The sequence below is a fragment of the Serratia sp. PGPR-27 genome (assembly GCF_022678525.1).
In the GTDB taxonomy this organism is placed as follows: Bacteria; Pseudomonadota; Gammaproteobacteria; order Enterobacterales; family Enterobacteriaceae; genus Serratia; species Serratia nematodiphila.
In genome coordinates this window covers 1-86,118 of record NZ_JALBYS010000022.1, presented here as the reverse complement: position 1 = coordinate 86,118, position 86,118 = coordinate 1, and the positions used below count along the sequence as shown (strand labels likewise).

Below are 86,118 nucleotides of genomic sequence, written 5' to 3'. Positions count from 1 at the left end.
ATGGTGGTGGGGGAAGGATTCGAACCTTCGAAGTCAGTGACGGCAGATTTACAGTCTGCTCCCTTTGGCCGCTCGGGAACCCCACCATATACATGGCTATTTAACTGGCCTTGCTTGCGAGAGCGCTGTCTCGGTAAGCGGGGCGCATCATATCAAATGAAGCGGATGTGTAAAGCATTGAAATGCAGAAAATGAATCGTTTGCCGTTTTTTTATTCTTGGCGGTGCATCCCTGAACGAAATGCACCGATTTATTGAACGATTACAGAATAACGGTGCGATTGCCGTAGACGAAGACGCGCTGCGCCAACACCTGATACAGGGCTCGGCTGAGCACGTTTTTCTCCACGTCGCGGCCGGCGCGCATCATATCCTCGGCGGAATAGGTGTGATCGACGTGGATCACGTCCTGCATGATGATCGGGCCTTCGTCGAGATTGTCGTTAACGTAATGGGCAGTGGCGCCGATGATTTTTACCCCGCGCTCGTAGGCCTGGTGATAAGGTCGTGCGCCGATAAACGCCGGCAGGAACGAATGGTGAATGTTGATTACCTGATTCGGATAATGTTGCACGAAGGCCGGGGTCAGCACGCGCATATATTTGGCCAGCACCACGTAATCCGGCTGATATTGATCGATCTTGGCCGTCATTTCGCGGTCGTGCTGTTCGCGCGTCAAGCCTTCGTGGCTCACCAGATGGAAAGGAATATCGAAACGCTCCACCAGCGTTTGCAGCGTGTCGTGGTTGCCGATTACGGCGGCGATCTCAACATCGAGGCCGCCATAGGCGCTTTTCATCAACAGATCGCCCAGGCAGTGCGCCTCTTTGGTGACCAGCACCACGATGCGCCGGCGCCCGGTGCTGTGCAGTTCACGCAGTGAACCTTCCGGCAGAGCGCTGTCCAGATCGGCCAGCAGCGTGTTGTCGTTGAAAATGCCTTCCAGTTCGGTGCGCATGAAGAAACGCCCGGTGCGGTGATCGACGAACTCATTGTTCTGGACGATATTGAGTTCGTGCTTGTAACAGATGTTGGTGATCTTGGCGATCAGCCCTTTGGCGTCCGGGCAGATGGTGCGTAACACTTTCCGTTGTACATTTTGGTGTGGCATGGGTTTGAGGATCCTGTCTGATACTGAACGGCCTGTCTGCGCAGGCGTAAACGTGAAGCGCCGGCCGATTAGCGCCCGCAGCACTTCTTGTATTTTTTCCCTGAGCCACAGGGACACATCGCATTTCGGCCGGGCTGGGGTTTGGTGCCGTCGATATAATACCAACGTTGATCGCGACGAAGGAAGCGCGAGCGCTCATGCATCGCCTGCGGCTCGCCGCTTTCGCCATCGGTGAAACGGGCGATGAATTCGACGAAGCCTTCATCCGGCTCATGACCGGCTTTCTCTTCCACGATCGTCAGGCCCAGCCACTCGGTATTCTTAAAACTGTCGACGATGGCATTGCGCCACGCTTCGGCGCCGCAGTCGGGGTGCCAGGTGGCGATCAGATAGTCGACGTTATGATTCACGTAGGCGGTGAAGCGTGAACGCATCAGTTGGCCGGGCGTCGGCGCCGGTTGACTGCCGCTGATAAAAGGGGCGCAGCACGCGTTATACGCCAGTCCGCTGCCGCATGGGCATGATTCGGGCAAAATGACTCCTGAGAAAACGAGGCTGAAAATGAATTTAGCGCATATGTTACCTAACAATATTCGTCAGTGACAATCTACCCTGAAAGCAGAGAACACCGTTTACCGAGAGGATGACGCGATGCGGCAAATCAAGATCGGACTGGCGCTGGGAGCGGGCTCGGCTAAAGGCTGGGCGCACATCGGCGTGATCAATGCGTTAAAGAAGCTGGGGATTGAGGTCGATATCGTTGCCGGCTGCTCTGTCGGCGCGTTGGTGGGCGCCGCGTTCGCCAGCCATCGCCTGCCGGCGATGGAGCAGTGGGTGCGATCGTTCAGCTATTGGGACGTGATTCGCCTGATGGATTTTTCCTGGCAGCGCGGCGGCCTGTTGCGCGGCGAGCGGGTGTTTAACGCCGTTGGACAGCTGCTGAAGATCAATGATATCGCCGATTGTGCGTTGAAGTTCGGTGCCGTGACGACCAATCTCAGTACCGGCCGTGAGCTGTGGCTGACCGAAGGCGATATTCATCAGGCGATACGCGCCTCCTGCAGCATGCCCGGCCTGTTGGCGCCGGTATGGGCCGACGGCTATTGGCTGGTGGATGGCGCGGTGGTCAATCCGGTGCCGGTGTCGCTTTGCCGCGCCATGGGCGCCGATATCGTCATTGCGGTCGATCTGCAGCATGACGCGCACCTGATGCAGCAGGATCTGTTCTCGATACGTATCGAGGAAGAAAGCCCGGACGATGCGCCTGCGGCTACCTGGCGCGGGCGTCTTCGGGAACGCGTCGGCAGAATGCGCAAGCGCAAACCGGCTACGGCGCCGACGGCGATGGAGATTATGAGCACATCGATTCAAATGCTGGAGAATCGCCTGAAGCGCAACCGGATGGCGAGCGATCCGCCGGATGTCTTGATCCAGCCTTTTTGCCCGCAAATCTCAACGCTGGATTTCCACCGCGCCGATGAAGCGATCGAGGCGGGGTTGCTGGCGGTTGAAAAACAACTGGATCGGTTGTTGCCGTTGATAAAAAATAGATAATTCTCGGTTCTTGGTTGGCAATGCGCAGTTGGTCTGTTTCAGACGAGCATAAGTGACCTTTTTGAGCCACTATTACACTATGGAAAGGGACGAGGCTCGGCTGATGGCATTACCACTCACTCACAAGCGCATCTTGATCGTTGAGGACGAACAGGTTTTTCGTTCCGTGCTGGTCGGTTATCTGACCTCGCTGGGCGCTGAAACCGGCGAGGCGACCAACGGTTTACAGGCGCTGAGTGCCGTCGATGACTTCAAGCCGGATCTGATTCTGTGCGATCTCGCGATGCCGGAAATGGGCGGTATCGAATTCGTTGAACACCTGCGTTTGCAGGGGCTGCAGATCCCGGTGCTGGTGATCTCGGCCACCGACAAGATGGCGGACATCGCCAAGGTGCTGCGGTTGGGCGTGCAGGATGTGCTGCTCAAGCCGCTGACCGATCTCAATCGCCTGCGTGAAGCGGTGCTGGCGTGCTTATACCCCAATATGTTCACCTCCCAGGCGATTGAAGAGGTTGAACTGTTTCAGGATTGGGATGCGTTGAGCAAAAATCCTTCCGAAGCCGTCAAACTGCTTAAGCAACTGCAGCCGCCGGTACAGCAGACCATTGCGCATTGCCGGATCAACTATCGGCAGTTAACCACCGGCGAAAATCCCGGCCTGGTGCTGGATATCGCCGCCTTGTCAGAAAAGGATCTGGCATTCTATTGTCTGGACGTCACGCGCGCCGGCGATAATGGCGTATTGGCGGCGCTGCTGTTGCGCGCATTATTTAATGGGCTGCTGCAGGACCATCTGGCTAATCAACAGCATCGTTTGCCGCAAATGTCGGCATTGTTAAAGCAGGTTAATCAATTATTGCGGCAGGGGAAATTGGACGGTCAATTCCCTCTGTTGTTGGGATATTATCACGCCGAAAATAAAAACCTGATTCTGGTTTCCGCCGGGCTGCATGCCAACGTCAATACCGGTGACAATCAAATCCAGCTGAGCAACGGCGTGCCACTGGGGACGCTGGGGGCTACCTACATGAATCAGATCAGCCAGCGTTGTACCGCCTGGCAATGTCAGGTATGGGGCAGCGGTGGCCGATTGCGACTGATGCTCAGCGCTGAATAGCAGGCAGCGATCGGCGCGATCTTAAGCTATTTACTTATCTGTAATTAAACCGTTTATTTATTCTCCGGATTATCCGAACGGGTAATAGTCCTAAATGTTTTCTATTTGTGTTCTGGTTAATGCTCGGCGCGCATAAGCTGGTATACTCCGAAGGTTTTTTTATATCGAGCCCACGCTCATAAAATGAGCGCTTTAGCTTTAAGAGAGGAAATAATGCCTGCTGTAAATCGCAAAGTCAGAAAAGCCGTGATCCCGGTTGCAGGCTTGGGTACGCGGATGTTGCCGGCCACCAAAGCCATTCCGAAAGAAATGCTGCCGCTGGTTGATAAACCTCTGATCCAATACGTCGTCAATGAGTGCATTGCGGCGGGGATTAACGAGATTGTGCTGGTCACCCACTCCTCCAAGAACTCGATCGAAAACCATTTTGATACCAGTTTCGAACTCGAAGCGATGCTGGAAAAACGCGTCAAGCGCCAATTGCTGGACGAAGTGCAGTCGATCTGCCCGAAAGGCGTTACCGTGATGCAGGTTCGTCAGGGTAATGCCAAAGGCCTGGGGCACGCGATTATGTGTGCCTACCCGATGGTGGGCGATGAACCGGTCGCGGTGGTGCTTCCGGACGTGATCCTCGACGAATACAGCGCCGATCCGAAAAAAGACAACCTGCACGAAATGCTGCAGCGCTTCGAAGCCACCGGCGTCAGCCAGATCATGGTTGAACCCGTGCCGCATAAGGATGTCGGAAACTACGGCGTAGCCGACTGTAAGGGCGTTGATTTGCAACCGGGCGAAAGCGCGCCGATGGTCAGCGTGGTTGAGAAACCGTCGCCGGATAAAGCCCCTTCCAACCTGGCGATTGTCGGTCGTTATGTGTTGTCCGCCGATATTTGGCCGCTGTTGGCGAAAACGCCTCCAGGCGCCGGCGATGAAATTCAGCTGACTGACAGCATCGAAATGCTGATGCAGCAGGAAACGGTGGAAGCGTATCACCTGAAAGGCGTGAGCCATGACTGCGGTAACAAACTGGGTTACATGCAGGCCTTCGTGGAGTACGGCATGCGTCATGCCAGCCTGGGCAAAGAGTTTTCTCAGTGGCTGCAACAGGTTGTTGCCGCTGACAAGAAGTAATTTGATCTTTCGTCTTAATTTGAAAAACTAGGATTTTCACATGAAAGTAACAGTTTTTGGTATTGGTTATGTGGGGCTGGTACAGGCCGCCGTGCTGGCTGAAGTTGGCCATGATGTTATGTGCATCGATGTTGACGAACGAAAAGTCGAGAACCTGAAAAAAGGGAATATCCCGATTTTTGAACCGGGCCTGACGCCGCTGGTACAGCAAAACTATGAGGCTGGGCGCCTGCATTTCACCACCGATGCCAAAGCGGGCGTGGCGCACGGGAATATCCAGTTTATCGCCGTCGGTACGCCGCCGGATGAGGACGGTTCCGCCGATCTGAAATATGTCACCGCGGTGGCGCGCACCATCGCCGAGCACATGACCGATCGCAAAGTGGTGATCGACAAATCTACCGTGCCGGTCGGTACGGCGGACAAAGTGCGTCAGGTGATGGCGGAAACGCTGGCAAAACGCGGCAGCAACGTGCCGTTCGACGTGGTGTCCAACCCTGAATTCCTGAAGGAAGGCGCTGCAGTGGCTGACTGCATGCGCCCTGAGCGCATCGTGATCGGCACCGATAATAAAGAGGTGATCGAGCCTATTCGCGAGCTGTACGAGCCGTTTAACCGCAATCACGATCGTATGATCATGATGGATATCCGCAGCGCGGAGCTGACCAAATATGCCGCCAACTGCATGCTGGCGACCAAAATCAGCTTTATGAATGAAATGTCCAACCTGGCGGAAATGTTGGGCGCGGACATTGAGAAAGTGCGTCAGGGCATCGGTTCCGATTCACGCATCGGTTATCACTTCATCTATCCTGGCTGTGGCTACGGTGGTTCTTGCTTCCCGAAAGATGTTCAGGCGCTGATCCGCACGGCGGAGCAGATCGGTTACCAACCGAAGCTGTTGCAGGCGGTAGAGCAGGTCAACTACCAACAAAAAGACAAGCTGAACAGCTTTATCAAAGACTATTTCGGCAGCGATTTGAAGGGCAAAACCTTCGCACTGTGGGGTCTGGCGTTCAAGCCGAATACCGATGACATGCGTGAAGCGTCCAGCCGTGTGCTGATGGAGCAGCTGTGGGCTGCCGGCGCCACCGTTCAGGCCTACGATCCAGAAGCGATGAACGAAGTTCAGCGCATCTATGGCCAGCGCGACGACTTGAAGCTGATGGGTACCAAAGAGGCTGCGTTGCACGGCGCCGATGCTCTGGTGATCTGCACCGAATGGCAGAATTTCCGCGCACCGGACTTTGATGTGATCAAGGGCGCGTTGAAGCAGCCGGTGATCTTCGATGGACGTAACCTGTACGATCCTGAGCGTTTGGCGAATCGCGGCTTTACCTACTATGCGATTGGCCGCGGTGCCTCGATTAAACCGGTTATTTAAGGAGTGGGCATGAAATTCCTGGTTACAGGCGCCGCAGGGTTTATTGGTTATCACGTTGCAGAGCGTTTGTTGACCGCCGGGCATCAGGTTGTCGGCATCGATAACCTGAATGACTATTATGACGTGGGCCTGAAAATGGCCCGTCTGGACAGACTGGCGGATAAGCCGGGATTCCGCTTCATCAAGTTGGATTTGGCCGATCGTGAAGGCATGGCGACATTGTTCGCCGAGCATCAGTTCCAACGAGTCATTCATTTGGGTGCCCAAGCCGGCGTGCGTTATTCGCTGGTCAACCCGTTGGCTTATGCGGACGCTAACCTGATCGGTCATTTGAACGTTCTGGAAGGCTGCCGTCATAATAAGGTCGAGCATTTACTTTACGCTTCCTCCAGCTCTGTTTATGGCCTCAATCGCAAGTTGCCGTTTGCTACCGAAGATTCTGTCGACCACCCTGTGTCACTGTATGCGGCAACCAAAAAAGCCAATGAGCTGATGTCACACAGTTACGCTCATTTATACGGTCTCCCGACGACGGGGCTACGCTTCTTTACCGTATATGGTCCCTGGGGGCGTCCGGATATGGCGCTGTTCAAGTTTACCAAGGCCATATTGGCGGGGGAGAGCATCGATGTATATAACCACGGTGAAATGCACCGTGACTTTACTTACATTGATGATATCACCGAGGCGATTGTGCGGCTGCAGGCGGTTATTCCGCAGGCAGATCCGTCATGGACCGTTGAACAGGGATCGCCGGCGACCAGTTCCGCGCCGTATCATGTTTATAATATCGGCAATAACACCCCCGTTAAACTGATGGAATATATCACGGCGTTGGAGCAGGCTTTGGGGCTAACTGCCCGCAAGAATATGCTGCCAATGCAACCTGGCGATGTGATGGATACCAGCGCGGATACCGCGGAGCTTTATCGTGACATTGGTTTTAAGCCGGAAACCAGCGTTGAAGAGGGTGTGAAGCGCTTTGTTGATTGGTATAAGGCATTCTACCAGGTTCAATAATTGAACGAGGGTATATGCGACAAAGGGGCCTTAGGGCCCTTTTTTATCGCGTGAACCTCATGCAAGGAACAAAATGCGAATTAGGATATTTACTAAAAGGAAAGGGGTGAGGCAGGATCGCGGCGATAAGCTTTAAAATGAAAAGGCCCCCCGCAGGGAGCCTTTCAGATACGGGCTGAATCGCTATTACAGCAGGAAATCGTCCAGAGATTTACCTTGCTCTTCGATAGCTTTCTTAATCACCGCTGGAGTACGGCCTTGGCCGGTCCAGGTTTTCAATTCGCCGTTTTCGTCTTTATATTGGTATTTAGCAGGACGTGCTGCGCGTTTTGCTTTACCGGCAGCCTTGTTGGCAGCCATGGTTTGCAGCAGTTCATTCGGATCGATACCGTCAGCAATCAGCATTTCGCGGTATTGCTGCAGTTTACGGGTGCGTTCTTCGATTTCTGCTTGAGCCTGGCTGTCTTCTTCGCGACGTTCGTTCACAACAACTTCCAGTTTCTCGAGCATTTCTTCCAGCGTTTCCAGTGTGCATTCTCTTGCCTGGGCGCGCAGAGTGCGGATGTTGTTCAAAATCTTTAATGCTTCGCTCATTGTCCTAGTCTCAAATTATATTGGTGGGGGGCGTCTCGATAATAATAGAGCGCTATTTTCTTTTCTGCAATAGCCAAATTGACTTGAATACTCAAATTTACCTTTTAAAAAACCGTTAATCGGATCTGTCCGACTAATATAGGAAGGGCTGTTAACTATTACCCTTGTCGCACTTAAGTCAAAATTTCAGCAGGCATGCTTTAAAAGGCGCGTGTCGCAAGGCTTTCATCGATAAGTTATCGCCGTAATTTATATCAATATTACAATGGGTTCTGTGGGCTTAATCACGTCATGGCAAGGCAGACATTGTAAACAATAGGGGTATATAGGTAAAGATTGCGTCAGGAAACGTCGGGGACAGCGGAGGTGATTAAATGCCCTGTATTGGCCCCGTGTATAATAGACTGGCGCGCCGTTGCGGTTGCGGCACCCGCCGCGGCGAAAGGGTGATTATGCATTAATGGGCAAATGATCGCGGTTAACCATTAGCAAGAATTAATAGTGATGACAGGCATACATTATCCTGTAAATAGCTGTAAAAAGAACGGGCCGACAGAACGATATGTTTCGCTTGAAAGCGCATTATTACGGCGAACGCAATATTCGTTCGCTTTGGGCTGAGCCTGGGGGGCGGCTTATGGTACACTTACCGTCCTAATCGACATTTGAATATTTCTTATACCATCGGAGTTGCGGGGCCATGGCTCAACTTTATTTTTATTACTCTGCGATGAATGCCGGCAAGTCCACCGCGCTGCTACAGTCTTCATATAACTATCAAGAACGTGGTATGCGCACGCTGGTGTTCACTGCGGAGATCGATCACCGCTTTGGCGTAGGTAAGGTCAGCTCGCGCATCGGTTTATCCTCGCAGGCCCAGCTCTATAACAACGACTCGATGCTGTACGCCATGATTCAGCAAGAGCATCAACAGCAGCCGGTGCATTGTGTACTGCTGGATGAAAGCCAGTTCCTGACCAAGGCGCAGGTTGAGCAATTGTGCGATGTGGTGGACCAACTGGACATTCCCGTATTGTGCTACGGCCTGCGTACCGATTTTCTCGGTGAGCTGTTTACCGGCAGCCAATATTTGCTGGCCTGGGCCGATAAGCTGGTGGAATTGAAAACCATCTGTCACTGCGGGCGCAAAGCCAATATGGTGTTGCGGTTGGATGAAAACGGCCAGGCGATGCACGCCGGTGAGCAGGTGGTGATTGGCGGTAACGAGAGCTATGTCTCCGTCTGCCGCAAGCATTATAAAGAGGCGATTCACTCCCTGGAGTAGGGGAGAAAACGCCGCCAAAGCCCGCTGAGGCGTTTTGGCGGCGTGAGTCGAAATGCAGCGCCTCCGGCGCAATAAAAAACCCGCCGTTTGGCGGGTTTTTTTATCGGTTCACGAAACCGTTATTTCTTGGGCTTCTTTACCGCGGCTTTGGCTGCAGCCGGAGCTGCCGCTTCCTCTTCGACTGCTTCGCTGAATTCGCGGCCGTAGAAGGTATCCAGCATGATTTGCTTCAGTTCGGCAATCAGCGGATAGCGTGGGTTGGCGCCGGTGCATTGGTCGTCGAACGCGTCTTCCGACAGCTTGTCGACTTTCGCCAGGAAGTCCGCCTCTTGCACACCCGCCTCACGGATGGAGGTTGGGATGCCCAACTCGGTTTTCAGCTCGTCCAGCCAGGCCAGCAGTTTCTCAATCTTCTGCGCGGTGCGGTCGCCCGGTGCGCTCAGGCCGAGGTGGTCGGCGATTTCAGCGTAGCGGCGGCGCGCCTGAGGGCGGTCGTACTGGCTGAAGGCCGTCTGCTTGGTCGGGTTGTCGTTCGCGTTGTAGCGAATGACGTTGGAAATCAGCATCGCGTTGGCCAGGCCGTGCGGAATGTGGAACTCCGAACCCAGTTTGTGCGCCATGGAGTGACAAACCCCGAGGAAGGCGTTGGCGAAAGCGATACCGGCGATGGTGGCGGCGTTGTGCACGCGTTCACGGGCAACCGGGTTTTTCGCGCCTTCTTTGTAGCTGGCCGGCAGATACTCTTTCAACAGTTTCAGCGCCTGCAGCGCCTGGCCGTCGGAGTATTCGTTCGCCAGCACCGAGACGTAGGCTTCCAGCGCGTGGGTCACCGCATCCAGGCCACCGAAGGCGCACAGGGATTTCGGCATGTTCATCACCAGGTTGGCGTCGACAATCGCCATGTCCGGGGTCAGCGCATAGTCGGCCAGCGGGTATTTCTGCCCGGTGGCGTCGTCGGTCACGACCGCGAACGGCGTGACTTCCGAACCGGTGCCTGAGGTTGTGGTGATGGCGATCATTTTCGCTTTCACGCCCATTTTCGGGAATTTGTAGATACGCTTGCGGATGTCCATGAAGCGCAGCGCCAGATCCTCGAAGTGGGTTTCAGGATGTTCGTACAGCACCCACATGATTTTCGCGGCGTCCATCGGCGAACCGCCGCCCAGCGCGATGATGACGTCCGGTTTGAAGGAGTTCATCTGCTCGGCGCCTTTACGCACGATGCTCAGCGTCGGATCGGCTTCCACTTCGAAGAACACTTCGGTTTCGATGCCGTGAGACTTCAGAACCTTGGTGATCTGGTCAGCATAGCCGTTGTTGAACAGGAAACGGTCGGTCACGATGAAGGCGCGTTTCGCCCCGTCGGTCGCCACTTCTTCCAGCGCGATAGGCAGCGAGCCACGGCGGAAGTAGATCGATTTCGGAAGTTTGTGCCACAACATGTTTTCTGCTCGCTTCGCTACAGTTTTCTTGTTGATCAGGTGTTTAGGTCCGACGTTTTCAGAGATGGAGTTGCCACCCCAGGAACCGCAACCCAGCGTCAGCGAAGGCGCGAGTTTGAAGTTGTACAGGTCGCCGATACCGCCCTGAGAAGCCGGGGTGTTGATCAGGATGCGAGCCGTTTTCATTTTATCGCCGAAGTAGGCGATGCGAGCCGTTTGGTTATCCTGGTCGGTATACAGGCAGGAGGTGTGGCCGATACCGCCCATGGCGACCAGTTTTTCGGCTTTGGCGACCGCGTCTTCGAAGTCTTTGGCACGGTACATCGCCAGGGTAGGCGACAGTTTTTCATGTGCGAAAGGTTCGGACTCGTCGACCAGCTTCACTTCACCGATCAGCACTTTGGTGTTGGCCGGCACTTTGATGCCTGCCATTTCGGCGATTTTCGGTGCGGATTGCCCGACGATGGCCGCATTCAGACCGCCGTTTTTCAGGATGATGTCCTGCACCGCTTTCAGTTCTTTACCCTGCAGCAGATAGCCGCCGTGGGAAGCGAAGCGTTCGCGTACCGCATCATAGATAGCGTCAACGACGATGACCGACTGTTCGGAAGCGCAGATAACGCCGCTGTCGAAGGTTTTGGACATCAGGATAGAGGCGACCACGCGCTTGATGTCTGCGGTTTCGTCTACCACGACCGGCGTATTACCGGCGCCGACGCCGATGGCCGGTTTGCCGGAGCTGTAGGCGGCTTTCACCATGCCCGGGCCACCGGTGGCCAGGATCAGGTTGATGTCAGGGTGGTGCATCAGCTGGTTGGACAGTTCGACGGTAGGTTGGTCGATCCAACCGATGATGTCTTTTGGCGCGCCGGCGGCGATAGCGGCTTGCAGCACGATATCGGCGGCTTTATTGGTGGCATTCTTCGCACGCGGGTGCGGCGAGAAGATGATGCCGTTACGGGTTTTCAGGCTGATCAGCGCTTTGAAGATCGCGGTAGAAGTTGGGTTGGTGGTAGGGACGATACCGCAAATCAGGCCGATAGGTTCGGCGATGGTGATGGTACCGAAAGTGTCATCTTCAGACAGGATGCCACAGGTTTTTTCATCTTTATAGGCGTTGTAGATGTACTCGGAAGCGAAGTGGTTTTTGATCACTTTGTCTTCGACGATACCCATTCCGGATTCTTCCACGGCCATTTTGGCCAACGGGATACGGGCATCAGCAGCGGCGAGGGCGGCAGCGCGGAAGATTTTATCCACTTGCTCTTGAGTGAAGTTGGCATATTCGCGCTGGGCTTTTTTGACACGTGCGACAAGCTCGTTCAGTTCAGCGACATTCGTTACAGCCATAATGCTCTCCTGATAATGTTAAACTCTTTCAGTAAATAAGCCGTGCGAGCCACTAGTATAGTCATAACGGGAATAAACGGTGATTCGAATACCGGGGGTTTCCCGCGTTATTTCTTCGCATGCTGCTGATTTGCTTAAAGAGCTTTACCCTGCGCCAACCGGAGGGGCAGGCAGTGAAGAGAACGGAACCGGCTGGATTGCCACCGACTTTGTTCTACTCCCTGACTACGACTAAGAGCTTACCCACTGTTGGGTAGTTGATTTGTGATCTAAATCATGAAAAGTGCAAGCTGACACCTTTCAGCTTGACGGTGTTGAGAGTGGTTATCAATAACTGTGATCGATGACTCTTTTTTCAACATAAAAAATCAAAAGGCCATACATCACTTTAACAAAGGGCATTTGTTTTGTTGCCTAACTTGCTGGCAGTCAAAAATGCTGCTCTGGCCGGATGGATTACCCGCGGCAATTCCATTACATTAGCGCGCATAGGCAGCACACCTTTTTATAGCACTTAACGCGGAGCCATCTGTGGGCCAATCTCTGTTGGATCTTTCCGGCTTTATCAAGTTCTTTGTCGGTCTGTTTGCGCTGGTCAACCCGGTGGGCATCTTGCCGGTGTTTATCAGCATGACCAGCTACCAGGCGGAAGCAGGGCGCAATAAAACCAACCTGACCGCCAACCTGTCGGTCGCCATTATTCTGTGGACATCGCTGTTCCTGGGCGAAGGGATCTTGCGGATGTTCGGCATCTCCATCGATTCGTTCCGCATCGCCGGCGGTATTCTGGTGGTGACCATCGCCATGTCGATGATCAGCGGCAAGCTGGGAGAAGACAAACAGAACAAACAGGAAAAATCGGAGAGCGCGATCCGCGAGAGCATCGGCGTGGTGCCGTTAGCGCTGCCGCTGATGGCGGGGCCGGGGGCGATCAGTTCCACCATCGTGTGGAGTTCCCGTTATCACAACTGGCAAAGCCTGCTCGGCTTTACGGTCGCGATCGCCTTGTTCGCCTTTTGCTGTTGGTTGTTGTTCCGCGCCGCGCCGCTGTTGGTGCGTTTGCTTGGGCAGACCGGCATCAACGTGATCACCCGTATCATGGGTCTGTTGCTGATGGCGCTCGGGATCGAGTTTATCGTTACCGGCATTAAGGCGATATTCCCCGGCCTGTTGTAATACCCTTTGTTTAGCCGCGCACCTTTCGCCTTGGCGCGGCTAAAATTAATTTTAAAGTTTAAATTATTTATTGGTTCGCATTATTATAGTGCACAGGATGAATAAAATTTATGCGGTTGCACTCTTATGTTGCATAAATCTCATGTTGCTGTGCAAAAAAAACGCTAAGCGTTATTTCAGACACTTTTCTTCCCCCATTTCCACGCGTTTTGCCCCCGTTCAACGGTAAAGCTGTTGTTAAATTAATCACATCATTCTGTGGGGCTTGTCTCACTTTCATCCAGGTGTTATTAGTGATTAACCGACCATAGGCAGGTGTTTGTTCTTTGAATGTCCGGATTGTTAACTGAATGTTTCTTTGTGCGGTAATGAGATTGCGTTGATGGTTTCAAATGAAATGATTTCGTCTTTTTTTTCTTTAAAATCATAGCGATGATTTTGTTTCTCTGCGCCATCGATCTTGGGGGCCGGATCGGGCTTCGTGCGATAAAAGAGAATTGCTTAACATTTTCGTAAAATTTATTGGCTATGGAATTTGGCTTCTGCTAATTTCCGAGCAACTTTCCCGTGGTCAATTAACTGAAATGCGCCATAAAAACGGGAATGATTTTTGCTGGTATCCGTTTATTTAGAATTCTTATAAACACTTCACAAACTTCGATAAGCGATGCTTGTCGGTGAAAAGGAGCCTCGATTATGCAGCAAACCCTGAAGCGCACTTCTTTGACCTTGTTGATTAGCGGCGTGCTGAGCGTCGGCGCCATAAATAGCAGTTTGGCGGCGGAAGTGCCGGCCGGCGTTCAGTTGGCGCAGCAGCAGAATATTGTGATCAACAACGGCAGCGAAGTGGCTTCATTGGATCCGCATAAGGTCGAGGGCGTACCGGAAAGCAATATCATTCTTAACCTGCTGGAAGGGCTGGTGAGCACCGACGCCAACGGGCATGTGGTGCCGGCGGCGGCGGCGAGCTGGGAAAACCAGAATTATCAGCAATGGACCTTCCACCTGCGCCCCGGCGCGGTGTGGAGCGACGGCAGCCCGGTGACCGCACAAGACTTCGTCTACAGCTGGCAGCGCCTGGCCGATCCGAAAATCGCCTCGCCCTATGCCAGCTACCTGCAATACACCAAAGTCGACAATATCGACGATATCCTGACCGGTAAGAAGCCTCCACAGGCCCTCGGCGTCAAGGCGCTGGACGACCAGACGCTGCAGGTGACGCTGAGCGAACCGGTGCCGTATTTCATCAGCATGCTGAGCCACACGTCGCTCAAACCGGTGAAGCGCGCGGTAGTGGAGAAATTCGGCGACAAATGGACGCTGCCCGCCAACTATGTCGGCAACGGCGCTTACCGTCTGAAAGAGTGGGTGGTGAACGAGCGCATTGTGCTGGAGCGCAGCCCGAGCTACTGGAACAACAAGCAGACGGTGATCAATCAGGCGACCTTCCTGCCGATCGCTTCCGAAGTCAGCGACGTCAACCGCTTCCGCAGCGGCGAGATCGACATCACCAACAGCGCCATTCCGCCGTACCTGTACGTCAAAATGAAGCGCGAAGTGCCCGAGCAACTGCACGTTAACCCTTATCTGTGCACTTTCTATTACGAACTCAATAACCAGCGGGCGCCCTTCACCGATCCGCGGGTGCGTGCGGCGGTGAAGATGACGCTGGATCGCGACATCATCGCCAACAAGATCATGGGCCAGGGGCAGATCCCGGCCTACAGTTTCACGCCAACCTTCACCGAAGGCGCCAACTTCACGCAGCCCGCCTGGGCCGGCTGGAGCCAGGAACAGCGCAACGCCGAAGCCAAGAAACTGCTGGCGGAAGCGGGTTACAGCGACGCCAAGCCGCTGAAATTCTCGCTGCTGTACAACACCTCCGATCAAAACAAACAGCAGGCGATCGCCGCCGCGTCGATGTGGAAAAAGAATCTCGGCGCCGACGTCACGCTGCGCAATCAGGAGTGGAAGACCTCGCTGGAAAGCCGCCATCAGGGGCAATACGACGTGGCGCGCGCCACCTGGTGCGGGGATTACAACGAACCGAGCGCGTTCCTGAACCTGGTGCTGTCCAACAGCAGCATCAATACCGTGTTTTATAAGAGCCCGGCGTTCGACGCCATCATGGCCGCCACCCTGAAGGCGCCGGATGAGGCCGCGCGCGCCGCGCTCTATCAGCAGGCAGAAGCGCAGCTGGACAAAGACTCCGCGTTGATCCCGGTGTATTACCGCGTCAGCGCGCGGTTGATTAAGCCGACGGTAGGCGGGTTCACCGGCAAAGATCCGCTGGACTATACCGACGTTAAGAATCTGTACATTATCAAGCAGTAAAAGGGGTATTCCTCACGCCGAGGCGCTGGGGAATATAGGGAAGGCCGGCCGCCGCATTCGTTCCGCGGCGGCGGGAAAACAGAGTCCGCTTACGGGCAACGCAGGTTCCACGAAGAGCCTGTGATAATAAAAACTGGAGTCGATAAGTATGACCAACATCACGAAGAAAACCCTCATTGCCGCCGGCGTCATCGCTGCGCTCGGCATCACAGCAACCACCGGCGCTTTCGCCGCCGACGTTCCTGCGGGGGTGCAGCTGGCGGATAAGCAAGAAATCGTCAAAAACAACGGTTCCGAAGTGCAGTCGCTGGATCCGCATAAAATCGAGGGCGTGCCGGAAAACAACGTGACCCGCGATCTGATGGAAGGCCTGGCGAACAACAGCCCGGACGGTTCCATCGTGCCGGGCGTCGCGGAAAGCTGGGATAACAAGGATTTCAAAGTCTGGACCTTCCACCTGCGCAAAGACGCCAAATGGTCCAACGGCAAGCCGGTGACGGCGCAAGATTTCGTCTACAGCTGGCAGCGCGTAGTGGATCCGAAAACCGCGTCGCCTTACGCCAGCTACCTGCAGTACGCCCATGTGGAAAACGTCGATGACATCATCGCCGGTAAAAAAGACAAGTCGACGCTGGGCGTGAAGGCCATCGACGACCACACTTTCCAGGTGACCCTGAGCGAGCCGGTGCCTTATCTGGTTGAAATGACCCCGCACTACGCCATGAAGCCGGTTTATAAAGAGGCGGTGGAGAAATTCGGCGAGAAGTGGACGCTGCCGGCCAACTACGTCAGCAACGGCGCCTACAAACTGAAAGACTGGATTGTCAACGAACGCATCGTACTGGAACGCAACCCGGAATATTGGGATAACGCCAAAACCATCATCAATAAAGTGACGTTCCTGCCTATTTCGTCGGAAGTGACCGACGTTAACCGCTACCGCACCGGCGAAATCGACATGACTTATAACAACATGCCGATCGAACTGTTCCAGAAGCTGAAGAAAGAGATCCCGAAAGAGGTGCACGTCGATCCTTATCTGTGCACCTATTACTACGAAATCAACAACCAGAAGGCGCCGTTCACCGATGCGCGCGTGCGTGAAGCGCTGAAGCTGGGTATGGATCGCGACATCATCGTCAACAAGGTGAAAAACCAGGGCGATCTGCCGGCCTACAGCTTTACGCCGCCATACACCGACGGCGCCAAGCTGACCGCGCCGGAGTGGTTCGGCTGGACGCAGGAAAAACGCAACGAAGTGGCGAAGAAACTGCTGGCGGAAGCCGGCTACGGCCCGGGTAAACCGCTGACCTTCTCCCTGTTGTACAACACATCAGACCTGCACAAGAAGCTGGCGATCGCCGCCGCCTCCATCTGGAAGAAAAATCTGGGCGTGGACGTGAAGCTGGTGAACCAGGAGTGGAAAACCTTCCTGGATACCCGTCATCAGGGCACCTATGACGTGGCGCGCGCCGGCTGGTGCGCCGACTACAACGAACCGAGTTCGTTCCTGAACATGATGCTGTCCGACAGCAGCAGTAACACCCCGCACTACAAAAGCGCCGAGTTCGATAAGCTGATGGCCAACGTGTTGACCGAGAAGAGCAAAGACGAGCGCGCCGATCTGTATCAGAAAGCGGAAGTTCAGCTGGATAAAGATTCCGCCATTGTTCCGCTGTATTACTACGTGAACGCCCGTCTGGTGAAACCTTACGTCGGTGGCTACACCGGCAAAGACCCGCTTGATAACGTGTACGACAAAAACCTGTACATCATCAAGCATTGATACGGTAAGCGCCGGCGGCCTGGCCGCCGGCCCATGTTGAGAATAATAAGCCGTCATCAGGCTGTCGCACAGGGTTAGGGCAATGCTTAAATTTATACTTCGTCGCTTGTTGGAAGCGATCCCGACACTATTTATCCTTATCACCATCTCATTCTTCATGATGCGCCTGGCGCCCGGCAGTCCATTTACCGGGGAACGCGCATTGCCGCCGGAAGTCATGGCGAATATCGAAGCCAAATATCATTTGAACGACCCGATCTGGAAACAGTACGGTCATTATCTGGCGCAGCTTGCGCAGGGAGACTTCGGCCCGTCCTTTAAATACAAGGATTATTCGGTCAACGATTTGGTGGCCAGTTCTTTCCCGGTCTCCGCCAAGCTCGGCCTGGCCGCGTTTCTGCTGGCGGTGGTGCTGGGCGTGAGCGCCGGTGTGATCGCCGCGCTGAACCAGAACACCAAATGGGACTATACGGTGATGGGGTTCGCCATGACCGGGGTGGTGATACCCAGTTTCGTGGTGGCGCCGCTGTTGGTGCTGATCTTCGCCATCACGTTGAAATGGCTGCCGGGCGGCGGCTGGAACGGCGGTGCGCCTAAGTTCATCATCTTGCCGATGGTGGCGTTGTCGCTGGCCTATATCGCCAGCATCGCCCGTATCACGCGCGGCTCGATGATTGAAGTGCTGCACTCCAACTTCATCCGCACCGCGCGCGCCAAAGGCTTGCCGATGCGTCGCATCATTTTCCGCCACGCGCTGAAGCCGGCGCTGTTGCCGGTGCTATCCTACATGGGCCCGGCGTTCGTCGGGATCATCACCGGTTCAATGGTGATCGAAACCATCTATGGTCTGCCGGGGATCGGCCAGCTGTTCGTTAACGGCGCGCTGAACCGCGACTACTCCCTGGTGTTGAGCCTGACCATTCTGGTGGGCGCTCTGACCATTCTGTTCAACGCGATCGTCGATGTGCTGTATGCGGTCATCGATCCGAAAATCCGTTATTAATCTGGAGCACGCGAATGATGTTGACTAAAAAGAACAGCGAAGCTCTGGAACACTTCAGCGAGAAGCTGGAAGTGGAAGGGCGCAGCCTGTGGCAAGACGCGCGTCGGCGTTTTATGCACAACCGCGCGGCGGTCAGCAGCCTGTTCATACTGGCGCTGATCACTCTGTTTGTGGTGCTGGCGCCTATGCTGTCGCAATTCGCCTACGACGATACCGATTGGGCGATGATGTCAGCCGCACCCAGCGTTGAATCGGGGCACTATTTCGGCACCGACTCCTCCGGGCGCGATCTGCTGGTGCGCGTGGCGATCGGCGGGCGCATCTCGCTGATGGTCGGCGTGGCGGCGGCGCTGGTGGCGGTGATCGTCGGCACCCTGTACGGCGCGATGTCCGGCTATCTGGGCGGCAAGATCGACTCGGTGATGATGCGCCTGCTGGAGATCCTCAACTCCTTCCCGTTCATGTTCTTCGTGATCCTGCTGGTGACCTTCTTCGGCCAGAATATCCTGCTGATCTTCGTGGCGATCGGCATGGTATCGTGGTTGGACATGGCGCGTATCGTGCGCGGCCAAACCCTCGGTCTGAAGCGCAAGGAGTTCATCGAAGCGGCGCTGGTGTGCGGCGTTTCCACGCGCAACATCGTGCTGCGGCATATCGTGCCTAACGTGCTCGGCGTGGTGGTGGTGTATGCCTCGTTGCTGGTGCCGAGCATGATCCTGTTCGAATCCTTCCTCAGCTTCCTGGGGCTGGGTACGCAGGAGCCGCTGAGCAGCTGGGGCGCATTGCTCAGCGACGGCGCCAACTCAATGGAAGTTTCACCGTGGTTGCTGCTGTTCCCGGCGGGTTTCCTGGTTGTCACTCTGTTCTGTTTCAACTTCATCGGCGATGGCCTGCGTGACGCCCTCGACCCGAAAGATCGTTAAGGAGTGCCACCATGAGCACCATTGAACATCCTGAGATGCAAACCGCCGTCGGCGTTAAAGCGTCGCCGCTGCTGGACGTGAAAGACCTGCGCGTCACGTTTTCCACCCCGGACGGCGACGTGACGGCGGTGAACGATCTGAACTTCGATCTGCGCGCCGGTGAAACGCTGGGCATCGTCGGCGAATCCGGCTCCGGTAAATCGCAGACCGCGTTCGCCCTGATGGGGTTGCTGGCCAGCAATGGCCGCATCGGCGGCTCGGCCAAATTCAACGGCCGCGAAATCCTCAACCTGCCGGAAAACCAGCTCAACAAGCTGCGGGCCGAAGAGATCTCGATGATCTTCCAGGACCCGATGACCTCGCTCAACCCGTATATGCGCGTTGGCGAACAGCTGATGGAAGTGCTGATGCTGCATAAGAAAATGAGCAAAAGCGAAGCCTTTGAAGAGTCGGTACGCATGCTCGACGCGGTGAAAATGCCGGAAGCGCGCAAGCGCATGCGCATGTATCCGCATGAGTTTTCCGGCGGCATGCGCCAGCGCGTGATGATCGCCATGGCGCTGCTGTGCCGGCCGAAGCTGCTGATCGCCGACGAGCCGACTACCGCGCTGGACGTGACCGTTCAGGCGCAGATCATGACGCTGCTCAACGAGCTCAAGCGCGAGTTCAACACCGCCATCATCATGATCACCCACGATCTGGGCGTGGTGGCCGGCATCTGCAACAAGGTGCTGGTGATGTACGCCGGCCGTACCATGGAATACGGCAGCGCGCGCGAGGTGTTCTACCAGCCGAGCCACCCGTACTCCATCGGGTTGTTGAACGCGGTGCCGCGCCTCGACGCCGAAGGCGAAGCGTTGCTGACCATTCCCGGCAACCCGCCGAACCTGCTGCGGCTGCCGAAAGGTTGCCCGTTCCAGCCGCGCTGCCCGTACGCCATGGAACAGTGCGCGAGCGCTCCGCCATTGGAGCAATTTGGGGAAGGGCGCCTGCGCGCCTGCTTTAAACCGGTGGAGGCGTTGGTATGACAGCGGTAACCGACAAGAAAGTGCTGCTCGAAGTGGCCGATCTGAAAGTGCACTTCGACATTCATGACGACAAGCAGTGGTTCTGGCAGCCGCCGAAAACCCTGAAGGCGGTCGATGGCGTTACGCTGCGGCTGTTCGAGGGGGAAACCCTGGGCGTGGTCGGCGAATCCGGCTGCGGCAAATCCACCTTCGCGCGCGCCATCATCGGCCTGGTGAAGGCCACCAGCGGGCGCGTCGCCTGGCTGGGTAAAGATCTGCTGGGCATGAACGACGCCGACTGGCGCAAAACCCGCAGCGATATCCAGATGATCTTCCAGGATCCGCTGGCTTCGCTCAACCCGCGCATGACCATCGGCGAAATCATCGCCGAGCCGCTGCGCACATACTACCCGAAAATGCCGCGTCAGGAAGTGAAGGACAAGGTCAAGGCGATGATGCTGAAGGTCGGCCTGCTGCCTAACCTGATCAACCGTTATCCGCACGAGTTCTCCGGCGGCCAATGCCAGCGCATCGGCATCGCGCGCGCGCTGATCCTCGAACCGAAGCTGGTGATCTGCGACGAGCCGGTTTCCGCGTTGGACGTGTCGATTCAGGCGCAGGTGGTAAACCTGTTGCAGCAGCTGCAGCGCGAAATGGGGCTGTCATTGATCTTTATCGCCCACGATTTGGCGGTGGTGAAGCACATTTCCGATCGCGTGCTGGTGATGTACCTGGGTCATGCGGTGGAGCTGGGCACCTATGACGAGGTGTACCACAATCCGCAGCACCCTTACACCAAGGCGCTGATGTCGGCGGTGCCTATTCCGGATCCGGACAAGGAGAAGGAAAAGCAGATCCAGCTGTTGGAAGGGGAGCTGCCTTCGCCGATCAACCCGCCGTCCGGCTGCGTGTTCCGCACCCGCTGTCCGATAGCCGGGCCGGAGTGCGCCAAGACGCGTCCGCTGCTGGAGGGCAGTTTCCGTCATGCGGTTTCATGCCTGAAGGTCGATCCGCTGTAATGCGCCGCTAGCCGGCAACAAAAAGCCCCGCTGACTCAGCGGGGCTTTTTTTATCCGAAATATGAGCGGCGAATCACTCTTTCCACAGAATGTGGCACAGCTTGTGGTCTTTCTCGCGGCAGATCAGCACGCGGGCGAACACGTCGTTGATCGGCTCGCCGTCGCTGTCCGCCAGACCGATCACCACTTCGGCGAAGAAGTCCGGATTCAGGTCGTAATCCACGTGCTCGCTCCAGTCTTCGGAGGGGTCGTACAGTTCTGCGCCGCCGCGCTCTTCAAACTGCAGATTGAACAGCAGAATATCCGCCGGATCCAGATTGTCGCCGGCCAATTCGAGGAAGATGTCGTAGGCCTGTTCCAGCGTTTCGTCTTCGGTAAGGCGGTTATTCAAATCCATAAAAAAATCCTGATAACAAATGATTTGGCGTTATTAAAGCACGCTCGCCGCGGCTTTTACAGCAGCGGGCTGAAAAAGTAGAACAGGCGCTCGACCAGCCGATGCCAGAACGGCCGCTTCAACCACTCTTTGGCGTTCAGCAGCTTGGAGCGGGCGATGTAATCTTCCTGCACGCAGGCCAGATCGCTGCCGAAGCCGTCGTCATCGATCACCAGGGTGATCTCGAAGTTGAGCCACAGGCTGCGCATATCCAGATTGACGGTGCCGACCAGGCTGAGCTGGCCGTCGACCAGCACGCTCTTGGTGTGCAGCAGGCCGCCTTCGAACTGATAGATTTTCACGCCGGCTTCCAGCAGCTCGGAGAAGAACGCCCGGCTGGCCCAGCGCACCATCATCGAATCGTTGTCGCGCGGCACGATGATGCTGACCTCAACGCCGCGCAGAGCGGCGGTGCAGATGGCGTGCAGCAGATCGTCGCTCGGCACGAAGTACGGCGTGGTCATGATCAGCTGCTCGCGCGCGGAATAGACCGCGGTCAGCAGCGCCTGGTGGATCATCTCCTCGGGGAAGCCGGGGCCGGAGGCGATCACCTGAATGGTGTGGCCGCTTTCCTGCTCGAACGGCATGATGTTGACGTCCGGCGGCGGCGGCAGAATGCGCTTGCCGGTTTCAATCTCCCAGTCGCAGGCATAGACGATGCCCATCGTAGTGGCCACCGGGCCTTCCATGCGCGCCATCAGATCGATCCATTGGCCGACGCCCGCATCCTGCTTGAAATAGCGCGGATCGACCATGTTCATGCTGCCGGTATAGGCGATGTAGTTGTCGATCAGCACCACCTTGCGGTGCTGGCGCAGATCCATGCGGCGCAGGAATACGCGCAGCAGGTTGACCTTCAGCGCTTCGACCACTTCGATGCCTGCGTTGCGCATCATCGCCGGGTAGGGGCTGCGGAAAAATGGCAGGCTGCCGGCGGAGTCCAGCATCAGGCGGCAGTGTACGCCGCGCCGCGCGGCGGCCATCAGCGATTCGGCCACTTGATCGACCAGGCCGCCGGGCTGCCAGATATAGAACACCATTTCGATGTTGTGGCGCGCCAGCTCGATGTCGCGGATCAGCGCTTTCAACGTGTCGTCGGTAGTGGTGAGCAGTTGCAGCTGGTTGCCCTTGACGCCGTCGATGCCCTGGCGGCGGTTGCACAGCTGGAACAGCGGTTCGGCGACTTCACTGTATTCGGTGGCGAAGATGCGGCGGCTCTCTTTCAATTCCTTCAGCCAGCGCGCGGTCGACGGCCACATGGCCTTGGCGCGCTCGGCACGGCGCTTGCCCAGATGCAGTTCGCCGAACGATAAATAGGCGACGATGCCGAACAGCGGCAGAATATAGATAACCAGCAGCCAGGCCATGGCAGAGGGAACCGCACGGCGTTTCATCAAAATGCGCATCGTCACGCCGGCGATCAGCAGCCAGTAGCCGAACACCATGAGCCAACTGATTACGGTATAAAATGTTGTCATAAAGGCGAAAAATCCCGTTCGCAAACCACCAATGATGAGTGTACGCACAGATCGGGCAAGGCGAAACCTTTTATCGGCGCTTATGTTACATAAATATGATGAAGTTAAGGCACTTGCCGAAATTGAAAGGGCGGCTTTTGCCCGCGTGGCGTCCGCTGTGCCGCCGATAACGGCGGCTTGGATCGCGGGCGGAAAGGGCTATAATGCCCGCGGTTGGCATTAGACGAACGAGTGACGGAATTATGAGACGCAGTAGAAATGAAGTGGGCCGCTGGCGCATGTTGCGGCAGAGCCAACGTCGGCGGCATCGCTGGTTGGAACGCCAGTCGTGCAGCAATCGCCATATTATCCGGGTGCGGCGCCGCCTGGACGATCAGCATCGGCGCGCGCTGCTGTTTGCGGTATCCTGCGAGTGGTAAAACGAAAACAGTCCCTTAAGGGACTGTTTTGTTATGGCGTCTGAGTTATTTGCCCAAATAGGCGTTGAGCATCCAGACCTGTTTTTCCTGCTCTTTGATGTAATCGCTCATCAACGACGCGGTGCCTTCGTCGCCGGCGTCTGCCGCCACCGTCAGCAGCTCACGCTGCTGTTGCAGCAAGATTGAATACCCTTCCAACAGGCCGCGCAGCGTGCCCTTATCATCGGTCACGTTGGTGTGTTCCTTGATGTCGGCGGTTTTCAGATAATCACTGAAAGCGTGACGCGGCTGCGAGCCCAACGTCAGAATACGTTCCGCCAGCTCATCTACCTTGGTCAGCAGATCGTTATATGTCTCTTCGAATTTCGCGTGCAGTTCAAAGAACTGCGGGCCGGTAATGTTCCAATGATAGCCGCGCACGTTCATATACAGCACCTGATAATTCGCCAACAGCGCATTGAGCGCTTCGGCGAGTTTTGCCGATTGTTTACTGTCAAGGCCGATATGGGTTTTCGCTGCTTTCTTTGCCGTTGCCATAATAATCTTCTCCTGATTATTTGTTCCGATAGTAGACAGAATCAATTTCCATAGCTGTTACAGTAACCGGATTTATCGCAGGGTTAAATACGATAACAGGCATTATTGCCATCGCTCAAACCGATGACGATAAATCCGTCGAGCAAATTGCCGAATCAGTTTACGCAGGTTCCGCAGGCGAAAAAAGCCGCTTTTCTCGGTTACTTGCGCAGCGCCAGTTTTACCACACCTGCGCCCAGCGCCATTAACAGCGCGGCGGCGATCAGTACCGAAATAAAGGCGCGATCAAAGGCCAGACGCGCCAGCTGCGTCAACTGCTGCGCGCGATCGGCCGCCATTCCGGCCGCCAGGCGCAACGCTTCGTCGATGCTGTCGTAGGCTAAATCGCTGACCGGCAGCTCCGCCGGCAGCGCCAGAGTGTGGCTGTAAACCGCCGTCATCAGCCCGCCGAGCAATGTCACGCCCAGCACGCCGCCCAGCTCGTAGGAGACGTCTTCGATGGACGCCGCCATGCCGGATTTCTCCTCCGGTGCGTTCAGCATGATGGCGGTGGAAGCGGCGGTGATCACGCCGCCGAGGCCAAAGCCCACCAACGCCAGGCTCACCAGCTGCGGCGCTATGCCGCTCTGAGACAGCAGGGCGAGGGCGGCAATGCCGAAGGTGGTCAGGGCGAAACCGCCGAGGATGATGCTGCGTTCGCCGTAGCGCGGCAACAGTAAACCGGCCATCGGCCCCGCCAGCGCCGAGGCCAGCGGGATCGGCAAGATGAACAGCGCCGCCTGCAGCGGACTGAGGCCGAGCACCAGTTGCAAGCGTTGGCTGAGCACCAGCTCGACGCCGATCAGCGCCACCATCGACAGCAATGCCACGCCGATGCCGCCGGCGAACAGCCGGTTGCGGAACAGAGAGAAATCGATCATCGGGTGGGCGCTGCGTTGCTGACGACGCACGAACAGCACCAGGAACAACACGCCGATCGCAGCCGCCGCGAGCAAGGCGCTGACGTCAGGCGCCGGCTTGCTCAATTCTTTCAGCGCATAGATAGCGCCGACCAGGCCTATCATGATCTGTATCGAGCCGACGATGTCGGCGGGGCGCGGGTTATCGCCGCCGCAGCGCGGGATCAGTTTCCATGCCAACGGCCAGACCAGCAACACCACCGGCACATTGATCAGGAACACCGAGCCCCACCAGAAATACTCCAACAGCAGGCCGCCGACCACCGGGCCGATGGCCGCGCCGCCGGAGGCTACCGACGCCCAGATGCCGATCGCCAGCGCGCGTTCGCGTTCGTCGGTAAAGACGTGGCGTACGATGGACAGCGTGGCGGGCATCATCATTGCCGCGCCAACGGCGAGGAATACCCGCGCGGCGATCAGCCACTCGGCGGTAGGCGAGAAAGCGGCGCACAGCGACGCGACGGCGAACACCGGCAGCCCGGCGAGAAACAGCCGTTTATGGCCGATGCGATCGCTCAGCATGCCGGCGCCAGGCAACAGACCGGCCACCACCAACGGGTAGGCGTTGACGATCCAGAGTTTTTGCGAGGCGCTGGCGTCCAGCGCCTGGGTTAAACGCGGCAGAGCGGTATATAACACCGTCATATCGATGACGATCAGGAACAGGGCGCTGGCGACCATCGTCAGGATCAACCAGCGGTTCTTGGCGTACATAAGTCATAATCCAGTTAAAGTGGGCGGCGCGAAGGCGCCGCCATTCGGGTAACCCTCCGGCGATGCCGGGTGATATACTGGTGATAATATATATCCATACGTTCGTATTGAAAAGAAGGGTTTCTTAATGGGACGTCAACGCAGCATCGATCGCGACAAGGTTTTGGACACCGCCGAAGAGATCGTCGCCACTCAGGGGGCCGCCGGTTTGACCATCGACGCCGTCGCCAAAGCGATGGGGATCTCCAAGGGCGGGGTGCAGTACTGTTTCGGCAGCAAAGACGCCCTGATTGACGCCATGTTCGATCGCTGGGGCAGTGCCTACGAGACGCTGTTCGCCGCTATCGCCGGTGACGATCCTTCACCGCAGACCGGCGTGCGGGCGCATATGCTGGCGACGCAAAGCTCGGATCAGACCGCCAGCGCCAAGGCCGCCGGGCTGATGGCGACGCTGATTCAAACGCCGGAGCATCTGGCGAGCACGCGCGAATGGTATCGCAGCCGCATCGCCGGTTTGGATTTGACGACGGAAGAAGGCAAGCGCGCGCGCCTGGCGTTTCTCGCCACGGAAGGCGCCTTTATGCTGCGTTACTTTGGTTTGATGGATATCGATCAGGCGGAATGGGAAGCGATGTTCACCGATATGCAGGCGTTGATTTTAACTGGGGGTGCCTATCGCACTGATAGCTAGTAAAGCCCGCAGTGAAAGGCGTATGTTTATCGCACAAGATATTCCCTCGAAGAACTTTTTAGCCAGCCACTCCGTGCTGGCTTTTTTTTGTTTGCAGGCAAGCGCCCCAGCGGGGCCCCCTGAAGGCAGGGGGCGGGGGAAATTATTTACGAGCGTCCAACAGCGACTGGGCGTTCTCTGCGGTAACGACGGTCCACGGAATGTAGTAATGCTTTTGCGTGCCGCCCTCCCATTTCAGATCCTTGGCGTATTGCTTCCAGATCTCCGACTGCGGTTGATAGCTTTCCCCTTTCACGGCGCGCAGCGCGACGTCGATGGAGCCCTGCATCTGGCCTTTGGCATCTTGCAGAATAGAGACCATTTCACCGGCCTGCACCGCATGAATCGCGTCGGAAACGCCGTCAACGCCGGCAATCGCGAAGTCCTTCACATTCAGGCCGGCGCCTTTGATCGCTTCGATAGCGCCCAGCGCCATCTCGTCGTTTTGGCCGATCACGCCGTTGATTTTGCCCCGGTGTTTCTGCAGCCAGTTTTCCATCAGCGGCTGCGCTTCCGCGCGTGACCAGTTGGCCGTTTTACGTTCAAGTACCGTGACCTGGCCGGCGCCGCACTCGGCAATCGCTTTATCATTGCCCTTGCCGCGCTGGATCTCGCCGCTGCCGCCTTTCGGGCCTTCGATAATCACCACGTTCACCTTTCGGTTCTTGCAGTCGAGTTTGTCCAGGACGGCTTTGGCTTCCAGGTATCCCCCCAACTCGTCATTAGACACTACTTCAGACGTCATCGCGTCCGTGTTCAGGCGCGCGTTGGTGACCACCACCGGAATTTTGGCTTCGTTGGCATTAGTGACGATATCGATATTGGCCTCAAAATCCATCGGGTTGACGATAATGGCATCGGCGCGCGTCTGGATAGCGGTGGCGGCCTGATCGTTTTGCACCGAGGCATCATAACGCCCATCGTAGAAGGTCAGCACGGCTTCGCCGCTTTTCACCGCCGGGTGCTCCTTGCCGAACCTTTCCATCAATTGCACGAACTCGGCTTTGTTGCCGTACATCAATACCGCGATTTTTACCGGGGCGGCCTGAGCTGCCGACAGGCTACCGAGCATCATGGCAGAGGCAAACAACGCTATCTTGGTCTTATTCATGGTTTTCTCCTGGTAGAGTTGGGTCTGATGTTATTAATCGCGCTGTTGCTTACGCGATGGGTCGAGCAAGACGGCAAGAACGATCAATGCGCCTTTGATAATTTGTTGGTAATACGATTGCACGCCGAGCAGATCGAGGCCGTTATTCATCACCCCGATAATCAGCACGCCGAAGAAGGTGCCGACCAGCGTACCGACGCCGCCGGCCATGCTGGTGCCACCGATCACCACCGCTGCGATGGCGTCCAGCTCATACCCTGCGCCGGCGTTGGTCTGCGCCGAACCGGTGCGTGCGGTGAGGATCAGGCCGGCGATGCCGGCCAGCGCGCCGCACAGCGTATACACCAGTATTTTGATGCGCGTGACGTTAATCCCCGAGGTGCGCGCGCTTTTCGGGTTGCCGCCGACGGCGTAGATGTAGCGCCCGAAGAGGGTTTTATTCAGCACCAGCCAGGCGAGGGCGAACAGCACGATGAAGATGATGACCGGCACCGGAACGCCGCCGACATAACCATTGCCCAACCAGCGGAAATCGCTGTTCAATTGCGAAACCGGATTGCCGTTGGTGGTCAACATGGTTAAACCGCGCGCCGCAGAGAGCATGCCCATGGTGACGATAAAGGGTTGCAGCCGGTAGCGAGCCAACACGGTGCCGTTCACCAGGCCGCAGACGATCCCGATGCCCAGCGCCACGATCAGCGGCACCATGACGGCGGTCGCGGTGTCGCCGATAGCCAATCCGCTGTTGTTGGTGGCGAAGCGGGCGGCGACGATCCCGCTTAGCGCCAGCACCGAGCCCACGGAGAGATCGACGCCGGCCGTAATGATGACGAAGGTCATGCCGATCGCCAGAATGCCGTTGATCGAGACCTGGCGCAGGACGATCAGGGTGTTTTCATTGCTGAGAAAATAATTGCTGCTCCAGGCCCCCTGGGCGACCTGATATTCGCCAATCAGCGCCACGATCAGGCACAGCGCGAAGAAGGCGATGATAATGCCGTATTTGTGCATACGGCGCTTATTGCGGGTGAAAAATGAAATTCCTGGTGATAAGGAGTGGGCGCTGCTCATTTTTTTTCTCTCTCTGTTAAACCGCAAGTTTCATCAGTGCTGCCTGGGTCGCATCGGCTGCCGAAAGCTCACCGGCCAACTGCCCGTCACGAAACACCAATATGCGATCGCTCATGCCGATAATTTCCGAAAGCTCGGAGGAAACCATGATGATCCCCTTGTTTTGCAAGGCGAACTCCGACATAAATCGATAGATCTCTTTCTTGGCGCCGACGTCGATGCCGCGCGTCGGCTCGTCGAGCAACAACACCTCCGGATCCAGCAGCGCCCAGCGGCCCAGCACCACTTTTTGCTGGTTGCCGCCGCTCAGGTTGCCCACGGGCTGTTCGCCATCGTGGGTTTTAACGTTGAAGCGCTGGATCATGTCGCGGGTTCGCGCCTGCTCCCGTTTCTCGCTGACGAACCCCATTCGGCTGATGCCGGCAAAAGAGGCGATATTGATGTTTTCACTGACGGAACGGCACAGCACCAGGCCGGTTTCCTTGCGATCTTCCGTCACGTAGGCAATGCCGCTGTCGATGGCCTCTCGCGGGGAATGGCGGTTCAGCGTCTTGTCGCCCAAACGGATCGTGCCGCTGTCGGCATGCTGAATGCCGAAGATAAGATCGAGAAATTCGCTGCGGCCCGATCCCACCAGCCCGTAGATGCCCAGGATTTCACCGTGCTTAAGCTGCAGGCTGATATCCTTTATCTTGCTGCGCCAACACAGGCCGTTGACCTCCAGCAAGACCTCCTCGCCGGGCTGATTGAATTTGGCGAACTCGCTGTCGTACTCGCCGCCGATAATGTGTTCGATCAACTGCTCACGGGTAATGTCGGCGATATAGCCTTCATGGATATAGGCGCCGTCGCGGAAAATGGTGTAGCTGTCCGCAATTTGAAATATCTCTGACAAACGGTGAGAGACGTAAATAATGCCTTTACCTTTCGCCGCCAATTGCTGAAGCGTCTGAAAGATTTTTTGCGCATCCTCCTCGCCAATCGCCGAGGTGGGTTCATCCATGATGATGATGTCGGCATTGGCATGCGACAGCGCTTTGGCGATCTCGACCAGCTGCTGCTCGGCGACGCTCAGGTTGCGCATTTTCTCTCGGGCGTCGATCTTGAAATCGAGTTCCTTGAGCAGGCTGGTGGTGCGTTGATTGAGCGTGGCGAAATCGACGAACCCCAGGCGTCTCGGCTCACGGCCCAGCCAAATGTTTTCGGCCACCGTCAGATCCGGGATCGCGCTCAGTTCCTGCTGCACGATGGCGATGCCGGCGTTGAGGGCTTCCCGGGGATGATGAAATTCACAGCGTTGGCCATTGATAAAAATGTCGCCGCCATCGGGTTGAATAAAGCCCATCAGAATGCTGAGAAAGGTGGATTTACCCGCGCCGTTGCCGCCGCACAGGGCATGGATGGAACCACGCCGCAGGCAAAACTCCGCATTCTTGAGCGCCACGACCGGGCCAAAGGCTTTTCTGACGCCGCTGACCTCCAGCAGGTAGGCGGGCGCTTGCGTATGGGGATCTCGCGTCACAGTTGCACCTCCGGGTAGGTCTGCTGCAAGCGTTGCAGGTACCGTTGATAAAGCGTCTCGTATTGCGCCCGTCTGCCGGCATGTGGCCGTGCGCGTGTGGCCTCATCCAGCGCAACGAAACGTTGGCACAGTTCGGACAGCAACGCGCCGGCATTCCGCAGCGGATCGTCGGCCAACGTCGTCGCCCACATCGCCTGAATGGCGCCGCCCAGCGCAGCGGTCTCTTTGGCTTTCAGACAGACCACCGGGCACCCCATCACGTCCGCGACGATTTGTCGCCAGGCGGCGCTGCGAGCGCCGCCGCCGGTGAGGCGGATCTCGCGCGCTTCAATGCCCTGACGGCGAAACAGCTCGATGCCATAGCGCAGGCCATAGGTAGCGCTTTCGACCACCGCCAGGCAGAGATTGGCGCGGGTAAAATTGTCGCTATCGAGGTTATGCAGACTGGCGCGCGCGTGAGGCAACGGCGGAACACGCTCGCCATTGAAGAACGGCAGCATCTCGACACCGCCTGCGCCGGGTGAGGCCTGCGCCAATAAACCGTTAAAGCCGGCAAGGTCTTCGTCCAGCAGCGTTTGTACCGCGGTGGTGGCCGAGGTGACATTCATGGTGCAAATCAATGGCAGCCACCCGTTGGTGCTGGAGCAGAAGCCGGCAATCATGTCTGATTCCGCCGCGACGGGGGCGGCAGACCAGGCGAATAGCGTGCCGGAGGTGCCCAGGCTCAGGGTGAGGGTGCCGGCCTCGATGTTGCCGGAACCGATGGCCGCCATCATGTTGTCGCCGCCGCCGGTCGATACCCGCACCGTTGGGCTGAGGCCGAGTTTTTCCGCCGCGGCGGGGCGCACCGTGCCGATGCAGCACTCCGCATTTTTGAGCGGCGGCAGGGCTTGCCACAGACGGCCGCTGTCGTCGATGAGATCGACGGCGGCTTTGCTCCAGCTACGGGTGCGCACATCGAACAACCCGGTGCCGGAAGCGTCGCCATATTCCGCTACGCGCTCTCCGGTCAGCCAGAAGTTCAAATAATCATGAGGCAACAATACGGTGTGCAGTTTTGCCCACAACGCCGGATGGTGTGTCTTGAACCAAAGGATTTTTGACGCGGTATAACCGGTGGCGATCCGCAGGCCGAGTGTTTCCAGCGAGCCGTTGGCACCGCCGAGCTGCTGCAGGAGCCGTTCGTTTTCCTCTGCGGTTTCGGTATCGCACCACAGCTTGACGCTGTGCAGCACGTTGCCGTCTGCGTCCAGCGGTACAAACCCATGTTGTTGGCCCGAGACCCCCAGAGCATGAATCTCCCGTGCATCAACGCCGGCGTTAGTCACGGCTTGGCGAAAAGCGATGACCAGCGCCTCAATCCACCAGTCGGCCTCCTGTTCGCGCCGGCCATTGGCTTGGCTGATGAGACGGTGAGGGGCGTTGCCCTCACCGAGGATCACGCCCTGTGTGCTGTCGACAATCACGACTTTCGTGCCTTGCGTACCGCAGTCTATGCCAGCATAGAGCGCCATAGGATCACTCCATTTCCAGCATGATTTTGATGTCCGAGGCATGTCCCGCCGCCGCGCGCTCGAAGGCGGCCACGCTGTCGGAGAACTTGTAGGTTTGGCTTATCAACGGCTGGACGCGCAATTTGCCGCTGCTCAACAGCCGCAGCGTGCGCGGGTACATGTTGGCGTAGCGGAAAATGGTCTTGAAGGTGATTTCCTTGGCCTGCGCGGCGACGATATCCATCGGCGCGGCATCGATCGGCATGCCGACCAGCACGGCGGTCGCTCCTGGCGCCGCATGTTCGGCCAGCGTAGCGATGGCCGGTTTTGCGCCGCTGCATTCAAACACGACATCGGCGCCATTGCCGCTGGTGAGCGCGGCCACTTTCCCCGCCAGGTCGCCGGTTTTGATATTGACGGCGTGCAGCCCCTCATAACTGGCCGCAACGGCGAGTTTTTCGTCAAACAGGTCGCAAATAATGACGTCCGAGCAGCCGCCCGCCAGCGCCGCGAGAGCGGTGACTACGCCGATCGGCCCGGCGCCGATCACCAGCGCGATATCGCCGGGTTTGATCCCGGCTTTGGTGGCTGCTTGCATGCCGATGGCTAAGGGTTCCACCATGGCGCCTTCGGCGAAACTGACGTTGTCCGGCAATTTGAACGTGAAGGCGGCGGGGTGGATAACGGTTTCGCGCAGGCAGCCGTGCACCGGCGGCGTCGCCCAGAAGCGCACGGCCGGATCAAGGTTGTAAAGGCCGGCGCGCGTCTGCGCCGAGTTGAGATCCGGAATGCCGGGTTCCATGCAAACGCGATCGCCGATACTGAGGTGAGTGACGTTTTTACCTGTCGCGAGCACCACGCCAGAAGCTTCATGGCCGAGCACCATCGGGGCGTTAACCACGAACGGGCCAATGCGGCCATGTTGGTAATAGTGCACATCACTGCCGCAGATGCCCACGGAATGAATTTTTATCTGCACATCATCGGGCCCCAGCGTTTCGGCGAGCTGGACGTCCTCGATAGCGATTTCCCCCGCCTTGGCCAACACTAATGCTTTCATATTGCCTCCTGGTGAATCATTTTTATGGTAACGATATCATTTCAATGCGGCGATAGTGGGCTAAAGCGGGTGGTTAAACTGTGATCGATGTTGGAATTACTCGATGGGAGTTAATTTTGCTGGTGGGTTGTTATTCAATATGGGGATGAAGATCACAAAATCGGCGATGTAATGACGGTTTTAATATCAGCATTCTGATATCGATACCGTCACTTTGCAGGGGAAATGATGAACAAACAACAACGTGCCATAGCCGTTACGCTGGAATATTTGCGCGAGGCGGACATCGTTCTGACCGAAGGAGAGCAGCAACGTATTGAAATTGCGACATTTGGCTTGGCCGACTATCCTGTCTCAGGGCTGCAGCTGCTGACCTATGTCAACTCACCTCGGTATTGTGCGAAAGAGTTGGTGCTGTTTCCTGAGCAGACTTGCCCAGAGCATTTGCATCCTCCTTTTGCCGGCACGCCCGGCAAGCAAGAGACGTTTCGCTGCCGTTGGGGCGAGGTGTTTCTGTTTGTCGACGATGAAAACCTGATGCTTAATGACGCCGGCGGTGAACCGGTATGCCGGGTGCCGGAAGGCGCGGAGCAGTGGTATACCTGCAATCGCTATATCCTCTTGCGGCCTGGCGAACAATACACCATCGCGCCCAATACCCGGCACTGGTTTCAGGCTGGAAAGCGGGGGGCGGTGGTGTCCGAGTTCTCTTCCGAGAGCCGTGACGAGCTGGATATCTTTACCGATCCCCGGATTAACCGGCTGGCAGGCGTAAACCATTAGCGCCACGATGAAAGTTCTGTCATGATGTTGTTAATGGTACAAAATGATAACTTTAAGCTAAGGAGCTGCATTTGGCGGTGGGGCGAGGACGGAAAGCGACGCTGGCTAGCGTGGCCGCACAGGCAAACGTCAGTAAAATCACCGCGTCGCGGGCATTTTCACAGCCGGACAAGGTTCATCCGGAAACGCTGCGCCGCATTCGGGAGACCGCTGCCGAACTCGGTTATGTGGTCAATGCTGCGGCGCGCAACCTGCGGGCGAAAAGCAGCAGAACCATCGGCATCGTCAACCCTGATATGGCCAACCCGTTCTTTGGCGGCCTGACGCGGTTGATGACGCTTGAAGCGCAAAAAATGGGATATGACACCCTGGTGTTCGATTCCTATGAGTCTCAGGAAAGCGAAGACAGAATCATCGACAAACTGATTGGCTACAACGTCGATGCGATCATTCTCTCGGTCATTTCCAACGATCATCTGTACCAGCCTTCCTATCTAAAGCGGTTGGAAACATTGAATATCCCGGTGGTATTGATCGACCGTGAGCTGGACAATCGCCACTGCAGCGGGGTGTATATCGATAACCTGGACTGCGGTCTTCAGGCGGGGCGCTGGCTTCTGGAACAGAAAGCGCAGCGGGTGGTGGTGGTGTCCGGGCCGGAGAACTCCAACGTTGCACGGGACAGGGTCACAGGGCTGCAGGCGGCGCTGCAAGGGAAAGTGGCGTCGTTTGAAGTGCTGTATGCCGATTTCTTTATGGATGTCGCCTGGCAAGAGACGAGCCGTTGGCTGGCCAATCACCGCGCCCCGGACTTTTTCGTTGGCTGCAATAACCAGATCTCCCTGGGCATTATCAAAGCCTGCATCGAACACCGGCTGCCGTTGATGCAGGAGGTGTCGCTGTTCAGCATCGATGAGGTTTCACATGCCGAGATCTACGGTTTTCATTTCCCGTGCGTGTCACACGACTTGCAAGAGATCGCCTGGCAAGCGTTGAATCTGGCGATCCGTCGTATTGCCGACCCCGAGATCAAGCCGGGCAAGGTGGTGGTGCGGGGAAAACTCGTCGCATAACGGCGCCGCTTTTCGCCTTATCCGTCATTTTTCAGCGCGTTGCGCTGTTTTGGGCTCATCCCGCCCGGCGGGACGGATTAGCAGCCATAAACCGCTTCCTGCCACCGCCGCGCCTAGCAGCATGGGCCAGGAAAGGGGTTCATTGAACATTAACCCTGCCCAGCAGAAGGTGACGAAGGGGCTGAGAAACAGCAGGCTCGTCACGCGCAGCGCAGAAGTGTGCCTTAGACAAAACCAGTACAGACCGTAGCCGGCCAGCGTCGCCAGTAGCGCGGTCCAAAGCACGCCGATCACAAACCCCGTCGTTACCGTTGGCAGCAGCGGGCCTTCCGCGCCGGCCATGGCGGCGAAAGCCAGCGCGGAAACCGCGCTTTGTATCCCCAGCGAGGCTGGCAAACTCATTGCTTGCGTCTGCGGCAGCCGTTCCTGCCACAGCGTTGCCAGCGCCAGCGCCAACATCCCCGCCAGCGGCAACAGGTAACTCCACAATGGGGCGTCTCCCCATGAGATGGCGCTGCCGGTCGCCAGCGTTACCCCGCTAACCCCCAAGGCTAACCCGGACCAAACGCGGCCATCGGGCAAGCGGCGTTGCAACAGCATGCTCAGCAGCGCGGTGCCGAGCGGGAGCAAATCGGCGATGAGCGCGGCCAACCCAGCCGGCACGCCATATTCGATGCCTTTGCTGACGCCGGTCAGGTAACCGGTCATGGCGAGCAACCCAATCCCGGCGTGAACAGCTATCGTCAGCGGAGATGCGCGCCTGATGGCGCGCACACTAAGCGGCAGCAACGCGAACGCGACCACCACGCAGCGCCAGAACGCCACCAGCAACACCGGCGCGTAATCGGCGGCGAAGCGGATGCCGACGAAGCCGGAGCTCCAGGCCACGATCAGCAGGACTTCGGCCGCAGCCAGCCAGAGGGCGGCTTTGCCGCGGTGGGAAGAGGGGCGAAATGGTGGCAGGGACATGATGGTCACCTCCTTTCCGCCCAATGGTAGTGAGTGGCTATAATTTAATAAATCGAATAATTTTCGTTCAGTTGTTTAATGGGGTTAAATCATGCGGCCGACATTGGATATCGATCTCTTGCGCACTTTTCACGCTATTGCGCGTTTGGGGCAATTTCGCGCGGCGGCGGCATTTGTCAATCGCAGCCCCGCCGCCGTGAGCGTGCATATCCGGCGCCTGGAACAGGTGGCGGGCGGCCGCTTGCTGGAGCGTGACAATCAGTCCGTGGCGTTGACGCCGCTGGGCAACAAGCTGCTGGCCTCGACGCTTGGGCTGCTGAGCGCCCATGACGATATTCTGCGGGAACTGCAGGGCGCGCCGCTAAGCGGCCATATCAAATTGGGGTTGCCTGATGAGTACGCTTCCCATGTGATAGGCCATATTTTGCCGCGGTTTGCCGACAGTTTTCCCGCAGTGGAACTGGAGGTCTCTACCGCTGCCAGTCAGGCGCTGGCGGAACAAGTTGGCCGTAATCGGCTGCATCTCGCGCTGGTGGTTCAACCCGCGGGGAAACCGTGCCAGACACCGCTCGCGGTGACTGCGCCGGTGTGGGCCGGAGGCCGTTCGCTGGCGCTGCAGGCTAACCGGCCACTGCCGCTGGCGTTGCATGCCGCCGATTGCCCTTATCGTGAGGCTATGATCGATGCATTGACCAGGGCGGGAAGGCATTGGCGAGTGGTTGTGAGCAGCCCTTCGGCCAGTGTGGTGGCGGCTGCCGTCGAGGCAGGATTGGCCGTCACGCTGCTCGACCGCGCACGGGTTTCGGCGGCGATGCGGATACTCGACGAATTGCCGTCGGTCGCACCACATGAAGTGCAACTGCTCCGTTCTGCCGCGGCCGCCAGCCAACCGGCGGTGGCGGTGCTGGAAAGCGTCATCGGTGAGTATTTACGGTAGGGAACATGAATATCGGCAAGACGAATCGAGCACGAAGGTGGCGGAGAGAGGTGGCTGGCGCCGGGAACGCTGTATCGCGAGGCGTTCCCGGTATTGGGCGGTCTGGATATCAGAACACCTGTTTGAACGGTTTCACCGTCACGTCGGCGTAGACGCCGGCGGCGATATAGGGATCCTGCTGTGCCCAGGCCTGGGCTTCCGCCAGCGAGGCGAATTCGGCGATCACCGTCGAACCGGTAAAGCCGGCGGCGCCGGGATCGTTGCTGTCGATGGCCGGGTTAGGGCCGGCGACCACCAGACGGCCGGCGTCGCGCAGCGCCTGCAGGCGCGCCAGGTGCGCCGGGCGCACCGCCAGACGGTTTTCCAGCGAATTGGGAACGTCTTGCGCGTAGATCAGATAAAGCATGTTTCACCTTTAAAATCATGGCTATAAAACGGTGCTACCAAGGTAGCGCAAAAGGCGCGGCAGGGGAACGGCATAGGGCGAATTTCCCGGCGGATTGGCGCTTATGCCTTGAAGCCGCTACTTTTTATTCGTATAGTGCGGCGCGCTTAAACTGATATGCCATTGAGGTGAGGACATGACGGAACTGGTAAGGGAAAAACTCGATTTGCCGGCGGGCAAAAACAAACTGCTGCTGCATTCGTGCTGCGCGCCCTGTTCCGGCGAGGTGATGGAAGCGATTCAGGCCTCCGGGATCGAGTATGCCATTTTCTTCTATAACCCCAACATTCACCCGCAAAAAGAGTATCTGCTGCGTAAAGAAGAGAACATTCGTTTCGCTGAGCAGCACGGGGTGCCGATTATCGATGCCGATTACGACACCGACAACTGGTTCGCCCGCGCCAAGGGGATGGAGAATGAGCCGGAGCGCGGCATTCGTTGCACCATGTGTTTTGACATGCGTTTCGAGCGCACGGCGCTGTATGCGCATGAGCATGGTTACGACACTATCTCCAGCTCGCTGGGCATCTCGCGCTGGAAGAACATGCAGCAGATCACCGACTGCGGCATCCGCGCGGCGGAAAAGTATCCCGATCTGGTCTACTGGGATTACAACTGGCGCAAGAAGGGCGGTTCGTCGCGCATGATAGAGATCAGCAAGCGCGAACGCTTCTATCAGCAGGAATACTGCGGCTGCGTTTATTCGCTGCGCGACACCAACCTGCACCGTAAGGCGCAAGGGCGGCCGCTGATCAAGCTGGGCGTGCTTTACTATGGCGATGAAGAATAACGCTGACTCACCGAAATTAACCCGCTCCGGCGGGTTTTTTACTTTTTGACGCCTGGCCAAACGTTAATGAAGCGTGTCCCCCCGGCGGTAAAAAAGCAACGGCCAGGTTAATATCCTTATGAGTTTGCTGGTTTTCGCCGCGCATACTGACGATTAAAGCGATAGTTTGCCTTTCGTTATTGAATATGATTGCTATTTGCATTTAAACTTGGCGAACCAGAGGAAACAGAATCATTATGCCGCTAAAAAAGATGTTCCTTAATCGCCGTATATCCGTGCCTTTCGTCTTATCCGTAGGCCTGCACAGCGCCCTGGTGGCGGGATTGCTTTACGCTTCGGTAAAAGAAGTGGTGGAGCTGCCGAAGCCAGAGGACGCGCCGATCAGCGTCATGATGGTCAATACCGCCGCGATGGCCGAACCGCCACCGCCGGCACCGGCCGAACCGGAGCCGCCGCAGGTCGAACCTGAGCCGGAGCCAGAACCGGAACCTATTGTGGAGCCGCCGCCGAAGGCGATTGTGAAGCCGGAGCCGGTCAAGCCGAAACCGAAACCCAAGCCGAAGCCGAAGGTCGAAAAACAGGTGAAACCGGAGCCGAAAAAAGTCGAGCCGCGCGAACCGTCGCCGTTCAACAACGACTCGCCGGCCAAGCCGATCGACAAAGCGCCGGTGAAACAGGCGCCTGCCGCGCCGGTGCAGGGCAACTCGCGCGAGCTCGGCCCAAGGCCGATCAGCCGCGCCAATCCGCTCTATCCGCCGCGGGCCCAGGCTTTACAGATCGAAGGCAGCGTGCGGGTGCAGTTTGATATCGACAGCGACGGGCGCGTCAGCAACGTGCGTATCTTGTCGGCCGAACCGCGCAACATGTTTGAGCGTGAAGTGAAGCAGGCGATGCGCAAATGGCGCTATGAAGCCAAAGAAGCGAAAGATCGCACCGTCACTATCCGCTTCAAGTTGAACGGCACGACCGAATTGAACTGAGTTTGGTCATACCAAAAAGAAAGGGTCGCCTCGGCGACCCTTTTTGCATTTGCAGTGTAGCGTCAGTTTATTCTTCGAAGCCGACGCGGAAATTCATTTTGCCCTCAGGCAGCGCGCGCGAGTTGCCTTCCGCATCGACCGCCACATAGGTGAACACCGCTTCGGTCGCCCGGTAGCGCTGGCCGATCGGGGCGGAAGAGACTTTTTTGACCCACACTTCGATATTGATGGTGATCGAGCTGCGTCCGGTGCGGATGCAGTGCGCATAGCAGCAAACCACGTCGCCTACCGCCACCGGTTTCAGGAAGGTCATGCCGTCTACGCGTACCGTCACTACGCGCCCTTCGGCGATCTCTTTTGCCTGGATGGCGCCGCCGATGTCCATTTGCGACATCAGCCAGCCGCCGAAGATATCACCGTTGGCATTGGTATCGGCCGGCATCGCCAGCGTGCGCAGCACCAGCTCGCCGCTGGGTAAAGGTCGTTGTTGTGTCATAGCAGTCTGCTTTTAAAAGGAGGGAATAACATCATACTGCCCGCGGCAAGCGCCGCAGGCATTAACAATTTTGTAACTATTTTTTCTGTTCTTCCGGCATGTGCCGGTAAATATAGATACCGCTGAGGAGGGTGAAGACCAATGTCAGCACCGTCAGGCCAAAGACTTTGAAATTGACCCAGACGCTTTGCGGCAGCCAGAAGGCGACATAGATATTCGCCAGGCCGCAGGCCAGGAAGAACACCGCCCAGGCCAGGTTGAGGTTGCTCCACACTTTGTCCGGCAGCGTCAGCTCTTTACCCAGCATGCGCTGAACCAGCGGTTTTTTGAGCACCCATTGGCTGATCAGCAGCGCCAGCGCGAACAGCGCGTAAATCACCGTGACCTTCCATTTGATGAACAAATCGTTGTGGAACACCAGCGTCAGGGTGCCGAACACCAGCACCATCAGGAAGGTGATCAGCGTCATCTTCTCGACCTTGCGGTATTTCACCCAGGTGAACACCAGCGCCAGCGCGGTGGCGACAATCAACGCGCCGGAAGCGACGTAAATGTCGTACAGCTTGTAAAAAGCGAAAAAGACAATTAGCGGGAGGAAATCAAGAAACTGCTTCATAAATCAATCCATCATCTGTTCATCGGCCGACTATACCGGATTCGGCGAGCTCTGTGTACCGCCGGGCGTTGCCGATTATCGGCGTTTGGCCGGCGGATTTCTGCCGCGAAAGCAGGAATTTGCATAAACTTACGCAAGAAAGCGCGGGCGCATTGCCAGCGCGGGCCGCAGGCCGCATAGTAAGCGTCATAATAACCAGATAATTTACCGCGGAAAACAGCATGCAGTGGAAACCTCTCCAGGCCCTGACGCCTGGTTTGACGCATTTATTGGGCTATCAACGCAGCTGGCTCAAGCCGGATATTCGCGCCGGTCTTTCCGTCGCCGCCGTGGCCTTGCCGGTGGCTATCGCCTACGCAGAGTTGGCCGGGGTCAGCCCGGTGGTGGGGCTCTATTCCTGCGTCTTGCCGATGGTGGCCTATGCGCTGTTCGGCTCGTCACGCCAGCTGATCGTCGGGCCCGATGCCGCCACCTGTGCGGTGATCGCCGCGGTGGTGACGCCGCTGGCGGCGGGCAATATGGAACGCCATTGGCAATTGACCATTATGATGACCGCCATGATGGGCGGTTGGTGCCTGCTGGCCAGCCGGTTCAAGCTGGGGGCGCTGGCGGATCTGCTGTCGCGGCCGATCCTCAGCGGGCTGCTGAACGGGGTGGCGATCACCATTATCGTCGATCAGATCGGCAAGGTGTTGGGGTTTACGATGCGCCCGGCACAGTTGATCGAGCGCATCTACGCGCTGCCCGGTAACCTGCTGCACAGCGACTGGCTGACGATGGCGGTGTCGTCGCTGACGCTGGTGACGCTGCTTGGATTTAAAAAATGGCGGCCTAATTGGCCGGCGCCGCTGTTCGCTATCGTGCTGGCGGCGTTCGTGACCTGGGCGGGCGGCCTGCAGCAGCATGGCGTGGTGACGGTGGGCGGTTTCAGCGGCGTGCTGCCGATCGTCCAGTGGCCGGACTTCCAGCCCGGTTTGCTGCGCGATATGGTGATCCCGGCGCTTAACCTGGCGGTCGTGAGTTTTGTCAGCATGATGCTCACCGCCCGCAGCTTCGCCGCCAAAAACGGTTATGAGGTGAACGCCGACGCTGAGTTTCGCGCGCTGGGACTGGTGAATATCGTCTCTGCGCTGTCGCAAGGTTTCGCCATCAGCGGCGCAGATTCTCGCACCGCGGTGAATGACGCTAACGGCGGCAAGAGCCAGTTGGTGTCGATCATCGCCGCCGCTGTCATCGCCTTTGTCTTGCTGTTCCTGATGGCGCCGTTGCAGTTTATTCCTGTGGCGGGATTGGGTGTGGTGCTGATGTATGCGGCCTGGTCGCTGCTGGACATCCGCGGCATCTGGATCTTGCGCCGTCGCAACGCGCAGGCGTTCCGCCTGGCGCTGTTTACCTTCCTCAGCGTGCTGTTGGTGGGCGTGATCAGCGGCATCGGGCTGGCGGTGTTGCTGGGGCTGATGCAGTTTCTGCGCACCGTCTTCCGGCCGACGGAACAACTGCTGGGCGTCAATGATGAAGGTATGATCCATTCCATGGGCAATAACAATGGGGTGAAGGCGGTACCTGGCGTCATGATGTATCGCTTCAATTCGCCGCTGACCTATTTCAACGTGGCGTATTTCAAACGCCGTATCCTCAATTTGGTCGACGGCACGCCGTTCCAGCCGCGTTGGGTGGTGGTGGATGCGGTGGCCAGTTTTACCCATGCCGATATCAGCGTGCTGGCGGCTATCGATGAACTGAAACGCGATCTGTTACAGCGTAACGTAAGGCTGGTGCTGGCGGGGCGTCGCACCGAACTGACGCGTTGGTTCCGCATCAACCGCTTAGGACGCGATAAAGAGTTGATTCTGGTGCCGGATCTGTACCTAGCGCTGAAGCTGATTCAGAGTAAGGAGCAGGCGGAAGCCGCCGTGGTGGGGTAAACAAAAAAGGGGCGCGCCGAAGCGTGCCCCTTGGTCTTTGCTTACGCCGGCGTTAGCCGCGCAGCAGCATATACAGCCGGAACAGGTAGATCAGCAGCAGGGCGGAGACCAGGTTGCTCAACGCGGTCAGCACCACGCTGGCGACGTTCGGCGTCAGCACCGACAGATGGCTCACCAGGAACAGCACCAGCAGCTTGGCCGCCAGCCACAGCATCATCGCCGGCACAATCACGCGCGCATTGGCGAAAGCCAATTTGCTGCTCAGCTTGAGCGAAGCGAACACGCCTTTTTTATCGACGGAGGCGATCACCGGCGCCAGCGCGAAGGCGATAGCCATCAGCACGCCCGGCACCACAAACAGCGTCAGGCCGAGCTGGATCAGCAGGGTGCAGATAAACAGCAGCAGCAGCAGGCGCGGCAAGTCGGGCGCCGAGGCGCCGAGCGCGCGCAGGGCGCTGGTGCGTTGCCCTTGCGACACCAGACGGATCAGCGTCAGCATCCCGCCGACCAGCAGCACGTTGCCGACCAGCGCAGAGAAGGTGGCGGCCGCCGACACTTTCAGCAACACCATCTGCTGTTCCGGCGTCATCTGCTGGATCACTTCCTGAATGCCCATGCCGGTAGACGAGGCGAAATCGCTGGTGGTGGCAGCGAGCGTCGCCAACTGTTCGGCATCAGGGCTGAAGGCCTGATTCAGCAGCACGGAGATAAACGCCGTCAACAACGCCAGCATCAGGATGCTGGCCAGTTGGTTGCGTAAAAAGTTAAAACTGTCACGGTACAAAGCGTTGGCCGTGATAGGCATGCAGACTCCTTGGCGTCGGGAAAACAGAGATAAATCAGTGGGTGATTGTACCCTGTTCCACGCCGCTGTGGCACCCCGCGAATTGCACTACGCCTATTTCTTCAACGATCGTCGTCTCAGGCAGCGAAAGCGGCAAGGGCACCGGCAACGGCGGCAGGCCGTAGCGTTCCCGGGCGCGATCGCAGGCTTCGTTGCGCAGGCCGTTTTCACCGGACTGATCGAACTCCCTGCACGGGCTGGGCCGATTAAGGTAGATCGAGCAGGAAACGGCTTTACCTATTTCACCGTCCAGCGCGCTGCAGCGGGGGGACTTGCTGTTGGTCCCCTGCATGCAGCGCAGGAACGGGGTCAAAGGCTCTGTTAAGGAAAGGGGAACGGTGCCGCCGCCGTCTTCGGCTTCGGCCCAATAGAATGACACTCGAAAATAACCGCAGCATGCGCCGCAGCTGACACAGGGATTAAGGATTTCGCTCATCTTGATTGCCCACCGACTCCTCACGGCACCAACCAAAACCAACACGGAAAATGAAATTACCTCAGCCGCATTTTTCTCCGCAACAGAAATTTGAACATGTAGATAATTTGCAACAAAATCGATTTTTTGATGCAGATCAATCCTTGATTTATTAGACGGTTAGGTAACCTTGTTTTTAGTAGGATTTTAAATTTTTACACATAAGATGTGATCTCGATGGGATCACAAATACCCGAAAGTAGGTATATTCCCCCTCGAGCGATTAACCACACAAATGGAATGGATAATGAAAAAGACAACTCTGATGGTATTGGCGACGATGATGGCGCCTATGTTGGCAAGTGCGCATCAGGCCGGTGATTTCCTGTTCCGCGCGGGCACCGCGACGGTGCGTCCAAATGCAGGTTCGGACAACGTGCTGGGGTTGGGTTCGCTGGATGCGAAAAACAACACCCAGCTCGGTCTGACCTTCGGTTACATGGTGACGGACAACATCGGCGTTGAGTTGTTGGCCGCGACGCCATTCCGCCACAAGGTTACGCTGGGCGGCACTGATTTGGCGACCGTTCACCAACTGCCGCCTACGCTGATGGCGCAATACTATTTCGGCGACAAGCAGGATAAGCTGCGTCCTTACCTGGGCGTCGGCGTTAACTACACCACTTTCTTTGACGAGAAGTTCAACGACTACGGCAAAAGCGCCGGGTTGAGCAACCTCGATCTGAAAGATTCCTGGGGCGTGGCGGCGCAGGCCGGCCTGGATTACAACCTGGATGAGCACTGGATGCTGAACATGTCGGTGTGGTGGATGAACATCGAAACCAAAACTCGCTTCAACGATGCGAACGGTGGGCACCACAGCTTCGATACGCGTCTGGATCCGTGGGTGTTCATGTTCGGGGCGGGTTACCGCTTCTGATGAAGGCCACAAACAGGGAGGCGTTGCGCCTCCCTGTGTCGGTATTATTTAAGTTGCATCACGTTTTCAACAGATTTCACGCCGGCAACGCCGCGAGTGACCTGCACCGCACGATTGGCGTCATCGCTGGACGTCACGAAACCGCTCAGCTGAACGCGCCCTTTAAAGGTTTCCACGCTGATCTCACGTGACTTGATGTTTTTATCCGCCAGCAGTGCCGATTTCACTTTGGTGGTGATCACCGTGTCATCGATATAACCGCCCGTTCCCTCAGATTTCGCCGTCGGCGCGCAAGCGCTCACCGCGACCGCCACAACGGCGGCCATGCACAAGGCCGAAAGGGTTTTAAAAAGCTTCATAAATTACTCTCCATGCAATGTTATGGTTGAAACTCGTACGGTTTTTCGCCGCAGCGAGCGCATTCCCCAAATCAAACGAAGAAATGCATAGCGAACAAAGTTCATTGTGAGACAAGACCTGCGTTTGTTCAAATTTTTGCTGTAAATAAATGGAACAAACTTTGAGGGGAAACAAGCTGTTAAAGCGAGCGCCGGCGGGGCGCTCGCTGGAGAGGATCACGCCCGGGTGGCGCGCTTCATATTGCTGACGAAGGCCGCCAGCCTGGTCAGCATCTCCGTCGGGTTGGCATGGTGCTGTTCGATGATTTTGACGATGGCCGAGCCGGAGATCGCGCCGGCGGCCCCGGCCTGCAGCGCGGCCTTCACCTGCTCGGGCTCGGAGATGCCGAAGCCCTGCAGCGGCGGCGCGGCATGATACTCGCGCAGCTTGTTCACCAGGTGATGCAGCGGCAGCTGCGCCCGGCTTTCGGTGCCGGTGACGCCGGCGCGCGACAGCAGGTAGGTATAGCCGCGGCCGTGCGAAGCGATTTCGCGCAGCAGATCGTCATCGGCGTTCGGCGGGCAGATGAAGATGGGTGCGATACCGTGACGAGCGGCGGCGGCGCGGAACGGCGCAGACTCTTCAAACGGCACGTCGGCGACCAGCACCGAATCCACGCCCACTTCGGCGCAGCGTTGGTAAAACCCATCGATGCCTTTATGGAACACCAGATTAGCGTACATCAGCAGGCCGATGGGAATGGTCGGGTGCTTCTGGCGGATGGCCGCCAGCATCTCGAAGCACTGAGTCGGCGTGACGCCGGCGGCGAAAGCGCGCAGCGTCGCGCTCTGGATGGTTGGGCCATCCGCCAGCGGATCGGAGAAGGGGATGCCCAGCTCCAGCGCATCCGCGCCCGCTTCGATCAGGGTGTCGATAATCTGCAGCGACAGCGTCGGATTAGGATCGCCCAGCGTCACGAACGGGACGAAGGCGCCTTCCTTGTTGCTTTCCAGGCGTTTGAACAGTTGCTGATAACGTTCCATCAGATTTCTCCCCGTGCTTTCAAAATGTCGTGAACGGTAAATATGTCTTTGTCGCCGCGGCCGGACAGGTTGACCACCAGGATCTGTTCTTTCTGCGGCGTTTCACGGATCATTTTCAGCGCGTGCGCCAGGGCGTGTGAGGATTCCAGCGCCGGGATGATGCCTTCATGGCGCGACAGCGCCTTGAACGCTTCCAGCGCTTCGTCGTCGGTGATCGACACGTATTCTGCGCGGCCGATACTGTTCAGGAAGGCGTGCTGCGGCCCGACGGACGGGAAGTCCAACCCGGCGGAGATTGAATAGGATTCTTCAATCTGGCCTTCGGCGGTCTGCATCATCGGCGCTTTCATGCCGAAGTAGATGCCGACGTGGCCGTGCTTGAGCGGCGCGCCGTGCTGACCGGTTTCGATGCCCAGACCGGCGGGTTCCACGCCGATCAGACCCACTTCGGCGTCATCGATAAAGTCGGCGAACATGCCGATGGCGTTGGAGCCGCCGCCGACGCAGGCGATGACGGCATCCGGCAGGCGGCCTTCGCGCTCCAGCACCTGCGCTTTGGTTTCTTCGCCGATCATGCGCTGGAATTCACGCACGATGGTGGGGTACGGGTGCGGGCCGGCGGCGGTGCCGAGCATATAGTGGGCGGTTTCATAGCTGCCGGACCAGTCGCGCAGCGCTTCGTTGCAGGCGTCTTTCAGCGTAGCGGAGCCGCTGTGCACCGGGATCACTTCCGCGCCCATCAGCCGCATGCGGAAGACGTTCGGCGACTGGCGCTCAACGTCTTTGGCGCCCATATAGATGCGGCATTTCATGCCGAGCAGCGCGCAGGCCAGCGCCGACGCGACGCCGTGTTGGCCGGCGCCGGTTTCCGCGATGATCTCGGTTTTGCCCATGCGCTTGGCCAGCAAGGCCTGACCCAGCACCTGGTTGGTCTTGTGTGCGCCGCCGTGCAGCAGGTCTTCACGCTTCAGATAAAGCTTGGTGTTGCTGCCGGCAGTGAGGTTTTTGCACAGCGTCAGCGCCGTCGGGCGGCCCGCGTAGTTCTTCAACAGATCGATAAATTCCGCCTGAAACGCCGGATCGCGCTGGGCGCTGACAAAGGCTTCTTCCAGTTGTTTCAGGGCCGGCATCAGAATTTGCGGCACGTATTGGCCACCAAATTCGCCGAAGTAGGGGTTAAGCAGCGTCATGAGAGTTCCCGTTATTATCCGTTATTAATATAGAGCCGTATTCAGTAGGCGCGCAGGGTCTGGAAGACCGAGGCCAGGCGCGCGGGATCTTTGATGCCCGGTTCGCTTTCCACGCCGGAGTTGAAGTCCAGCCCGGCGCAGCCGAGCTTGGCCGCTTCGACGCAGTTGTCGGCGCGCAGGCCGCCCGCCAGCATCACGTTAGTCAGATCTTCGCCTTGCAATACCGACCAGTCGAAGCGTTGGCCGGTGCCGCCGGCGCCGTTGTCGAGCAGGTAGCGATCGACATGCTGCAGATCGCGCGCCGGCACCCGATCTTTCACGCTCAGCGCTTTCCAGATGCGGCAATCGGCCGGCAAATGGGCGCGCAGGGCGCTGATATAGGCCTGGTCCTCCGCGCCGTGCAGTTGCACCGCATGCAGCCCGAGGCGCTCAACGGTCAACGCCACGGTATCGAGCTGGGCGTCGCAGAACACGCCGACATACTTCAGCGGCGCGCCGGAGATCACTTCGCGGGCGCGGGTGATGTCCACATAGCGCGGCGAACGGCCGACGAAGATTAGCCCGCCGTAGATGGCGCCGGCCTGATAGGCGGCGGCGGCGTCCTGCGGACGGGTCAGGCCGCACACTTTGTTGTCGCCGAGGATCACGCGGCGCACGGCGGCGCGCAGATCGGGTTCCGACATCAGCGCGCTGCCGATCAGGAAGCCGTTGGCGTAATGGCTCAGCTCGCGGATCTGCCCATAGTTGTTGATGCCTGACTCGCTGATCACCGTCACGCCATGCGGCACGCGCGGCGCCAGCTGGCGGGTGCGGTTCAGATCGATGCTCAGATCGCGCAGATCGCGGTTGTTGATGCCGACCACGCGCGCTTCCAGCGCGATCGCGCGCTGCAGTTCTTCTTCACTGATCACTTCGGTCAGCACGCCCATATTCAGGCTGTGGGCTACCGCCGCCAGTTGGCGATACTGGTCGTCGGTCAACACCGACAGCATCAGCAGGATGGCATCGGCCTGATAGTAGCGCGCCAGGTAAATCTGATACGGATCGATGATAAAGTCTTTGCACAACACCGGTTGGCTGACGGCTTTACTGACCAGCGGCAGGAAATCGAAGCTGCCCTGGAAGTATTTCTCGTCGGTCAGCACCGAGATCGCCGAGGCGAAATCTTTATACACCGTGGCGATCTCTACCGGATCAAAGTTCTCGCGAATCAGCCCTTTGGAAGGCGAGGCCTTCTTGCATTCGAGAATGAAAGCCGTCCGGGTGCCCTGCAGCGCGTGATAGAAACTGCGTTCACTCGGCACGATGTCGTTCTGAAAGCCGGCCAGGGGCTGTTGCTGTTGTCGCGCCGCGATCCATTGCGCTTTGTCGCGGACAATCTTGTGTAGCACGGTTTCCTGCATCATTTATCCTCTTGCCGCCAGTGCGATGACACGCTCATAGGCCTGCCCGCTGTTGATCATATCCAGTGCCTGCCGCGCATTTTGGCGCAGGTCTTCATGTCCGAATAACTTCAGAAGCAACGCGACGTTGGCCGCGACCGCCGCGGCGTGCGCCGGCTCGCCTTTACCTTGTAACAGCCGCGCCAAAATGTCACGGTTTTCTTCCGGCGTACCACCCAGCAAGGCTTCCAGCGGATAGGTTTCCAATCCGAAGGACTGCGGCGTGAGCTGGTAGCTGCTGATTTCGCCGTTGTTCAATTCCGCCACGTGCGTCGGGGCGTGGATCGCCACCTCGTCCATGCCGCCGCCGTGAACCACCGCCGCACGCTGATAACCCAGCACGCGCAGGGTTTCGGCAATCGGCAGCACCAGTTCCGGGCTGTAAACGCCGATCAGCGCCAGCGGCGGACGCGCCGGGTTGATCAGCGGGCCCAGCACGTTGAACAGCGTGCGGGTTTTCAGCTGCTGGCGCACCGGCATGGCGTGACGAAAACCAGTGTGGTACTGCGGCGCGAACAGGAAGCACACGCCAAGATCGTCCAACGCCTTGCGCGCTTCTTCCGCCGGCAGATCCAGACGGATACCGAACGCCGCCAGCAGATCCGAAGAGCCGGAACGGCTGGAAACGCTGCGGTTGCCGTGTTTGGCGATCTTCGCGCCGCACGCCGCCGCCACGAAGGCGCTGGCGGTGGAAATATTGATGCTGTTGGTGCCGTCGCCGCCGGTGCCGACGATATCGGCGAACAGATAGTCAGGGCGCGGGAACGGCTGAGCGTCGTCCAGCAGCGCTTTGGCGGCGCCGGCTATCTCTTCCGGGCGCTCGCCGCGGACTTTCATGCTGATCAACGCCGCCGCCAGTTGGCTCGGCTCCAGCTCGCCGCGCACGATGGCGCTGAACAGCTGTTGGCTTTCCTGCTGGCTCATCGACTCGGCGCGGTACAGTTTCTCAAGAATAGGTTGCATCGTCGTGTTCCTTATATTACTTCGCCAGCGCCCAGGCCAGGGTCTGCTCAAGCAGGCGCGCGCCGTGGGTGGTCAGAATCGATTCCGGGTGGAACTGGAAGCCGCACACGCGGCGGCGGTCGTCGCGCACTGCCATCACCATTTCGCCGAAACGGGCGTTGACGGTGAGATCGGCCGGGATATTGCTGCCGACCAGCGAGTGGTAGCGCGCCACCGGCAGCGGATTGGCCATGCCGGCGAACATGCCTTCGCCATCGTGAGCGATCGCCGAGGCTTTGCCGTGCAGGATCTCGCCCGCCTGGCCGACCTGGCCGCCATAGGCTTCGACAATCGCCTGGTGGCCGAGACAGATGCCGATGATCGGCAGTTGGCCGCGCAGGCGTTGCAGCAGTTCCGGCATACAGCCCGCTTCGGAAGGGGCGCCAGGGCCGGGCGACAGCATCAGCACCGGCTGTTCCATCTGTTGCAGACGCTCGATGATCACCTCGGCGGCGATCTGATTACGGTAAATCACCACCTGGTGGCCGCTGGCGCGCAGCTGATCGACCAGGTTGTAGGTAAAGGAATCGACGTTGTCGAGCAGCAGGATATCGGCCATCAGAACACCTCCTTGGCATGGTGCGCAGTGGCGATGGCGCGCAGCACGGCACGGGCTTTATTACGGGTTTCGTCGGCTTCCGCCTGCGGGACGGAATCCAGCACCACGCCGGCACCGGCTTGCACGGTGGCGATGCCATCTTCAACGTAGGCGGAGCGAATGACGATGCAGGTATCCAGATCGCCGGTGGCGGTGAAGTAGCCCACTGCGCCGCCGTAGCTGCCGCGGCGCGTGCCTTCGGAGGCGGCGATCAGCTGCATCGCCCGCACTTTCGGCGCGCCGCTGAGGGTGCCCATGTTCATGCAGGCCTGGTAGGCGTGCAGCACGTCGAGATCGGCGCGCAGGGTGCCCACCACGCGGGAAACCAGGTGCATGACGAATGAATAGCGATCCACTTTGGTCAGGTCGGCCACGTAGCGGCTACCGGCCTGGCAGATGCGCGCCAGATCGTTGCGCGCCAGATCGACCAGCATCAGGTGCTCGGCCAGCTCTTTGTGGTCGGTGCGCATTTCCAGCTCGATGCGGCTGTCGAGATCCAAATCCAGCGACCCATCGGCACGGCGGCCGCGCGGGCGGGTGCCGGCGATCGGGTAGATTTCGATTTGGCGATTGCCCGCATCGTATTTCAGCGCGCTCTCCGGCGAAGCGCCGAACAGGGTGAAGTCATCATCCTGCATGAAGAACATGTACGGGCTGGGGTTGTTGTCTTTTAAGGTTTGGTAGGCCGCCAGCGGCGCCGGGCATGGCAGGGAAAAACGGCGCGACGGCACCACCTGGAAAATCTCGCCGTGGCGGATCGCTTCCTGCAGCTCGCTGACTACCGCGCCGTACTCTTCGTCGCTCTGGTTACAGCTCAGCTGCATGTTCTCCAGCTTTTGGTGCGGGATCGGCTGCGGGGGTTGTTGCAACTCGGCCTGCAGCTGTTCCAGACGCTGCTGCAGGCGCTGTGTCTCGCTCGTTTGTTCGCTGAAGACGCTGGCCTGCAGGCGGGCCGAGCCGCGCTGGTGATCCAGCACCAGCAGAGTTTCCGCCAGATAGAAGCAGAAGTCCGGGCAACGCTGATCCTGGCGCAGCGCCGGCAGGTTTTCAAAACCGGCGACCAAATCATAGGCGAACAGGCCGCCCAGCATCACGGCTTCGCGCTCGTCCGCCGGAGAGTCGACCAGCGTCAGCAGCGTGCGCAGCGCGTCGAACACCGACAGTGAACGCAGGCGGGCGTCTTCGTCCTGCACCGCGTCGATCGCCGGGAAGGTCAGTTCGCGGCCGTTAGGGCGTGCCTGATTGCGCACCTCGGGCGGCAGCGCTTCGTCCAGCAGCGGCAGCAGCGCCGCGCCGTTGGCGGTCAGCGCCTGCACGCTGACGGTGTGGCCCAGTGCGGTAATGCGCAGCGCGCTGTCGATGACCAGCAGGCTCTGCAGATTCTGTTTGCTGTTGATTTCCGCCGACTCCAGCAGCAGGGTGGCCGGACGGGCGCCGCACAGCTGGTGGAAAAGGGTGGTGGGATCGCCCCGGTAGCTGGCTTGCGCCTTCAGTAGTGTCAATTGTGGTTTGGTGTTCATCATCGGTGGTTCCAGTGAATTCTGTCCATAAAAAAGCCCGCATCAGGTGCGGGCTCAGGAAATCTGCATTGTCAGATGACAGCTATGCGCGATTACACCGCCCGCAAGAGGGAGGTACGCCACCAACCGTGAAGAGAAATGTATGTGTTCATTTGCAGACTCTCTTTGTTAACTCTCATCCGACACGGCCGTTGCCGTGAACTTGTGTACTAGTTAACTGGTTCGAGAAGGCAAAGTCAACCCTCTTTTTGCACAATGTTTTAGCGATCAGCGTGAATTCTATTCATCGTCTGCCTGGCGCAGAATAGATTTCCGTCCGGCCGCCGATCGCGGGTATGATAGAAAGCCAAGCCATTGCCGGATAGCCGTTTTGACAGACAGTAACCCCCCATCCACCGCTTTTACTCTGTACGATCTCCACAGCCACACGACCGCCTCCGATGGCTACCTGACGCCGACGCAGCTGGTGCTGCGGGCGGTAGAGATGCGCGTGGGTGTGCTGGCGATCACCGATCACGACACCACCGCCGGGCTGGCCGAGGCCGCCGCCGCTATTGCGGAGCAGGCGTTGCCGCTGCGGCTGGTCAACGGGGTGGAAATCTCGACGCTGTGGGAAAACCATGAAATTCATATCGTTGGGTTGGGCATGGACGTCGCGCACCCGGCGCTGGTGGCGCTATTGGCGGAACAAACCGAACGTCGCAACCGGCGGGCGCAGGAGATCGGCGCGCGTCTGGGTAAAGCGCGCATTCCCGACGCCTATGCCGGCGCCCAGCGGTTAGCGGGGGCCGGTGCGGTGACCCGCGGCCATTTCGCCCGTTACCTGGTGGAGATTGGCGTGGCGGACAACATGGCGCAGGTGTTCAAGAAATATCTGGCCAAAGGCAAAACCGGCTACGTGCCGCCGCAGTGGTGTACAATAGAACAAGCCATTGATGCGATTCATCAATCGGGCGGCCAGGCGGTGATAGCGCATCCCGGCCGTTACGATCTGACCGCGAAGTGGTTGAAACGTTTGCTGGCGCATTTCGCCGAACACGGCGGCGACGCCATGGAAGTGGCGCAGTGTCAGCAGGCGCCGCATGAGCGCTCGCAGTTGGCGAAATACGCCCAGGACTACCGCCTGTTGGCCTCGCAAGGATCTGATTTTCATCAGCCTTGTTCGTGGATCGAACTGGGCCGCAAACTGTGGCTGCCGGGCGGGGTCGAGCCGGTGTGGCGCGATTGGCCGCAGCCTGGCGAGGCGGTCTGATTTTTCGCGCGTGGCAACGCGCGCGGGCATCATTTTTAGGAGCAAGTCATGAGTCAGCTTTTTTATATTCACCCGGACAACCCACAGCCGCGTTTGATTAACCAGGCGGTTGAGGTGCTGCGCAAGGGCGGGGTGATCGTTTATCCCACCGATTCCGGCTACGCGCTGGGTTGCATGTTGGAGGAGAAGGCGGCGATGGAACGCATTTGCCGCATCCGTCAGTTGGACGGCAACCACAATTTCACCCTGATGTGCCGCGATCTGTCCGAGTTGTCGACTTATGCGCACGTCGATAATACGGCGTTCCGCCTGATTAAAAACAATACGCCGGGCAACTACACCTTCATTCTGAAAGCGACCAAAGAAGTGCCGCGCCGCCTGATGAATGAAAAGCGCAAAACCATCGGCCTGCGCGTGCCGTCGAACCCGATCGCATTGGCGCTGCTGGAGGCGCTGAACGAACCGATGATGTCCACCACCCTGATGCTGCCGGGCAATGATTTTGCCGAGTCCGATCCGGAAGAGATCAACGATCATTTGGGCAAGGTGGTCGATCTGGTGATCCACGGCGGCTTCCTCGGCCAACAGCCGACCACGGTGATCGATCTGACCGAATCCTCGCCGGAAGTGGTGCGTGAGGGGGCGGGCGACGCGGCGCCCTTCCGTTGATGTCAATTGTTGCCACCTTGCCCATTGTCTGAAAATCGGCTGAAGCGACGCTATTTCGCGTGAAAGCCGCTATTCTTGAAGACTTCAGAATTGATAATGGGCAGGATGCGCAGCAATGATTAAACAGGTTTCTTTTTTAGCGGCCTTATTATTTTCCTCAATGGCAAATGCGGGGTTTTATTCGGGCAGTGGTCTGCTGGCGGAATCCAGCGGTTACGTAAAAAATAAAAGCGGTGAAGCCACCGTGGCCGAAGCGCTGAATGGCGGCATGTTCATGGGATACGTCGCCGGCGTATTCGATACTTATTCCATGCAGGGCAATCGCAATATCTGCCCGGAAGCCGGGATGAGCATCGGCGTAGCCGCCGACGCGGTGATGCAGTATTTGAACGAGCATCCTGAGCAACTGCATTATTCCGCACCGTCGGTGATCATGCTGGCGTTAAGTGCCGCCTATCCCTGCGTGCGTCATTAAGTTCCCATTCCAATTAGTGCGCATTTTTTCATAAGGTGCGCCCAGGGGGCTTTCCGCACGAACTTCAATAGATCAATACCTGCTGCGCTGTCACCTTATCCCCGTCGGTATTCCCCGAACGGGTCGGGGAGAGACGCGCAGGAGGTAATATGACCGCATTTCACAGTGCCAACATGATACTCGACTATCAGGATGTCGGCTCAGGGCCGCTCACGTTGGTGTTGCTGCCCGGCTGGTGCGAACCGAAAACCGTGTTTGAGCCGTTCATCGCTCTGGCGGCCGAACGCTATCGGGTGATCAGCATCGACTGGCGCGGCCATGGCCTGTCGTCAAAAGCCACGGAGATGTCGCTGACGGCGGACGACTTGCTGGAGGATGTGCGCCAACTTCTGACGGCGCTGCGTTTGGATAACGCGGTCACTCTGTCGGTGGCGCACGCCAGCTGGCTGGCGGTAGCGTTGGCCGAAGCGTTGCCGCAACGGGTACGGGGCATGGTGTTTCTCGACTGGATCATGACGCGGCCGGAGCCGGCGTTCTTTACGGCGGTGAGCCGCATGCAGCAACCGCAGCAGTGGCTGGCGGCACGCGACGCCTTGTTCGACTTTTGGCAGGGCGGTATCCGCCACGATCGGGTCAAACGCCATCTGGAGGTCGAGATGGCGCAGGAGGATTACCGGCTTTGGCGTGCCGCCGGGGTGGCCATCGAACATGCCTACCGGCAATTCGGCTCGCCGCTGCAACGCCTGGCGGGCATGAGCGCGCCGCCGCCGTGCCGGCACATCTACTCGTTGGATCGCCGCGACGACTATTTGCGGCAACAGCAGGCATTTGCCGCCGAGCAGCCGTTTTTCTCCGTGGTGCGTCTAGGGGAGGCCCGCACTCACCTCGGTATTCTGGAACGGCCTGACGCGGTGCTGTGGGCAGTGGAGGATTTTTTGGCGCCGTGAACGCCGCCTGTGGGGGCCACCGCCGATAAAGTGGGTTTCAACACCTTAGAAAGCCTGTATAATACGCGGTTCGATCCTGATAAACGTATTATTACCGTGGTGGCGATTGGCCGCGGCGGTTATCCCCCCGACGCCTGTGAAGGCGACATTAGAGGTTGCTCAATGAGCGAAAAGTTACAGAAAGTTTTAGCGCGCGCCGGGCATGGCTCGCGTCGTGAAATCGAAACCATGATTGAAGCCGGGCGCGTCAGCGTCGACGGCAAGGTCGCCAAGCTGGGCGATCGCGTTGAAGTGACCCCGGCGATGAAAATTCGTCTGGACGGTCATGTCCTGTCGATCAAAGAGTCCGAAGAGGTGGTTTGCCGGGTGCTGGCTTACTACAAACCGGAAGGCGAGCTGTGTACCCGCAGCGATCCTGAAGGCCGCCCGACGGTGTTCGATCGCCTGCCGAAGCTGCGCGGTTCGCGCTGGGTGGCGGTAGGGCGCCTGGACGTCAACACCTCCGGTCTGCTGCTGTTCACTACCGATGGTGAACTGGCCAACCGTCTGATGCACCCGAGCCGTGAAGTGGAGCGCGAATACGCGGTGCGCGTGTTCGGCCAGGTCGACGATGCGAAAGTGAAGCAGCTGAGCAAAGGCGTGCAATTGGAAGACGGCCCGGCCGCCTTCCGCACCATCAGCTTCCAGGGCGGTGAAGGCCTCAATCAGTGGTACAACGTGACCCTGACCGAAGGCCGCAACCGTGAAGTGCGTCGCCTGTGGGAAGCGGTGGGCGTGCAGGTGAGCCGCCTGATCCGCGTGCGTTACGGCGACATCGATCTGCCGAAAGGCCTGCCGCGCGGCGGCTGGGCCGAACTGGATCTGCCGGCGATCAACTACCTGCGCGAGCTGGTGGAGTTGAAACCGGAAACGGTCAGCAAAATGCCGGTGGAGCGTGAGCGCCGCCGCGTGAAGGCCAACCAGATCCGCCGCGCGGTCAAGCGCCACTCGCAGGTGGCCGGCAGCGGCCGCCGCAGTGCACCAGGCAGCAAACCAGGCAAGCCAAGCAAACGCAGCTAATCCCGCCATTCTGGCCCCGTTCGGGGCCAGAACGTTTTGTTACCAATCGATCCCTTGTTGCGCCTTCACGCCCGCGTCGAACGCGTGTTTCACCGGCCGCATCTCCGTGACCGTATCCGCCAGTTCCAGCAGATCGCGATGGCAGCCGCGCCCGGTCAGGATCACCGTTTGATGCGCAGGGCGTTGCAGGAGCGCTTCCTTCAGCTCTTCCAGTTCCAGATAGCCGTAGGTCAGCATGTAGGTCACTTCGTCCAGCAGCACCAGATCCAGGCTGCTGTCGGCCAGCATGCGTTTGCCGTGCTGCCACACCGCCTGGCAGGCGGCGGTGTCGCCGGCCTTGTTCTGCGTTTCCCAGGTGAAACCGGTGGCCATCACCTGAAATTCAACGCCGTGTTGCTGCAGCAGATTCTTTTCGCCATTGGGCCATTCGCCCTTGATGAACTGGATCACCCCGGCGCGCATGCCGTGGCCGACCGCGCGGGTGACGGTGCCGAAGGCGGCGGTGGTTTTGCCTTTGCCGTTGCCGGTAAACACCAGCAGCAGGCCGCGGGTGTCCTGCGCCGCGGCGATGCGCGCATCGACCTGTTCTTTCAGGCGCTGCTGGCGCTGTTGATGACGATCTTCCGCCATGAAACGCTCCTGCTTATTCGGCTGCGCCGGGTTTGCGGTTCGGCTGCGCGTCGAAGCTCATGCCGGTTTTGCGGCGGCTGTCTTCGCCCATCAAATACAGATACAGCGGCATGATATCGGTCGGGGTTTTCAGCTTGTTCTTGTCTTCGTGCGGGAAGGCAGATGCGCGCATTTTGGTGCGAGTGCCGCCCGGATTGATGCAGTTCACCCGCAGATTGCGGTTTTTGTACTCGTCGGCCAACACCTGCATCATGCCCTCGGTGGCGAACTTCGACACCGCATAGGCACCCCAGTTTGCGCGGCCGGTACGCCCGACGCTGGAGCTGGTGAACACCAGTGAACCTGCGTGGGATTTCAGCAGCAGCGGCAGCAGCGCCTGAGTCAGCATAAAGGTGGCGTTGACGTTAACCTGCATCACTTCTTGCCACATGGTCATCGACAGGTCGGCCATCGGCGCGATGTCGCCGAGCAGGCCGGCGTTGTGCAGCACGCCGTCAAGGCGGGGGATCTGGCGTGCCAGATCGTCGGCTATCTGCCGGCATTGCTCCTGAGTGGCGTGCAGCAAGTCCAGCGTCACCACCAGGGCCGGGGCACCGCCCTGGGCTGCGATCTCTTGTTGTACCGCCAGCAGTTTGCTCTCGGTGCGCCCCAGCAGCACCAACTGGGCGCCGAAGCGCGCGTAGGTCAGCGCCGCTTCACGGCCGATGCCGTCGCCGGCGCCGGTGACCAAAATGATACGTTGTTCGAGCAGATCTTGTTTGGGTTGGTAATGCACGATAAATCCTCGCCTGGGTGGCTGTTCTCCCGCAGATATCGGGGAGCAAGGGTGAAACGCGCGGCCGGGGCGGGAGCGAAGGCTCGACCGTCTGCGGGCCGCGCAGCGAATCCGTCTCATCATATTGATGAATAATGGGTGTTATATGCCTTAATCCGCGGGCATTTTCAATGCGTAGCAGGCTGAAATGGCATTCTTTTGTAACAAAAGCGCGGCGGTGGCGGCTTGGTTCGGCCGTAAATCGTCCCCATAGTGATGCTCTGTGCGCAATGAATTTTCATTTAGCCGCGACAGCAGCCGCTGCGGTTGGCTAAAATGGAAATAAGCATACTAACAACCTGTAAATAAAGGCGGAATCTGTGGAGTTTATATCTGTTTATGGCCTGTTTCTGGCCAAGGTCGCCACGGTGGTGCTCGCCATCGCCGCGTTGGCCATCCTGGCGGTCAGTTTGGGGCAACGCAAGAGCCGCCAGAAAGGGGAGCTGCAGCTGACCGATCTCGGCGAACAGTATCGCGAGATGCAGCGCGATATGCGCCTGGCGCGCATGGATGCCGCCGAGCAGAAGGTTTGGCTGAAACAGTTCAAAAAGCAGACTAAATCTGATGACAAATTGAAGAAACAGCGCGCCAAGTCCGGCGCGGTGGAAGTGGCCAAGCCGTGCCTGTATGTACTGGACTTCAAGGGCAGCATGGACGCGCACGAGGTCACCTCGCTGCGCGAAGAGATCTCGGCGGTGCTGGCGGTGGCGTCGGCGCAGGATGAAGTTCTGTTGCGCCTGGAAAGCCCTGGCGGGGTGGTGCACGGCTACGGCCTGGCGGCTTCGCAGTTGGAGCGACTGCGCAAAGGCGGCATTCGTCTGACGGTCGCGGTGGATAAAGTGGCGGCCAGCGGCGGCTACATGATGGCTTGCGTTGCGGATCGCATCGTGGCGGCGCCGTTCGCCATCATCGGTTCCATCGGCGTGGTGGCGCAGATCCCGAACTTCCACCGCCTGTTGAAAAAGAACGATATCGACGTGGAGTTGCACACCGCCGGGCAATTTAAACGCACGCTGACGCTGTTTGGCGAAAACACCGAACAAGGGCGCGAGAAGTTCCGAGAAGATCTGAACGAAACGCACGAGCTGTTCAAGCGCTTTGTGCATGAGCAGCGTCCGTCGCTCGACATCGACAGCGTCGCCACCGGCGAGCACTGGTTCGGTTCACAGGCGAAAGAGAAGGGCCTGATCGACGCCATCGGCACCAGCGATGATTTGCTGATCGCCGAGCTGGATAACCACGAAGTGATCGCCGTGCGCTATACGCGCCGCAAACGCCTGATGGATCGCTTCACCGGCAGCGCGGCGGAAAGCGTCGATCGTTTGCTGCTGCGCTGGTGGCAGCGTGGGGAAAAGCCGTTGTTGTAACGGCAACGAGAGCGGGAATCAACGGGGGCCAGGCGCCCCCGTTTTCTTGTCTTAATCGACCAGGTGGTATTTTTCCGAAAGCAGGTGAGCCAAATGTTTAAACATATTAAATACCGCGGTGGTTTTGGCGGTGGGCAATCCATCGGCATCCAAAAAGTATTCGCCGCGAAAAACTAAAACGCCGCTTTTTTGTTCAACGTCGGTGGCGATCATGCCGTGCAGATAATCTTCGTGTTGGCGGATGATGTTATTTGCTTCCGCCAGCAGGGCCTCGCGGCCGATAGGTGCAGTATTCGTGCGCATTTATTAGACTCCAAACTAAAAACTCTGCGCATATTCTAACGCCGGTTCGCTTTTATCCGCAAACCGACTAAGGTTTATTTGCCGTCTGGATGGCCATGGGCGGCCGCCGGTTGGCGAAATCGGACTTTCCATGCTAATTAGGTTGCGTGACGCTTTTTATCAGGTACAGTGTGGGATTTTGCGGCGTCGGGTGGAAGGTTTTGTTTACGCCATGAATAAAACTCACACAGCCATACTTCTGGGGCATGGGTGAATAGCAGGCAGGATCAACAACTTGCGTTCAGGTTGAGCAGTTGGGCAACCAAAAGAAAAAAATCTGTTGATCTCTTGCCAGACTGCCGCAATATAAAAAAAGAGACACGAATTGCCGCGGCACGGCGAGATAAAAGACTTCTTTTTAGAAGAAATAAATTAGGTAAAGGTAAATATGGGTAAAGCTCTCGTAATAGTTGAGTCCCCGGCAAAAGCCAAAACTATTAATAAATATTTAGGAAGTGACTACGTGGTGAAGTCCAGCGTCGGTCACATCCGTGATTTGCCGACCAGTGGCTCAGCCAGCAAAAAGAGCGCTGACTCAACCGAAGACAAAGCCAAGAAAAAAGTTAAAAAAGATGAGAAGGCGGCGCTGGTAAATCGCATGGGCGTCGACCCTTACCACGGCTGGAAAGCGCATTATGAAATCCTGCCGGGTAAAGAAAAAGTGGTCGCCGAGTTAAAATCGTTGGCGGAAAACGCCGACCACATTTATCTCGCAACCGACCTTGACCGCGAAGGGGAAGCCATCGCCTGGCACCTGCGGGAAGTGATCGGTGGCGATGACAAACGCTTTAGCCGCGTGGTGTTTAACGAAATCACCAAAAACGCGATCCAACAGGCGTTCAAACAGCCGGGCGAGCTGAACATTGATCGCGTCAACGCGCAGCAGGCGCGCCGGTTTATGGACCGCGTGGTGGGCTATATGGTCTCGCCGCTGCTGTGGAAGAAAATCGCCCGCGGCCTGTCCGCCGGCCGTGTGCAGTCGGTGGCGGTGCGTCTGGTGGTTGAGCGCGAACGCGACATCAAGGCGTTCGTGCCGGAAGAGTACTGGGAACTGCATGCCGATCTGCTGGCGAAGGGTGAAACCGCGCTGCAGATGGAAGTGACCCATGCGCACGATAAACCGTTCAAGCCGGTCAACCGCGAGCAGACGCACGCCGCGGTCAAGTTGCTGGAAAAAGCCCGCTACACGGTGCTGGATCGCGAAGACAAACCGACCAGCAGCAAGCCGGGCGCGCCTTTCATTACCTCCACGCTGCAACAGGCCGCCAGTACACGCCTGAGCTTCGGCGTGAAGAAAACCATGATGATGGCGCAACGGCTGTATGAAGCCGGCCACATCACCTATATGCGTACCGATTCCACCAACCTGAGCCAGGATGCGCTCAACATGGTGCGTGGCTACATCGGCGACAACTTCGGCGATAAATACCTGCCGAAGGCGCCGAATCAGTACAGCAGCAAAGAGAATTCGCAGGAAGCGCACGAAGCGATCCGTCCTTCGGACGTGAACGTGCTCGCCGAGCAGCTCAAAGACATGGAAGCGGACGCGCAGAAGCTGTATCAGCTGATCTGGCGCCAGTTCGTCGCCTGCCAGATGACGCCGGCGCAATACGATTCCACCACGCTGACGGTGAAAGCCGGCGATTATCAGCTGCGCGCCAAGGGCCGTACGCTGCGCTTTGACGGTTGGACCAAGGTGATGCCGGCGCTGCGCAAGGGCGATGAAGATCGCACCCTGCCATACGTCGAAATCGGCAGCGAGCTGGATCTGCAGAAACTGATCCCGAGCCAGCACTTCACCAAGCCGCCGGCGCGCTACAGCGAAGCCTCGCTGGTGAAAGAGCTGGAAAAACGCGGCATCGGCCGCCCGTCCACCTACGCCTCCATCATCTCGACCATTCAGGATCGCGGTTACGTGCGGGTGGAAAGCCGACGCTTCTATGCCGAGAAAATGGGCGAGATCGTCACCGATCGTCTGGAAGAAAATTTCCGCGAGCTGATGAACTATGACTTCACCGCACGCATGGAAGACGGCCTCGATGAGGTCGCCAACAACCAGGCCGAGTGGAAAGCGGTGCTGGACGAGTTCTTTGTCGATTTCAGCGAGCAGCTGGAAACGGCGGAGAAGGATCCGGAAGAAGGCGGCATGCGGCCTAACCAGATGGTGATGACCAGCATCGATTGCCCGACCTGCGGCCGCAAGATGGGCATCCGTACCGCCAGCACCGGCGTGTTCCTCGGCTGTTCCGGCTACGCGCTGCCGCCGAAGGAACGTTGCAAAACCACCATCAACCTGGTGCCGGAAGCGGAAGTGCTCAACATCCTCGAAGGCGACGACGCGGAAACCAACGCGCTGCGCGCCCGCCGCCGCTGCCAGAAATGCGGTACGGCGATGGACAGCTATCTGATCGATAACCAGCGCAAGCTGCACGTCTGCGGTAACAACCCGGCGTGTGACGGCTATGAGATCGAAGAGGGCGAGTTCCGTCTGAAAGGCTATGACGGCCCGGTGGTGGAGTGCGACAAGTGCGGTTCGGAAATGCACCTGAAAATGGGGCGTTTCGGCAAGTACATGGGCTGCACCAACGAGAACTGCAAAAACACCCGCAAGATCCTGCGTAACGGCGATGTGGCGCCGCCGAAGGAAGATCCGGTGCCGTTGCCGGAGCTGCCGTGCGAGAAGTCCGACGCCTATTTCGTGCTGCGTGACGGCGCTGCCGGCGTGTTCCTGGCGGCCAACACCTTCCCTAAATCGCGCGAGACCCGCGCGCCGCTGGTGGAAGAACTGGCTCGCTTCAAGGATCGTCTGCCGGAGAAACTGCGCTATCTGGCCGATGCGCCGGTGGCGGATGCCGAAGGCAACAAAACGCTGGTGCGTTTCAGCCGTAAAACCAAGCAGCAGTACGTCTCCTCTGAAAAAGACGGCAAGGCGACCGGTTGGTCTGCGTTCTACGTGGACGGCAAGTGGGTCGAAGGCAAGAAGTAGGGGCGATGTCCTGCCCGCAAGATGAAAAACCAGCCCTGGCGGCTGGTTTTTTTATTGGTGAAAAGGGGCAAACGGATCTATCCTTTGCTGTTTTTATCCCTCCGACATCGCCGTTTCACGTTGATACCCATGCAAAATAATCGTTATCATAGTGTGACGCGGATCTATACTTGAAGCTGCATCGTGGTATAGTGGTTATATAAAAAGTTTTTTTATTATTAAAGCTTATTAACAACGGCGTTTTCTTCACCATCAGGGTAGAACACGGGGTTTATGGCTTGTGAGTTTCAGCATACCGGGGCGACACCGATATACCTGGCTGCGGGTAAGCCGCAGTGTTTAACCTAGGATGGTATAAGATATGAAATTGCAGCAGCTTCGTTACATTGTGGAAGTGGTTAACCACAACCTGAATGTCTCCTCGACGGCAGAAGGGCTCTATACTTCTCAACCCGGCATCAGCAAACAGGTGCGCATGCTCGAAGATGAGCTGGGCATCCAGATTTTCGCCCGCAGCGGCAAGCACCTGACCCAGGTCACCCCCGCCGGCCAGGAAATCATTCGCATCGCGCGTGAAGTGTTGTCCAAAGTAGACGCCATCAAAGCCGTTGCCGGTGAACACACCTACCCGGACAAAGGCTCGCTGTACGTCGCCACCACGCATACGCAGGCTCGCTACGCCTTGCCCAACGTGATCAAGGGCTTTATCGAGCGTTACCCGCGCGTCTCGCTGCACATGCATCAGGGCTCGCCGACGCAGATCGCCGAAGCGGTCTCCAAGGGCACCGCCGATTTTGCCATCGCCACCGAGGCGCTGCACCTGTACGACGATCTCATCATGTTGCCGTGCTACCACTGGAACCGTGCGGTGGTGGTGAAGCCCGATCATCCTTTGGCGGGCAAAAGCAGCATCAGCATTGAAGAGCTGGCGGCTTACCCGATCGTCACTTACACATTCGGCTTTACCGGCCGCTCGGAGCTGGACACCGCCTTCAACCGCGCCGGCCTGACGCCGCGCATCGTCTTCACCGCCACCGACGCCGACGTGATTAAAACCTATGTGCGTCTGGGATTGGGGGTGGGGGTGATCGCCAGCATGGCGGTGGATCCGGTGCAGGATCCGGATCTGGTGACGGTGGATGCGCGCGATATCTTCACATATAGCACCACTAAAATCGGCTTCCGCCGTAGCACCTTCCTGCGCAGCTACATGTACGACTTCATTCAGCGCTTCGCGCCGCACCTGACGCGCGACGTGGTCGACAGCGCAGTGGCGCTGCGCTCCAATGAAGAAATCGAAGCGATGTTCAAGGACATCAAGCTGCCGATTAAGTAATCGTTGACGATATCAAATCAAACCCGGTTAGGTGCCTGCCTAACCGGTTTTTTTAGCCCGGAAACCCGCACCTTCCTTGTTTCTCAGGATCATCCTGAAAAGCCGCCGTCCTTTCGACAGCTTCGTTTCCAACAACATTGAAATTAGCGGTGATGGTGAAATAGGGATGAATAATTTCGACTCGGCTGTCATTGCCATTAAATTGGGTGTCTCTGCCATCATTGCTGCAGTTGTGCTCACAGTCTGTCGCCGCCTGGTGCGCCAATCCCGCTAGAGCCGCGAGATTTTCCCTGCGAAAACGCCGCCTCGTTGCGGCGTTTTCGTTGACGTGTGGCCTAACTCCTTGGCTGCGCTCGCACTTCCTTCCTCTTGATTGTTCCCGCCTATCGTTGTGATCAAATCGTGTTGTTATCAAAACGTTAACTTATCTTTGTGGTATCTTTAAACAAGACCTCACTGATTACCCTGTTTTAATCACAATAAGAAATGGAGGAGCTATGTCGTCCGATCTTCGTGAAACAAGTCTGGATAAGCTGGTTGCGCTGAATAGCGAATATTACTACTACAGTCTGCCGCTGGCGGCGAAGCAGCTGGGTGATATCGACCGGTTGCCGAAATCAATGAAAGTGCTGTTGGAGAACCTGCTGCGCCATGTGGATGGCGACACCGTGCAGGTTGACGACCTCAAGGCCATCGTCGCCTGGTTGCAAACCGGCCATGCTGACCGTGAGATCGCCTACCGTCCAGCACGCGTGCTGATGCAGGATTTTACCGGCGTGCCGGCGGTGGTGGATCTGGCGGCGATGCGTGAAGCGGTGCGGCGGCTGGGCGGCAATGTCGACCAGGTGAACCCGCTGTCACCGGTGGATTTGGTAATTGACCACTCGGTTACCGTCGATGAATTCGGCGATGACAACGCCTTCGAAGACAACGTGCGTATCGAAATGCAGCGCAACCACGAGCGCTACACCTTCCTGCGCTGGGGGCAGAAAGCCTTCAACCGTTTCCGCGTGGTGCCGCCGGGCACCGGCATCTGCCACCAGGTCAACCTCGAATACCTCGGCCAAACGGTGTGGCACAGCGACGAAAGCGGTCGCCGCGTGGCCTATCCGGATACGCTGGTGGGCACCGATTCTCACACCACCATGATCAACGGCCTGGGCATTCTCGGCTGGGGCGTCGGCGGTATCGAAGCGGAAGCGGCGATGCTGGGCCAGCCGGTGTCGATGCTGATCCCGGACGTGGTCGGCTTCAAGCTGACCGGCAAGCTCCGCGAGGGCATTACCGCCACCGATCTGGTGCTGACCGTCACCCAAATGCTGCGCAAGCACGGCGTTGTCGGCAAGTTCGTCGAGTTTTACGGCGACGGCCTGGCCGATCTGCCGCTGGCGGACCGTGCGACCATCGCCAACATGTCGCCGGAGTTCGGCGCTACCTGCGGCTTCTTCCCGGTAGACGATGTCACGCTCGGCTACATGAAACTCAGCGGTCGCAGCGCCGAACAAATCGCGCTGGTGGAAGCCTACGCCAAGGCGCAGGGCATGTGGCGCAATCCGGGAGATGAGCCGGTATTCACCAGCTCGCTGGCGCTGGATATGTCGACGGTGGAGGCGAGCCTCGCCGGGCCGAAACGCCCGCAGGATCGCGTGGCGCTGCCGAATGTGCCGCAGGCGTTCAAGGCTGCTACCGAGCTGGATATCGGCGGTCACAAGGCCAAGACAGACAGCAAAACCTTTACGCTGGACGGGCAGCAGCACGAACTGCGCGACGGCGCAGTGGTGATCGCGGCGATCACCTCCTGCACCAACACCTCCAACCCGAGCGTGATGATGGCGGCCGGCCTGTTGGCGAAAAACGCCGTCAAGAAAGGGCTGCGCAGCAAACCCTGGGTAAAAACCTCGCTGGCGCCGGGTTCCAAAGTGGTGACCGACTACTTCGACAGCGCCAAACTCACCGCTTATCTGGAAGAGTTGGGGTTCAACCTGGTGGGGTATGGCTGTACCACCTGCATCGGTAACTCCGGCCCGCTGCCGGATCCGATCGAGCAGGCGATCAAAGAGGGCGATCTGACCGTGGGCGCGGTGCTGTCGGGCAACCGTAACTTCGAAGGGCGCATCCACCCGCTGGTGAAAACCAACTGGCTGGCCTCGCCGCCGCTGGTGGTGGCTTATGCGCTGGCGGGCAGCATGAAGATCGATCTGACCAAAGAGCCGCTGGGCGAGGGCAACGATGGCCAGCCGGTCTACCTGAAGGACATCTGGCCGAGCAGCCGGGACATCGCTCAGGCGGTGGAAGAAGTGCGCACCGAGATGTTCCATAAGGAGTACGGCGAAGTGTTCGACGGCGATGCCAACTGGCAGGCGATCCAGGTGACCGGTTCGGCGACCTATCAGTGGCAGGAGGATTCTACCTATATCCGCCATCCGCCGTTCTTCAGCACCATGAAGGTGAAACCGGATCCGGTGCAGGACATCAAAGAGGCGCGCATTCTGGCGATTCTGGCCGACTCGGTGACCACCGATCACATCTCGCCGGCGGGTAACATCAAGCGCGACAGCCCGGCGGGGCGTTACCTGAGCGAGCATGGCGTAGCGCCGCAGGATTTCAATTCCTACGGTTCACGCCGTGGCAACCACGAAGTGATGATGCGCGGCACCTTCGCCAACATTCGCATCCGCAACGAAATGGTGCCGGGCGTGGAAGGCGGCTATACCCGCCATATTCCTTCGCAACAGCAGCTGTCTATCTACGACGCCGCCATGCAGTATCAGCAGGAGAAAGTGCCGCTGGCGGTGATCGCCGGTAAAGAGTACGGTTCCGGCTCCAGCCGTGACTGGGCGGCGAAGGGGCCGCGCCTGCTGGGCGTGCGGGTGGTGATTGCCGAATCCTTCGAGCGTATACACCGCTCTAACCTGATCGGCATGGGGATTTTGCCGCTGGAGTTCCCGCAAGGGGTGACGCGTAAAACGCTGGGGTTGACCGGGGATGAGCAGATCAGCGTCGGCGGCCTGCAACAGCTGCAGCCGGGCCAGACGGTGCCGGTGCACATCACTTATGCCGACGGGCGCAAGGAAGTGGTCGACACCCGGTGCCGCATCGATACCGGCAATGAGCTGACTTACTACGAAAACGACGGCATCCTGCACTATGTGATCAGGAAAATGCTGTAATTAATCAATAAAAAGGGCGCCGTAAGGCGCCCTGATTGTTTCCGCGGCGGTGGCGATCACTTCTGGTCGAGCAAATGGCCCATTTTGGCGGCCTTGGTGGCCAGATAGCGTTCGTTCTTCGGATTGCGGCCGACGATCAACGGCACGCGTTCGCTGATGTTGATACCGGCTTCGGTCAGGATCTCGACCTTTTTCGGGTTGTTGGTCAGCAAACGCACCGCGTCGACGCCCAGCAGTTTGAACATGTCGGCACACAGGGTGAAGTCGCGCTCGTCGGCGGCGAAGCCGAGCTGGTGATTGGCTTCCACGGTGTCTGCGCCCTTATCCTGCAGGGCGTAGGCGCGGATCTTGTTCAACAGGCCGATATTGCGGCCCTCCTGGCGATGATAAAGCAGGATGCCGCGGCCTTCTTCCGCAATCTGCTCCAGTGCGGCTTCCAGTTGAAAACCACAGTCGCAGCGCAGGCTGAATAACGCGTCGCCGGTCAGGCATTCGGAATGCACGCGTGCGAGCACCGGCGCTTCGCCGGAAATATCACCGAATACCAGTGCCAGATGGTCATGTCCGGTCGCCAGTTCTTCGAATCCTACCATTAGGAAATCGCCCCAAGGTGTCGGCAGTTTAGCCTCTGCCACCCGTTTCAGCTGCATGTCACTCTCCACAAAAACCTACGATTCAATCATTGTCGCGCATCCTAAGTCCGGTTTAGTAAATTGACCAAGACTAAAACGTGCTACGCCGATCTCTATTTCGTTAATTATCGGCTATTTTGCCACAACTTCTTGCCGGGCGGTGCTCAGCAAACCAGCAGATGGCGTTTTCTGGCCACCTATTATTGCGATAGGTTTTCTATCTGTTTAATTTTTCGCGTGTTATCAATATTGCACTCTTGTTACACTGCAGCCTGATTCACGCAGAGGAAAACGGGAATGTATGAGATAGCAAAACGTACGGCGGGCGGCGCGCTGCTGCTGCTGTTGATGCCGCTGGTGGTATGGGCCTCCGGCTGGCATTGGCAGCCCGGCGGCAATGATCGGCTGCTCAAAGCGCTGTTCTGGGTGACCGAAACCGTTACCTCGCCGTGGGGCATTCTGACCAGCGCTGTCCTTTGCGGTTGGTTTTTGTGGTGCCTGCGCTTTCGGCTGAAGGCGGCCATCGGTCTGGCGATCCTGCTTTCCGCCGCGTTGGTGATTGGGCAGGGGGTCAAGTCGTTGATCAAGGATCGGGTGCAAGAACCGCGGCCGTTTGTGGTATGGCTCGAGCAAACCCACGGCGTGGACGGAAAATATTTCTATTCGCTGCATCGCAAAGAGCGCAGCGCGCTGGTGCGCGAGCAACTGCAAGACCAGACGCTGGTGCCGAACTGGCTGCGCAAGCACTGGCAGTTTGAAACCGGCTTCGCTTTCCCGTCGGGGCATACGATGTTCGCCGCCACCTGGGCGCTGTTGGGCGTAGGGCTGCTGTGGCCGCGCCGCCATTATAAAACCGTTGCGTTGCTGATGGTGTGGGCAACGGGGGTGATGGGCAGCCGTCTGCTGCTGGGCATGCACTGGCCGCGCGATCTGGCGATGGCTACGCTGATCAGTTGGCTGCTGGTGGTGGTCACCTGCTGGCTGGCGCAGCGCTGGTTCGGCCCGCTGACGCCGCCGCCACAAGAGCAGCAGGAAATCGCGGCGCGCAAGCCGGAGATATGATCGCTATGTGACCACGTCACAAAATAGGCGGCATCGGATCGGTGCCGCATTAACCGCTTACATTTTCCCGCCATTGCAATTCGCCCGGTTGCCCCCATATCCTTATAAATTCGACGTTTTGAGAAGCTTTCTCATCAATTTGTTCGCTAAGACCGTTTACTGCCGAATATGCCAGCAGATATGTGGTTTTATCGTGCGGCAGGGTTTCCCTGCCGCAGCGGGAAATGCTAACTTAAGGGTTAGGGACGCCACATTTTGGCATCGTTCATCCGATTCACTCGGCATCGCGGGAAAGAATGTGAAATATTTGCTGATTTTTTTGTTGGTTCTGGTGATCTTCGTGATTTCCGTCACCTTGGGTGCGCATAACGATCAGGTGGTCAATTTTAACTATCTGGTTGCGCAGGGCGACTATCGCGTATCGACCCTGTTGGCCACGCTGTTTGGCGCCGGTTTCGTTCTCGGCTGGATCATTTGCGGCCTGTTCTACCTGCGCACGCGTATTGCGCTGGGTCGCGCCGAGCGCAAGATCAAAAGGCTGGAGCTGCAGCTTGAGCAGCCCGCTGAACCGGCGGCTCAGCCTGTTGTCAGCAAGGAATAATCCTCTATGTTAGAACTGCTGTTTCTGTTGCTGCCCGTGGCTGCCGCGTACGGTTGGTACATGGGGCGCAGAAGCGCTCAGCAGGATAAACAGCAAGAAGCCAACCGCCTGTCGCGCGAATACGTGGCAGGGGTGAACTTTCTGCTCTCCAACCAGCAGGACAAGGCGGTCGATCTGTTCCTCGACATGTTGAAAGAGGACAGCAACACCGTTGAAGCCCACCTGACGCTGGGTAACCTGTTCCGTTCGCGCGGTGAAGTCGACCGCGCCATCCGCATCCATCAGGCCTTGATGGAAAGCGCCTCCCTGACCTTCGAACAGCGCCTGCTGGCGGTGCAGCAGCTGGGCCGCGACTATATGGCGGCCGGGCTGTACGACCGCGCGGAAGACATGTTCAGCCAGTTGACTGACGAAGCGGATTTTCGCGTCTCGGCGCTGCAGCAACTGCTGGTGATCCATCAGGCGACCAGCGACTGGCAGAAAGCGATCGACGTGGCGGAAAAACTGGTCAAGCTGGGCAAAGAGAAGCAACGCGTCGAGATCGCGCACTTTTACTGTGAGTTGGCGCTGCAGGCAATGGGCAGCGACGATCTCGATCGGGCAATGAGCCTGCTCAAGCGCGCGGACGCCGCCGATAAACAGTGTGCGCGCGTGTCCATCATGTTCGGGCGCATCTACATGGCGCAAAACGACTACGCCAAAGCGGCAGAGTCGCTGCAACGCGTACTGAGCCAGGATAAAGAGTTGGTCAGCGAAACGCTGCCGATGCTGCAGGAATGCTACACGCATCTACCGGAACAACAGCACAACTGGGCCGATTTTCTTAAGCGCTGCGTGGAAGAGAACACCGGCGCCACTGCCGATCTGATGCTAGCCGAGATCATCGAGCAGCACGAAGGGCGCGACGTGGTGCAGGTCTATATCAACCGTCAGCTGCAGCGTCATCCCACTATGCGGGTGTTTTATCGGCTGATGGATTATCACCTGGCGGACGCTGAAGACGGCCGGGCGAAAGAGAGTCTGCTGCTGTTGCGCGATATGGTCGGCGAGCAAATTCGCACCAAACCGCGTTACCGCTGCCACAAATGTGGCTTCACCGCGCACTCGCTCTATTGGCATTGCCCGTCGTGCCGCGCCTGGTCATCGGTCAAACCGATACGCGGTCTGGATGGACAATAACGCGGCGGAGCGGCAAAAAAAAACGGGGCGAAAATCGCCCCGTTTTTTTATGTTCATCACTTACTTTTTCTTGCCGCCTTTGGCGCCGGTTTTCAACAGCTGACGCAGTTTCTTCAGCTCTTTCTGGCTCAGCGGCTGTTCAATCTCTTCTTCGGTGCTTTGATTGTCGATTTCGCCGTGGTGCAGCTCATCCGCCTTTTTGGCCGGTTTCTCTGCTTTGGTGGCGGGCGCGCTGAAACTGCTTTCCAGGCGCTGGCACACTTCCACGCTCAACGAAAATTCGTTTTCAGCGGCGGCGGCGCGGATTTTTTCCTTCAGTTCCAGAGGAATTTTAATGGTAAGTGTCGATATCTCGCTCATTTTGAAAGCCTTTCTGCAGGAAGATGCCTTCAAGCTAAGCCACTGACGATCGGGTGTCTAGTGTGTAATAAAAATTTAATATTTTTGTAACAAAGCGGGGCGAGGAAAATGCGGTTTTTTCAGGCGGCAAACAGAGGCAGGGCCCGAACGTTCGGGCCCTGTACCGGAAACATTATTTGTAGATGATCGCGGTGCCGCTCAACATGTTGTTACCACCGGCGGAGATGATGCGGTAGCTGCTGGCGCCCTGGGCATCCGCTTTAGCGGCCAGTTTTTTCTCCAGGCTGCTGAGGGTGGTTGCGTGACCTGCGGAAACGATGCCGGCGGCGGTCAGGTTATCGGCCTGCTGGCTGCTGATCGGTTCAGCGGCGAAGGTGGCGAAAGAGGTCAGTGCGATAGTGGCTGCGGCTGCAAAATATTTGATGGTTTTCATGGGTGACTCCAGTCTGTTTATTTAGGAAGGAAGCCGTTCGCTTCCGATGTGGTGAATAATAAAGCATCCGTGCCGATTGAAAATCTGATAATGCTGAGCAAATCATTCAAAATATCTGATTAACAATTTACGCATCTTTACGGCGTTTTACGCTGCGTGGTTTATTGCTGACGGGCGTTCATTGACGCGCCATGACAAAGGCGGGAGGTAACATGACAGAGCGTAGGTGCGCGCTGCGGCTGGGATTTCGGGCCTCCGACATGTAGAATGCGGCGGTCAGTTTCGCGGGTGAGTCCCTGATTATCTCCATTTTACAAAAGGTAGAAGAAATGAAGTCTGAAAATAACGCTAATAACAATGACTTAAAATCATCTCCAATCGTTGTGGCGTTAGATTACGCCGATAAGAACGCTGCGCTGGCGTTCGCCGACCGTATCGATCCGCAAGACTGCCGGCTGAAAGTGGGCAAAGAAATGTTCACGCTGTTTGGGCCGCAACTGGTGCGCGATCTGCATGGGCGCGGTTTCGACGTGTTTCTCGACCTGAAATTCCACGATATTCCCAATACCACTGCGCATGCGGTAGCGGCGGCGGCCGAACTGGGCGTTTGGATGGTTAACGTCCACGCCAGCGGCGGCGCGCGCATGATGACTGCCGCTAAAGAAGCGCTGGCGTCATTCGGGACGGATGCGCCGCTGTTGATCGCCGTAACCGTGCTCACCAGCATGGAAGCGGAAGACCTGCGCGGCATCGGCATCGAGGCTAGCCCGGCGGAACACGCCGAGCGCCTGGCGCGCCTGACCCGCGACTGCGGGCTGGACGGCGTAGTGTGTTCGGCACACGAAGCGCAGCGGCTGAAGGCGGCCTGCGGGCAGGCTTTCCAACTGGTGACGCCGGGGATCCGCCCTGAAGGCAGCGCGGCGGGCGATCAGCGTCGTATCATGACGCCGGTGCAAGCGCAGGCCGCCGGCGTGGACTATATGGTGATTGGGCGTCCGATCACCCAATCTGCCGATCCGGCCGCGACGCTGCGCGCGATCCGCGCCTCTTTGGCCTGAGGAAGCGATGATGAATGACGATAACAGCCGTCTGGTGTATTCCACGGACACCGGTCGCATCAAGCAGGAAGAGGTTAAACCGCAACGCGCCAAGGGCGATGGCGTCGTGCGCATCCAGCGCCAGACCAGCGGCCGTAAGGGGAAGGGCGTGTGCCTGATTACCGGCGTCGATCTGGATGATGCCGCGCTCGACAAACTGGCGGCCGAGCTGAAAAAGAAATGCGGCTGCGGCGGCTCGGTGAAAGAGGGAGTCATCGAGATCCAGGGCGATAAACGCGATCTGCTCAAACAGCTGCTGGAAGCCAAAGGCATGAAGGTCAAACTGGCGGGCGGTTGAGGTGAATCGCCATGCCGCGGTGCAATGCTGCGGCATGGCTAGAGGTTGTTGCTGCCGGGGGTTAACCCGTTAACGGCGAAAGAACTATAGACTTAACGTAAAACAGACCTGAAATCATCGTTATTGGTTAATACGTCAAAGCGCCAAGGCGCTTTTGCCCGCCTGTCGGCGGAGGGCTCTCGGTCAGATTATTTACCTACCTGGTGACCGATAATGCCGCCCACCGCAGCCCCACCCAGCGTGCCCAAAGCGCTGCCGTTGGTCAGCACTGCGCCGCCGACTGCACCGGCGCCGGCGCCGATAGCGGTGTTGCGATCGCGTTTGGACATGTTGGAACAGGCGCTCAGTGAAAACGCCAGAGTCAGAGCCAGAGCGGCGGTGGCGAAACGTTTATTGATAATCATCATAATGACTTCTCCTTAGCATTGGCTATATGGAAGTGCCCTATAAGTATAGGCGTTAACCATAAATCAGGCCTGCTGTTGATTCCCATGCGGTATCGATATAAAAAATGGCATTTTTTGTTAACGGCCGAATAATTAGCAGGTTACGGCCCAAAAGTCGCCGAAACTGAGTATAGGTTTCTCGGGAAGGATAAACAGGTAAATAGTCTTAAAATCCTGCGGTGCAAGGGGAAAGACGCGCGGCGTGGCCCGCGCGGTGCGGCGGTGGTCTGCGTTATTCGTTGACCAATTCCACCTGTACGCCCTGGCGTTTCAGCTGATGCTGATACTCCAGCGCCAAACGTGAATCGGTGATCACCCGGCTGATTTGCCCCGGCTGCGCCAGCGGATTGGGCTGGATCTGGCCGAATTTGCTGGAGTCCGTCAGCACGATATTCTCCACGCCCTTGGCCAGTACCGCGCTGACCACATCGGCGCGCATCATGTCGCGGCCGGTAAAGCCGGTTTCGGCCTGAAAGCCGTCAATGCCGATAAACGCCTTATTGAAATGCACCTGCTGAATGCACAGCCGCGTCAGCGGGCCGACCACGGTCTCGCTTTTCTTCTGGTACATGCCGCCCAGTACAATCACGTCGCAGTCGGTTTCTTTCAGCAGGTTGGCGATGTAGTGGCTGACGGTGATCAGCGTAATGCGCTTGCGTTCGGCGATGTAGCGCGCCAGCAGGGCGTTGGCGCTGCCGCTCTCGATAAAGATCGTCTCGCCGTCGTTGACCTGCGCGGCGGCGTATTGCGCCAGCCGCTGCTTGAGGGTGAAATTGGACATCATGCGGGCGTCGACGTCGTCGCTCTCCAACGCCACGGCGGAACCGTGCACCCGCTTCAGATAACTGCGCTTTTCCAGCAGGTTGAGATCCTGCCGGATAGTGACTTCCGAGACGCCCGAGGCGCGCGCCAGCTCATTGACGCTGATCCGCCGGCGATCGTTAACCAACTGCAATATGGTCTGTTGTCGTAAATTCATATCGGCCTGATGATGCGGCCGCCAAGGCGCGGCCGCTAAGAGTCAAAGGTTTAAAGAGTATGTTCTGTGCGCGCAATAATATCATCCTGCGCCTCAGGGGATAATGCGGTAAAGAAGGCGGAATAGCCAGCTACGCGAACCACTAAATCACGATATTGGTCAGGGTGTTGCTTCGCCGCCAGCAGCGTTTCGCGCGACACGATGTTGTACTGCACATGCCAGCCGCGGTAGCTCTCGAAGAAGGTGCGCAACATCAGCATCAGCTTTTCCCGATCGCGCGGGTTGTCCAGCGTCGCCGGGTTCAGCTTTTGGTTGAGCAGCACGCCGCCGAGGATCGCCTCGGTCGGCAACTTGGCGAGCGAATTGAACACCGCCGTCGGCCCCAGATGGTCGGTGCCGGACGCCGGGCTGGCGCCTTCCGCCAGTGGCGTGTGCGCCTTACGACCATCGGGCGTGGCCAGAGTGGCGGCGCCGAAGGGCACGTTGGCCGAAATCGATGAGGTGCCGGCGTAGTAACCACCGCCGATCGGCCCGCGGCCGAAGCGGGTGTTGCGATACTGCTTCAGTTCTTCGATATAGGTTTGGTAGGCGCGCACCAGTAGCCGATCGACCTCGTCCACGTCGTTGCCGTATTTGGGCGCGGCGTTGAGCAGCCGCTGGCGCAGCTGCTCGCCATCCAGCCCGGCGAAGTCTTCGGCCAGCGCCGTCGCCAACTGCTGCTGGCCGATCGCCCCCTGGTCAAACACCAGTTTGCGCACCGCCGCCAGGCTGTTGCCCAGGTTGGCGATGCCGACCTGCAGGCCGGAAACCCAATCGTATTTGGCGCCGCCTTGCTTGATGCTTTTACCGCGTTCGATGCAGTCATCCACCAGCGCGGAACAGAGGATATCGTGGGCATTCTCTTCCAGCACGCTGTCCACCACGCATTCGATCTCGATCGACTTGCGCGTGTAGTAGCGGATTTGCCGATCCCAGGCGGCTAAGACCTGCTCGAAATCGGCGAAGTTTCCTTTGGATAGCGCCTGTTCCTGCGGCAGGAAGATCTGCCCGGAGGTCGCGTCGCGGCCCTGTTCCAGCGCTGCCAGCAGCACCCGGGCGAAGTTGATGAAACTCATGCCGGTGCAGCGATAGCCCCATTTGCCGCCGACGGCGGTCTCGATGCAGCCGATGGCGGCGTAGTTGTAAGCGTCTTGCGGCTCAACCCCCAGCTTGATGAACTCGGGAATGACGATTTCGTCGTTGTTGAATGCCGGCATGCCGAAACCGCAGCGGATCACCTGCACGCAGGCGTCGAGGAAGTCGGCGCTCATCCCGGCATGGTAACGCACGCTGAGGTTGGGCTGAGTGGAGCGCAGGCGGCCGCAGGACTCAAGAATGGCGTAGGACAGCGGGTTGACCGCATCGCACGGCTGGCCGTCGATCAGCTTCTGTCCGCCGATGGTGACGTTCTGGTACAGCGGGCTGCCGGCGGAAGCCTTGGAATGCGAGCCGGAGCGGATCTTGTTGACCTCCAGCAGCTTCAGCCAGCAACTGTGCAACAGCTCGATGGCGTCTTCCCGCGCCAGCTTTTGCTCCAGCTCCACGTCACGCCGATACCAGGGATAGAGGTATTGATCGAGGCGGCCAAAGGAAACCGAATGGCCGTTGGATTCGATCTGTAACGTCAGCTGGATGAAATAGCACAGCTGCAGCGCCTGCCAGAAGGTTTGTGGCGGGCGATGGGCGATCCGGTCGCAGTTATCCGCGATGGCCAGCAGCTCGGCGCGCCGCCAGTCGCGGGCTTCGTTTTGCGCCATGTCGCGCGCCAGGCGGGCGAAGCGCAGGATGTGTTCGCTCAGCGCCGCTAGCACGATGTCGATAGCGTTGAGAAACTGCGCTTTGTGCAGGTCTTCCCACTCGGTCAGGCGCAGGCGGCTGCGGCGCGCGTTCACTTTTTCACGCAGGCCGTCGAGACCTAGCTCCAGCAACAGCGGGAAGTTGACCGCCAGGTGAGCATCGCCGGAGGTCATGTTGCCCTCGGCCTTGATGATGCCGGTGGCCAGCAGCGCTTTTTGCTCGTCGGTGAACATGCCGTAGCAGCGATCCTGCACCGTTTGGCCACGCCACCAGGGGCACAGGCGATGCAAAATCGCCTTGTTCTCTTCGCTGACCGAAAAACCGGCGCCCGGCCGGTCGGCTAGCTGGTCTATTTCGTTTTCTATCCAGCCGACGGTGTATTCGGGGAAGATCGGCGCGGCGCGCAGTTCGCTGGCCTGGTTGCCGACGATCAACTCGTCGTTGGCGATCCAGATGCTGCGTTTCGCCAGGTGGTTAGCCAGCGCCAGCGCGCGGCGCACCGGCAGCGGCTTGTCCTGATGCTGTTGATAGGCTTCGGTATAGTGCTGTGCGCGTTCGGTGCACACCGGCGGTTTGACGATGTGGATCAGCGCGTTCTTGTGCGCCTGAATGCGGGCGCTTAGGGTGGTCAAATCCAATGTGGTCATGGCGTTATCCTCGCAAAATGGCGGTCAGGCCTTTGGCGCCGGCATAGGCTTCGGCGAAGGCCAGCAAATCCGGCGCGTCCAGCGGCGTGCGGGCGGCGCGGTAGGGCTCGCCGAGCAGGTGATACTTGTTGATGCCCAGCGTGTGGTACGGCAGAAAGTGGATCTCCGATACGCCGATCTCGTCGGCGGCGAAGTCGACGATCGCGCGGACAGAGCGGCGATCGGCGTTGAAATCGGGGATCAGCGGCACGCGCACGATCATCTGCACGCCATGCGCCGCCAGCCGGCGGAAGTTGTTCATTACCCGGCGTGCGGAGCCGCCGGTCCAGGCTCTGAAGCGCGCTTCGTCGGTGTGTTTGAGATCGGCCAGCAGCAGATCCAGCCACGGCAATGAAGGCGCGATGTAACGCCAGGGAACGTGCAGGCAGGATTCGACGGCGGTGTGGATGCCGGCCTCGCGGCCGCGCCGCAGCAGTTCCGCCGCAACCTCCGGCTGCATAAAGGGCTCGCCGCCGGACAGGGTTAAACCGCCGCCGCTGCGCAGGTAGAAAGGCTTATCCCGCATCACCTCGGCCATGATATCGTCGGGGTTGACCGGGCTGCCGCACAGGCTGAGCGCGCCGGTCGGGCAGGTGGCGGCCAGGGCGGCATAATCGTCTGCGCTAATCAGCTCGCGTTGCAGCGTCAGCGGCCCGTCGGTGCGCTGCAGCCCTTGCGGACAACGCTCGGCGCACAGCGTGCAGCCGCTCAGGCACAGGCGCTCGTCAAACAGCAGGTCTGCGTGGCGCGAACGGCTTTCCGGGTTCTGACACCAGCGGCAGCTCAGCGGGCAGCCTTTTAAAAAGACCACGCTGCGGATGCCCGGGCCGTCATGGGTCGAGTAGCGCTGCAGATTGAAGAACATGAGTCACCCGTTTGGCGTTGCTGAATCTTTCGCCATTAAAGGTGTTTCGAATGAAAGTTGAATTGATTTTGATCAAAGGTTGGCGGTTTTTTTGCCCTATGATGATCAGAGTTTGAATCCGCCCACAGAACATGACACAGGAGTCCGTGATGGAGCTTTATCTCGATACCGCCGATGTGACCGCGGTAAAACGCCTGGCGCGCATTCTGCCGCTGCACGGCGTCACCACCAACCCGAGCATCGTGGCGAAGGAAGGCAAGCCGATCTGGGAAGTGCTGCCCGCGCTGCGCGACGCCCTCGGCGGCACCGGCAAGCTGTTTGCGCAGGTGATGGCGGCCGATGCGGAACGTATGGTGGCGGAGGCGGCGCTGCTCAGCCAGCGGGTACCGGGGCTGGTGGTGAAGATCCCGGCGACCGCCGAAGGGCTGGCGGCGATCAAGAAACTTAAAACGATGTCCATTCCGACGCTGGGCACCGCAGTGTACGGCGCCGGGCAAGGGCTGTTGGCGGCATTGGCCGGGGCGGAATATGTGGCGCCTTATATCAACCGCGTGGATGCGCAGGGCGGCGACGGCATCGAAATGGTGCACGAGCTGCAGCAGTTGTTGAGCCTGCATGCGCCCTCGGCGCAGGTGCTGGCCGCCAGCTTCAAAACGCCGCGCCAGGCGCTGGAGTGCCTGCTCGCGGGCTGTCAGGCCATCACGCTGCCGGTGGACGTGGCGGAGCAGTTCCTGAATGCGCCGGCCGTACAGGCCGCGGTCGAGAAATTCGAACAGGATTGGCAGGGGGCGTTCGGCTCGACGCTGTTAGGCTAAAGCCAGTAAAAAGGGCGCCGCGGCGCCCTTGCTTGATGCTCGGTTCGTTTAGCCGCGGCCGGTCTCCTCCCGCAGCGCGGCGTTCACCTCGTGCGCCGTCGGTTGTTCGGAACGCAGCGCCCTGCGGATCGCGAAGAAGGCGGCGATCAGCATGGTCACCGCCACCAGCATAAAGAACCCGCACAGCGCGGCGTTGATCTGGTTGCTGAACACGATGGTCTCCATGTCCTTCAGCGACTTGGCAGGCGCAATGATCGTGCCTTGCTCGATGCCGGTTGAAAATTTCTTCGCCTGCGCCAGGAAGCCGATGCTCGGTTTCTCATGGAAGATCTTCTGCCAGCCGGCGGTCATCGAGGTGACGAACAGCCAGGCGGTCGGCAGAATGGTGACCCAGGCGTAGCGCTGCTTCTTCATCTTGAACAGCACCACGGTGCCGAGGATCAGCGCCATCGATGCCAGCATCTGGTTGCCGATGCCGAACAGCGGCCACAGGGTATTGATGCCGCCGAGCGGATCGACCACGCCTTGATACACGAAGAAGCCCCAGCCGGCCACCGCCACCGTGGTGCCCGCCAGGTTGCCGAACCAGGAGCGGTTGTTGGCCAACTGCGGCACCGCCACGCCTACCAGATCCTGCACCATAAAGCGGCAGGCGCGGGTGCCGGCGTCGACGGCGGTCAGGATGAACAGCGCTTCGAACAGAATGGCGAAGTGGTACCAGAACGCCATCATCGCCCGGCTATTGAACACCTCGCTGATGATGTGCGCCATGCCCACGGCGAAGGTCGGGGCACCGCCGGCGCGCGACAGTATCGAATTCTCACCCACCTCTTTGGCGATCAGCGCCAGCGTTTCCGGCGTGACGATAAAGCCCCAGCTGTTAATGACCTGCGAAGCATTTTCCACCGTGGTGCCGATCAGCGCCGCCGGCGAGTTCATGGCGAAGTAAACGCCCGGATCCAGCACCGAGGCGCAGATCAGCGCCATGATGGCGACGAAAGACTCCATCAGCATGGCGCCGTAACCGATAAAGCGAATGTGGCTTTCGCGCTCCACCAGTTTGGGCGTGGTGCCGCTGGAAACCAGCGCGTGGAAGCCGGAAATGGCGCCGCAGGCGATGGTGATGAACAGGAATGGGAACAGGGCGCCGGCGAACACTGGGCCGCTGCCGTCGATAAAGCGCGAAACCGCCGGCATTTTCATCTCCGGCATGGCGAAAACGATGCCGATGGCCAGGCCGATGATGACGCCGATCTTCATAAAGGTCGAAAGGTAGTCGCGCGGCGCCAGCAGCAGCCACACCGGCAGCACCGAGGCGACGAAGCCGTAGATCACCAGCACCCAGGTCAGGGTGGTGCCGTGCAGCGTGAAGAACGGCCCCCAGTAGGGATCTTGCGCCACGTTGCCGCCGTAAACGATCGCCAGCAGCATCAGCACGAAGCCGATCACTGAGATTTCAGCGATTTTGCCCGGCCGGATAAAGCGCATGTAGATGCCCATGAACAGCGCGATCGGGATGGTGGCGGCGATGGTGAACAGCCCCCACGGGCTGTCGGCCAGCGCCTTCACCACCACCAGCGCCAGCGCCGACAGGATGATGATCATCACCCCCAGCGCGCCGAGCATGGTAATCACCCCGGCGAACGCCCCCAGCTCTTGCTTGGCCATCTCCCCCAGCGAACGTCCGTCGCGGCGGGTGGAGATGAACAGCACCAGAAAATCCTGCACCGCGCCGGCCAACATAACGCCGACCAGGATCCAGATGGTCCCCGGCAGGAAGCCCATCTGCGCGGCCAGGATCGGCCCCACCAGCGGCCCGGCGCCGGCGATGGCGGCGAAGTGGTGGCCGAACAGCACCCATTTGTTGGTGGGCACGTAGTCCAGGCCGTCGTTGTGGCGTTCGGCCGGGGTAAGACGGCGGTCATCCAGTTCAAAGACCTTGTCGGCGATGAACCGGCTGTAGAAGCGGTAGGCGATGCTGTAGCAGGCGACGGCGGCGACCACCAGCCAGACGGCGTTGACGTGTTCGCCGCGGCTGAGCGCCAGCATGGCGAAGGCGAAAGCGCCGACCAACGCCACCAGCAGCCAGATAAGTCCGGACCTGATGTTTTTCATGAAACAACTCCTTGGCGTACAGAGGTAGAAATTGACGTTGTTATTAGGGATGACGTTTTAACAGTAGAAGTTTTGCCGCCGAACCGCGGCAGGTCGGATGAGAAATGTGAAGCAGGTGGGGTTTTGGTGGAAAAACAACGTGATGAAACCCCATTGGTGCAGGCTGTCGTCGCAATGTGGCCCGGCAGCGTTTCCTGCTGCATTTTTAATTTTTATCTGGCGAATAATATCTAAACCCATCGCTTGCGCGATCCCTTTGGCATTATTTTTCTGTATTGCCGACACAAGGGGTACTAATAAACGTTTTGCGTGATATATCTTGGCTCGCGCTCGAAGCGCCATTCATTTATTTCACAAATAATAAAGTCAATAAAAGGAATTAATAATGATAGATAAAGTCATTGCAGGTTATTTACCGCAGCTAACGGCCATTCGTCATGATATTCATCAGCACCCGGAGCTTGGCTTCGAGGAGTTTCGTACCAGCGATTTGGTGGCGGATTATCTGAGTTCGTGGGGGTATGAGGTGCACCGCGGATTGGCGGGCACCGGCGTCGTCGGTACGCTGCGGGTGGGTGACGGCGTGAAAAGCCTCGGGCTGCGCGCCGATATGGATGCGCTACCGATCGAAGAAAACAACGGCAAATCCTGGAGCAGCAGCGTGCCCAACCGCATGCACGGTTGCGGCCACGACGGCCATACCACCATGTTGCTCGGCGCTGCGCGTTACCTGGCGCAAACCCGCCGCTTCAATGGCACGCTGCATCTGATTTTTCAGCCGGCGGAAGAGACGCTGGGCGGCGGCGCGTTGATGGTGGAGCAAGGGTTATTCGAACGCTTTCCCTGTGACGCCATCTTCGCCATGCACAACATGCCGGGTCTGCCGGTGGGCGAGTTTTTCTTCCGTCACGGCGCCTTTATGGCTTCGACGGACCAATTCGTCGTTACCGTGCAAGGCTGCGGTGGGCACGGCGCTATGCCGCATCTGACCGTCGATCCGGTGCTGGTGGCCTCGCATATCGTCGTCGCGCTGCAAAGCATCGTCTCGCGTAATACCGATCCGCTGGAGGCGGCGGTGATCACCGTCAGCAGCATTAAGGCCGGTGAGGCGGCCAATGTGATCCCTGATAGTGCGGAAATGAAGCTCAGCGTGCGATCGCTGGGGCGCGAATGGCGAACAACGCTGTTAACGCGCATTCCTGCGCTGATTCAGGCGCAGGCGCAAAGCTTCGGCGCCACGGCAATCGTGAACCACATCAACGGCGCTCCGGTATTGGTTAACGATGAGGCTATGACGCGCTTCGCGCATCAGGTGGCGCAGCAGCAGTTTGGCGCCGCGCGCGCGCACTACGGCGCTAAGCCGCTGATGGGCAGCGAAGATTTCACCTTCATGCTTGAGGCGCAGCCGCGAGGCTGCTATCTGCTTATCGGCAATGGCGACGGTGAAGGAAGCTGTATGGTGCATAACCCGGGATACGACTTTAACGATGAATGCCTGGCGGCGGGCAGCCATTATTGGGGCGCGCTGGCGGAAGCGTATTTAAAATAAGTCAGAAAAATAATAACAGGGAAGATAATAATGAGTGAAAATACGGCGGTGATGCAATCAGAAATAAACGCGCCGTCGAAGACGGGCGGCAAGAAAGTGATATTTGCCGCCTCCTTCGGTAATGCGCTGGAATTTTTCGACTTCGGCATTTATAACTTCTTCGTCATTTATATCAGTGTGCTGTTCTTTCCGCCGTCGAGCGATCCTAATCTGGCGTTGCTGCTGGCGTTCGCCACGTTCGGCGTCAGTTTTATTATGCGGCCTCTGGGCGGTATTTTGATCGGCGCCTATGCCGATCGCCGCGGCCGCAAACCGGCGATGATCCTGACGATTTCACTGATGAGCCTGGGTACGGCGATGATCGGCTTTGCGCCGACCTACGCCAGCGCCGGCTATTGGGGAACCATCACGCTGGTGGTGGCGCGCCTTATCCAGGGGGTGGCGGCGGGCGGAGAGGTGGGGGCGTCGATGTCGTTGCTGGTGGAGTCGGCGCCGCCCAATCGGCGCGGCTTCTATTCCAGCTGGTCACTGGCGACGCAGGGCATCGCCAGCGTGATTGGCGGTGTGACAGCGCTGGGGTTGAGCGCCGCGCTGCCGCTGCTTTCGGGCGAACCGAACGCGATGGCTGAATGGGGCTGGCGCATTCCTTTCTTTATCGGCGTGGCGCTTGCTCCGCTCGGTTGCTGGCTGCGCCTCGGGCTGGAAAGCGACCGTCCGCCGATGCCGCGCACTCAGGAGCCGCCTGCGCAGCTGCGCCGGCACTCGCGAGCGGTGGTGCTCGGCGTGATGTTGACCATCGGCGCCACGGTTGCCACGTACATTTCTATGTATTATCTCGGTACCTTTGCGGTGAAGTATCTGGGCATGGCGCAGACTTACGGCTATGCCGCGATGCTGCTGGCCGGGATCATCACTTTCGGCGGCAGTTTGCTGGTTGGGGGCTGGTGCGATCGCTATGGCCGTCTGCCGCTGATCCGCTGGGCGCGGATCGCCATTTTGCTGCTGGCGTTGCCGGTTTTCTGGTTGCTGACGGTGGCGCCGTATCCGGCGGTGTTGCTGAGCGTGGTTGCGCTGATGGTTGGGCTAACGACGTTGGGGTCTGTTCCTACGCTGTTGGTGATTTCCGAGCTGTTTCCGCAGCGCGTACGCGCGCTGGGGTTTGCGTTGGTTTATAGCCTTGGCGTCGCAATCTTCGGCGGCTTTGCCCAATACATCGCTTCACAGTCGATCGCACTCAGCGGTTCGCTGCTGGCGCCCGCCGGCTATCTGATGTTGGCGACGCTGATCTCGCTGGCCGCGCTGCCGCTGTTGCGTGAAACCGGCGGCGATCCGCTGCGCTAGCAGACGCGGGGCAAAAAAAGCGCCGGCGGTTCTCACCGCCGGCGTTTTGCGTTACGACCGTTTCAGGTTGGCGTTCAGGCCACAGGGCGGGCGATCACGCTGCGGGTTTCCATGCGTACTTCGGCGATGGTGACCTGCAAGGTGTCGCTCTGGCGGTAAACCACTTCGCCTTTGATCTGCACGGTGCCGGTTTCCTGGCTGCACTGCATCTCGTCACGCACCGCATGAATGAACGGCGCCGGAATGAAGGCAACCGCGCCGTTGTCCAGCAGGCGCACGCGCAGGCCGCCGCGTGTCACGTCGATAATCTCGGCGTTGAAGCGGGTATCGGTGCCGGCCTTGTCCTGCAGGAAACGGGCGTACAGCCAGTCGCCGACGTCGCGTTCCGCCATGCGGTTCAGGCGGCGGCGTTCCGCCAACTGCACCGTCACGTCATCCTGCGGTTTTTCCGCCGGCTGCTGGTTGATGATCGCCTTCAGCAGGCGATGGTTGACCATATCGCCGTATTTACGGATTGGCGATGTCCAGGTGGCGTAAGCCTCCAGCCCCAGACCGAAGTGCGGCCCCGGCGTGGTGCTGATCTCCGCGAAGGTTTGGAAGCGACGGATACGACTGTCAAGGAACTGAGTCGGCTGCGCATCCAGATGGCGGCGCAGTTCGCAGAAGCCCTCAAGGGTCAGCAGTTTTTCGGCTTCGGCTTCCACGCCGTTAGCCTGCAATACGGTGACCGCTTGTTCAACCAGCGCGGGATCGAAACCGGTGTGCACGTTGTACACGCCGAAGCCCAGGCGATCGCGCAGCACGATGGCGGCGCAGACGTTGGCGGCGATCATGCACTCTTCAACGATGCGGTTGGCGCTGCGGCGCTGCTCGGTGACGATCTCCAGCACGTCGCCTTTTTCACCCAGCACGAAGCGGTAGTCCGGGCGATCTTTGAATACCAGCGCATGCTGGTGACGCCAGGCGTTGCGCGCGTCGCAAACGCGTTTCAGCAGGGTGATCTGTTGCGCGATGGCGTCGCTCGGCGGCTGCCAGCCGGCAATGCCTTCCAGCCAGTCGGAAACTTCGTCGTACACCAGTTTGGCTTTGGATTCGATCTCGGCGGCGAAGAACTGAATATCGTCGCCCAGCGCGCCGTCGGCGGCGATGGTTACGCGGCAGGCCAGCACCTGGCGGCGCTCATTAGGGCGCAGCGAGCACAGGTTGTCCGACAGATCGCGCGGCAGCATCGGGATGTTAAAGCCCGGCAGGTAGTTGGTGAAGGCGCGCACGCGGGCGATATCGTCCAGCTTGCTGCCTTGCTCGACGTAGGCGGTCGGATCGGCGATGGCGATGGTCAACTGCAGCGAACCGTCAGCGTTGTCGGTCACGTACAGCGCATCGTCCATGTCCTCGGTGCTGGCGCTGTCGATGGTGACGAATTCGAGCGCGGTCAGATCTTCACGCACCAGCGCCGCGTTCGGCTCGCTGAGGGCCTGCATCTCCGGCGCCTCTTTTTCCAGGTTGTGACGCGCCAGCGTCACCCACCACGGGGCGAAATGGTCTTCACCGTCGGTGATAAACTGGGTCAGGTCGGCGTTGAAGCCGCGATCGCCTTTCAGCGGATGGCGGCGCATTTCCGCCACCGCCCAGTCGCCAGCCTGGAAGTTGTGGGTCAATTCACGCACCGGGCGGCACGGAATCGCCTCTTTCAGCAACGGATGATCGGGCACGATGGACAGACGATCGTCGCGCTTTTGCACGCGGCCGACAAAGCGCGACAGGAACGGCTCGACCAGGGTTTCCGGCTCGGCGATTTCGCGCTCTTTCTCGGTGTGCAGGGTGGCGATAATGCGATCCCCGTGCATGACTTTCTTCATGTACGGCGGTGGAATGAAGTAACTTTTTTGACCGTCTACTTCAAGAAAGCCAAAGCCTTTCTCAGTCCCTTTCACGACGCCTTCAACGCGCGGGGTCTGAGAGTGAAGTTGCTGTTTAAGCTGCGCCAGCAGCGGGTTATCTTGAAACATATCGTCCAGTGAATGGGTTGTGAGTGGCAAGATTTGCGGCTGACAGTTTTACGCGAATCACCCGCTGCGAGCAAGCCTAACGTCACGGAACCCCGCGTTGCCGCGCGATTTTGCGCAAGAATGGTCAATCGAAGTGCGATAGATGAAAAACCCCGGCGCGAGGGCCGGGGTGAAGGAGGGGGGGCAATCAGTCCTGCAGCGGCGTCGGCTGCAGGATTTCAATCCAGTAATCGTCCGGATCGCGAATGAACGCCACGTAGTTCATGCGGCCTTCATGCAGGCGTTTCTGGAAGGTGACGCCCAGGCGCTCAAAACGCTCACAGGCGGCGCGCACGTCCGGCACCGTGACGCACAGGTGGCCAAAGCCGCGCGGCTCGCCGTTGCCGTTGTGGTAGTGGAAATCCGCCTGATTTTCGGTGCCGTGGTTATGGGTCAGTTCGAGAATGCCCGGTTGGCTCAGCGCCCAGCGTTTGCGTTCGTCGTCATCCTGCGGGATCTGCTCGCGCGGGCTGCGCGTCAGGTAGCAGATGGTGAAAGCGGCTTCTTCGAACGTTTCCAGATAGACCGGGGTAAAGCCCAGTACGCGGGTATAGAAATCCAGCGCCTTGGTCAGGTCTTTCACGCGGATCATGGTGTGGTTGAACACGTAACCGTCGGTTACCGCGTCCGGTTGGGCCGCCACGCCGGGCAGCGTCAGTAGGTCATTCAGTGGCATCAGAGATCCTCCTCAGGGTGTCGGCAGACTGTAGATGAAATCGATGCTAATCTAAAGTGATTGTTTTTAACTAAAACACTAACTAAAAGTGAATGATTAATGAAGCTGAGTCAGCTGAAGTTTTTCTGCACCGTGGTGGAACACAAAACCATTGCCGCCGCCGCCCGCGAGCTGCACTGCGTGCCTTCCAACGTCACGCTGCGGCTGCGCGAGCTGGAGGAGTCGCTGGGCGGCGAGCTGTTTTTCCGCGACAAGAACCGGCTGTACGTCAATCCCAAAGGACGACTGTTCTATCAGCAGGCGCGCGACATCGTGGCGCAGGCCGAGCGCAGCAAGCAGCTGTTCGCCGGCGAGCAACAGCATGGGCTGTTAAACCTCGGCGCGCTGGATTTTTCGCTGGTCAGTCACTTGCCGGCGCGCATTGCCCGGCTGCGCCGTTTACAGCCTCATTTGCACATCAACGTGCTGAGCCGCGACTCGCTGGTGCTGGAACGCATGTTGATCGACAGCGATCTCGATCTGGCGATCACCGACGGCCCAATTGAGCATCCGCTGCTGGCCAGCCAAAAGGCGTTTGACGAACGGCTGGTGCTGCTGATGCCGGCGGATGTCGGGCAGCCCGACGCCGCCACGCTGGCGCCGCTGGAGTTTTACACGTTCAGCCGCGAGTGCTCGTTCCGGCTGAAGGTCGATCACTGGCTGGCCTCGCGCGGGCTGAAACCGCGCATGACGCTGGAAATGGAATCTTATGCCGCGATGGCGGCCTGCGTGCAGGCCGGCTGCGGCGTCGCCTGCGTGCCGGGTTCGTTGCTGCCGCTGATCTTGCCGGCGCCGGGGCTGAAGGTGGTGGAAATGGGCGAGGAGGGCGTGAGCGATCTCTATTTCGTCCTGTCTCTTATACACATCTGACGCTGCCGACGATGGCCTCTGTGTGTAGATCT

General features: G+C 58.5%; 79 protein-coding genes, 1 tRNA gene, 1 pseudogene and 1 other annotated feature. Of the genes and pseudogenes, 41 read left to right on the top strand and 40 right to left on the bottom strand.

The window, feature by feature from the left end; genetic code table 11:
* Position 1: 1 nt before the first annotated feature.
* The 3 genes from MMS95_RS13980 to MMS95_RS13970 all read right to left on the bottom strand — a co-directional run bounded on the left by MMS95_RS13980 (position 2) and on the right by MMS95_RS13970 (position 1,643).
* Positions 2-86, bottom strand: a tRNA-Tyr gene (locus tag MMS95_RS13980).
* 175 nt (positions 87-261) lie between these two features.
* A complete protein-coding gene (gene purU / locus MMS95_RS13975; RefSeq protein WP_004932187.1) occupies positions 262-1,110 on the bottom strand; it encodes a formyltetrahydrofolate deformylase in 849 nt (282 codons plus the stop codon).
* 68 nt (positions 1,111-1,178) lie between these two features.
* Entirely contained in the window at positions 1,179-1,643 is a 465-nt protein-coding gene (locus tag MMS95_RS13970) for a YchJ family protein (RefSeq protein WP_016927486.1), read from the bottom strand.
* Between the two features lie 118 nt (positions 1,644-1,761).
* Between MMS95_RS13970 and rssA the strand changes: the two genes are divergently transcribed.
* The 5 genes from rssA (at position 1,762) to MMS95_RS13945 (ending at position 7,316) form a co-directional block, all read left to right on the top strand.
* Complete coding sequence (gene rssA / locus MMS95_RS13965; protein WP_015378095.1) at positions 1,762-2,664, top strand: patatin-like phospholipase RssA; 903 nt, start codon at positions 1,762-1,764, stop codon at positions 2,662-2,664.
* 103 nt (positions 2,665-2,767) lie between these two features.
* Positions 2,768-3,781 (top strand): two-component system response regulator RssB, encoded by a 1,014-nt coding sequence (gene rssB, locus MMS95_RS13960; RefSeq protein ID WP_004932178.1) that lies wholly within the window; start codon positions 2,768-2,770, stop codon positions 3,779-3,781.
* A 213-nt stretch (positions 3,782-3,994) separates the two neighbouring features.
* A complete protein-coding gene (galU, locus tag MMS95_RS13955; RefSeq protein WP_015378094.1) occupies positions 3,995-4,912 on the top strand; it encodes a UTP--glucose-1-phosphate uridylyltransferase GalU in 918 nt (305 codons plus the stop codon).
* A 40-nt stretch (positions 4,913-4,952) separates the two neighbouring features.
* The gene (locus MMS95_RS13950) at positions 4,953-6,296 is read left to right on the top strand and encodes a UDP-glucose/GDP-mannose dehydrogenase family protein (protein WP_004932175.1); all 1,344 of its coding nucleotides are present in this window, start codon (positions 4,953-4,955) and stop codon (positions 6,294-6,296) included.
* A 9-nt stretch (positions 6,297-6,305) separates the two neighbouring features.
* Positions 6,306-7,316 (top strand): NAD-dependent epimerase, encoded by a 1,011-nt coding sequence (locus MMS95_RS13945; protein WP_015378092.1) that lies wholly within the window; start codon positions 6,306-6,308, stop codon positions 7,314-7,316.
* Between the two features lie 186 nt (positions 7,317-7,502).
* On the opposite strand, the gene hns is transcribed toward MMS95_RS13945, so the two are convergent.
* Complete coding sequence (hns, locus tag MMS95_RS13940) at positions 7,503-7,910, bottom strand: histone-like nucleoid-structuring protein H-NS (RefSeq protein ID WP_004932170.1); 408 nt, start codon at positions 7,908-7,910, stop codon at positions 7,503-7,505.
* Between the two features lie 700 nt (positions 7,911-8,610).
* On the opposite strand from hns, the gene MMS95_RS13935 reads away from it, so the two are divergent.
* A complete protein-coding gene (locus MMS95_RS13935) occupies positions 8,611-9,195 on the top strand; it encodes a thymidine kinase (RefSeq protein ID WP_015378091.1) in 585 nt (194 codons plus the stop codon).
* A 119-nt stretch (positions 9,196-9,314) separates the two neighbouring features.
* Here MMS95_RS13935 and adhE read toward each other — a convergent pair whose 3' ends face one another.
* Positions 9,315-11,987, bottom strand: a complete 2,673-nt coding sequence (gene adhE / locus MMS95_RS13930; RefSeq protein ID WP_033632874.1) for a bifunctional acetaldehyde-CoA/alcohol dehydrogenase — start codon at positions 11,985-11,987, stop codon at positions 9,315-9,317.
* A 531-nt stretch (positions 11,988-12,518) separates the two neighbouring features.
* Here adhE and MMS95_RS13925 point away from each other — a divergent pair.
* The 7 genes from MMS95_RS13925 (at position 12,519) to oppF (ending at position 21,235) form a co-directional block, all read left to right on the top strand.
* The gene (locus MMS95_RS13925; protein WP_015378089.1) at positions 12,519-13,163 is read left to right on the top strand and encodes a YchE family NAAT transporter; all 645 of its coding nucleotides are present in this window, start codon (positions 12,519-12,521) and stop codon (positions 13,161-13,163) included.
* 696 nt (positions 13,164-13,859) lie between these two features.
* Positions 13,860-15,497, top strand: coding sequence for an ABC transporter substrate-binding protein (locus tag MMS95_RS13920; RefSeq protein WP_242141789.1), 1,638 nt, complete (start codon positions 13,860-13,862; stop codon positions 15,495-15,497).
* Between the two features lie 148 nt (positions 15,498-15,645).
* Positions 15,646-17,283 (top strand): oligopeptide ABC transporter substrate-binding protein OppA, encoded by a 1,638-nt coding sequence (oppA, locus tag MMS95_RS13915; protein WP_242141788.1) that lies wholly within the window; start codon positions 15,646-15,648, stop codon positions 17,281-17,283.
* Between the two features lie 82 nt (positions 17,284-17,365).
* Complete coding sequence (gene oppB / locus MMS95_RS13910; protein ID WP_004932150.1) at positions 17,366-18,286, top strand: oligopeptide ABC transporter permease OppB; 921 nt, start codon at positions 17,366-17,368, stop codon at positions 18,284-18,286.
* Between the two features lie 14 nt (positions 18,287-18,300).
* Positions 18,301-19,209 (top strand): oligopeptide ABC transporter permease OppC, encoded by a 909-nt coding sequence (gene oppC / locus MMS95_RS13905; protein WP_004932149.1) that lies wholly within the window; start codon positions 18,301-18,303, stop codon positions 19,207-19,209.
* 35 nt (positions 19,210-19,244) lie between these two features.
* The gene (locus MMS95_RS13900) at positions 19,245-20,237 is read left to right on the top strand and encodes an ABC transporter ATP-binding protein (RefSeq protein ID WP_170310346.1); all 993 of its coding nucleotides are present in this window, start codon (positions 19,245-19,247) and stop codon (positions 20,235-20,237) included.
* Positions 20,234-21,235: a murein tripeptide/oligopeptide ABC transporter ATP binding protein OppF gene (gene oppF, locus MMS95_RS13895; protein WP_004932143.1), complete on the top strand. Its 1,002-nt coding sequence runs from the start codon at positions 20,234-20,236 to the stop codon at positions 21,233-21,235. The genes MMS95_RS13900 and oppF overlap by 4 nt, the downstream gene beginning before the upstream one ends.
* 73 nt (positions 21,236-21,308) lie before the next feature.
* On the opposite strand, the gene MMS95_RS13890 is transcribed toward oppF, so the two are convergent.
* Both MMS95_RS13890 and cls read right to left on the bottom strand, forming a co-directional pair.
* Positions 21,309-21,632, bottom strand: coding sequence for an HI1450 family dsDNA-mimic protein (locus MMS95_RS13890; protein WP_004932139.1), 324 nt, complete (start codon positions 21,630-21,632; stop codon positions 21,309-21,311).
* Between the two features lie 56 nt (positions 21,633-21,688).
* On the bottom strand, positions 21,689-23,149 hold the full coding sequence (gene cls, locus MMS95_RS13885) for a cardiolipin synthase (protein ID WP_004932137.1): 1,461 nt from the start codon (positions 23,147-23,149) through the stop codon (positions 21,689-21,691).
* 242 nt (positions 23,150-23,391) lie between these two features.
* Between cls and MMS95_RS13880 the strand changes: the two genes are divergently transcribed.
* Positions 23,392-23,568 (top strand): YciY family protein, encoded by a 177-nt coding sequence (locus tag MMS95_RS13880; protein WP_025159792.1) that lies wholly within the window; start codon positions 23,392-23,394, stop codon positions 23,566-23,568.
* Positions 23,569-23,613: 45 nt separating this feature from the next.
* On the opposite strand, the gene MMS95_RS13875 is transcribed toward MMS95_RS13880, so the two are convergent.
* Together MMS95_RS13875 and smfY are read right to left on the bottom strand one after the other, a co-directional pair.
* Positions 23,614-24,105 carry a Dps family protein gene (locus tag MMS95_RS13875; RefSeq protein WP_004932132.1) on the bottom strand — a complete coding sequence of 164 codons (492 nt, stop codon included), beginning with the start codon at positions 24,103-24,105 and terminating at the stop codon, positions 23,614-23,616.
* 200 nt (positions 24,106-24,305) lie between these two features.
* Positions 24,306-25,778: a multidrug efflux MFS transporter SmfY gene (gene smfY / locus MMS95_RS13870; RefSeq protein WP_156865943.1), complete on the bottom strand. Its 1,473-nt coding sequence runs from the start codon at positions 25,776-25,778 to the stop codon at positions 24,306-24,308.
* A 127-nt stretch (positions 25,779-25,905) separates the two neighbouring features.
* Here smfY and MMS95_RS13865 point away from each other — a divergent pair, with 127 nt between their 5' ends.
* Positions 25,906-26,469 carry a TetR/AcrR family transcriptional regulator gene (locus MMS95_RS13865; protein WP_060559743.1) on the top strand — a complete coding sequence of 188 codons (564 nt, stop codon included), beginning with the start codon at positions 25,906-25,908 and terminating at the stop codon, positions 26,467-26,469.
* 142 nt (positions 26,470-26,611) lie between these two features.
* Here the strand turns inward: MMS95_RS13865 and MMS95_RS13860 are convergent, their stop codons facing one another.
* From MMS95_RS13860 to MMS95_RS13840, 5 genes are read right to left on the bottom strand one after another with little or no spacing between them, the layout of a single operon-like run.
* Positions 26,612-27,619, bottom strand: a complete 1,008-nt coding sequence (locus MMS95_RS13860; RefSeq protein WP_021503840.1) for a substrate-binding domain-containing protein — start codon at positions 27,617-27,619, stop codon at positions 26,612-26,614.
* A 33-nt stretch (positions 27,620-27,652) separates the two neighbouring features.
* On the bottom strand, positions 27,653-28,690 hold the full coding sequence (locus tag MMS95_RS13855) for an ABC transporter permease (RefSeq protein ID WP_049242982.1): 1,038 nt from the start codon (positions 28,688-28,690) through the stop codon (positions 27,653-27,655).
* Between the two features lie 16 nt (positions 28,691-28,706).
* Positions 28,707-30,212: a sugar ABC transporter ATP-binding protein gene (locus MMS95_RS13850; protein ID WP_004932117.1), complete on the bottom strand. Its 1,506-nt coding sequence runs from the start codon at positions 30,210-30,212 to the stop codon at positions 28,707-28,709.
* The gene (xylB, locus tag MMS95_RS13845; protein ID WP_076740772.1) at positions 30,209-31,726 is read right to left on the bottom strand and encodes a xylulokinase; all 1,518 of its coding nucleotides are present in this window, start codon (positions 31,724-31,726) and stop codon (positions 30,209-30,211) included. Before xylB ends, MMS95_RS13850 begins: the two co-directional genes overlap by 4 nt.
* 4 nt (positions 31,727-31,730) lie before the next feature.
* Positions 31,731-32,765 carry an NAD(P)-dependent alcohol dehydrogenase gene (locus MMS95_RS13840; protein WP_033632881.1) on the bottom strand — a complete coding sequence of 345 codons (1,035 nt, stop codon included), beginning with the start codon at positions 32,763-32,765 and terminating at the stop codon, positions 31,731-31,733.
* Positions 32,766-32,993: 228 nt separating this feature from the next.
* Between MMS95_RS13840 and MMS95_RS13835 the strand changes: the two genes are divergently transcribed.
* A complete protein-coding gene (locus MMS95_RS13835) occupies positions 32,994-33,548 on the top strand; it encodes a D-lyxose/D-mannose family sugar isomerase (protein ID WP_156865944.1) in 555 nt (184 codons plus the stop codon).
* A 71-nt stretch (positions 33,549-33,619) separates the two neighbouring features.
* Complete coding sequence (locus MMS95_RS13830) at positions 33,620-34,621, top strand: LacI family DNA-binding transcriptional regulator (protein WP_015378079.1); 1,002 nt, start codon at positions 33,620-33,622, stop codon at positions 34,619-34,621.
* 24 nt (positions 34,622-34,645) lie between these two features.
* Here the strand turns inward: MMS95_RS13830 and MMS95_RS13825 are convergent, their stop codons facing one another.
* Complete coding sequence (locus MMS95_RS13825; RefSeq protein ID WP_060559742.1) at positions 34,646-35,590, bottom strand: DMT family transporter; 945 nt, start codon at positions 35,588-35,590, stop codon at positions 34,646-34,648.
* Between the two features lie 91 nt (positions 35,591-35,681).
* Between MMS95_RS13825 and MMS95_RS13820 the strand changes: the two genes are divergently transcribed.
* A complete protein-coding gene (locus MMS95_RS13820) occupies positions 35,682-36,527 on the top strand; it encodes a LysR substrate-binding domain-containing protein (RefSeq protein ID WP_033632887.1) in 846 nt (281 codons plus the stop codon).
* 109 nt (positions 36,528-36,636) lie between these two features.
* On the opposite strand, the gene MMS95_RS13815 is transcribed toward MMS95_RS13820, so the two are convergent.
* Positions 36,637-36,933: a YciI family protein gene (locus MMS95_RS13815; protein WP_004932096.1), complete on the bottom strand. Its 297-nt coding sequence runs from the start codon at positions 36,931-36,933 to the stop codon at positions 36,637-36,639.
* 175 nt (positions 36,934-37,108) lie between these two features.
* On the opposite strand from MMS95_RS13815, the gene MMS95_RS13810 reads away from it, so the two are divergent.
* Positions 37,109-37,762, top strand: a complete 654-nt coding sequence (locus MMS95_RS13810; protein WP_015378073.1) for an epoxyqueuosine reductase QueH — start codon at positions 37,109-37,111, stop codon at positions 37,760-37,762.
* 236 nt (positions 37,763-37,998) lie between these two features.
* Complete coding sequence (tonB, locus tag MMS95_RS13805) at positions 37,999-38,742, top strand: TonB system transport protein TonB (protein ID WP_033632889.1); 744 nt, start codon at positions 37,999-38,001, stop codon at positions 38,740-38,742.
* Between the two features lie 67 nt (positions 38,743-38,809).
* Here tonB and yciA read toward each other — a convergent pair whose 3' ends face one another.
* Positions 38,810-39,238: an acyl-CoA thioester hydrolase YciA gene (yciA, locus tag MMS95_RS13800; RefSeq protein ID WP_004932085.1), complete on the bottom strand. Its 429-nt coding sequence runs from the start codon at positions 39,236-39,238 to the stop codon at positions 38,810-38,812.
* Positions 39,239-39,314: 76 nt separating this feature from the next.
* Positions 39,315-39,854: a septation protein A gene (locus MMS95_RS13795; RefSeq protein ID WP_004932082.1), complete on the bottom strand. Its 540-nt coding sequence runs from the start codon at positions 39,852-39,854 to the stop codon at positions 39,315-39,317.
* Positions 39,855-40,075: 221 nt separating this feature from the next.
* Here MMS95_RS13795 and MMS95_RS13790 point away from each other — a divergent pair, with 221 nt between their 5' ends.
* Complete coding sequence (locus MMS95_RS13790; protein ID WP_033632891.1) at positions 40,076-41,779, top strand: SulP family inorganic anion transporter; 1,704 nt, start codon at positions 40,076-40,078, stop codon at positions 41,777-41,779.
* A 52-nt stretch (positions 41,780-41,831) separates the two neighbouring features.
* On the opposite strand, the gene MMS95_RS13785 is transcribed toward MMS95_RS13790, so the two are convergent.
* Positions 41,832-42,584, bottom strand: coding sequence for a YciC family protein (locus MMS95_RS13785; RefSeq protein WP_004932079.1), 753 nt, complete (start codon positions 42,582-42,584; stop codon positions 41,832-41,834).
* A 34-nt stretch (positions 42,585-42,618) separates the two neighbouring features.
* Positions 42,619-43,059, bottom strand: coding sequence for a YkgJ family cysteine cluster protein (locus MMS95_RS13780; protein ID WP_031299680.1), 441 nt, complete (start codon positions 43,057-43,059; stop codon positions 42,619-42,621).
* A 286-nt stretch (positions 43,060-43,345) separates the two neighbouring features.
* On the opposite strand from MMS95_RS13780, the gene ompW reads away from it, so the two are divergent.
* Positions 43,346-43,978 (top strand): outer membrane protein OmpW, encoded by a 633-nt coding sequence (gene ompW, locus MMS95_RS13775; RefSeq protein WP_004932076.1) that lies wholly within the window; start codon positions 43,346-43,348, stop codon positions 43,976-43,978.
* Positions 43,979-44,022: 44 nt separating this feature from the next.
* Here ompW and MMS95_RS13770 read toward each other — a convergent pair whose 3' ends face one another.
* The 6 genes and pseudogenes from MMS95_RS13770 to MMS95_RS13745 form a co-directional block, all read right to left on the bottom strand.
* On the bottom strand, positions 44,023-44,337 hold the full coding sequence (locus MMS95_RS13770) for a BON domain-containing protein (protein WP_004932073.1): 315 nt from the start codon (positions 44,335-44,337) through the stop codon (positions 44,023-44,025).
* A 216-nt stretch (positions 44,338-44,553) separates the two neighbouring features.
* The gene (gene trpA, locus MMS95_RS13765) at positions 44,554-45,360 is read right to left on the bottom strand and encodes a tryptophan synthase subunit alpha (protein ID WP_021503826.1); all 807 of its coding nucleotides are present in this window, start codon (positions 45,358-45,360) and stop codon (positions 44,554-44,556) included.
* On the bottom strand, positions 45,360-46,550 hold the full coding sequence (trpB, locus tag MMS95_RS13760) for a tryptophan synthase subunit beta (RefSeq protein ID WP_242141787.1): 1,191 nt from the start codon (positions 46,548-46,550) through the stop codon (positions 45,360-45,362). Before trpB ends, trpA begins: the two co-directional genes overlap by 1 nt.
* 41 nt (positions 46,551-46,591) lie before the next feature.
* The gene (gene trpCF / locus MMS95_RS13755) at positions 46,592-47,953 is read right to left on the bottom strand and encodes a bifunctional indole-3-glycerol-phosphate synthase TrpC/phosphoribosylanthranilate isomerase TrpF (protein WP_080497461.1); all 1,362 of its coding nucleotides are present in this window, start codon (positions 47,951-47,953) and stop codon (positions 46,592-46,594) included.
* A gap of 3 nt (positions 47,954-47,956) precedes the next feature.
* Positions 47,957-49,553, bottom strand: a pseudogene (gene trpD / locus MMS95_RS13750) (bifunctional anthranilate synthase glutamate amidotransferase component TrpG/anthranilate phosphoribosyltransferase TrpD).
* Positions 49,553-51,115: an anthranilate synthase component 1 gene (locus tag MMS95_RS13745; protein ID WP_156865946.1), complete on the bottom strand. Its 1,563-nt coding sequence runs from the start codon at positions 51,113-51,115 to the stop codon at positions 49,553-49,555. The pseudogene trpD and the gene MMS95_RS13745 overlap by 1 nt, the downstream one beginning before the upstream one ends.
* A 24-nt stretch (positions 51,116-51,139) precedes the next feature.
* Positions 51,140-51,243 (bottom strand) — a sequence feature (Trp leader region).
* Positions 51,244-51,482: 239 nt separating this feature from the next.
* Here MMS95_RS13745 and MMS95_RS13740 point away from each other — a divergent pair.
* From MMS95_RS13740 to rluB, 5 genes are all read left to right on the top strand, one after another.
* A complete protein-coding gene (locus MMS95_RS13740; protein ID WP_015378064.1) occupies positions 51,483-52,364 on the top strand; it encodes a PHP domain-containing protein in 882 nt (293 codons plus the stop codon).
* A 48-nt stretch (positions 52,365-52,412) separates the two neighbouring features.
* On the top strand, positions 52,413-53,033 hold the full coding sequence (locus tag MMS95_RS13735; protein ID WP_004932058.1) for an L-threonylcarbamoyladenylate synthase: 621 nt from the start codon (positions 52,413-52,415) through the stop codon (positions 53,031-53,033).
* Between the two features lie 115 nt (positions 53,034-53,148).
* The gene (locus tag MMS95_RS13730) at positions 53,149-53,508 is read left to right on the top strand and encodes a Rap1a/Tai family immunity protein (protein ID WP_004932057.1); all 360 of its coding nucleotides are present in this window, start codon (positions 53,149-53,151) and stop codon (positions 53,506-53,508) included.
* 149 nt (positions 53,509-53,657) lie between these two features.
* Positions 53,658-54,455 carry an alpha/beta hydrolase gene (locus MMS95_RS13725; protein WP_156865947.1) on the top strand — a complete coding sequence of 266 codons (798 nt, stop codon included), beginning with the start codon at positions 53,658-53,660 and terminating at the stop codon, positions 54,453-54,455.
* 162 nt (positions 54,456-54,617) lie between these two features.
* Entirely contained in the window at positions 54,618-55,514 is an 897-nt protein-coding gene (rluB, locus tag MMS95_RS13720) for a 23S rRNA pseudouridine(2605) synthase RluB (RefSeq protein WP_015378049.1), read from the top strand.
* 39 nt (positions 55,515-55,553) lie between these two features.
* On the opposite strand, the gene cobO is transcribed toward rluB, so the two are convergent.
* On the bottom strand, positions 55,554-56,144 hold the full coding sequence (gene cobO, locus MMS95_RS13715; protein ID WP_004930707.1) for a cob(I)yrinic acid a,c-diamide adenosyltransferase: 591 nt from the start codon (positions 56,142-56,144) through the stop codon (positions 55,554-55,556).
* A 13-nt stretch (positions 56,145-56,157) separates the two neighbouring features.
* Positions 56,158-56,919: a YciK family oxidoreductase gene (locus MMS95_RS13710; RefSeq protein WP_082996732.1), complete on the bottom strand. Its 762-nt coding sequence runs from the start codon at positions 56,917-56,919 to the stop codon at positions 56,158-56,160.
* 359 nt (positions 56,920-57,278) lie between these two features.
* On the opposite strand from MMS95_RS13710, the gene sohB reads away from it, so the two are divergent.
* Positions 57,279-58,325, top strand: coding sequence for a protease SohB (gene sohB, locus MMS95_RS13705; protein WP_004930703.1), 1,047 nt, complete (start codon positions 57,279-57,281; stop codon positions 58,323-58,325).
* A 51-nt stretch (positions 58,326-58,376) separates the two neighbouring features.
* Here sohB and MMS95_RS13700 read toward each other — a convergent pair whose 3' ends face one another.
* Positions 58,377-58,628, bottom strand: coding sequence for a YciN family protein (locus MMS95_RS13700; protein WP_004930700.1), 252 nt, complete (start codon positions 58,626-58,628; stop codon positions 58,377-58,379).
* Positions 58,629-59,055: 427 nt separating this feature from the next.
* On the opposite strand from MMS95_RS13700, the gene topA reads away from it, so the two are divergent.
* From topA to acnA, 4 genes are all read left to right on the top strand, one after another.
* A complete protein-coding gene (gene topA / locus MMS95_RS13695; RefSeq protein WP_004930691.1) occupies positions 59,056-61,653 on the top strand; it encodes a type I DNA topoisomerase in 2,598 nt (865 codons plus the stop codon).
* A gap of 5 nt (positions 61,654-61,658) precedes the next feature.
* Positions 61,659-61,793 carry a hypothetical protein gene (locus tag MMS95_RS24245; protein ID WP_254901101.1) on the top strand — a complete coding sequence of 45 codons (135 nt, stop codon included), beginning with the start codon at positions 61,659-61,661 and terminating at the stop codon, positions 61,791-61,793.
* Between the two features lie 221 nt (positions 61,794-62,014).
* A complete protein-coding gene (gene cysB, locus MMS95_RS13690) occupies positions 62,015-62,989 on the top strand; it encodes an HTH-type transcriptional regulator CysB (RefSeq protein WP_004930690.1) in 975 nt (324 codons plus the stop codon).
* A 497-nt stretch (positions 62,990-63,486) separates the two neighbouring features.
* The gene (gene acnA / locus MMS95_RS13685; protein WP_004930681.1) at positions 63,487-66,159 is read left to right on the top strand and encodes an aconitate hydratase AcnA; all 2,673 of its coding nucleotides are present in this window, start codon (positions 63,487-63,489) and stop codon (positions 66,157-66,159) included.
* Positions 66,160-66,215: 56 nt separating this feature from the next.
* Here the strand turns inward: acnA and ribA are convergent, their stop codons facing one another.
* Complete coding sequence (ribA, locus tag MMS95_RS13680; protein WP_004930678.1) at positions 66,216-66,809, bottom strand: GTP cyclohydrolase II; 594 nt, start codon at positions 66,807-66,809, stop codon at positions 66,216-66,218.
* 279 nt (positions 66,810-67,088) lie between these two features.
* Here ribA and pgpB point away from each other — a divergent pair, with 279 nt between their 5' ends.
* From pgpB to lapB, 3 genes are all read left to right on the top strand, one after another.
* A complete protein-coding gene (pgpB, locus tag MMS95_RS13675) occupies positions 67,089-67,853 on the top strand; it encodes a phosphatidylglycerophosphatase B (protein ID WP_021503815.1) in 765 nt (254 codons plus the stop codon).
* Between the two features lie 298 nt (positions 67,854-68,151).
* Positions 68,152-68,454 carry a LapA family protein gene (locus tag MMS95_RS13670; protein ID WP_004930650.1) on the top strand — a complete coding sequence of 101 codons (303 nt, stop codon included), beginning with the start codon at positions 68,152-68,154 and terminating at the stop codon, positions 68,452-68,454.
* Between the two features lie 6 nt (positions 68,455-68,460).
* Positions 68,461-69,633: a lipopolysaccharide assembly protein LapB gene (gene lapB, locus MMS95_RS13665; RefSeq protein WP_015378034.1), complete on the top strand. Its 1,173-nt coding sequence runs from the start codon at positions 68,461-68,463 to the stop codon at positions 69,631-69,633.
* A gap of 60 nt (positions 69,634-69,693) precedes the next feature.
* Here the strand turns inward: lapB and MMS95_RS13660 are convergent, their stop codons facing one another.
* Both MMS95_RS13660 and MMS95_RS13655 read right to left on the bottom strand, forming a co-directional pair.
* On the bottom strand, positions 69,694-69,993 hold the full coding sequence (locus MMS95_RS13660; protein WP_015378033.1) for an Arc family DNA-binding protein: 300 nt from the start codon (positions 69,991-69,993) through the stop codon (positions 69,694-69,696).
* A gap of 172 nt (positions 69,994-70,165) precedes the next feature.
* A complete protein-coding gene (locus tag MMS95_RS13655) occupies positions 70,166-70,426 on the bottom strand; it encodes a YdgH/BhsA/McbA-like domain containing protein (RefSeq protein ID WP_242141786.1) in 261 nt (86 codons plus the stop codon).
* Positions 70,427-70,755: 329 nt separating this feature from the next.
* On the opposite strand from MMS95_RS13655, the gene pyrF reads away from it, so the two are divergent.
* Both pyrF and yciH read left to right on the top strand, forming a co-directional pair.
* Positions 70,756-71,484, top strand: coding sequence for an orotidine-5'-phosphate decarboxylase (pyrF, locus tag MMS95_RS13650; RefSeq protein ID WP_004930640.1), 729 nt, complete (start codon positions 70,756-70,758; stop codon positions 71,482-71,484).
* A gap of 10 nt (positions 71,485-71,494) precedes the next feature.
* Entirely contained in the window at positions 71,495-71,821 is a 327-nt protein-coding gene (gene yciH / locus MMS95_RS13645; protein ID WP_004930637.1) for a stress response translation initiation inhibitor YciH, read from the top strand.
* Positions 71,822-72,009: 188 nt separating this feature from the next.
* Here the strand turns inward: yciH and osmB are convergent, their stop codons facing one another.
* From osmB to MMS95_RS13625, 4 genes are all read right to left on the bottom strand, one after another.
* Positions 72,010-72,228: an osmotically-inducible lipoprotein OsmB gene (gene osmB, locus MMS95_RS13640; RefSeq protein WP_004930634.1), complete on the bottom strand. Its 219-nt coding sequence runs from the start codon at positions 72,226-72,228 to the stop codon at positions 72,010-72,012.
* Positions 72,229-72,499: 271 nt separating this feature from the next.
* Positions 72,500-73,246 carry a DNA-binding transcriptional regulator YciT gene (locus MMS95_RS13635; RefSeq protein ID WP_004930631.1) on the bottom strand — a complete coding sequence of 249 codons (747 nt, stop codon included), beginning with the start codon at positions 73,244-73,246 and terminating at the stop codon, positions 72,500-72,502.
* A gap of 50 nt (positions 73,247-73,296) precedes the next feature.
* Positions 73,297-75,729, bottom strand: coding sequence for a formate C-acetyltransferase/glycerol dehydratase family glycyl radical enzyme (locus tag MMS95_RS13630; RefSeq protein ID WP_242141785.1), 2,433 nt, complete (start codon positions 75,727-75,729; stop codon positions 73,297-73,299).
* 4 nt (positions 75,730-75,733) lie between these two features.
* The gene (locus MMS95_RS13625; RefSeq protein WP_242141784.1) at positions 75,734-76,633 is read right to left on the bottom strand and encodes a glycyl-radical enzyme activating protein; all 900 of its coding nucleotides are present in this window, start codon (positions 76,631-76,633) and stop codon (positions 75,734-75,736) included.
* Positions 76,634-76,782: 149 nt separating this feature from the next.
* Here MMS95_RS13625 and fsa point away from each other — a divergent pair, with 149 nt between their 5' ends.
* Entirely contained in the window at positions 76,783-77,448 is a 666-nt protein-coding gene (fsa, locus tag MMS95_RS13620; protein ID WP_021503809.1) for a fructose-6-phosphate aldolase, read from the top strand.
* Between the two features lie 48 nt (positions 77,449-77,496).
* Here the strand turns inward: fsa and MMS95_RS13615 are convergent, their stop codons facing one another.
* Positions 77,497-79,563 (bottom strand): carbon starvation CstA family protein, encoded by a 2,067-nt coding sequence (locus tag MMS95_RS13615; RefSeq protein ID WP_021503808.1) that lies wholly within the window; start codon positions 79,561-79,563, stop codon positions 77,497-77,499.
* Positions 79,564-79,620: 57 nt separating this feature from the next.
* Positions 79,621-79,905 carry a hypothetical protein gene (locus MMS95_RS13610; protein ID WP_126181070.1) on the bottom strand — a complete coding sequence of 95 codons (285 nt, stop codon included), beginning with the start codon at positions 79,903-79,905 and terminating at the stop codon, positions 79,621-79,623.
* 43 nt (positions 79,906-79,948) lie between these two features.
* On the opposite strand from MMS95_RS13610, the gene MMS95_RS13605 reads away from it, so the two are divergent.
* Complete coding sequence (locus MMS95_RS13605) at positions 79,949-81,112, top strand: M20 aminoacylase family protein (RefSeq protein ID WP_242141783.1); 1,164 nt, start codon at positions 79,949-79,951, stop codon at positions 81,110-81,112.
* A 30-nt stretch (positions 81,113-81,142) separates the two neighbouring features.
* On the top strand, positions 81,143-82,453 hold the full coding sequence (locus MMS95_RS13600; RefSeq protein ID WP_242141782.1) for an MFS transporter: 1,311 nt from the start codon (positions 81,143-81,145) through the stop codon (positions 82,451-82,453).
* Between the two features lie 74 nt (positions 82,454-82,527).
* Here the strand turns inward: MMS95_RS13600 and MMS95_RS13595 are convergent, their stop codons facing one another.
* Both MMS95_RS13595 and gloA read right to left on the bottom strand, forming a co-directional pair.
* Positions 82,528-84,462 carry an exoribonuclease II gene (locus tag MMS95_RS13595; protein WP_242141781.1) on the bottom strand — a complete coding sequence of 645 codons (1,935 nt, stop codon included), beginning with the start codon at positions 84,460-84,462 and terminating at the stop codon, positions 82,528-82,530.
* A 187-nt stretch (positions 84,463-84,649) separates the two neighbouring features.
* Complete coding sequence (gene gloA / locus MMS95_RS13590) at positions 84,650-85,177, bottom strand: lactoylglutathione lyase (RefSeq protein WP_004930603.1); 528 nt, start codon at positions 85,175-85,177, stop codon at positions 84,650-84,652.
* A 99-nt stretch (positions 85,178-85,276) separates the two neighbouring features.
* Between gloA and MMS95_RS13585 the strand changes: the two genes are divergently transcribed.
* Positions 85,277-86,086 carry a LysR family transcriptional regulator gene (locus MMS95_RS13585; protein ID WP_242141780.1) on the top strand — a complete coding sequence of 270 codons (810 nt, stop codon included), beginning with the start codon at positions 85,277-85,279 and terminating at the stop codon, positions 86,084-86,086.
* Positions 86,087-86,118 lie beyond the last annotated feature (32 nt).

What these genes read in the sequence shown, in the direction of transcription:
- oppC (WP_004932149.1), top strand. Translation starts at nt 18,301, where the DNA reads ATGATGTTGACTAAAAAGAACAGCGAAGCTCTGGAACACTTCAGCGAG.
- MMS95_RS13865 (WP_060559743.1), top strand. Translation starts at nt 25,906, where the DNA reads ATGGGACGTCAACGCAGCATCGATCGCGACAAGGTTTTGGACACCGCC.
- MMS95_RS24245 (WP_254901101.1), top strand. Translation starts at nt 61,659, where the DNA reads ATGTCCTGCCCGCAAGATGAAAAACCAGCCCTGGCGGCTGGTTTTTTT.
- smfY (WP_156865943.1), bottom strand. Translation starts at nt 25,778, where the DNA reads ATGTACGCCAAGAACCGCTGGTTGATCCTGACGATGGTCGCCAGCGCC.
- MMS95_RS13835 (WP_156865944.1), top strand. Translation starts at nt 32,994, where the DNA reads ATGAACAAACAACAACGTGCCATAGCCGTTACGCTGGAATATTTGCGC.
- cobO (WP_004930707.1), bottom strand. Translation starts at nt 56,144, where the DNA reads ATGGCGGAAGATCGTCATCAACAGCGCCAGCAGCGCCTGAAAGAACAG.
- MMS95_RS13615 (WP_021503808.1), bottom strand. Translation starts at nt 79,563, where the DNA reads ATGAAAAACATCAGGTCCGGACTTATCTGGCTGCTGGTGGCGTTGGTC.
- MMS95_RS13625 (WP_242141784.1), bottom strand. Translation starts at nt 76,633, where the DNA reads ATGTTCTTCAATCTGCAGCGCTACTCGACCCATGACGGCCCGGGCATC.
- yciH (WP_004930637.1), top strand. Translation starts at nt 71,495, where the DNA reads ATGAATGACGATAACAGCCGTCTGGTGTATTCCACGGACACCGGTCGC.
- MMS95_RS13785 (WP_004932079.1), bottom strand. Translation starts at nt 42,584, where the DNA reads ATGCCTATCACGGCCAACGCTTTGTACCGTGACAGTTTTAACTTTTTA.
- MMS95_RS13900 (WP_170310346.1), top strand. Translation starts at nt 19,245, where the DNA reads ATGCAAACCGCCGTCGGCGTTAAAGCGTCGCCGCTGCTGGACGTGAAA.
- MMS95_RS13875 (WP_004932132.1), bottom strand. Translation starts at nt 24,105, where the DNA reads ATGGCAACGGCAAAGAAAGCAGCGAAAACCCATATCGGCCTTGACAGT.
- MMS95_RS13780 (WP_031299680.1), bottom strand. Translation starts at nt 43,059, where the DNA reads ATGAGCGAAATCCTTAATCCCTGTGTCAGCTGCGGCGCATGCTGCGGT.
- MMS95_RS13600 (WP_242141782.1), top strand. Translation starts at nt 81,143, where the DNA reads ATGAGTGAAAATACGGCGGTGATGCAATCAGAAATAAACGCGCCGTCG.
- yciA (WP_004932085.1), bottom strand. Translation starts at nt 39,238, where the DNA reads ATGACACAACAACGACCTTTACCCAGCGGCGAGCTGGTGCTGCGCACG.
- pyrF (WP_004930640.1), top strand. Translation starts at nt 70,756, where the DNA reads ATGAAGTCTGAAAATAACGCTAATAACAATGACTTAAAATCATCTCCA.
- trpA (WP_021503826.1), bottom strand. Translation starts at nt 45,360, where the DNA reads ATGGAACGTTATCAGCAACTGTTCAAACGCCTGGAAAGCAACAAGGAA.
- MMS95_RS13585 (WP_242141780.1), top strand. Translation starts at nt 85,277, where the DNA reads ATGAAGCTGAGTCAGCTGAAGTTTTTCTGCACCGTGGTGGAACACAAA.
- MMS95_RS13735 (WP_004932058.1), top strand. Translation starts at nt 52,413, where the DNA reads ATGAGTCAGCTTTTTTATATTCACCCGGACAACCCACAGCCGCGTTTG.
- MMS95_RS13745 (WP_156865946.1), bottom strand. Translation starts at nt 51,115, where the DNA reads ATGATGAACACCAAACCACAATTGACACTACTGAAGGCGCAAGCCAGC.
- pgpB (WP_021503815.1), top strand. Translation starts at nt 67,089, where the DNA reads ATGTATGAGATAGCAAAACGTACGGCGGGCGGCGCGCTGCTGCTGCTG.
- cls (WP_004932137.1), bottom strand. Translation starts at nt 23,149, where the DNA reads ATGACAACATTTTATACCGTAATCAGTTGGCTCATGGTGTTCGGCTAC.
- MMS95_RS13655 (WP_242141786.1), bottom strand. Translation starts at nt 70,426, where the DNA reads ATGAAAACCATCAAATATTTTGCAGCCGCAGCCACTATCGCACTGACC.
- oppB (WP_004932150.1), top strand. Translation starts at nt 17,366, where the DNA reads ATGCTTAAATTTATACTTCGTCGCTTGTTGGAAGCGATCCCGACACTA.
- acnA (WP_004930681.1), top strand. Translation starts at nt 63,487, where the DNA reads ATGTCGTCCGATCTTCGTGAAACAAGTCTGGATAAGCTGGTTGCGCTG.
- MMS95_RS13595 (WP_242141781.1), bottom strand. Translation starts at nt 84,462, where the DNA reads ATGTTTCAAGATAACCCGCTGCTGGCGCAGCTTAAACAGCAACTTCAC.
- lapB (WP_015378034.1), top strand. Translation starts at nt 68,461, where the DNA reads ATGTTAGAACTGCTGTTTCTGTTGCTGCCCGTGGCTGCCGCGTACGGT.
- MMS95_RS13660 (WP_015378033.1), bottom strand. Translation starts at nt 69,993, where the DNA reads ATGAGCGAGATATCGACACTTACCATTAAAATTCCTCTGGAACTGAAG.
- MMS95_RS13920 (WP_242141789.1), top strand. Translation starts at nt 13,860, where the DNA reads ATGCAGCAAACCCTGAAGCGCACTTCTTTGACCTTGTTGATTAGCGGC.
- MMS95_RS13945 (WP_015378092.1), top strand. Translation starts at nt 6,306, where the DNA reads ATGAAATTCCTGGTTACAGGCGCCGCAGGGTTTATTGGTTATCACGTT.
- ompW (WP_004932076.1), top strand. Translation starts at nt 43,346, where the DNA reads ATGAAAAAGACAACTCTGATGGTATTGGCGACGATGATGGCGCCTATG.
- MMS95_RS13810 (WP_015378073.1), top strand. Translation starts at nt 37,109, where the DNA reads ATGACGGAACTGGTAAGGGAAAAACTCGATTTGCCGGCGGGCAAAAAC.
- MMS95_RS13890 (WP_004932139.1), bottom strand. Translation starts at nt 21,632, where the DNA reads ATGGATTTGAATAACCGCCTTACCGAAGACGAAACGCTGGAACAGGCC.
- galU (WP_015378094.1), top strand. Translation starts at nt 3,995, where the DNA reads ATGCCTGCTGTAAATCGCAAAGTCAGAAAAGCCGTGATCCCGGTTGCA.
- MMS95_RS13770 (WP_004932073.1), bottom strand. Translation starts at nt 44,337, where the DNA reads ATGAAGCTTTTTAAAACCCTTTCGGCCTTGTGCATGGCCGCCGTTGTG.
- MMS95_RS13790 (WP_033632891.1), top strand. Translation starts at nt 40,076, where the DNA reads ATGCAGTGGAAACCTCTCCAGGCCCTGACGCCTGGTTTGACGCATTTA.
- MMS95_RS13950 (WP_004932175.1), top strand. Translation starts at nt 4,953, where the DNA reads ATGAAAGTAACAGTTTTTGGTATTGGTTATGTGGGGCTGGTACAGGCC.
- MMS95_RS13935 (WP_015378091.1), top strand. Translation starts at nt 8,611, where the DNA reads ATGGCTCAACTTTATTTTTATTACTCTGCGATGAATGCCGGCAAGTCC.
- rssA (WP_015378095.1), top strand. Translation starts at nt 1,762, where the DNA reads ATGCGGCAAATCAAGATCGGACTGGCGCTGGGAGCGGGCTCGGCTAAA.
- MMS95_RS13880 (WP_025159792.1), top strand. Translation starts at nt 23,392, where the DNA reads ATGAGACGCAGTAGAAATGAAGTGGGCCGCTGGCGCATGTTGCGGCAG.
- MMS95_RS13860 (WP_021503840.1), bottom strand. Translation starts at nt 27,619, where the DNA reads ATGAATAAGACCAAGATAGCGTTGTTTGCCTCTGCCATGATGCTCGGT.
- MMS95_RS13855 (WP_049242982.1), bottom strand. Translation starts at nt 28,690, where the DNA reads ATGAGCAGCGCCCACTCCTTATCACCAGGAATTTCATTTTTCACCCGC.
- MMS95_RS13795 (WP_004932082.1), bottom strand. Translation starts at nt 39,854, where the DNA reads ATGAAGCAGTTTCTTGATTTCCTCCCGCTAATTGTCTTTTTCGCTTTT.
- MMS95_RS13730 (WP_004932057.1), top strand. Translation starts at nt 53,149, where the DNA reads ATGATTAAACAGGTTTCTTTTTTAGCGGCCTTATTATTTTCCTCAATG.
- osmB (WP_004930634.1), bottom strand. Translation starts at nt 72,228, where the DNA reads ATGATGATTATCAATAAACGTTTCGCCACCGCCGCTCTGGCTCTGACT.
- cysB (WP_004930690.1), top strand. Translation starts at nt 62,015, where the DNA reads ATGAAATTGCAGCAGCTTCGTTACATTGTGGAAGTGGTTAACCACAAC.
- rluB (WP_015378049.1), top strand. Translation starts at nt 54,618, where the DNA reads ATGAGCGAAAAGTTACAGAAAGTTTTAGCGCGCGCCGGGCATGGCTCG.
- oppA (WP_242141788.1), top strand. Translation starts at nt 15,646, where the DNA reads ATGACCAACATCACGAAGAAAACCCTCATTGCCGCCGGCGTCATCGCT.
- hns (WP_004932170.1), bottom strand. Translation starts at nt 7,910, where the DNA reads ATGAGCGAAGCATTAAAGATTTTGAACAACATCCGCACTCTGCGCGCC.
- MMS95_RS13815 (WP_004932096.1), bottom strand. Translation starts at nt 36,933, where the DNA reads ATGCTTTATCTGATCTACGCGCAAGACGTTCCCAATTCGCTGGAAAAC.
- MMS95_RS13825 (WP_060559742.1), bottom strand. Translation starts at nt 35,590, where the DNA reads ATGTCCCTGCCACCATTTCGCCCCTCTTCCCACCGCGGCAAAGCCGCC.
- trpB (WP_242141787.1), bottom strand. Translation starts at nt 46,550, where the DNA reads ATGACGCTGCTTAACCCCTACTTCGGCGAATTTGGTGGCCAATACGTG.
- MMS95_RS13820 (WP_033632887.1), top strand. Translation starts at nt 35,682, where the DNA reads ATGCGGCCGACATTGGATATCGATCTCTTGCGCACTTTTCACGCTATT.
- MMS95_RS13610 (WP_126181070.1), bottom strand. Translation starts at nt 79,905, where the DNA reads ATGGCGCTTCGAGCGCGAGCCAAGATATATCACGCAAAACGTTTATTA.
- trpCF (WP_080497461.1), bottom strand. Translation starts at nt 47,953, where the DNA reads ATGCAGGAAACCGTGCTACACAAGATTGTCCGCGACAAAGCGCAATGG.
- rssB (WP_004932178.1), top strand. Translation starts at nt 2,768, where the DNA reads ATGGCATTACCACTCACTCACAAGCGCATCTTGATCGTTGAGGACGAA.
- MMS95_RS13630 (WP_242141785.1), bottom strand. Translation starts at nt 75,729, where the DNA reads ATGACCACATTGGATTTGACCACCCTAAGCGCCCGCATTCAGGCGCAC.
- fsa (WP_021503809.1), top strand. Translation starts at nt 76,783, where the DNA reads ATGGAGCTTTATCTCGATACCGCCGATGTGACCGCGGTAAAACGCCTG.
- adhE (WP_033632874.1), bottom strand. Translation starts at nt 11,987, where the DNA reads ATGGCTGTAACGAATGTCGCTGAACTGAACGAGCTTGTCGCACGTGTC.
- purU (WP_004932187.1), bottom strand. Translation starts at nt 1,110, where the DNA reads ATGCCACACCAAAATGTACAACGGAAAGTGTTACGCACCATCTGCCCG.
- topA (WP_004930691.1), top strand. Translation starts at nt 59,056, where the DNA reads ATGGGTAAAGCTCTCGTAATAGTTGAGTCCCCGGCAAAAGCCAAAACT.
- MMS95_RS13605 (WP_242141783.1), top strand. Translation starts at nt 79,949, where the DNA reads ATGATAGATAAAGTCATTGCAGGTTATTTACCGCAGCTAACGGCCATT.
- MMS95_RS13635 (WP_004930631.1), bottom strand. Translation starts at nt 73,246, where the DNA reads ATGAATTTACGACAACAGACCATATTGCAGTTGGTTAACGATCGCCGG.
- tonB (WP_033632889.1), top strand. Translation starts at nt 37,999, where the DNA reads ATGCCGCTAAAAAAGATGTTCCTTAATCGCCGTATATCCGTGCCTTTC.
- MMS95_RS13840 (WP_033632881.1), bottom strand. Translation starts at nt 32,765, where the DNA reads ATGAAAGCATTAGTGTTGGCCAAGGCGGGGGAAATCGCTATCGAGGAC.
- MMS95_RS13725 (WP_156865947.1), top strand. Translation starts at nt 53,658, where the DNA reads ATGACCGCATTTCACAGTGCCAACATGATACTCGACTATCAGGATGTC.
- xylB (WP_076740772.1), bottom strand. Translation starts at nt 31,726, where the DNA reads ATGGCGCTCTATGCTGGCATAGACTGCGGTACGCAAGGCACGAAAGTC.
- oppF (WP_004932143.1), top strand. Translation starts at nt 20,234, where the DNA reads ATGACAGCGGTAACCGACAAGAAAGTGCTGCTCGAAGTGGCCGATCTG.
- gloA (WP_004930603.1), bottom strand. Translation starts at nt 85,177, where the DNA reads ATGCCACTGAATGACCTACTGACGCTGCCCGGCGTGGCGGCCCAACCG.
- MMS95_RS13700 (WP_004930700.1), bottom strand. Translation starts at nt 58,628, where the DNA reads ATGCGCACGAATACTGCACCTATCGGCCGCGAGGCCCTGCTGGCGGAA.
- ribA (WP_004930678.1), bottom strand. Translation starts at nt 66,809, where the DNA reads ATGCAGCTGAAACGGGTGGCAGAGGCTAAACTGCCGACACCTTGGGGC.